At 67.5% G+C, this 112,728-nt stretch carries 108 protein-coding genes, 1 tRNA gene and 3 pseudogenes (1 of these 112 only partly in view); 80 read left to right on the top strand and 32 right to left on the bottom strand.

Annotated features, from left to right (window positions below):
* The 4 genes and pseudogenes from DFR50_RS10315 to DFR50_RS10330 all read right to left on the bottom strand — a co-directional run.
* Positions 1 to 224, bottom strand: a pseudogene (locus DFR50_RS10315) (phenol hydroxylase); the annotation flags it as partial.
* A gap of 270 nt (positions 225 to 494) precedes the next feature.
* A complete protein-coding gene (gene dmpG / locus DFR50_RS10320; protein ID WP_113889130.1) occupies positions 495 to 1,556 on the bottom strand; it encodes a 4-hydroxy-2-oxovalerate aldolase in 1,062 nt (353 codons plus the stop codon).
* Complete coding sequence (locus DFR50_RS10325; protein ID WP_113889131.1) at positions 1,556 to 2,470, bottom strand: acetaldehyde dehydrogenase (acetylating); 915 nt, start codon at positions 2,468 to 2,470, stop codon at positions 1,556 to 1,558. Before DFR50_RS10325 ends, dmpG begins: the two co-directional genes overlap by 1 nt.
* A 146-nt stretch (positions 2,471 to 2,616) precedes the next feature.
* A complete protein-coding gene (locus DFR50_RS10330) occupies positions 2,617 to 3,537 on the bottom strand; it encodes a LysR family transcriptional regulator (RefSeq protein ID WP_210208853.1) in 921 nt (306 codons plus the stop codon).
* A 231-nt stretch (positions 3,538 to 3,768) separates the two neighbouring features.
* Here DFR50_RS10330 and DFR50_RS10335 point away from each other — a divergent pair, with 231 nt between their 5' ends.
* Genes DFR50_RS10335 through DFR50_RS10365 form a run of 7 tightly spaced genes read left to right on the top strand, consistent with a single transcriptional unit; the run spans position 3,769 to position 9,390 of the window.
* Complete coding sequence (locus DFR50_RS10335) at positions 3,769 to 4,116, top strand: 2Fe-2S iron-sulfur cluster binding domain-containing protein (RefSeq protein WP_210208854.1); 348 nt, start codon at positions 3,769 to 3,771, stop codon at positions 4,114 to 4,116.
* Complete coding sequence (locus DFR50_RS10340; protein ID WP_113889132.1) at positions 4,116 to 5,045, top strand: catechol 2,3-dioxygenase; 930 nt, start codon at positions 4,116 to 4,118, stop codon at positions 5,043 to 5,045. The genes DFR50_RS10335 and DFR50_RS10340 overlap by 1 nt, the downstream gene beginning before the upstream one ends.
* 42 nt (positions 5,046 to 5,087) lie before the next feature.
* A complete protein-coding gene (locus DFR50_RS10345; protein ID WP_113889133.1) occupies positions 5,088 to 6,566 on the top strand; it encodes a 2-hydroxymuconic semialdehyde dehydrogenase in 1,479 nt (492 codons plus the stop codon).
* Positions 6,547 to 7,347: a 2-oxopent-4-enoate hydratase gene (gene dmpE, locus DFR50_RS10350; RefSeq protein WP_113889134.1), complete on the top strand. Its 801-nt coding sequence runs from the start codon at positions 6,547 to 6,549 to the stop codon at positions 7,345 to 7,347. The genes DFR50_RS10345 and dmpE overlap by 20 nt, the downstream gene beginning before the upstream one ends.
* Positions 7,348 to 7,364: 17 nt before the next feature.
* Positions 7,365 to 8,153, top strand: coding sequence for a 2-oxo-3-hexenedioate decarboxylase (gene dmpH, locus DFR50_RS10355; protein ID WP_113889135.1), 789 nt, complete (start codon positions 7,365 to 7,367; stop codon positions 8,151 to 8,153).
* A 15-nt stretch (positions 8,154 to 8,168) separates the two neighbouring features.
* Positions 8,169 to 8,927: an SDR family NAD(P)-dependent oxidoreductase gene (locus DFR50_RS10360; protein ID WP_113889136.1), complete on the top strand. Its 759-nt coding sequence runs from the start codon at positions 8,169 to 8,171 to the stop codon at positions 8,925 to 8,927.
* 28 nt (positions 8,928 to 8,955) lie between these two features.
* Positions 8,956 to 9,390, top strand: a complete 435-nt coding sequence (locus DFR50_RS10365; protein WP_113889137.1) for a tautomerase family protein — start codon at positions 8,956 to 8,958, stop codon at positions 9,388 to 9,390.
* Between the two features lie 1,084 nt (positions 9,391 to 10,474).
* On the opposite strand, the gene DFR50_RS10370 is transcribed toward DFR50_RS10365, so the two are convergent.
* On the bottom strand, positions 10,475 to 12,244 hold the full coding sequence (locus DFR50_RS10370; protein WP_113889138.1) for a hydantoinase B/oxoprolinase family protein: 1,770 nt from the start codon (positions 12,242 to 12,244) through the stop codon (positions 10,475 to 10,477).
* A 20-nt stretch (positions 12,245 to 12,264) separates the two neighbouring features.
* Complete coding sequence (locus DFR50_RS10375; RefSeq protein ID WP_113889139.1) at positions 12,265 to 14,334, bottom strand: hydantoinase/oxoprolinase family protein; 2,070 nt, start codon at positions 14,332 to 14,334, stop codon at positions 12,265 to 12,267.
* Positions 14,335 to 14,483: 149 nt separating this feature from the next.
* On the opposite strand from DFR50_RS10375, the gene DFR50_RS10380 reads away from it, so the two are divergent.
* From DFR50_RS10380 to DFR50_RS10400, 5 genes are read left to right on the top strand one after another with little or no spacing between them, the layout of a single operon-like run.
* Positions 14,484 to 15,212 (top strand): GntR family transcriptional regulator, encoded by a 729-nt coding sequence (locus DFR50_RS10380; RefSeq protein WP_170153150.1) that lies wholly within the window; start codon positions 14,484 to 14,486, stop codon positions 15,210 to 15,212.
* On the top strand, positions 15,209 to 15,976 hold the full coding sequence (locus DFR50_RS10385; RefSeq protein WP_113889141.1) for an SDR family NAD(P)-dependent oxidoreductase: 768 nt from the start codon (positions 15,209 to 15,211) through the stop codon (positions 15,974 to 15,976). The genes DFR50_RS10380 and DFR50_RS10385 overlap by 4 nt, the downstream gene beginning before the upstream one ends.
* 38 nt (positions 15,977 to 16,014) lie before the next feature.
* Complete coding sequence (locus DFR50_RS10390; RefSeq protein ID WP_113889142.1) at positions 16,015 to 16,776, top strand: SDR family oxidoreductase; 762 nt, start codon at positions 16,015 to 16,017, stop codon at positions 16,774 to 16,776.
* Positions 16,773 to 17,666 carry a beta-keto acid cleavage family enzyme gene (locus DFR50_RS10395; protein WP_245427594.1) on the top strand — a complete coding sequence of 298 codons (894 nt, stop codon included), beginning with the start codon at positions 16,773 to 16,775 and terminating at the stop codon, positions 17,664 to 17,666. The genes DFR50_RS10390 and DFR50_RS10395 overlap by 4 nt, the downstream gene beginning before the upstream one ends.
* An 11-nt stretch (positions 17,667 to 17,677) precedes the next feature.
* Positions 17,678 to 18,013 (top strand): DHCW motif cupin fold protein, encoded by a 336-nt coding sequence (locus tag DFR50_RS10400; protein ID WP_113889144.1) that lies wholly within the window; start codon positions 17,678 to 17,680, stop codon positions 18,011 to 18,013.
* Between the two features lie 67 nt (positions 18,014 to 18,080).
* Here DFR50_RS10400 and DFR50_RS10405 read toward each other — a convergent pair whose 3' ends face one another.
* The 10 genes from DFR50_RS10405 to DFR50_RS31335 all read right to left on the bottom strand — a co-directional run bounded on the left by DFR50_RS10405 (position 18,081) and on the right by DFR50_RS31335 (position 29,579).
* A complete protein-coding gene (locus tag DFR50_RS10405) occupies positions 18,081 to 19,004 on the bottom strand; it encodes an N-carbamoyl-D-amino-acid hydrolase (RefSeq protein WP_113889145.1) in 924 nt (307 codons plus the stop codon).
* A gap of 39 nt (positions 19,005 to 19,043) precedes the next feature.
* Positions 19,044 to 20,276, bottom strand: coding sequence for a Zn-dependent hydrolase (locus DFR50_RS10410; RefSeq protein WP_113889146.1), 1,233 nt, complete (start codon positions 20,274 to 20,276; stop codon positions 19,044 to 19,046).
* Positions 20,277 to 20,292: 16 nt separating this feature from the next.
* Positions 20,293 to 21,276 carry a quinone oxidoreductase family protein gene (locus DFR50_RS10415; protein WP_113889147.1) on the bottom strand — a complete coding sequence of 328 codons (984 nt, stop codon included), beginning with the start codon at positions 21,274 to 21,276 and terminating at the stop codon, positions 20,293 to 20,295.
* Positions 21,277 to 21,295: 19 nt separating this feature from the next.
* On the bottom strand, positions 21,296 to 23,098 hold the full coding sequence (locus tag DFR50_RS10420; protein WP_113889148.1) for a hydantoinase B/oxoprolinase family protein: 1,803 nt from the start codon (positions 23,096 to 23,098) through the stop codon (positions 21,296 to 21,298).
* Positions 23,095 to 25,173, bottom strand: coding sequence for a hydantoinase/oxoprolinase family protein (locus tag DFR50_RS10425; RefSeq protein WP_113889149.1), 2,079 nt, complete (start codon positions 25,171 to 25,173; stop codon positions 23,095 to 23,097). The genes DFR50_RS10420 and DFR50_RS10425 overlap by 4 nt, the downstream gene beginning before the upstream one ends.
* A gap of 40 nt (positions 25,174 to 25,213) precedes the next feature.
* Positions 25,214 to 26,317 carry a branched-chain amino acid ABC transporter permease gene (locus DFR50_RS10430; RefSeq protein ID WP_245427600.1) on the bottom strand — a complete coding sequence of 368 codons (1,104 nt, stop codon included), beginning with the start codon at positions 26,315 to 26,317 and terminating at the stop codon, positions 25,214 to 25,216.
* Complete coding sequence (locus DFR50_RS10435) at positions 26,310 to 27,224, bottom strand: branched-chain amino acid ABC transporter permease (RefSeq protein ID WP_113889150.1); 915 nt, start codon at positions 27,222 to 27,224, stop codon at positions 26,310 to 26,312. Before DFR50_RS10435 ends, DFR50_RS10430 begins: the two co-directional genes overlap by 8 nt.
* Complete coding sequence (locus DFR50_RS10440) at positions 27,221 to 27,961, bottom strand: ABC transporter ATP-binding protein (RefSeq protein WP_113889151.1); 741 nt, start codon at positions 27,959 to 27,961, stop codon at positions 27,221 to 27,223. Before DFR50_RS10440 ends, DFR50_RS10435 begins: the two co-directional genes overlap by 4 nt.
* On the bottom strand, positions 27,961 to 28,713 hold the full coding sequence (locus DFR50_RS10445) for an ABC transporter ATP-binding protein (protein WP_113889287.1): 753 nt from the start codon (positions 28,711 to 28,713) through the stop codon (positions 27,961 to 27,963). The genes DFR50_RS10440 and DFR50_RS10445 overlap by 1 nt, the downstream gene beginning before the upstream one ends.
* 89 nt (positions 28,714 to 28,802) lie before the next feature.
* Positions 28,803 to 29,579, bottom strand: a complete 777-nt coding sequence (locus DFR50_RS31335) for a GntR family transcriptional regulator (protein WP_170153151.1) — start codon at positions 29,577 to 29,579, stop codon at positions 28,803 to 28,805.
* A gap of 133 nt (positions 29,580 to 29,712) precedes the next feature.
* Here DFR50_RS31335 and DFR50_RS10455 point away from each other — a divergent pair, with 133 nt between their 5' ends.
* Together DFR50_RS10455 and DFR50_RS32030 are read left to right on the top strand one after the other, a co-directional pair.
* The gene (locus tag DFR50_RS10455; protein WP_113889152.1) at positions 29,713 to 30,912 is read left to right on the top strand and encodes an ABC transporter substrate-binding protein; all 1,200 of its coding nucleotides are present in this window, start codon (positions 29,713 to 29,715) and stop codon (positions 30,910 to 30,912) included.
* Between the two features lie 501 nt (positions 30,913 to 31,413).
* On the top strand, positions 31,414 to 31,557 hold the full coding sequence (locus DFR50_RS32030) for a hypothetical protein (protein WP_170153153.1): 144 nt from the start codon (positions 31,414 to 31,416) through the stop codon (positions 31,555 to 31,557).
* A 223-nt stretch (positions 31,558 to 31,780) separates the two neighbouring features.
* On the opposite strand, the gene DFR50_RS10460 is transcribed toward DFR50_RS32030, so the two are convergent.
* A tRNA-Arg gene (locus DFR50_RS10460) sits at positions 31,781 to 31,857 on the bottom strand.
* A gap of 259 nt (positions 31,858 to 32,116) precedes the next feature.
* On the opposite strand from DFR50_RS10460, the pseudogene DFR50_RS10465 reads away from it, so the two are divergent.
* From DFR50_RS10465 to DFR50_RS10625, 33 genes and pseudogenes are all read left to right on the top strand, one after another.
* Positions 32,117 to 33,322: pseudogene (locus tag DFR50_RS10465) on the top strand (ISNCY family transposase); the annotation flags it as partial.
* A gap of 577 nt (positions 33,323 to 33,899) precedes the next feature.
* The gene (gene rpsL / locus DFR50_RS10470) at positions 33,900 to 34,271 is read left to right on the top strand and encodes a 30S ribosomal protein S12 (RefSeq protein WP_113889154.1); all 372 of its coding nucleotides are present in this window, start codon (positions 33,900 to 33,902) and stop codon (positions 34,269 to 34,271) included.
* A 162-nt stretch (positions 34,272 to 34,433) separates the two neighbouring features.
* Positions 34,434 to 34,904, top strand: a complete 471-nt coding sequence (gene rpsG / locus DFR50_RS10475) for a 30S ribosomal protein S7 (RefSeq protein ID WP_113889155.1) — start codon at positions 34,434 to 34,436, stop codon at positions 34,902 to 34,904.
* A 31-nt stretch (positions 34,905 to 34,935) separates the two neighbouring features.
* On the top strand, positions 34,936 to 37,011 hold the full coding sequence (gene fusA, locus DFR50_RS10480) for an elongation factor G (RefSeq protein ID WP_113889156.1): 2,076 nt from the start codon (positions 34,936 to 34,938) through the stop codon (positions 37,009 to 37,011).
* 48 nt (positions 37,012 to 37,059) lie between these two features.
* Complete coding sequence (tuf, locus tag DFR50_RS10485) at positions 37,060 to 38,250, top strand: elongation factor Tu (RefSeq protein ID WP_113889157.1); 1,191 nt, start codon at positions 37,060 to 37,062, stop codon at positions 38,248 to 38,250.
* A gap of 67 nt (positions 38,251 to 38,317) precedes the next feature.
* The gene (gene rpsJ, locus DFR50_RS10490; protein ID WP_113889158.1) at positions 38,318 to 38,626 is read left to right on the top strand and encodes a 30S ribosomal protein S10; all 309 of its coding nucleotides are present in this window, start codon (positions 38,318 to 38,320) and stop codon (positions 38,624 to 38,626) included.
* Positions 38,627 to 38,684: 58 nt separating this feature from the next.
* Positions 38,685 to 39,407 carry a 50S ribosomal protein L3 gene (gene rplC, locus DFR50_RS10495; protein ID WP_113889159.1) on the top strand — a complete coding sequence of 241 codons (723 nt, stop codon included), beginning with the start codon at positions 38,685 to 38,687 and terminating at the stop codon, positions 39,405 to 39,407.
* 5 nt (positions 39,408 to 39,412) lie between these two features.
* Entirely contained in the window at positions 39,413 to 40,033 is a 621-nt protein-coding gene (rplD, locus tag DFR50_RS10500; RefSeq protein WP_113889160.1) for a 50S ribosomal protein L4, read from the top strand.
* Complete coding sequence (locus DFR50_RS10505; protein ID WP_113889161.1) at positions 40,030 to 40,326, top strand: 50S ribosomal protein L23; 297 nt, start codon at positions 40,030 to 40,032, stop codon at positions 40,324 to 40,326. Before rplD ends, DFR50_RS10505 begins: the two co-directional genes overlap by 4 nt.
* Before the next feature lie 13 nt (positions 40,327 to 40,339).
* Positions 40,340 to 41,179 (top strand): 50S ribosomal protein L2, encoded by an 840-nt coding sequence (gene rplB / locus DFR50_RS10510; protein WP_113889162.1) that lies wholly within the window; start codon positions 40,340 to 40,342, stop codon positions 41,177 to 41,179.
* A 3-nt stretch (positions 41,180 to 41,182) separates the two neighbouring features.
* The gene (gene rpsS, locus DFR50_RS10515; RefSeq protein WP_113889163.1) at positions 41,183 to 41,461 is read left to right on the top strand and encodes a 30S ribosomal protein S19; all 279 of its coding nucleotides are present in this window, start codon (positions 41,183 to 41,185) and stop codon (positions 41,459 to 41,461) included.
* Between the two features lie 3 nt (positions 41,462 to 41,464).
* Positions 41,465 to 41,857 carry a 50S ribosomal protein L22 gene (rplV, locus tag DFR50_RS10520; RefSeq protein WP_113889164.1) on the top strand — a complete coding sequence of 131 codons (393 nt, stop codon included), beginning with the start codon at positions 41,465 to 41,467 and terminating at the stop codon, positions 41,855 to 41,857.
* A gap of 12 nt (positions 41,858 to 41,869) precedes the next feature.
* A complete protein-coding gene (gene rpsC / locus DFR50_RS10525) occupies positions 41,870 to 42,634 on the top strand; it encodes a 30S ribosomal protein S3 (RefSeq protein ID WP_113889165.1) in 765 nt (254 codons plus the stop codon).
* 30 nt (positions 42,635 to 42,664) lie between these two features.
* Positions 42,665 to 43,078 carry a 50S ribosomal protein L16 gene (gene rplP, locus DFR50_RS10530; RefSeq protein ID WP_113889166.1) on the top strand — a complete coding sequence of 138 codons (414 nt, stop codon included), beginning with the start codon at positions 42,665 to 42,667 and terminating at the stop codon, positions 43,076 to 43,078.
* Positions 43,079 to 43,090: 12 nt separating this feature from the next.
* Positions 43,091 to 43,309, top strand: a complete 219-nt coding sequence (gene rpmC, locus DFR50_RS10535; RefSeq protein ID WP_113889167.1) for a 50S ribosomal protein L29 — start codon at positions 43,091 to 43,093, stop codon at positions 43,307 to 43,309.
* A gap of 4 nt (positions 43,310 to 43,313) precedes the next feature.
* Positions 43,314 to 43,559, top strand: coding sequence for a 30S ribosomal protein S17 (gene rpsQ / locus DFR50_RS10540; RefSeq protein ID WP_113889168.1), 246 nt, complete (start codon positions 43,314 to 43,316; stop codon positions 43,557 to 43,559).
* A 110-nt stretch (positions 43,560 to 43,669) separates the two neighbouring features.
* On the top strand, positions 43,670 to 44,038 hold the full coding sequence (gene rplN / locus DFR50_RS10545; protein ID WP_113889169.1) for a 50S ribosomal protein L14: 369 nt from the start codon (positions 43,670 to 43,672) through the stop codon (positions 44,036 to 44,038).
* Positions 44,038 to 44,355, top strand: coding sequence for a 50S ribosomal protein L24 (gene rplX / locus DFR50_RS10550; RefSeq protein ID WP_113889170.1), 318 nt, complete (start codon positions 44,038 to 44,040; stop codon positions 44,353 to 44,355). The genes rplN and rplX overlap by 1 nt, the downstream gene beginning before the upstream one ends.
* Positions 44,348 to 45,064, top strand: a complete 717-nt coding sequence (gene rplE / locus DFR50_RS10555) for a 50S ribosomal protein L5 (RefSeq protein ID WP_210208855.1) — start codon at positions 44,348 to 44,350, stop codon at positions 45,062 to 45,064. The genes rplX and rplE overlap by 8 nt, the downstream gene beginning before the upstream one ends.
* 37 nt (positions 45,065 to 45,101) lie before the next feature.
* On the top strand, positions 45,102 to 45,407 hold the full coding sequence (gene rpsN / locus DFR50_RS10560; protein WP_113889171.1) for a 30S ribosomal protein S14: 306 nt from the start codon (positions 45,102 to 45,104) through the stop codon (positions 45,405 to 45,407).
* A 13-nt stretch (positions 45,408 to 45,420) separates the two neighbouring features.
* A complete protein-coding gene (gene rpsH, locus DFR50_RS10565) occupies positions 45,421 to 45,819 on the top strand; it encodes a 30S ribosomal protein S8 (protein WP_113889172.1) in 399 nt (132 codons plus the stop codon).
* Positions 45,820 to 45,850: 31 nt separating this feature from the next.
* Entirely contained in the window at positions 45,851 to 46,384 is a 534-nt protein-coding gene (rplF, locus tag DFR50_RS10570) for a 50S ribosomal protein L6 (RefSeq protein WP_113889173.1), read from the top strand.
* 12 nt (positions 46,385 to 46,396) lie between these two features.
* Positions 46,397 to 46,759, top strand: a complete 363-nt coding sequence (gene rplR, locus DFR50_RS10575; protein WP_113889174.1) for a 50S ribosomal protein L18 — start codon at positions 46,397 to 46,399, stop codon at positions 46,757 to 46,759.
* Positions 46,760 to 46,825: 66 nt separating this feature from the next.
* The gene (gene rpsE, locus DFR50_RS10580) at positions 46,826 to 47,395 is read left to right on the top strand and encodes a 30S ribosomal protein S5 (RefSeq protein ID WP_113889175.1); all 570 of its coding nucleotides are present in this window, start codon (positions 46,826 to 46,828) and stop codon (positions 47,393 to 47,395) included.
* Between the two features lie 14 nt (positions 47,396 to 47,409).
* Complete coding sequence (rpmD, locus tag DFR50_RS10585) at positions 47,410 to 47,601, top strand: 50S ribosomal protein L30 (RefSeq protein ID WP_113889176.1); 192 nt, start codon at positions 47,410 to 47,412, stop codon at positions 47,599 to 47,601.
* 12 nt (positions 47,602 to 47,613) lie between these two features.
* Positions 47,614 to 48,096, top strand: a complete 483-nt coding sequence (rplO, locus tag DFR50_RS10590) for a 50S ribosomal protein L15 (RefSeq protein WP_113889177.1) — start codon at positions 47,614 to 47,616, stop codon at positions 48,094 to 48,096.
* A gap of 135 nt (positions 48,097 to 48,231) precedes the next feature.
* A complete protein-coding gene (gene secY / locus DFR50_RS10595; RefSeq protein ID WP_113889178.1) occupies positions 48,232 to 49,566 on the top strand; it encodes a preprotein translocase subunit SecY in 1,335 nt (444 codons plus the stop codon).
* Complete coding sequence (locus DFR50_RS10600; RefSeq protein WP_113889179.1) at positions 49,563 to 50,165, top strand: adenylate kinase; 603 nt, start codon at positions 49,563 to 49,565, stop codon at positions 50,163 to 50,165. The genes secY and DFR50_RS10600 overlap by 4 nt, the downstream gene beginning before the upstream one ends.
* Positions 50,162 to 51,208, top strand: coding sequence for an enoyl-CoA hydratase/isomerase family protein (locus tag DFR50_RS10605; protein ID WP_113889180.1), 1,047 nt, complete (start codon positions 50,162 to 50,164; stop codon positions 51,206 to 51,208). Before DFR50_RS10600 ends, DFR50_RS10605 begins: the two co-directional genes overlap by 4 nt.
* Positions 51,205 to 51,672: a DUF6163 family protein gene (locus tag DFR50_RS10610; protein WP_113889181.1), complete on the top strand. Its 468-nt coding sequence runs from the start codon at positions 51,205 to 51,207 to the stop codon at positions 51,670 to 51,672. The genes DFR50_RS10605 and DFR50_RS10610 overlap by 4 nt, the downstream gene beginning before the upstream one ends.
* A 211-nt stretch (positions 51,673 to 51,883) precedes the next feature.
* Complete coding sequence (ldtR, locus tag DFR50_RS10615; RefSeq protein ID WP_113889182.1) at positions 51,884 to 52,396, top strand: transcriptional regulator LdtR; 513 nt, start codon at positions 51,884 to 51,886, stop codon at positions 52,394 to 52,396.
* Positions 52,397 to 52,616: 220 nt separating this feature from the next.
* Positions 52,617 to 53,903, top strand: a complete 1,287-nt coding sequence (locus tag DFR50_RS10620; RefSeq protein ID WP_245427605.1) for a L,D-transpeptidase family protein — start codon at positions 52,617 to 52,619, stop codon at positions 53,901 to 53,903.
* Between the two features lie 1,226 nt (positions 53,904 to 55,129).
* Complete coding sequence (locus tag DFR50_RS10625) at positions 55,130 to 55,336, top strand: sugar phosphorylase (RefSeq protein ID WP_113889183.1); 207 nt, start codon at positions 55,130 to 55,132, stop codon at positions 55,334 to 55,336.
* A gap of 159 nt (positions 55,337 to 55,495) precedes the next feature.
* Here the strand turns inward: DFR50_RS10625 and DFR50_RS10630 are convergent, their stop codons facing one another.
* The gene (locus tag DFR50_RS10630) at positions 55,496 to 56,881 is read right to left on the bottom strand and encodes an NAD(P)/FAD-dependent oxidoreductase (protein WP_113889184.1); all 1,386 of its coding nucleotides are present in this window, start codon (positions 56,879 to 56,881) and stop codon (positions 55,496 to 55,498) included.
* Between the two features lie 142 nt (positions 56,882 to 57,023).
* Between DFR50_RS10630 and DFR50_RS10635 the strand changes: the two genes are divergently transcribed.
* The 6 genes from DFR50_RS10635 (at position 57,024) to DFR50_RS10665 (ending at position 61,643) form a co-directional block, all read left to right on the top strand.
* On the top strand, positions 57,024 to 57,623 hold the full coding sequence (locus DFR50_RS10635) for an HAD family hydrolase (RefSeq protein ID WP_210208856.1): 600 nt from the start codon (positions 57,024 to 57,026) through the stop codon (positions 57,621 to 57,623).
* 486 nt (positions 57,624 to 58,109) lie between these two features.
* On the top strand, positions 58,110 to 58,862 hold the full coding sequence (locus DFR50_RS10645; protein WP_113889186.1) for a sulfite exporter TauE/SafE family protein: 753 nt from the start codon (positions 58,110 to 58,112) through the stop codon (positions 58,860 to 58,862).
* 120 nt (positions 58,863 to 58,982) lie between these two features.
* Positions 58,983 to 59,348 (top strand): DUF2493 domain-containing protein, encoded by a 366-nt coding sequence (locus DFR50_RS10650; protein WP_170153155.1) that lies wholly within the window; start codon positions 58,983 to 58,985, stop codon positions 59,346 to 59,348.
* Positions 59,349 to 59,378: 30 nt separating this feature from the next.
* The gene (locus DFR50_RS10655) at positions 59,379 to 60,299 is read left to right on the top strand and encodes an ADP-ribosylglycohydrolase family protein (RefSeq protein ID WP_113889188.1); all 921 of its coding nucleotides are present in this window, start codon (positions 59,379 to 59,381) and stop codon (positions 60,297 to 60,299) included.
* 234 nt (positions 60,300 to 60,533) lie between these two features.
* Complete coding sequence (locus DFR50_RS10660; RefSeq protein ID WP_113889189.1) at positions 60,534 to 61,190, top strand: Crp/Fnr family transcriptional regulator; 657 nt, start codon at positions 60,534 to 60,536, stop codon at positions 61,188 to 61,190.
* Between the two features lie 147 nt (positions 61,191 to 61,337).
* Entirely contained in the window at positions 61,338 to 61,643 is a 306-nt protein-coding gene (locus DFR50_RS10665; protein ID WP_113889190.1) for a hypothetical protein, read from the top strand.
* Positions 61,644 to 62,026: 383 nt separating this feature from the next.
* Here DFR50_RS10665 and DFR50_RS10670 read toward each other — a convergent pair whose 3' ends face one another.
* Entirely contained in the window at positions 62,027 to 62,629 is a 603-nt protein-coding gene (locus DFR50_RS10670) for an ActR/PrrA/RegA family redox response regulator transcription factor (protein ID WP_113889191.1), read from the bottom strand.
* Between the two features lie 416 nt (positions 62,630 to 63,045).
* On the opposite strand from DFR50_RS10670, the gene treZ reads away from it, so the two are divergent.
* Positions 63,046 to 64,821 carry a malto-oligosyltrehalose trehalohydrolase gene (gene treZ / locus DFR50_RS10675; RefSeq protein WP_245427608.1) on the top strand — a complete coding sequence of 592 codons (1,776 nt, stop codon included), beginning with the start codon at positions 63,046 to 63,048 and terminating at the stop codon, positions 64,819 to 64,821.
* The gene (gene treY / locus DFR50_RS10680) at positions 64,818 to 67,550 is read left to right on the top strand and encodes a malto-oligosyltrehalose synthase (protein WP_113889192.1); all 2,733 of its coding nucleotides are present in this window, start codon (positions 64,818 to 64,820) and stop codon (positions 67,548 to 67,550) included. The genes treZ and treY overlap by 4 nt, the downstream gene beginning before the upstream one ends.
* Positions 67,551 to 68,088: 538 nt before the next feature.
* Here treY and DFR50_RS10685 read toward each other — a convergent pair.
* Positions 68,089 to 68,697 (bottom strand): PEP-CTERM sorting domain-containing protein, encoded by a 609-nt coding sequence (locus tag DFR50_RS10685; protein ID WP_113889193.1) that lies wholly within the window; start codon positions 68,695 to 68,697, stop codon positions 68,089 to 68,091.
* A gap of 668 nt (positions 68,698 to 69,365) precedes the next feature.
* Here DFR50_RS10685 and DFR50_RS10690 point away from each other — a divergent pair.
* Positions 69,366 to 69,908 carry a PEP-CTERM sorting domain-containing protein gene (locus DFR50_RS10690; protein ID WP_113889194.1) on the top strand — a complete coding sequence of 181 codons (543 nt, stop codon included), beginning with the start codon at positions 69,366 to 69,368 and terminating at the stop codon, positions 69,906 to 69,908.
* Positions 69,909 to 70,044: 136 nt separating this feature from the next.
* Here the strand turns inward: DFR50_RS10690 and DFR50_RS10695 are convergent, their stop codons facing one another.
* From DFR50_RS10695 to DFR50_RS10705, 3 genes are all read right to left on the bottom strand, one after another.
* Complete coding sequence (locus DFR50_RS10695) at positions 70,045 to 70,251, bottom strand: PIN domain-containing protein (protein WP_113889195.1); 207 nt, start codon at positions 70,249 to 70,251, stop codon at positions 70,045 to 70,047.
* A 115-nt stretch (positions 70,252 to 70,366) separates the two neighbouring features.
* A complete protein-coding gene (gene glgX, locus DFR50_RS10700) occupies positions 70,367 to 72,577 on the bottom strand; it encodes a glycogen debranching protein GlgX (protein WP_147262724.1) in 2,211 nt (736 codons plus the stop codon).
* A 183-nt stretch (positions 72,578 to 72,760) separates the two neighbouring features.
* The gene (locus tag DFR50_RS10705; protein ID WP_113889196.1) at positions 72,761 to 73,120 is read right to left on the bottom strand and encodes a winged helix-turn-helix transcriptional regulator; all 360 of its coding nucleotides are present in this window, start codon (positions 73,118 to 73,120) and stop codon (positions 72,761 to 72,763) included.
* A gap of 95 nt (positions 73,121 to 73,215) precedes the next feature.
* Between DFR50_RS10705 and DFR50_RS10710 the strand changes: the two genes are divergently transcribed.
* The 7 genes from DFR50_RS10710 (at position 73,216) to rpe (ending at position 82,068) form a co-directional block, all read left to right on the top strand.
* Positions 73,216 to 74,229: a zinc-binding alcohol dehydrogenase family protein gene (locus DFR50_RS10710; protein WP_113889197.1), complete on the top strand. Its 1,014-nt coding sequence runs from the start codon at positions 73,216 to 73,218 to the stop codon at positions 74,227 to 74,229.
* 257 nt (positions 74,230 to 74,486) lie between these two features.
* Positions 74,487 to 75,437, top strand: coding sequence for a LysR family transcriptional regulator (locus tag DFR50_RS10715; RefSeq protein ID WP_113889198.1), 951 nt, complete (start codon positions 74,487 to 74,489; stop codon positions 75,435 to 75,437).
* Between the two features lie 111 nt (positions 75,438 to 75,548).
* Complete coding sequence (locus DFR50_RS10720) at positions 75,549 to 76,583, top strand: class 1 fructose-bisphosphatase (RefSeq protein WP_210208857.1); 1,035 nt, start codon at positions 75,549 to 75,551, stop codon at positions 76,581 to 76,583.
* 29 nt (positions 76,584 to 76,612) lie between these two features.
* A complete protein-coding gene (locus tag DFR50_RS10725; protein ID WP_113889199.1) occupies positions 76,613 to 77,494 on the top strand; it encodes a phosphoribulokinase in 882 nt (293 codons plus the stop codon).
* A 58-nt stretch (positions 77,495 to 77,552) separates the two neighbouring features.
* Positions 77,553 to 79,532: a transketolase gene (tkt, locus tag DFR50_RS10730; RefSeq protein ID WP_425376072.1), complete on the top strand. Its 1,980-nt coding sequence runs from the start codon at positions 77,553 to 77,555 to the stop codon at positions 79,530 to 79,532.
* 207 nt (positions 79,533 to 79,739) lie between these two features.
* Positions 79,740 to 81,122: a ribulose-bisphosphate carboxylase gene (locus DFR50_RS10735; RefSeq protein ID WP_113889200.1), complete on the top strand. Its 1,383-nt coding sequence runs from the start codon at positions 79,740 to 79,742 to the stop codon at positions 81,120 to 81,122.
* Positions 81,123 to 81,387: 265 nt separating this feature from the next.
* Positions 81,388 to 82,068, top strand: a complete 681-nt coding sequence (gene rpe, locus DFR50_RS10740) for a ribulose-phosphate 3-epimerase (protein ID WP_113889201.1) — start codon at positions 81,388 to 81,390, stop codon at positions 82,066 to 82,068.
* A gap of 111 nt (positions 82,069 to 82,179) precedes the next feature.
* Here the strand turns inward: rpe and DFR50_RS10745 are convergent, their stop codons facing one another.
* Positions 82,180 to 82,536, bottom strand: coding sequence for a helix-turn-helix domain-containing protein (locus tag DFR50_RS10745; RefSeq protein WP_113889202.1), 357 nt, complete (start codon positions 82,534 to 82,536; stop codon positions 82,180 to 82,182).
* Positions 82,537 to 82,572: 36 nt separating this feature from the next.
* Positions 82,573 to 83,526 (bottom strand): LysR family transcriptional regulator, encoded by a 954-nt coding sequence (locus DFR50_RS10750; protein WP_113889203.1) that lies wholly within the window; start codon positions 83,524 to 83,526, stop codon positions 82,573 to 82,575.
* A gap of 117 nt (positions 83,527 to 83,643) precedes the next feature.
* Between DFR50_RS10750 and DFR50_RS10755 the strand changes: the two genes are divergently transcribed.
* Genes DFR50_RS10755 through cbbX form a run of 3 tightly spaced genes read left to right on the top strand, consistent with a single transcriptional unit; the run spans position 83,644 to position 86,464 of the window.
* A complete protein-coding gene (locus DFR50_RS10755) occupies positions 83,644 to 85,107 on the top strand; it encodes a form I ribulose bisphosphate carboxylase large subunit (protein ID WP_113889204.1) in 1,464 nt (487 codons plus the stop codon).
* A 35-nt stretch (positions 85,108 to 85,142) separates the two neighbouring features.
* Entirely contained in the window at positions 85,143 to 85,562 is a 420-nt protein-coding gene (locus DFR50_RS10760; protein ID WP_113889205.1) for a ribulose bisphosphate carboxylase small subunit, read from the top strand.
* Positions 85,559 to 86,464, top strand: coding sequence for a CbbX protein (gene cbbX, locus DFR50_RS10765; protein WP_113889206.1), 906 nt, complete (start codon positions 85,559 to 85,561; stop codon positions 86,462 to 86,464). The genes DFR50_RS10760 and cbbX overlap by 4 nt, the downstream gene beginning before the upstream one ends.
* A gap of 146 nt (positions 86,465 to 86,610) precedes the next feature.
* On the opposite strand, the gene DFR50_RS10770 is transcribed toward cbbX, so the two are convergent.
* A complete protein-coding gene (locus DFR50_RS10770; RefSeq protein ID WP_147262725.1) occupies positions 86,611 to 87,327 on the bottom strand; it encodes a TetR/AcrR family transcriptional regulator in 717 nt (238 codons plus the stop codon).
* Between the two features lie 131 nt (positions 87,328 to 87,458).
* On the opposite strand from DFR50_RS10770, the gene DFR50_RS10775 reads away from it, so the two are divergent.
* From DFR50_RS10775 to DFR50_RS10830, 13 genes and pseudogenes are all read left to right on the top strand, one after another.
* The gene (locus tag DFR50_RS10775) at positions 87,459 to 88,328 is read left to right on the top strand and encodes an alpha/beta fold hydrolase (RefSeq protein ID WP_210208858.1); all 870 of its coding nucleotides are present in this window, start codon (positions 87,459 to 87,461) and stop codon (positions 88,326 to 88,328) included.
* A gap of 30 nt (positions 88,329 to 88,358) precedes the next feature.
* Positions 88,359 to 89,360 carry a VOC family protein gene (locus DFR50_RS10780; protein WP_113889208.1) on the top strand — a complete coding sequence of 334 codons (1,002 nt, stop codon included), beginning with the start codon at positions 88,359 to 88,361 and terminating at the stop codon, positions 89,358 to 89,360.
* Between the two features lie 44 nt (positions 89,361 to 89,404).
* Entirely contained in the window at positions 89,405 to 91,144 is a 1,740-nt protein-coding gene (gene mhpA, locus DFR50_RS10785; protein WP_113889209.1) for a bifunctional 3-(3-hydroxy-phenyl)propionate/3-hydroxycinnamic acid hydroxylase MhpA, read from the top strand.
* Positions 91,145 to 91,584: 440 nt separating this feature from the next.
* Positions 91,585 to 94,899 carry a glycosyltransferase gene (locus DFR50_RS10790; protein WP_113889210.1) on the top strand — a complete coding sequence of 1,105 codons (3,315 nt, stop codon included), beginning with the start codon at positions 91,585 to 91,587 and terminating at the stop codon, positions 94,897 to 94,899.
* A 69-nt stretch (positions 94,900 to 94,968) separates the two neighbouring features.
* Positions 94,969 to 95,982, top strand: coding sequence for a class I SAM-dependent methyltransferase (locus DFR50_RS10795; RefSeq protein WP_113889211.1), 1,014 nt, complete (start codon positions 94,969 to 94,971; stop codon positions 95,980 to 95,982).
* 447 nt (positions 95,983 to 96,429) lie between these two features.
* A complete protein-coding gene (locus tag DFR50_RS10805) occupies positions 96,430 to 96,825 on the top strand; it encodes a c-type cytochrome (protein WP_113889212.1) in 396 nt (131 codons plus the stop codon).
* Between the two features lie 79 nt (positions 96,826 to 96,904).
* A complete protein-coding gene (gene folP, locus DFR50_RS10810; RefSeq protein WP_210208859.1) occupies positions 96,905 to 97,747 on the top strand; it encodes a dihydropteroate synthase in 843 nt (280 codons plus the stop codon).
* Complete coding sequence (gene folK, locus DFR50_RS10815; protein ID WP_113889213.1) at positions 97,728 to 98,231, top strand: 2-amino-4-hydroxy-6-hydroxymethyldihydropteridine diphosphokinase; 504 nt, start codon at positions 97,728 to 97,730, stop codon at positions 98,229 to 98,231. The genes folP and folK overlap by 20 nt, the downstream gene beginning before the upstream one ends.
* 365 nt (positions 98,232 to 98,596) lie before the next feature.
* The gene (locus DFR50_RS31340; protein WP_147262727.1) at positions 98,597 to 98,797 is read left to right on the top strand and encodes a hypothetical protein; all 201 of its coding nucleotides are present in this window, start codon (positions 98,597 to 98,599) and stop codon (positions 98,795 to 98,797) included.
* Positions 98,798 to 98,842: 45 nt separating this feature from the next.
* Entirely contained in the window at positions 98,843 to 99,010 is a 168-nt protein-coding gene (locus tag DFR50_RS32035) for a hypothetical protein (RefSeq protein ID WP_170153156.1), read from the top strand.
* Between the two features lie 337 nt (positions 99,011 to 99,347).
* Complete coding sequence (locus DFR50_RS10820; RefSeq protein ID WP_170153157.1) at positions 99,348 to 100,496, top strand: (5-formylfuran-3-yl)methyl phosphate synthase; 1,149 nt, start codon at positions 99,348 to 99,350, stop codon at positions 100,494 to 100,496.
* A gap of 248 nt (positions 100,497 to 100,744) precedes the next feature.
* A pseudogene (locus DFR50_RS33555) lies at positions 100,745 to 101,014 on the top strand (hypothetical protein); the annotation flags it as partial.
* A 960-nt stretch (positions 101,015 to 101,974) separates the two neighbouring features.
* On the top strand, positions 101,975 to 103,300 hold the full coding sequence (locus DFR50_RS10830; protein WP_113889215.1) for a DUF2254 domain-containing protein: 1,326 nt from the start codon (positions 101,975 to 101,977) through the stop codon (positions 103,298 to 103,300).
* A gap of 708 nt (positions 103,301 to 104,008) precedes the next feature.
* Here DFR50_RS10830 and DFR50_RS10835 read toward each other — a convergent pair.
* Genes DFR50_RS10835 through DFR50_RS10855 form a run of 5 tightly spaced genes read right to left on the bottom strand, consistent with a single transcriptional unit; the run spans position 104,009 to position 109,948 of the window.
* Complete coding sequence (locus tag DFR50_RS10835) at positions 104,009 to 104,239, bottom strand: formate dehydrogenase subunit delta (RefSeq protein ID WP_245427616.1); 231 nt, start codon at positions 104,237 to 104,239, stop codon at positions 104,009 to 104,011.
* On the bottom strand, positions 104,236 to 105,066 hold the full coding sequence (gene fdhD, locus DFR50_RS10840; protein WP_113889216.1) for a formate dehydrogenase accessory sulfurtransferase FdhD: 831 nt from the start codon (positions 105,064 to 105,066) through the stop codon (positions 104,236 to 104,238). Before fdhD ends, DFR50_RS10835 begins: the two co-directional genes overlap by 4 nt.
* Positions 105,053 to 107,899 (bottom strand): formate dehydrogenase subunit alpha, encoded by a 2,847-nt coding sequence (gene fdhF, locus DFR50_RS10845; protein ID WP_113889217.1) that lies wholly within the window; start codon positions 107,897 to 107,899, stop codon positions 105,053 to 105,055. Before fdhF ends, fdhD begins: the two co-directional genes overlap by 14 nt.
* A 10-nt stretch (positions 107,900 to 107,909) precedes the next feature.
* Positions 107,910 to 109,469, bottom strand: a complete 1,560-nt coding sequence (locus DFR50_RS10850) for a formate dehydrogenase beta subunit (RefSeq protein WP_113889218.1) — start codon at positions 109,467 to 109,469, stop codon at positions 107,910 to 107,912.
* Positions 109,466 to 109,948: an NAD(P)H-dependent oxidoreductase subunit E gene (locus DFR50_RS10855; RefSeq protein ID WP_113889219.1), complete on the bottom strand. Its 483-nt coding sequence runs from the start codon at positions 109,946 to 109,948 to the stop codon at positions 109,466 to 109,468. Before DFR50_RS10855 ends, DFR50_RS10850 begins: the two co-directional genes overlap by 4 nt.
* A gap of 349 nt (positions 109,949 to 110,297) precedes the next feature.
* Here DFR50_RS10855 and DFR50_RS10860 point away from each other — a divergent pair, with 349 nt between their 5' ends.
* On the top strand, positions 110,298 to 110,546 hold the full coding sequence (locus DFR50_RS10860) for a hypothetical protein (protein ID WP_210208860.1): 249 nt from the start codon (positions 110,298 to 110,300) through the stop codon (positions 110,544 to 110,546).
* A gap of 515 nt (positions 110,547 to 111,061) precedes the next feature.
* Here the strand turns inward: DFR50_RS10860 and DFR50_RS10865 are convergent.
* A protein-coding gene (locus tag DFR50_RS10865; protein WP_170153158.1) for an adenylate/guanylate cyclase domain-containing protein crosses the window boundary here: on the bottom strand, positions 111,062 to 112,728 show its end. The gene runs 1,765 nt beyond the window's last position; only the last 1,667 of its 3,432 coding nucleotides appear in the window; the start codon falls outside the window, past its right edge; it ends in the stop codon at positions 111,062 to 111,064.

The following is a 112,728-nucleotide window of genomic DNA, read 5'->3' on the forward strand; positions in this document are numbered from 1 at the left end:
AGCGGCTTGTACCAGTCCGCCATCACGACCGCGGTCTTGGCCTGGTCGAAATGCCAGAATTCCGCTTCCCACAGCGGCTTGTAATGGAAGTTCGCGGTCGCCTGGACGTCGAGCGTCGCCTCCTGGTAGCGCGACGCCGGCTTGTCCGCGCCGAGCCGGCGCGCGACGTGGCCGAAGGTCTGCCGCTTCGGCTCGAGATCAATGGTCTTGATTTGAACGGTCACGTGATTTCCTCCGGGCGCAGATGGGCGAGCGACCGCCGTTCGGCGGCGGTCTGCGCGCCATCTCGATTGGATGTCTGAAGCCGTGCGGGAGGCGTCCCCCATGCGTCGCCGCGTCTCCGGCGCGAGCCGTTTCCCTTTCCCTCCGCCGCGCCGCCCCGGCGATTTTTTCCATTGCGTGTTGTTGTAAGTGGACTTTAACGGCGGCGCGGAACCTAGAAAAATACTATCTTTGACGAATTTCCATACCCGCCGGGTATGCCTGGACCCTATCTAGGTCGCCGCGCGCTCTTCGACCTTCAGCCCGCGCTCCTTCGCCATCGTCATCGCGGTGTCCTCGATCATGTCCTCCTGACCGGCGATCATCTTCTTGCGCCCGAGTTCGACGAGGATGTCGCGGGCCGGAACGCCGAAACGCTGCGACGCCCGCTTGGCGTGCAGCAGGAAGGTCGAATAGACGCCCGCAAAGCCGAGGGTCAGCGACGAACGGTCGACGCGCACGATGTGATCCATCATCGGCGCGACCAGGTCTTCGGCGGCGTCCATCAGCTTGAACAGGTCGACGCCGGTGACGATCCCCATCCGCTCGCAGACGGCGGCGAAGACTTCGAGCGGCGCGTTGCCTGCACCGGCGCCGAGTCCGGCGAGCGACGCGTCGATGCGGGTCGCGCCGTATTCGATGGCGGTGAGCGAGTTGGCGATCCCCATTCCGAGGTTATGATGGCCGTGGAAGCCGATCTCGGTTTCCGGCTTCAGACCGTCGCGCAGGGCGCCGATCCGCGCCTTGACGTCCTCCGGAAGCAGATAGCCCGCCGAATCCGTCACGTAGATGATGTTCGCGCCGTAGGACTCCATCAGCTTGCCCTGCTCGACGATGCCCTCGGGGGTGTTGAGGTGCGCCATCATCAGGAAGCCAGACGTGTCCATGCCGAGCTTTCGGGCGTAACCGATGTGCTGGCGGGCGGTGTCGGCCTCGGTGCAGTGGGTCGCGCAATGGACGGCGCGCGCGCCGCAGTCATAGGCGGACTGCAGCTCCTGCATCGTCCCGAGGCCCGGGATCAGCAGCACCGAGACGCGCGCCCGCTTCATCTTCGGGGCGACGGCGGAGATGTACTCCTCGTTCGAGTGCGGGGCGCGGCCGTGCTGGACCGAATTGCCGCCGAGGCCGGCGCCGTGGGTCACCTGCAGCAGCGGCACGCCCGCTTCGTCCAGGGCGGTCGCGATCGCGACCATCTGGTCGATGGATATCTGCTCGCGCTTGGCGTGCATGCCGTCGCGCAAGGTCATGTCGTGCAGGACGATCTTGCGGCCGTTGAGGGAATAGTGCTCGGACATCACGCAGCCTTCGTCGCTTTGAGTTGGATCGCGCCGGACAGGATCTCTTCAGCGAACATTTCGGCCGTCCGAGTCGCGGCTGCGGTCATGATGTCGAGATTGCCGGCGTAGCGGGGCAGGTAATCGCCGAGACCCGCCACCTCCAGGAACACCGCGACGCGCTTGCCGTCGAAGATCGGCCCGTTCACCAGCCGGTAGCCGGGCACGTATCTCTGCACCTCGCCGATCATGGCGCGAATGGAGTCGCCGATGCGTGTGGCGTCCGGTTCGTCGTCCGTCAGGCAATAGATCGTGTTGCGCATGATCATCGGCGGCTCGGCCGGATTGATGATCGCGAGCGCCTTGCCCGTCCGGGCGCCGCCGACGACGCAGATGGCGTTGGAGGTCGTGTAAGTGAACTCGTCGAGATTGGCGCGGGTGCCGGGGCCGACCGACTTCGAGGCGAGGCTCGCGACGATCTCGGCGTAGTCGACCGGCTGGACCCGCGACACCGCGCTAACGATCGGGATCGTCGCCTGACCGGCGCAGGAAATCATGTTGACGTTCATTTCGAGCCTGGCCGCGTGCTCGCGCAGATTGACCGGCGGCACGCACAAGGGGCCGATGGCGGCCGGTGTCAGGTCGATCATCATGACGCCGAGCTCGTTGAGCTTGCGGCTGTTCTCGGCGTGAACGTAGGCGCTGGTGGCGTCGAAGGCGATCTGAATCCCGTCCGCCTTCACGTGGGGAATGAGGCCGTCGACCCCTGCCGCCGTCGTCTTCAGCCCCATCTCGCGGGCTCGCGCGAGCCCCTCGGAGGTCGGGTCGATGCCGACCATCCACACCGGCTCAAGTGTCTCGCTTCGGCGGATCTTGTAGATGAGGTCGGTTCCGATGTTGCCGGAACCGATCAAAGCGCACTTGACCTTGTCCATGACGCTCCCTTCCCGCCCAAGCCCGCCGAGGCTCGCGCTCCGGCGGGGTGTTCTGGGCCGGCAGCATTAGGGGCGGGCGAGGAGGTCCGTCCAATACCGATTGGCGCCGTTCCCCATACCGGCGGGGTATGGAGCGCCGCGAGGGTTCACAGCACGTGGGGGTCGCCGACGACGTCGTTCTCCCGCCGGAACTCTTCGAGCACGCCGAGAAATTCCGCGAGGATGGGCGAATTGTCCTCCAGGCAGTAGAGGCAGGTGACGTCGAGCATCGTCGGCGGCGATTCGGTCATGGGGAGGTAGACGACGCCGTCAGCGCGAAAATACTTCACCGACTCCGGCACGATGCAGACCCCGAAGCCGCTCGCTACGAGCGCGACCCCGGTGGTGGCTTCGCCGACCTCCTGGGCGATGTGCGGGACGAACCCGTGCCGCTGACACAGGCTTGCGACGAAATCGTTGAAATTCGGCCGCGCCACCTTCGGGAACAGGACAAACGGCGAGTCGACCAGTTCGGCGATGGAGACTTCCGCCCGGCCCGCCAGGGGATCCGACTCCGGCACCACGATGTAGAGCCGCTCCCACATCACCACGCGCGACGCGATGTCCGGGTAACGGGGGACGAGCCGGTTGAATCCGACGTTGATCCGCCTCTGCCGCAACGCCTCGACCTGCGCGTCCTTGGTCATCGGGTGCAGGACGATCTTCACTTCGGGGAAGGCGGCACGGAACTTCCTCAGCACCCGCGGGATGATGTCGTACATCCCGGAGCCGAAGATCCCGACGTCGAGCCTGCCGATGCGGCCCTGCGCGGCTCGGCGAGTCCGCTCCGAGGCGAGGTCGACGAGCGACAGGATGTTTCGCGCTTCCTCGTAAAGAGTCCTGCCCGCGTCCGTCAGCTCGACCCCCTTGACCGAGCGCACGAACAGAACCGCTCCGAGATCCTCTTCGAGCTGCTGGATCTGGCGGGTGAGGGGCGGCTGCGAAATGTTCAGGGCGACCGCGGCGCGGCCGATGCTGAGCTCCTTCGCCACGGCGACGAAGTACTTCAGATGCCTGAGCTCGATCATCCGTCCTCCCCCGTCGTTCCGGCGCTGGCCGGAGGGAGACCCTCGGGACGGCCGCCGACGCCGCGGGGCGATACTCTATCGGTATGAATCCAGGCCGCCAAAAGTATTTTTGGGCGCTTCCTTCTCATGCCAAACCTCCCCGCGGAAAACACCCAGCGAGCGCGCGGGGACGGGATGGAAACGACTCACAGCGAAATGACCAGCGGGCAAGCGGACTGCGTTCCGTCCTTCGTGACCGTCTTCATCGCCAACAGCGGCGAGACCGGCCGGTGCCGGACCGACGAGAGCCTGCTCGAGGGCCTGAGGCGCCTGGGAAAGCGCGGCGTGCCGGTCGGCTGCCGCGGCGGCGGCTGCAGCGTCTGCAAGGTCGAGGTCGTGAGCGGGCGCTATGCCCGGTTCCGCCCGATGAGCCGCGAATACGTGAACGACAGGGATCTTGCCGAAGGCCGCGTGCTCGCCTGCTGCATCCGACCCGTTTCGGCCCTGGAGGTCAGGGCCATCGGCAGGATGGGCGATCGCCTGGCCGCAACGGACAAGACGACAACCGGCGCAACGCGCCTCATCGCGGAGGAAAGATAATGGCCATCACTGGTGTTTTGCGGCCCGGGCATGCCCAGCTGCGCGTGCTGAACCTCGAGGAGGACGTCAAGTTCTACCGTGACGTGCTCGGTCTCGTCGAAATGGGGCGCGACTCTTATGGACGCGTCTATTTCAAGGGGTGGGACGAGCGCGATCACCACAGCCTCGTCATTCGTCAGGCGGATCGCGCCGGCATCGACCTGTTCGCGTTCAAGGTCGACGGCGTCGCGACGCTCGACAAGCTTGAGGGCGATCTGAACGCTTACGGCGTCGAGACGAAGCGCATTCCGGCCGGCGAGATGCTGAACACCGGCGAGCGCGTCAGCTTCGTCATTCCCAACGGGCACACGATCGAACTCTATGCGGAAAAGAAGGACGTCGGCAACGGGCTCGGATACATGAACCCCGAACCGTGGAACGCGGCGGCGGAGAAGGGCATCGCGCCGACCCGGATGGACCACGCGCTGCTCGGCGGCGTCGATCTCGACGGCGCGCGCGACATCTTCGTCAATGTGCTCGGCTTCTATCTGGTCGAGGAGGTGGTCGCCGAGGACGGAAAGACCCAGATCGCCGTCTGGCTGAGTTGCTCGACCAAGACCCACGACATCGCCTTCGTCCGCGCGCCGGAGGACGGCAAACTTCACCATGTCTCCTACTGGCTCGAGACCTGGGAGAAGGTTCTCCGCGCCGCCGACATCATGTCGATGAACCGCGTCCCGGTCGACATCGGCCCGACGCGCCACGGCATCACCCGCGGCGCGACGATCTACGCCTTCGATCGCTCGGGCAACCGGTTCGAGACCTTCTCCGGCGGCTACATCGCCTATCCCGACATGCATCCGCTGACCTGGCCGATCGACCACCTGCCGGAGGGCCTCGATTTCGCGCAGCGCAAGCTGCACGAGACGTTCCTGACCGTGTTCAGCTGATCGCCCGCCGCGAGCCCGACCGAAAAGAGAAGTCCCTCTCCGATGCCTGACGCCAACGCCCCGCTCGCCTCGATCCGCAACTTCATCGACGGCCAGTTCGTCGACGGCTCCGGAGGGAAGGCGTTCGAGAAACGGTCGCCGCTCGACAACAGGGTGACCGCGTCGGTGGCGGAAGCCTCGCGGGCGGACGTCGACCGGGCCGTCGCCTCGGCCCGGTCGGCGCTCAAGGGACCGTGGCCCAGGCTGTCGGGCGCCGATCGCGCCGACATCCTCCTCAAGGTCGCCGACGAAATGACGCGCCGGCATGCCGACTTCGTCGAGGCTGAAATCGCCGACACCGGAATGCCGCGGGTGGTCGCCGATCCGATGTGCGGTCGCGGCGCGGCCAATTTCAGGGTGTTCGCCGACGTCGTGAAGACGGTTCCGACGGAGTTCTTCGAGACGTTCACCCCGGACGGGCGTGGCGCGATGAACTACGGGCTGCGCCGCCCGGTCGGCGTCGTCGCCGTCGTCTGCCCCTGGAACGCTCCGCTGCTGCTGATGACGTGGAAGGTGGCGCCCGCGCTCGCCTGCGGCGCCACGGTCGTCGTCAAGCCTTCGGAGGAGACGCCGCGGACCGCGGCGCTGCTCGGCGAGGTCATGAACGCCGCCGGCGTCCCGAAAGGGGTCTACAACGTCGTCCACGGCTTCGGCCCGAATTCGACCGGCGAGTTCCTGACCACCCACCAGGACGTCGACGCCATCACCTTCACCGGGGAAACCCGCACCGGAGAGGCGATCATGAAAGCCGCCGCGGTCGGCGCGCGGCCGGTCTCCCTCGAAATGGGCGGCAAGAACCCCGCCGTCGTGTTCGCCGACGCCGACCTCGACTCGGCGATCGAAGGGACGATGCGCTCGGCCTTCTCCAACACCGGGCAGGTCTGCCTCGGCACCGAGCGCGTCTATGTCGAGCGTCCGCTGTTCGGCGCCTTCGTCGCGGCGCTGAAGGCCGCGGCCGAGTCCTTGCGCATCGGGCCGCCCGACGATCCGGCGTCGCGCCTCGGGCCGCTGATCTCGCTCGAGCACAAGCGCAAGGTGCTGTCGTACTACGCCAAGGCGGCGGAAGCGGGCGCGACCCTCGTCACCGGCGGCGGCGTTCCGGACATGCCGGGCGCGCTCGCGGACGGCGCCTGGGTGCAGCCGACCATCTGGACCGGCCTGCCCGACGACGCGGCCGTCTGTACGGAAGAGATCTTCGGTCCCTGCTGCCACATTTTCCCCTTCGACTCCGAGGAGGAGGCCATCGAGCGGGCCAACGCGACGAACTACGGTCTGTCGGCCGCCGTCTGGACGCGCGACCTCGCACGCGCCCACAGGATGGCGGCGGAGATCGAAGCGGGCGTCGTCTGGGTCAACTCCTGGTTCCTGCGCGATCTGCGCACCGCCTTCGGCGGCGCCAAGCACTCGGGCATCGGCCGCGAAGGCGGCGTCCACTCCCTCGAATTCTACACCGAGCTGAAGAATGTCTGCGTCAAGCTCTGACCGCGCCGCGCTGATCGAGACGCTCGGCGACGAACTCCACCAGGCGCTGGTCGCGCGGGCGCCGATCGCGCCGCTCTCGGGCCGCTGCCTCGGGCTGACGATCGAGGACGCCTACCGCATCCAGGAGCGGATGCTGTCGCACCGGCTCGCCGCCGGCGAGCGGGTGATCGGCAAGAAGGTCGGGGCGACGTCGAAAGCGGTTCAGTCGCTGCTCGACGTCCACCAGCCGGACTTCGGACTGCTCCTCTCGGGCATGCTGTACAACACGGGCGAGACGGTTCCCATGTCCCGGCTGATCCAGCCGCGCGCCGAGGGCGAGATCGCGTTCCTGCTCGGGCGCGACCTCGTCGGACCACGGCTCACCGTGGCGGACGTGCTGGCCTCGACCGACTGGCTGCTGCCGTGTTTCGAGATCGTCGATTCGCGAATTGAAGCCTGGAAGATCGGCATCGTCGACACGGTCGCCGACAACGCCTCCTGCGGCGTCATCGCGCTCGGCCACGCCGCGCGCCGGCCGCGCGAGGTGGACCTCGAACTCTGCGGCCTGGTGATCGAAAAGAACGGCGATGTCGCCGCGACCGGCGCCGGCGCCGCGGCGCTCGGCCACCCCGCCAACGCGGTTTGCTGGCTCGCCAATACGCTCGGCGCGCTCGGCGTTCCGCTGAAGGCCGGCGAGATCGTCCTCTCGGGCTCGCTCGCCACGCTCGTGCCGGTCGCAGCCGGCGACTGCGTGAGCATGACCATCGGCGGCCTCGGCGGCTGCTCGATCCGTTTCTCTTGACAGCCGCGACCGACGCCATGCCTCTCGACGCCGCCACGATCGCCGAACTCGCCGACCATCTGGAGAGCGCGCAACGCGAAGCGCGCCCGGTTGCGCAGATTTCGATCGCCCATCCGGGCGTCGATATCGACGACGGCTACGCCATCCAATGGGCGATCCGTGCGCGCAAGGTCGCCCGCGGCGCCCGGATCGTCGGGATGAAGGCGGGGGTCACGTCGCGCGCCAAGATGCGGCAGGTCGGAATCGACACGCCGTCCTACGGCTTCCTCGCCGATTCCTTCGCCGCCCTCGACGGCGGCGAGATCGAGGCCGGTTCGCTGATCCACCCGCGCGTCGAGCCGGAATTCGCCTTCGTCCTGAAACGCGACGTCGAAGGGCCGGGCTGTCACGTCGGTGCGGTTCTCGCCGCCGCCGACTTCGTCATGCCCGGGCTGGAAATCATCGATTCGCGTTACCGCGACTTCAAGTTCGACCTCCCCAGCGTCGTCGCCGACAATTCGTCGTCGGCGCGCTTCGTTCTCGGCGGGCGCTGCCGTCCGGCCGACGCGCTCGATCTGGCGAGTTCGGGCCTCGTCATGGAGAAGAACGGCGAGGCCGTCGCCTACGGAGCGGGCGCAGCGGTGCTCGGCCATCCGGCCGCCGCCGTGGCGCTGATCGCCAATCTGCTCGCGCGCCGCGGCGAGAAGCTCCGCGCAGGCGACATCGTGCTCACCGGCGGAGTCACCGAGGCCACGCCGGTGAAGGCGGGCGACCATATCCGTCTCCGGGTGCAGGACCTCGGCTCCGTCACCATACGCTTCGCCTGACCGGGGATTAGGACGATGACCGAGACCCGCAGTGAAACGGCAATCGTCTCCGGCGGCGCCGGATCAATCGGCCGGACAATCGTCGCGCGTCTCGCGGCGCGCGGACTCGACGTTCTCGTCGTCGGCCGCAACGCGGCGGCGCTCGATGCGCTCGCCGCCGAGACGACCGGCGTGCGCGCCTGCCCGGCCGATCTCGCCGACGATGCGGCGATCGAGGCCGTCGCCGCGCGCCTCGACCGTCCGGTGCGCATGGTCGTGCACAGCGTCGGCGTTCCCGTCGCGGGCGGCGTCATGGAGGCGCCGACGCGGGCGCTGTCGGACGCCTTCAACCTCAAGGTCAACGGCTTTGTTCGCCTCGTTCGCGCCGCCGACGCGCGGCTCGCGCCGCACGCGCGCCTCGTCGCGATCGGCGGCCACTACGGACTCGAGCCGACCGCCTACGCGGCGACGGCCGGCGTGGGCAATGCGGCGCTCGTCAATTTGTCGCGGCAGTTGAGCCTCGCCTATGGGCCCCGTAGCGTGACCTCCCACGTCATCGCGCCCGGCCCCGCGGACACGGAGCGCCTCCGGGCGGTCGCGGAAGCGCGCGCCCGCCGCGATAAAACGACCGTCCAAGCCGTCCTCGACGCGATGCGGGCGGACTCGTCTCTCGCCGCCTTCACCACGCCCGCGCAGGTCGCCTGGATGGTCGAGACGTTGCTCGCCGAGGAGGCCGACGCGATGACCGGCTCGACCCTGATGCTCGATTCCGGCCGCCGCCGCGGCCTGCCGTGACTGAAATCGCCAACCGGGAGACGCATTTATGCCGATCGCTCATATCAATCTGCTCAAGGGTCATTCCCGGGCCGCGCTGCGGCGCGTCATCGTCGACGTATCCGAGGCGATGTCGACAATCCTCGAAGCGCCGAAGGACCGGCTGTTCGTCTGGATCACCGAGCATGACCACCATCTCTGGGGGCTCGCCGGCGCGCCCGCCGACGAAGCGCTGGCGCACGGGACGCTGGCGCAACTCGAGGTGCCGTTCGTCCAGATGGTCCTGATGGACGGTCGGCCCAAGGAGCAGTTCCAGGCGATGATCGCGGCCGTGACCGAAAGCGTCGCGGCGGCGACCGGCTGCGACGCGAGCAAGATTCGCGTCCACATCGCCCGCGGCGATCCGGAAGGCTGGGGCATCGGCGGCGTCCCGGCCAGCGTTCTGCGCGCCGCCGAGATCGCGGATCGCGCTCGACGACAGTGATCGCGCTTCTGCTTCCTCCACGTCGCACCGTCCCAAATCGCCCCGCGCGATCGCGTCGCTTGGCAATCGGGCTTGCGACGCTCGCCGAGCCGAGGTTCCGCTCCGGGCGGACCTTTCCCGCTTCGCCGTAGGTCCGCCTCCTCGCCCAATCCAGCGTTCCGGACCGCGCGTCGCAACGGCGGCAAGGCGCCGCCCCGGACCGTCGGAACGCTCTGGATGGATTCCCGCATCGGCCGGAAGCCGCGCACAAAGGCTATGCGCGCTCACTCTGCCGCTTGCGACGATCTTCGCGGACGCGATCCGCAACGTCGGGTCCGTCGCTCCGGCTTGCCAGAGCGTGGCGGCGATCGGATCCGCCGCCCGCGACACCCGCGCGGCATGGCCGGATCGGCATAGGCCAGGTCGACCGGACCAGCCCGATCCCTTCCCGACGACGGCGCGGCGCTGGTTACGCTTTGCGAGGAGCCGCTCGACAAGACCGACGCGGAAGGTCTCGCCCGCCTGCACGCCCTCGAAGCCGCGCTGCGTCCAATCCAGAGTTGAATGTCGCGGAAGAGTAGTGAACCTCGCGCTATCGCAGCGACGGGTTTCCCTCCCAGGCGGCAGCGTTGACGACCGAATTTCAGGCTTGGTGACGAATGTCTGCGCGCCGCTCAGGAAAAAACGGCTAACTCTTGTGTTATTGAAGTGATATGACGCGCTGATTCCGCGATCAGAGACCGACCCTCGTTGCCCATCTGGAGCGCGCTCGCCGCCCGTGGCCGACCGGTTTCGGCTTTGCGCTGGCAGGTGATGACTGAAGAGTGGCCGCGGCCGGGGCAAGGCCTAGCCGTTCTCTGTCAATCGATCGTTAGCGGATCGGCGGAGTTCAACGCGGGCGGGACGGGGGACGGGGCCAGCGCGTCTTGCGTCGGGATGGCGCAGGGCGGCCGCGTTGACCAGCCGCCGCCAGCTTCTCGTCGCAGGCGGGCAAAGCGGTGGAGGCGATGCCGCGCACGTCGTCGTCGGCGGTCACGAAGAAGGGACCAACGCCCTTGAGCGACACCGGCCCCTCGGAGCTGACGTCGGAGAAATGGCGCCCGCCTTACATCCCTTTGCGCCGCGCCGCCGTCCGCTCGGTGTCGAAGGCGCCGCTTTCATCGATGCAGACCTTGTAGACGTCTTCTGCTCGGGCGGGGCTGATCCAGCCCTCGGCGACGTCCCGCAAGACCGCATTCGGATCGCGCTCGAGCGGAGATCCATAGCCGCCGCCGCCGCACGAATGGGAGCGGATTCGTTCGCCGTCGAGAACGGCGACCAGGGCGCAGCCAGGCAACGCCTCGACCTGTCCGTTGCGCGACACCTTGGATTGGCGGCCCGCGGCGCCACTGAGCCCGCCGCGGACCCCCTTGGCGGCATTGATGGCCCCGTCGCTGCCATATCCGATCTCGACGTCGCATCCGACCGGCCCGAACTCGACGAAGATGCTGTGGGCGCCGCGGCTGCGGCCCGCGCCTTCGGTGTCGGGAACGAAGCGCCGTTCATAGACCATGATCGGCTGCCGCAATTCATCGAGTTCGACGCTGTCCTGGAAGCACAGGCCGGCGTTGCCGACGTGGCAGATCGTCTGCCAGGCGTCCGCTGCGGGCGCGCCTGCGCCGCCGGTGCATCCCAGGAAAACCTGGTTGACGAAGGGCGCGCCCGAACCGGGCAGCTTGCCGGAGATCACGCCGACGGCGGGAGGGATGACGGCGCCGCACTCGGCGAGCCCGAGCCCGTCTCCGAGGTCGGCCATCGCCGCCTGGACGGAGTTGGCGACCCTGTCGGCGAGGTTGGTGGTGGCGACCGAGCACGAGGTCGGATGGCGGGGAATGCCGACAATGCAGCCTTCCCTGAGGTGGATGCGCAAGCGCCGGAAGGCGCCCGCATTCTTCGGCACGGTCGGGTCGAGGCTGTTGAAAACGCCGATCATGGCGGAGGTGCGAGCGCACGCCTCGGAGAGATTGAGGCCGCAGGGGAGGCAGTCCGGATTGTCGCGCAGGTCGACCTCGATGACCGCAGCTTCGGGATCGACATGAACCCGAGCTGTCACCTCGATGCCGTCGGGCGGCGTTCCGGGAAAGGGATCGTGACGGCTGGAATGGCTCGTCCTGCCCGCCGGCATCTTCCGAATTGCCGATATCATCCGCTGCTCGGAGTAGTCGAAGAACTCGCGCGTGTGCGCCTCGAGCGAGTCCCAACCAATCTCCTCGCCCAGCGCCAGGAGCTCGCGCTCGCCGATCCGGGCGGCCCCGGACATGGCGAGGTAGTCGCCCCACCATTGATCGGGAACCCGGATCCGCATCCGGCACATGCGGATGATGTCGTCATTGTCGCGATAGTTCGACTGGACGCGGACCGCGGGGAAGATTAGGGCGCCTTCCTCGTAGACGTCGCGCGCGGCGCCCATGTAGGTGGTCGGCTGGGAATTGCCGCAGTCGGCCTGATGAGCCTTTGCGACAACCGTAAACCTATGCACGCCCTGACCATCGATCACAGGCACGAGCAGCGTGTGGTCGGCCGGATGGGAGCAGCCATGATAGGGTGAGTTGTGCAGAAAGGCGTCGCCGCGCTTCAGGTCGGGATGGAACGTCTTCATCGCCCTGGCCATGAGATCCGGCCCGGACAGAACATGGATCGGCAGGCTCTCGGCGGTGGCCGCCAGCTCGCAGTTCGCCGTGACGATGGCGCAGGAAAAATCCCTGGCGATGTTGAGCACGCCCGACCGTCCGGTGCGCAGCAGCGTATTCGCCATCTTACGGGCGACGCCTTGCAGTCGGTTGTTGAGCAACGCGAGCCTGACACCGTCCGCGGGCTTCTTCCCGATCTCCTGCATGGATCCCTCCTGTTGGTCGGTCAAGCGCCAGGGCTGATGGACAGGCTGCCCGATGGGCGGCGGACGGCCGACGAACCCGGATGAAGCACGACGGACGTCACCGCGGACTCGATGATCGCGGGTCCCTCCACAGTCTCGCCGGGCTTCATCGCCTCGAAGCGGCGCACCTGCGTGACGAGATGGCCGTAGCCGGGAAAATAGGCCTGGCGCTCGCGCTCGTGCGGGCCGTCGACTGCAGTCGCCGCGAGCGTTCCGGTGGTCTGGTCGTGAAGTCGACAGATGGCGGCCGCCGACCAACCGACGATCTCGACTGACGAGGCCGCGTCGCTGATGGCGAAGATCTCTTCATGAGCCTGATGGAAGGCGCGTTCGAGCGCAGCGACGTCCTCGGGACCGGCGAAATGGTCGAGGGAGAGCGGCACGTTGATCTCCCAGACCTGCTCCGGGTAGCGCGCCTCGATCGATATCTGGATGGCGCTCGACACCACGCTCGCGGCCTGTTCCGCGATGAAGACGCGGCATTGCGCCTTGAGTTTGTCGAGCAAATCGTTGGCCGCGGCGAAATCGAAGTTGCGCGTCTCGCAGAAACGCGTGGCGTGGAAGGACTGGGTCAGGTCGGACATCAAGGCGCCGGCCGCGCTGAGCGCCGCGCCGACTTCGGGAATGAGGAGCCTCGGCGAATCGAGCCGGCGCGCGATCAATACCGAGTTGATTCCCGCCGCGCCGCCTCCGCCGACAAGCACGGCGCGGCTCGGGTCGATGCCCTGATTGACCGTGATGTCGACGATCGCCTGCACCATGTTTTCGGTCACCACCTCGATGATGGCGAGGGCGGCTTCTTCGACAGAGCGCCCGAGCGGTTCCGCAACATGGGCCTCGATCGCGGCTCTCGCCTTATCCGTGTCCAGCGTGATGGCGCCGCCGAGGAAGAAGGCGGGATCGATGTACCCGAGCACGACGGCGGCGTCCGTGACGGTGGGCAGTGTCCCGCCCTTGCCGTAGCAGACCGGGCCGGGAACGGCGCCGGCGCTCTTGGGCCCGACGTGCAGCATGCCGCCGTCGTCGACCCAGGCGATCGAGCCGCCGCCCGCGCCGACGCTCTTGACGTCGACCGAAGCGAAGCCGGTCATATGGCCCCGGAACGGCTGGCCGATCCAGGTCTCGCGCGTCCATGGGATGCGCCCGCGGCTGACGAGGCTGATGTCGTAAGTCGTGCCGCCCGTGTCGGCGATGATCGCGGTATCCGATCCCTCGTCGATTTCGGCGAAGTAGCGGCCGGAGATCGGCGCCATCGAAGGGCCGGAATTGAGCAGGTGGATCGGCTTGAGCGCAACTTCCGCGGCGTCCATAACCCCGCCCTGGGACGTGACGACGAGCGCCCGCCCGGTGAGGCCGTTGTCGCGCAGATCGCGCGTCAGGCGCTCCATGTAGGCAGCCATCATGGGCTTGAGCGAAGCGTCGATGCAGGACGAGGAGGCGCGGCGGTACTCCCGCAGCGTCGGATTGAGCCTGTGCGAGAGCGTGTAGGGGACGTTCGGCAGGCGCCGGTCGAGCAGTTCGCCAACCCGCAGCTCGTGCTCGGGATTGACGATCGACCATAGCAAGCAGACCGCGACCGCCTCGACCTTCTTGTGTTTCATCGCCTCGATTGCGGCGACCATCGCAGCGTCGTCGAAGGGTGTCTGCACCGAGCCGTCGGCGCGGATTCGCCCGGGCGCCTCGAAGGTCAGTGAACGAGGGACGTAGGGCTCCGGATAAGGGACCGTGAAATCGAACGGGTCGGTCCGGCCGCCCTCCCGGAGCGTCAAGACGTCCGGATGCCCGACCGTGGTGACGAAGGCGGTCTTGGCGACGTTTCCGGTGATGATCGCATTGATCGCGTGGGTCGTGCCGTAGATGAAGCTTTCACTTCTGCCGAGCAGGTCCTTGACCGTCACGCCGAAGCCGTCCGCGGCGACCTTGAGCGCGTCAAGCACGCCGCGGATCGGATCCGCAGGGGTTGTCGCAGCCTTGAACATGTGGAGCTCGCCGCCATCGTCCTCGACGATCAGGTCGGTGAAGGTGCCTCCGGTATCGACTCCAAAGCGCATGAACCGAACCCTCCGCGCGACGCCGATTTGTGATCACAAAGCTCGTTAAACGGCTCCAAAGGGCGAGAATGGAACCCATTTGGCCCTTGCTCTGTGATCACAGATCGCATAACTTACCCCGCATGAATGCGCAAGGACCAACTGGCGGGTTGAGCCCTCGCCCGTCCGGCGAACCGGTCGCCCGGCTGGTTCACGAGACGCTGCAAGAGCAGGCCTATCAGGAGCTGAGAAAGGCCATTCGCGAGGGTCGGTTCGTGTCCGGCCAGGCGCTGACCGTGCGCGGCCTCGCCGCCATGCTGGGCGTCAGCCCGATGCCGGTGCGTGAGGCGGTCCGCCGGCTGGCGCAGGAGAAGACGCTGGAGCTGGCGCCGAACCGCACGATGCGCGTTCCCCAACTCTCGCCGCGCCGCTTCGACGAGTTGGCGGAGATCCGCGCCGAGATCGAAGGCTACGCCGCCGGACGCGCCGCCGAGCAAATGACCGCGGAAACGTTCGCCGAGATCACTCTCGCCAACGAGGCGATGAGTCGGGCGGTCGACAAGGGCGACGTCGCCGAGATCAACCTCATGAACGAGCGTTTCCACTTTTCGATCTATCGCGCGGCCGGCTCGGAGACGATGCTGTCCGTGATCGAGGGCCTGTGGCAGCAGAGCGGGCCCTATCTCGCCTCGCTGATCAAGCGTTTGGTGGGCGGCTCGGACATGCCGACGAGCTTCGCCCTGGCGCATCACTACGAACTGCTTGCCGCATTGGCCAAGCGCGACGCCGCGGCGGCGCGCGAGACGATGAAGGCCGACATCGTCGAATCCGCCCGCTGGTATCGAAGCAGCCTCGCCAGCGCGCGCCCCATGGCCGTCGAAAACAGGACAGCGCGATGAAACTCGAAGGAAAAGTGGCGCTCGTGACGGGCGGGTCCCAGGGAATCGGCGAGGCGATCGCGAAGCGGTTCGCCGCCGAGGGCGCGGCGGTCGTCGTCGTCGCATCGAGCGATTCCACGAAAGCGGCGGCGGTGGTCGGGACGCTTCCGGGAGGCGCCGAGCGGCACATGGCCGCCGCCTGCGACGTCAGGGACGCCGACGCGGTGAAGGCGCTGGTCGAGAGCGCGATCCGGCGCTTCGATCGAATCGATACCCTCGTCAATTCCGCCGGCGTCTTCTATCCGACGCCGGCCGGCGCGACGTCCGCGGCCGACGCCGACCGGATGATCGGCATCAACCTGGCGGGCGTCTGGAACCTGGTCAATGCGGCGACGCCGGGGATGAAAGCGCGCAGGAGCGGGCAGATCATCACCATCGCTTCGGTCGCCGGCGTGATGGGGATCGGCGGCTATGCGCTCTATTGCGGCGTCAAGGCGGCCATCATCATGATGACGCGGGCGCTTGCGATCGAGCTTGCGCCCAGCGGCGTTCGGGTGAACTGCATCGCGCCCGGCAACACGGCGACGCCGATGAACGAGGATATCCGGACCAAACCTGAGCTCAAGCCGTTCCTCGACGCGATGACCGCGCGAACGCCGAGCGGGCGCACATACTCCGAGCCCGAAGACATGGCCGCGATCGCGGCCTTCCTCGCGTCCGATGAGGCCCGCGCCATGCACGGCGCAGTCGTGCTCGCCGACGAGGGCTTCTCCGCCGGGATCTGAAGGCGCATTTTTTCAAGTCCCAGACATCGGGGGTATCCGTGGCGGAATCCGTCCTCGTCACCGGCGGCGCCGACAGCGTCGGCCGAGTCATCGCCGAGCGCTGCCTCGCGCGCGGCGACAAGGTGCACATCTGCGACGTCCGTCGGGAGGCTCTGGACGAGACGCTCGCCGCGAACCCGGGCATGACCGGAACGGTCGCGGACGTCGGCAGCCACGACGCGGTCCAGCGCGTGTTCGAGGACGCGGCCGCCGCGATCGGAGACGTCACCGTGCTCGTCAACAACGTCGGCGTCGCCGGGCCGCGCGCCGCGATCGAGGACATCGCGCTCGAGGACTGGGAGGATTGCCTGCGGATCAATCTCAGCGGCATGTTCTTCTGCATCCAGCGCGCCATCCCGATGATGAAGCGGCGGGGCGGCGGCGCGATCGTCAACTTCTCGACCGGGTCGACACGGACGCGCCTCCCCAACCGCCTGCCGTACGTCGTCTCGAAATTCGGCGTGGAGGGCCTGACGCTGAACGCGGCGCGCGAGCTCGGGCCCTTCGGCATCCGCTGCAATGCGATTCTGCCGGGCATGATCAACAATGCCCGCATGCGCGGCATCGTCGCCGCCAGGGCGCGCGAAAGCGGGCGGACCGTCGCCGAGGTCGAGGCCGACTACCTCAGGCACATCTCCATGCACGTGCAGATCGAGCCCTCGGAGTTGGCCGACATGGCGCTGTTCCTCTGCTCGGCGGCTGGTCGCAAGATCACCGGAGAATTGATCGCCGTCAGCGGCAATCTGGAGTGGGAGGAATGATGAATCGCAAGGTGGTTCTCACGTGCGCGGTGACGGGCAACGCTCCTTTCAATCCCAGGCACCCCGCCATGCCGGTGACGCCTGCGCAGATCGCTGCGGCGTGCGTGGAGGCGGCGGGGGCCGGCGCGAGCGTCGCGCATATCCACGTCCGCGATCCTGAAACCGGCGCCGGCAGCCGCGATCCGAGACTGTTCAAGGAAGTGGTCGACAGGGTTCGTTCGAGCGGCGTCGACATCGTGATCAACCTGACGTGCGGCCTCGGCGCGTTCCTCCTGCCCGACCCGGAAGACGAAAGCCGCGCGCTGCCCGAGAGCGACGTTCTGCCGGCCGCGCAACGCATGGCGCATCTCGAGGAATGCCTCCCGGAGATCGCCTCCCTCGACGTCACTACGGGCAACCAGGTCGAGGGCCCGCTCGAGTTCGTCTACCTCAACACGACGCGAACGCTCCGCGCCATGGCCAGACGCTTCCAGGAGCTGTCGATCAAGCCGGAGCTCGAGGTGTTCAGCGCCGGCGACATCCTGTTCGCCAATCAGCTCGTCAAGGAGGGACTGGTCGGCGGGCCGCCCTTCTACCAGATGGTGCTCGGCGTGCTCTGGGGCGCGCCGGCGTCGGCCCAGACGATCCTCTACCAGAGCTCGTTGCTCCCGCCGAACGCCGAGTGGGCGGCGTTCGGGATCGCGCGCGACGAGATGCCGATCGTCGCGCAGTCAGCGCTGCTCGGCGGCCATTGCCGGGTCGGACTCGAGGACAACCTCTACCTGTCGCGCGGCGTCTTCGCGAGCAACGGGCAGCTTGTGGAGCGCGCCCGCAGCCTGCTTTCGCACATGGGCATGGAGGTCGCGACGCCGGCCGAGGCGCGGCGGATCCTCGGCCTCCCGGCGCGCTGACGGTTTCCACCATGCGCCTCGCCGACATTCCCGAAGAGCGCGTCGACTGGTCGCGCGAGGCGCCGACGCGGACGGAGGGCGCGAGCGGCCATGCCCTCACGCGCCGCCGGCTTTGCGGAGCTTTGCAGCAGCGCGTCGTCGAATACGCGCCGGGCTACCTCGCCGACCACTGGTGCGCGAAGGGGCACGTCCTCTTCGTCCTCGGCGGCGCGCTCGTCATCGAACACGAGGACGGTTCGCCGGCGATCGCGCTCGATGAGGGCATGAGCTGGGCCGTCGGCGACGACGCCCGGCCGGCGCATCGGGTTCGGACCGAGGGCGGCGCGCGGGTTTTCATCGTCGATTGAGGCGCCGGTCACGTCCCGTTCGATCCGGGCCTTCCCGGCGTTTCGAGCATCGAACCGTGCGCTCCTCTTAAGCGGGGCGCCGCTCGGTGATCACGCCGTAGTGCTGGACCTGTCGGTGCTCGGCGAAATTGAACAACGCCTTGCGATTGTACTGGCACAGGTCGAGGTCGCAGCGGGCAAGGATCACTTCATCGCCGTCGGTCGACGCGAGCGCGATAATCTCTCCGGAAGGCGCGGCGATGCAGCTTCCGCCGAGCAGATAGGAGTTTTCCTCCTTGCCCGCCTTTGCGACCCCCACCACGAACATCGCATTCTGATAACCCGCCGCCTGCATCACCAGATGGTTGTGGAAGGCGCTCAGGTGGTCGTAGATCGGCTCCCACGGAATGTGGGTCGGCGTGTTGTAGCCGAGCATGACGACCTCGGCGCCCTTGAGCGCCATCACCCGATAGGTCTCCGGCCAGCGCCGGTCGTTGCAAATCGCCATGCCGAACTTTCCGGCTCCGAAATCCCAGACACCGAAGCCGTCGGTCGGCACGTCGAAATAACGCTTCTCGAGATGCTGGTAGGGCATGTGCGGCCGATGGTCGGCATGGCCGGGCAGGTGAACCTTGCGGTACTTGCCGACGATCTGGCCGTCGCGGCCCACGAGGATCGCGGTGTTGTAGTGGCGGGTCGCCCCGGCTTCCGTCGTCAACTCGGCGTAGCCGAGATAGAAGCCGACCTTGAGTTCGCGCGCGGCCTCGAACAGCGGCCGCGTCGCCGCGCTTGGCATTTCCGTCTCGAAGAACGAGTCGATTTCGGCCTGATCCTCCATCCACCAGCGCGGAAAGAACGTGGTGAGCGTCAGTTCGGGGAAGACCACCAGCTCGGCGCCGCGCGCGTGCGCGTCCCGCAGCAGCGCGATCAGTCGCGCCACCACCTGCTTGCGCGATTCGTTGCGCGCGATTCCGCCCATCTGGGCGCCCGCGATCATCACCGGCCTTGTCATTCCTGCGTTCCTCCGTAGATCGTGTCGATCCGCGCCCGCTCAGACGCCGCCGTTCCGCATGATAGCCTCGGCCGCGTCGGCCAGCGCCTGACAGCCGAGGATGACGTCGTCCTCGGACGTGTCCTCGGTCCAGTGGTGGCTGACGCCGTTGATGCTCGGGACGAAGAGCATGGCGGCCGGGATGCGCTTCGCCAGGATCTGCGCGTCGTGACCTGCGGCACTCGGCATGGCAATCGTCCTACCGGGGGCGCGGAATTCGGCTGCCTGCGTCAGCGCCGCCTGCAGCCGCTCCGACATCGGAACGGGCGCGACCGTCCACAGCGTCTTAAGCTCGACGGCGCAGGGGCCTGCGGCGTCGGCGCCCGCGACCAGCTCCTCGAGCGCCTCCTCGAACCTCCGCAACTGCGACTCCTCGGCGTCGCGGATCTGGAACAGCATCTCCGCCTGCCCGGGCACGATGCTCGACTGTCCGGGATCGAGTCGGATCGCGCCCGTCGTCCAGACGCTGCGCGGGCCCGAGATGCGGCGCAAGCGGTCGGAGAGCGCGTGCGAGAGCGCGACGAGGGCCGCTCCGGCGTCCCTGCGGCGCGCCATTCGGGTCGTGCCGGCGTGGTTCTGTTCGCCGGAGAAGCGGATTTGGTATTGCCGGATGCCGACGATGCCGGTGACGACGCCGAGTTTCAGGCCCGCTTCGTCGAGATAGTCGCCCTGCTCGATGTGGGCTTCGAGATAGCCGAGATAATCCGAGGGGACGATGGTCGCGCGCGGGCGGCCGGCCAGGCCCGCGCGTTCGAGCGCGGCGCTGAGCGGCGTTCCGTCGGTGTTGTTGCGCGCGCGGTCGATCTCCTCTTCGCTCACCTCGCCGATGAAGGACCGGCTGCCGAGAAAGAAACCATAGTGGCCCTCTTCATCCGCCCAGGCGGCGACTTCGAGGGGCAGACGGGCGCAGTCGGGATCATCGCGGAGCGCGCGCGCGATCTCGAGGCCGTAGACCACGCCGAGCGCGCCGTCGAGCCAGCCGGCGTGGTTCTGCGTCTCCGCGTGCGATCCGATGAGAAGCTTGCGGCCCGGAGCGCGGGTCCGGCCGAACACGTTGCCGATCCCGTCGATCGAGGCTTCCAGCCCCGCTTCCGCAAACTGCTCGGCGAGCCACAAGCGCGACTGCACGTCCTCGGGCGAAAAGGTCGGGCGGTGGACTCCCGTCTTGTAGGCGCCGAATTGCGCCAACCGGCGCAGGGTGGCGATGAGGCGCGCGCCGTCGATCGTCGGCATGGAACGAAACCTCGGTTCAGGTGGGGTTGACGGCGAGAATGAGCTTGCCCGCGACCTGCCGGGAGGCGAGCCGGCGGAGCATCGCCTCGGCGTCGTCGAAGGCGAACGTCTCTTCGATCGGAACCTTGATCCTTCCCGTCGCGGCCCCGCCGAACACCTCTTCCAGGCTCCGCCGCCAGGCCTCCGAGGCGAAGTCGGCGTGGCCGAGATGGAAGCGGGTGAAGGTCAGCGACTTGGTCACGAGCCGCTCCCAGAGGTTCGGCAACGGCTTTCCTTCCGCTTCGCCGTAGCTGACGATATGACCGAGCTTGCGCATGAGCGCGAAGGTGCGGTCGAGGGTGCTCGCCCCGGTGGAATCGAGCGCCTTGTCGAGTCCGCGGCCGCCGACGAAGGCCGTCACGGCGGCGACGAAATCCTCCTCGTCGCGATTGACGACCCTGGCGGCGCCGAATTCGAGGGCCCGCTTCTCCTTGCCCCTGGTGCCCACGGTGCCGATGACGGTCGCGCCCGCCAGCGCCGCGAGCTGCGTCGCCAACAGCCCGACGCCGCCGCCGATCGCGTGGATGAGCACGATGTCGCCCGGCGCCGTCTTGCTGACATTGTGGAGCAAGTGCCAGGCGGTCAGCCCCTGGATGGTGACCGCCGCCGCGACGTCGAGCCCCATGCCGTCGGGAACCGGGGCGAGGCGCTCTGCAGGAACGACGCACTGGTCGGCGAAGCCGCCGGCCTCCTCCGAGAAGGCTGCGACCCGGTCGCCGACGTTGACGCCGGCGACGCCGGGCCCGAGCGCGGCCACCCGACCCGAGATCTCGAGCCCGCCGATGATCGGGTAGCCTTTCGGATGCGGATACGTCCCCTTGGCGATCATCGTGTCGGCGAAGTTGCAGCCGCAGAACGCGACGTCGACGAGGACCTCGCCGGCGCCGGGGACCGGCTCGCGGGCGTCGATGATCCGCAGGTTGCGCTCCTGGCCGGGAGCCGTGATTTCGACGGCGCGCATGGGCTCGCTCTCTCCCGCGTCAGCGCAAAGCCGACGCGCGCAGCGCGCGCGTCGCCGGATCGTCGACCGACTTGCCGATGATCACCACGCCGTAGTCGGCGCGGGCCTGCTCCGTCGAGAGGTAGCCATCGAGCATGTCGTTGAGCACGGCTTCGGGATCCCGTTCGAAGGGGTCGCCGTAGCCGCCGCCGTTCGGGCCGAGCGCCAGCAGCCGGTCGGTCGCGTCGGCTCCGTGGTAAGGGACTTTCGACGGCATCTGCGCCTCGTCGCCGGCGGCGCGCAGGTGGAGCAAGGACGAAGTCGACCCCTGTTCCCCGCCCGAAAAGCCCCACGGCCGGTACTTGTGGCCCTCGCCCTCCACCGAGAACGCCCCGTTCGAGAGGAAGGTGAACTCGCGGACCGAACCGATCCCGCCGCGCCACTTGCCTTTCGCAGGCGGATGGTCGCGCAGCTCGTAGCGGTTCACGCGGATCGGCAGATGCGACTCGATGTCCTCAATCGGGTTGTTGCGCGTGTTGGCGTAGAGCGTGTCGACCGCGTCCATTCCGTCCATGCCGTAACGGCCGCCATAACTGCCTTCGAGAATTTCCATGTGTACCCAGTGCTTGCCTTCGTGCAGCCCGGTGAAGGCGATGCAGCGCAGGTTGCCGATCCCGGCGCTGACCTGCTCCGGCACGCAATTCGCCAGGGCCTTCATCACCGTGTCGGCGAGCGCGTTGCCGGGGCAGAAGCGGGCGATGACCGGCGCGGGAAAGGTCGGATTGGGGAGCGTGCCCTTGGGGGCGACGATGCGGATCGGGCGGGTGAGGCCGCCGTTCTGCGGCACGTCGCCGTAGACCGCGCTGTCGAGGAGGATCGAGCGCAGCGTCAGCCATACGGCGCAGTCGACCGTGCCCTCGAACGGCAGGTTGATCGGCCGATCGTCGACCTGCGGCGAGGTGCCGGTGAGATCGACCTCGATCTCGTCGCCGCGCACGCGCAGCGTCGCCTTGATCTTCAGATCGCGGCGCTTCGCATCGGGATCGTCGAGGTAGCCGTCGATGGTGGTCTCGGCGGAATAGTCTCCGTCCGGCAGCGCGCGGATGGCGTTGCGCATCAGGCGCTCGGAGTAGTCCATGAGGTCCTGGTAGGCGAGCATCACCGTGTCGAGGCCGTACTGCCGGACGAGCGCGAGAAAGCGCTCGGCGCCGATCTGGGCGGCCTTGATCTGCGCCTCCATGTCGCCGACCACGAGGTCGGACGCGCGCAGGTTGTCGCGCAGGAGATGCCATACGGCCGCGTTCGGCCGCCCTTCCTCGTAGACCTTGATCGCCTTGAACTGGAGCCCCTCGGCATAGGAGTCGACCGCGTCGACGATTCCGGCGCTGCCCGGCGAGGAGGCGCCGATGTCGAGATGATGCGCGGTCGTCACCGAGAAGCCGATCAGCTGTCCGTCGAGGAACACGGGCACGCAGAATGCGACGTCCGGTCCGTGCGACGCCCCGGCATAGGCGTCGTTGTGCATGATGATGTCGCCTTCGCGGATCGTCTCGCCCCGCGCAGCGAGGCGCCGCTTGACGCCCCGGATGTAGCCGGGGATCGGGCCCGACTGCAACGGCGTGCTCATCTTGCATTCGCAGAGCTGTCCACCCTCCGCGTCAGTGAGGGCGGCGCCGAAATCCTCCGATTCGCGGATGATGCTCGAATAGCTCATCCGCATGAGCTTGTGGCCCATTTCGATGGCGATGTTCTCGAGCGCGCCGTGAATGACCGCGGCGGTGACGGGATCGACGCGGGTCGCGACAGGCTGGCTTTCCGCGACGAGAGTGGGACGATCGTTCATTGAGCCGCTCCCAGAGTGATGATGATGTTGCCGGTTTGGTCGACCTCGGCGCTGGCCCCCGGGGGCACGAGCGTGGTGCTGTCGGTCTGAAGGATGATCGCGGGACCGGGAAACGCCTCTTCGACCGGCAGGTCTCGACGGTGATAGAAGGTGGTCTCGAAGCTCTGGAGCTTGCCGCCGACGCGGAAGACGCAGGGGCTCGTGCGGACCTTGGCCTTCGCGAGCGATCCCCCGGGGGGAGCGGCGGGCCTGGCGAGCTTCGGCACGAGGCCGACGCCGCTCACGCGGATGTTGACGATCTCGATCGGGTTCGCGGGGAAGGCGTGGCCGTACTCCCCGGCGTGCGCGGCATGAAAGGCTTCCCAAACCTGCGGGAGATTGGCTTCGGCGATCTCGCCCTCGGGCAGCGGTACGCGGAGTTCATAGCCCTGTCCGACATAGCGAAGGTCGCCTGACCGGGAGAACTTGACGTGGTCGAGCGCGATTCGATCGGCCTCGAAGCGGGCGACGAGTCCGGCCTCCATCTGTCCGAGACTGCGGTTGAGCTTCGCGAGATCGACGGCGCCGCTCACCTCGAAGGCGGTGCGCACCGCGTCGTATTTGAAATCGGTGGTCAGGAGTCCCATCGCGGAGGTGATGCCGGGATAGGGCGGAACGATGACCTCGGGAATCTCCAGCATCGCGGCGACGTCAGCGCCCTGAAGCGGCCCGCCCCCGCCGAAGGCCACGAGCGAAAAGCCTCGGGGATCGATTCCCTTCTGGATGGTTCGCGACCGGATGGCGTTCGCCATGTTGGCGTTGATGACGGTCAAAATGCCTTCCGCCGTCTCGTTGAGACCGAGTCCGAGCTTCGTCGCCAACCCGTCGACCGCCCGCCGCGCGGCGTCGACGTCGAGCTTCATCCCGCCGCCGAGGAAGTCGTGCGCGTCGAGGCGGCCGAGCACCAGGTTTGCGTCGGTGACGGTCGGCTCTGCGCCGCCGCGGCCGTAGGCGGCCGGGCCCGGCGCCGCGCCGGCGCTGCGCGGACCGACCCGGAAAGCGCCGCCGCGGTCGATATGGGCGATCGAGCCGCCGCCGGCGCCGATCGTGTGAATATCGATCATCGGGCTCAGCAGCGGAAAGCCCGCGATCGAGGTCGAGCGCGAATCGGTCTCGGCGAGCTTGCCGTCGACGATGATGCCGATGTCGGCGCTCGTCCCGCCGATGTCGAACGTTATGAGTTTGCGGCGCCTGGCGATTTCGCCGAGCCAGGCCCCGGCGAGCACGCCCGCGGCGAGGCCCGACAGGAGCGTGAGGGTCGGCTTCTCAGAGACCATGCCTGCGGTGGCGACGCCGCCGTTCGACGCCATGATCCTGAGATCGCCCGAGATCCCGGCCGCCTTCAAGGACGCCTCCAGGTGGGTGATGTAGGTGCGGACCTTCGGACCGATGAAGGCCGCGAGCGCGGCCGTCGTGAACCGCTCGAACTCCCGGAACTGCGGCGACACGAAAGAGGACGTGGTCACGAAGGCGTCAGGCAGGATCTCGGCCACGATCTCGCGCGCGCGATCCTCGTGGGCGGGATTGAGATAGGAGAACAGGAAGCAGATGGCCACCGACTGCACGCCGGCTTCCTTGAGCGCCTGCGCGCCGCGGCGAACCGCGTCCTCGTCCAGCGGTTCGATCTCTTCGCCGTGAGGCGGCCGAAGCCTGCCCCCGACCACCATGCGATTGCGGCGCTTGATCAGCGGACGGCTCTGCCAGGGCAGCTCCTGGCGGATCGAATAATGCTCGACGCGCTGGTGGCGGCCGATGTGCAGGATGTCGCGAAACCCTTCGTTCGTGATCATCCCCGCCTCCGCGCCCTTGTGCTCGAGCACCGCGTTCGTCGCGGTGGTCGTGGCGTGGAAGACGAAATCGATCTCGTCGGGCTTTCGGCCGACCTTGGCGAGAAGCCCGTGGATGCCCTCCATGACGCCCTTCGAGGGATCGTCCGGAGTGGTCGGCACCTTGTTGATCTCGAGACTGCCCGTGTCGAGGTCGCAGTAGATGAGATCGGTGAAGGTGCCGCCGACGTCGACCCCGATGGACTTCATGCAACTGGTCTCCTGGATGACATTTTTGCTGCGGCTCGAACTAGCGAACCGGTTCGACGAACTTGCCGTTTTCGGACTCCGGGATGCGGCCGGCGCGCAGGCGACCAGATCCAGCGGGCGGAAAGGGAGAGGGCACTTCCTGGCCGCCCATGATCCCCTGCGGACGGAAGATCAGCACGAGCGCCATCAGCACGCCAAGTCCGACTTCCTGCGCGCCATGGGGCAGGGCGATCGCCGCGCCGCCGATCGTTACGCCCGCTTCGAGCGCCCGCAAGACCTCGATGACGAGGGTGATGAACAGCACGCCGACCACAGCGCCCGTCAAGCTGCCGATGCCGCCGATGATCAGCATGGCGATCGTAATGAAGGTCAGATCGAGGTAGAACGTGTCGGTGGTGAGGATGCCGAGGAAATGGGCGTAGACGCCGCCGGCCGCTCCGACAATGGCGCCGCTCACCCCGAAGGCGATCAGACGCAGCCGACGGATGTCGACCCCGGACGAGGCCGCCGCAACGGCGTCGTCGCGTGAGGCGCGCAGCATCAAGCCGTAACCCGAGATTTGAAAGAGGTAGGCGACGACGATCGCGATCGCCGCGAACAGGAGCGACGTCCAGGGTCCGACGACAGCGGGAATGCCCACCATCGAACTCGTCCCCGCCGTCACGGTGTCCCAGTTGGCATAGACGCTGTTGACGATCACGAGGAAGGCGAAGGTGGCGATCGAGGCCGCGATGCCGGAGAGCCGCGTGATCGCCATGCCGAAGAGCGTCGCGGCGACGCCGCCGAGGGCCGCTGAGCCAAGCACCGCGACCGGCATCGGATAGCGATGCTCGGCGAGAAAGGCGGGAAGGCCGGTCAGCATCAGGCCCTTCCATTCTGGATCGCAGGCGGCCCACCCGGCCGCGTAGGCGCCGATGCACATGAAGCCGATGTGGCCGAACGACAGAATGCCGGAATTCCCCGCGAACACATAGATTCCGATGACCACGACGACCCGGATCAGCATTTCCGTGATCGCAACCTGCCCGCCTTCGGCCCCGAGCGCCGAAGCGACCACGACGACGGCGAGCAGCGCCGCTACGAGCGCCGCGGGGGTCCATGCGGCGCGAAGGAAGGCGACTGCGGCGGATCGGGCGTCAGACACGTTCGACCAGCCCTTTCGCACGGAGCAACCCGGACGGTTTCGCAACCAGGACGAGGATGACGAAGGCGAAGGCGAAGGCGTCGCGGAACGCCCTCAGGTCGGGGGGCAGGTAGGCTTGGAACATGATGACGATGGCGCCGATGACGAAGCCGCCGACGACCGCGCCGGCGAGGCTGCCCATGCCCCCGACCACGGTGGCGATGAAAGCGAACAGGGCGATCGGCTGGCCCATCGTCTGGGTCAGCGATCCGGTCTGCGCGACGAGCAGCAGCGCCGCCACGGCCGCGAGGGCGCCGCTGATCACGAAGGCGAGCCCGATCACGAGATCCGCGCGCACGCCGAGGTAGCGCGCCATCCGGAAATCCTCCGCCGCGGCCCGCATCTGGATGCCGACGCTGGTCCGCCGCAGGACAATGGTCATGCCGACCATCAGGGCGAGGGTGACGGCGATCGTCACGAGGTTCAGGTTGGGAATCGTCAGCGGACCGACATGGGTCTGGTCGCCGAGGACAGGCCACAGGTTGACCGATTTCGGACGCGCCCCGTAGATCACCATGATGGCGTTCTGAATGACGTAGCTCAACGCGAAGGACGCCGCCATCAGGGTCGGCGGACTGGCGCCGCGCAGAGGTCGGAAGACGAGATAATCCGACGCCAGCGCGATCGCGATCACGGCGATGCAGACTGTCGGGATGAGCAGTTCCCAACTCCACCCTCCGACCAGCACCTGCGCGACGTCGGCGCTGGACGGAATGATCAGCGCGTAGGCGCCGAAGGTTATGAAATCGCCATGAGCGAAATTGATCAGCTTCAGGACGCCGAAAATCAGGCCGATGCCGAGCGCCGTCAGAGCATAAAGGCTGCCGAGGCTGAGCGCGTCGAGGACGTTCTGCAGGAAGGTGATCACTGCGCCGCCTCTCCGACTTCACGCCGCTCGTCGAAGCCGAAATAGGCGCGCATGACCGCCTCGCCGTCCTGCAAATCCTCGGCGCGCCCCTCGAGCCGCATCTCGCCGCTCCGCAGGACATAAATCCGGTTCGCATGCCGAAGCGCCCGCTTCGAGCTCTGTTCGTTGATCAGCAGGGTGAGCGCCTTCTCATCGCGCAGGGACATCAGGATCTCGTAGACCTGATCCACGATCTTGGGGGCGAGGCCGAGCGACGGCTCGTCGACCAGCATGATCCGGGGGCCGGTCATCAGCGCGCGCCCGATCGCAAGCATCTGCTGCTCACCGCCGGACAGGCTGCCGGCCGAGGAGCGGAAGCGCTCGGCGAGACGCGGGAAGTGCGCCATTACCTCATCCAGCCGGGCTTGGATCGATTCGCGGTCCTTCGCCATGAACGCGCCCAGCCGGAGGTTCTCCTCCACGGTCAACGTCTTGAAAATATTCCGTCCTTCGGGCACGAGCGACAATCCTGACCGGGCGATCTGCTCGGGTCGCCTTCCAGCAATTCGCTTGCCGTCCAGCGTCACCGATCCGTGCGTCGCCGAGACGCCGCCGGCGATGCAGGCGAAGAGGGTCGATTTGCCAGCGCCGTTCGGTCCGATCAGGCACACCGTCTCGCCGCGCTCCACGTGCAGCGAGACGCCGCGCAGAGCGGTCAGGCGTCCGTACCGGACTTCGAGGCCCTCGACCTTCAACATCAGCCCTCGCCGAGATAGGCGGATATGACTCCCGGCTCCTTCTGGACCGCCTCCGGCGTTCCTTCCGCGATCCGCCGTCCGCCATCCAGGACCACGATGCGGGAGCAGGAGTTCATCACGACACGCATATTGTGTTCGATCAGAAGGACGCCGCACCCGTAGCGCCCGGGAATTTCATTGACGAAGCCAAGCAGCTCATCGCACTCGGAATCCGACATTCCCGCGGCCGGCTCATCGAGCAGGAGGTATTCGGGCGGAACGACGAGCGCCCGCGCGATCGCCACGCGTCGTTCGTCGGTGTAGGGAAGAACGCCCGCCAGCCGCTCGGCGCTGTCGGCGACACCGAGCCAATCGAGCGCGTCCATGGCTTCCCTCGCGGCGGCCCGGCGCGAGCGGCCGAGGCCGACCGCAGTCGTCTCGACGTTCTCCAGCACGGTCATGTCTTTGAACAGACGCCCCGATTGGAAGGTGCGGGCGACTCCGGCGCGTCGGAACTTCTGCGGCGACCAGCCGGTGATGTCCATCTGGCCCAGCAAGATCCGCCCCTCGCTCGGCCTCTGATGGCCGGTGAGGCAATTGACGAGCGTTGTCTTTCCTGCGCCGTTCGGCCCGATCAGACCAAGCACCTCGCCGCGCCTCACGGTGAGGTCGACCTCACTGATCGCGGCGAGGCCTTGAAAGCGCACGCTTATGCCGGCCGCGGCGAGATCGGTCGCGGAGCAGTCTGAGGCGTGCGTCAGGGTCGCGCTCATCGGCGACGGAAGCGGGTTGGCGACGCCCGGCGGCCGGTCGTCGGTATCAGAGTGTCGGAGCGCGACGCTCGCTTCCGTGCGCCGCCCCATCATGCCGCGGATCCGCTCCGCTCGTCGAACGGCGCCTCGCCGTCGACGAGAAAGTGCTTCGCCGCATCAACGATATCCGAGCGGATGGCCTCCGCCGCGCGCTCGCCGTTGCGGTCGCGCAACGCCTGGACGAGGGTCAGGTGGTGGGCGAAACTCGCGCCCATGTAGTCGCGCGGGCCGTCCTGCCTGCGGCTCCTGCGCAGCGGTTGGAGAAGCCACGGGCCCGCCTGCAGCCAAAGCATGCCGATCAGCGACAGAAGGGTCGGGGCGCGCGCAGCGGCGTAGACGGCGAAGTGAAATCGCTGATTGGCGGCGAGCGTCTTGCCGACGTCGGACGCCCGACTCGTCTCGATGAAGTCGTTGTTCAAGCTCTCGATCGCTTGCAACTCCGCTTCCGTCGCCCTGGAGGCCGCGAGCCGCGCCGCCTCGCTCTCCAGCGCGACCCGGATCGTGTGCAACTCGTCGAGCCGCTCCTTCGTCATCAGAGGAATGCGGATCGTTCGGTTCGCAAGGACCTCGACCGCGCCTTCGGTGGCGAGGCGGCGAAGCGCCTCGCGCACCGGCATCGCGGAGGTGCCGAACTGTTGCGCGACGCCGCGAATCGTCAACGAATCGCCGGACGCGAAGCGGCCGGCCATGATCGCCTTGCGCAGCTCCTCATAGACTCGCTCGTAGAGGGTGAAGTGGGTGATCGGCGCGAACCGCGGTCCGTTCTCCCCATCGCACCCCGCCTCGTCCGGCGGGCGCGGCGCGGTCTGCCCTGTTTCCGACGTCAAGACTGGAATCGCCTCCGAACTGTGATCACAGATACGATATACTTGACAGCGTATCGTGTCTAACGGAATCATGACAGCCTTGGAGGCCGCGGCCGAGTTCCGGGCGCGCACCAGCGATCGATGAGGTCCAGACATGAAACGAACAACGGCGGCGAGCTGTCTCGCCGCGCTCGCGTTCGGCGCGCCGACGATCCTTCCGGCCCACGCGGACGAGAAACCCATCGTCATCGGATTTGCGACCGCGCAAACCGGCTGGGTCGCCCCTTACGACAACGGGGTCAAGGCGGCCGAGATCGCGATCGAGGAGATCAACGCCAAGGGCGGTCTTCTCGGAAGGCCCATCGTCACGGTGTACTCCGACACGAAGAGCGACCGGGCGCAGGGAGCCAAGGCCGGCCTCGACGTGATCCAGAAGGGCGCCGACCTCGTGGTCGTGACCTGCGACTACGATATGGGCGCCCCGGCCGCGCTCGAAGCTGCGCGGGCGGGCAAGGTCGCCTGGTCGCTGTGCGCGGAAGACGCCAAGATGGGGGTGCAGGGCGTCGGGCCGCTGACGTTCACCGCCTCCGGCGCCGCGCAGCTGCAAGGCGCGTCGCTCGCCGAATGGGCCTACAAGAACAAGGGGATCCGCAATCCCTACGTCCTTCTCGACACGTCGGTCGAGTACAACAAGTCGGTGTGCTTCGGTTTCGACGTGGCCTGGAAGGCCCTGTCGGGCGCGGAGCCGAAGGCCCGCGACACGTTCAAGAACGCGGATCCTTCGATCGCCTCGCAGATTACCCGGATGAAGGGAAGCACGCCCGCGCCCGATGCAATCGTCCTGTGCTCCTATGCGCCAGGCGGCGCCACGGCGACCAAGCAGATCCGGGCGGCCGGCCTCGACGTCCCGATTCTCGCCGCCACCGCCATGGACGGAAACTTCTGGCTGGGCGCCGTTCCGAACCTCAGCAACTTCTATTATCCTGTCCTCGGCTCGGTCTATGGCGACGATCCGGATCCGGCGATCAACGAGTTCCTGAAAAAATACGAGGCCAAGTACAACTCGAGCCCGGCAGAGTCGCACACGCTGGCCGGCTACGAACTGATCCAGCTCTACGCAGCGGCTGTCGAAAAGGCCAAATCGACCGACCCCAAGGCTGTCACTGCTGCGGCGGAAACCTTCAAGGACTTGCCGACGTTGCTCGGCCCCTTCAGCTTCACGCCCGACCTGCACATTCAAACCAAGTTCCGCTATACGATCATGTCGGTTGACGGCGGCAAGCACAAGTCGGTCGAAAAGTGGACGTCGGAGACGCCCATGACGAAGGCCGAGCTCTTCAGGAAGGCTGAGTAAAGCGAACAGGGAGCGGGGTCTCACGGCTGCAGCCCCTCGCACGGGCTGCGACCGTTTCTTCATGCCCTTGATCATTGGCTGGGCGGCCCTTTGAGGATCGGCCAGAGCAAGGAAACGCCATGACATCAGTAAGTGCGACGTCGTCGGCCAGTCCGTCGTTGCTACGGAACAGTCAGACCAGGTTCTCAAAGCCTGTCGTGGTCAGACGGACGGCGAAGGATTTCCGAAGCGCCCAAGGTTGAATTCTATCGCGGTGTCGTTCACCTGTGGCATTGCGATGTCATGGGCACTTTACCAGGCGCCATTACGCGGCGATATGACGCGAGCTATCATTTGCCGGCGGCGATCGGGTTCAGGCCGCGTCATCTTAAAGAGGGGATCGGGTTCGCCGACTTCAAGGCGACCTTCACCTGCAAGGCCGACCTGCGAGCAGGCGACCTTTTTCTTATCCAGGGGTGGATCGTCCGCACCGGCGAGAAATCCCTCACGGCCCGTTAGGCAATGAAGACCCTCGACGAAGACGTGACGGCGGCCGAAATGGAAACTGTTTCCGTGCAAGCCGATCTTCGGGCCCGAAAAGCGGTTCCCATCGGCGCGGACGTTCGCAAGCGCCCCGAGGCTCTCCTGGAGCACGAGGAGGAATGATATGAGCGCTTCGCCAGGCGCTCATCGAGCCGACGGGGAAAGCGCGGCGCTGGTCACTTTGTGCGAGGAGCGGTTCGACAAGACTGACGCCGAAAGCACGGCCCGCGCGCACGCTCCATGCCCGCCAAGCCGCGCTGCGATCGATCCAAAAAATAAACGTCGGCGCTCGGAGTCCTCCGATGCGGTAGGCCCGATGACGAAGTTCGCACTTGGCCAACATTGTTGGCGCGCCCGAAGAGATTCGAACTCCTGACCCCCAGATTCGTAGTCTGGTGCTCTATCCAGCTGAGCTACGGGCGCGCACACCGTCCCGCGGGGCGGAGAACGCCCCCGTCGAAAACGGATGGCGCCGTCTAGCTTCTTTTGCGGCGGCACGCAAGGGCCCGCCGGCGGCTTTGTCGGTAGCACACGATGTCCGGTTTAGGTAGCGCACGATCTGTCCGGTAGCTTTGGCCCCTTTTGGGGGTCGGGAATGCGCTGGACGGAAGCCCTTCAGGGGGTGCGCACGGCGATGTTTTTGAATCTTCTGCACCGCTGAGAATCTGCGGAACTCAATCAGGAGGAGGCGGCAGAGCTGCTTGGGGTCGACGTCCGGACATTTCGGCGTTGGACGCGCCGGTACGAAGAGGAGGGCGAGGCCGGGTTGGTCGACCAGCGGCTTGGCAAGGCTTCGGGCAAGCGGGTCCCGTTGGATCGGGCGGAGGAGGTGGAACGGCTCTATCGCGAGCGCTACCAGGGTTTCACGGGGAAGCACTTCCAGGAGCATCTGGTGAAGGACCACGGCTTCGGCTGGGGCTATACTTGGCTGAAACTGCATCTGCAGTGGAAAGGCGTGGTGGCGAAGGCGCCGCGCAAGGGCGCGCATCGGCGCAAACGAGAGCGCCGGGCGCTGCCGAGGATGATGCTGCACCAGGACGGCTCGCGCCACGCATGGCTCGAGGGTCAGCCGGCCCTCGACCTGATCGTGACCTTGGACGATGCCACGGGCGCGATCTACTCGGCGTTTCTCGTCGAGGAGGAGGGCACGACATCGACCTTTCGGGCGCTGAAGGAGGTGTTCTCGCAGCACGGCCTGCCGATGAGCCTCTACACCGACCGCGGCGCGCATTACTTCTTCACCGCGAAGGCAGGCGAGATCGACCGGGGCCATCTGGCGCAAGTCGGCCGGGCCTTCCAGCAACTCGGCGTCGAACACATCGGCGCATACTCGCCGCAGGCGCGTGGTCGCTCAGAACGGGCGTTCCACACGCTTCAGGATCGCCTGGTCAACGACATCAGGCTCGCCGGCGTCACGACCGTTGCGGCGGCCAACGCCTTCATCCGCGAGACCGATCTGCCGGCGCACAACCGGCTCTTCGCGGTCGAGCCCGCCGGCGAAGGCTCGACCTTCACCCCGATCCCGGGCGTCGACCTCGACGAGATCCTGTGCGTGCAGGAGGAGCGGCAAGTCGGCAACGACAATTGCGTCTCCTACCGGACGCTGAAGCTCCAGATCCCGCAAACCCCGATGCGCCGCATTTCGTCAAGGCCAAGGTCCGCGTCCACGTCTACCTCGACGGCTCGCACGCCGTCTTTCACGGGCCGCGATGCATCGGCCGCTACGACGAGAAAGGACAGCTCAAGCCGTTCCTTCGCGCCGCCTGAATCCGCTCGGCGGCGCGACCTGTGGACATGTGGACGACGCTTCGCCCCGCCCACATGCCCACAGGAGAACAGAACCAGAAGAAGCGGACATTTGATGTGCTACCAAAACTGGACAACTTAATTCGCTATCGACAGGGCCCGCCGGCCGCTTCTTCGAATCGAGACCCCGCGGCTCTTTTCAGCCGGCGTCCGGCTTCGAACCCTCAAGCCAGACTTGGCCGGGTTCACAGCCCGGAACCTGGTCCGCGCGACGCAGCGGCGGCGATCGCGCAGCCTGCCCTTACGTTTCGCGGACCCGCTTTCCGGCCCGTAGGGACGGCCGGCTGCGTGGGAGCCCGCGCTTGGTCGGGCTTTCGCCTCAAAAAAGGGTTGACGAGGCGGGGAGCGGCGAATATGGTCCGCCCGTTTTCGGCAGGTCGTAGGGCTTCGCTGTACGGGACGACGCGTCCTGTACCCAACGGCTCTAAACACTGACGATCCCATCGACGAGCCACTTCCGGCCCCTGTGGGGCTGGTACTGTTTGGCATGATCGCGGCGAGAGCCGTGATCCTCTGCTTTGGCGGCGCCCGAACCCGAACATGGGGTTCAGTGGCGCTGTTGGTTTCGTGCGTTGTCCCGAGCGGCGCGCTGCGATGGATGAGGCATTTCAGTCTGGTCGCGAGGCCGGGCGTAAGGAACGGGAAGTTAAGGGCTCGCCATGCCGACCATAAGCCAGTTGATCCGCAAGCCGCGGCAACCGAAGACCTACCGCGAGAAGGCCCGCCATCTCGAGGCGAGCCCCCAGAAGCGCGGCGTGTGCACGCGCGTCTACACCACGACGCCGAAAAAACCGAACTCGGCGCTGCGCAAGGTCGCCAAGGTCCGGCTCACCAACGGCTTCGAGGTCATCGGCTACATCCCGGGCGAGGGCCACAACCTGCAGGAGCACTCGGTGGTCATGATCCGCGGCGGTCGCGTCAAGGACTTGCCGGGCGTGCGCTACCACATCTTGCGCGGCGTTCTCGACACGCAGGGCGTCAAGGACCGCAAGCAGCGTCGCTCGAAGTACGGCGCCAAGCGTCCGAAGTGATCTGAGCGCAGCGAAGGTCTTCCCCGGACAGACCGCAGCGAAGGTCGCGGGGTCCGGCTATGAACAGAGGGTCGCCCCGGAACGGAGCCAAGCGGCGCTCCGGCCCCAGCGGTAAGAATCCACGGCCGGTCCGACCGGCCTCGATGAAGAGAGAGTTAGGCCATGTCCCGCCGGCACAGCGCCGAAAAGCGCGAGATCATCCCCGACGCCAAGTACGGCGACGTCGTCGTCGCCAAGTTCATGAACACGATCATGTACGAGGGCAAGAAGTCGGTCGCCGAGCACATCGTGTACGGTGCGCTCGACAACGTTGAGGCGAAGGCGAAGAGCGATCCGCTGGCTGTGTTCAAGCAGGCGCTCGAAAACGTCGCGCCGGCCGTCGAAGTGCGTTCGCGCCGCGTCGGCGGCGCGACGTATCAGGTCCCCGTCGAAGTGCGCACCGACCGCCGTCAGGCGCTCGCGATCCGCTGGATCATCACCGCCGCCCGCGACCGCAACGACAAGACGATGATCGACCGTCTGTCGGCGGAGCTTCTCGACGCGTCCAACAACCGCGGAGCCGCGGTGAAGAAGCGCGAGGACACGCACCGCATGGCGGAAGCCAACCGCGCCTTTGCCCACTACCGCTGGTAAGCGGCGTCCTCTCTCAGTCGGGAACACGATCATGGCGCGCAGCCACGCTATCGAAGACTACCGAAATTTCGGCATCATGGCTCACATCGACGCCGGGAAGACGACGACGACGGAGCGTATCCTCTATTATTCCGGCAAGTCCCACAAGATCGGCGAAGTCCACGACGGCGCAGCGACAATGGACTGGATGGAGCAGGAGCAAGAGCGCGGCATCACCATCACCTCCGCCGCGACCACCACGATCTGGAACGGCAAGCGTCTCAACATCATCGATACCCCCGGCCACGTCGATTTCACCATCGAGGTCGAGCGATCGCTGCGCGTGCTCGACGGCGCGGTGTGCGTGCTCGACGGCAACCAGGGCGTCGAGCCGCAGACCGAGACCGTCTGGCGGCAGGCAGACAAATACAACGTTCCGCGTGTAGTGTTCGTCAACAAGATGGACAAGATCGGCGCGGACTTCTTTCGCTGCGTCGAGGAGATTAACACCAAGGTCGGAGGCCGTCCGGTCTGCATCCAGCTGCCTATCGGCTCGGAGTCCAACTTCAAGGGCGTCATCGACCTTCTGCGCATGAAGGCCGTCGTCTGGGAGGACGAGGGTCTCGGCGCGAAATATCACGACGAGGAGATTCCCGCCGACCTCCGGGCCAAGGCGGAAGAGTACCGCCATGCGTTGATCGAGGCGGCGGTCGAACTCGACGACGACGTCATGGGTGCCTATCTCGACGGCCAGGAGCCCGACATCGAGACACTGAAGCGATGCATCCGCAAGGCGGTCAAGCAGATCACCTTCGTTCCGGTGCTGTGCGGGTCGGCCTTCAAGAACAAGGGCGTTCAGCCGCTACTCGACGCGGTCGTGGACTATCTGCCCTCGCCCGTCGATCGCGGCGGCATCAAGGGCATTGACGTCGACACGGGCGAGGAGGTCCTTCGCCTGCCGAAGGACTCCGAGCCCTTCTCCATGCTTGGCTTCAAGATCATGGACGACCCGTTCGTCGGCACGATCACCTTCTGCCGAGTCTATTCGGGCAAGATCGAGTCGGGCACCACCGTCCTGAACTCGACCAAGGACAAGAAGGAGCGTGTCGGCCGCATGCTGCTCATGCATGCGAACAACCGCGAGGACATTAAGGAAGCCTATGCCGGCGACATCGTGGCGCTCGCGGGTCTCAAGGACACGCGCACCGGCGACACGCTCTGCGACCTGCAGAAGCCTGTCATTCTCGAGAAGATGGAGTTTCCGGAGCCGGTCATCGAGATTGCGATCGAGCCGAAGTCGAAGGCCGATCAGGAGAAGCTCGGCATCGCCCTGGCGAAGCTCGCCGCGGAGGACCCATCCTTCCGCGTCTCGACCGATCAAGAATCCGGCCAGACCATTCTCAAGGGCATGGGCGAGCTTCATCTCGACATCAAGGTCGACATCCTGAAGCGCACCTACAAGGTCGACGCCAACATCGGCGCGCCTCAGGTCGCCTACCGCGAGCGGCTGACCAAGAAGACGGAGATCAATTACACCCACAAGAAGCAGACGGGCGGTACGGGCCAGTTCGCCAAGGTGGTGCTGGTGTTCGAGCCGGCCGAGCCCGGCGCGGGCTCGTCCTTCGAATCCAAGATCGTCGGCGGCGCCGTGCCGAAGGAATACATCCCCGGCGTTGAAAAGGGCATCAACAGCGTCATGGGCGCCGGGGTGCTCGCCGGCTTCCCGGTCGTCGACGTCAAGGCGACGCTGATCGACGGTGCCTACCACGACGTCGACTCGTCGGCGCTCGCCTTCGAAATCGCTTCCCGTGCGGCGTTCCGCGAGGGACTGCAGAAGGGCGGATCGGCTCTGCTCGAGCCGATCATGAAGGTGGAAGTCGTGACTCCGGAAGAGCACACCGGCTTCGTGATGGGCGATCTGCTCTCCCGTCGCGGACAGGTGCAGGGTCAGGACATGCGCGCCAACGCCGTGGTGATCAACGCGATGGTGCCGCTGTCGAACATGTTCGGCTACGTCAACCAGTTGCGTTCGGGCACGCAGGGCCGCGCCAACTTCACGATGCAGTTCGATCACTACGAGCAGGTCCCGGCAAACATCGCCGCCGAGATCATCGAGAAGTTCAAGTAAGGCGCGGCGCCCCGCGTTGAAGGTAAGGCCTCGAAAAGGAGTTCGGTAATGGCCAAGGAAAAATTTGCGCGTAACAAGCCGCACTGCAACATCGGCACCATCGGCCACGTCGACCACGGCAAGACGTCGTTGACGGCGGCGATCACCAAGGTGCTCGCAGAGACCGGCGGCGCGACGTTCACGGCTTACGACCAGATCGACAAGGCGCCCGAAGAAAAGGCCCGCGGCATCACGATCTCGACCGCCCACGTCGAGTACGAGACGAAGAAGCGCCACTACGCGCACGTCGACTGCCCCGGCCACGCCGACTACGTGAAGAACATGATCACGGGCGCGGCGCAGATGGACGGCGCGATCCTCGTCGTATCGGCCGCAGACGGTCCGATGCCGCAGACCCGCGAGCACATCCTGCTCGCCCGTCAGGTCGGCGTTCCGGCGCTCGTCGTTTACATGAACAAGGTCGATATGGTCGACGACCCGGAACTGCTCGAGTTGGTTGAACTCGAGGTGCGCGAGCTGCTGTCGCGCTACGAGTTCCCGGGCGACGACATTCCGATCGTCAAGGGTTCGGCGCTGATGGCGCTCGAGAACAAGTCGCCGGAGATCGGCCACGACTCGATCCTCAAGCTTATGGACGCGGTCGACGAATACATCCCGCAGCCGGACCGTCCGAAGGACAAGCCCTTCCTGATGCCGGTCGAGGACGTGTTCTCGATTTCGGGCCGCGGAACTGTCGTGACTGGCCGCATCGAGCGCGGCATCATCAAGGTCGGCGAGGAAGTCGAGATCGTCGGGCTGCGCCCGACCGTCAAGACCACGGTGACCGGCGTCGAAATGTTCCGCAAGCTGCTCGATCAGGGCGAGGCCGGCGACAACGTCGGCTGCCTGCTGCGCGGCACCAAGCGCGAGGAAGTCGAACGCGGCCAGGTGCTGTGCAAGCCCGGTTCGGTCAAGCCGCACACCAAGTTCAAGGCCGAGGCCTACATCCTCACCAAGGAGGAGGGCGGCCGTCATACGCCGTTCTTCACCAACTATCGGCCGCAGTTCTACTTCCGCACGACCGACGTGACCGGCATCGTCCAGCTGCCGCAGGGCACCGAAATGGTGATGCCCGGCGACAACGTGACGATCGACGTCGCGCTCATCGTGCCGATCGCGATGGAGGAGAAGCTGCGCTTCGCCATTCGTGAAGGCGGCCGGACGGTCGGGTCGGGCGTGGTCGTGTCGATCACCGAGTAAGGCTCACGACCAGCGAGTCGGGGCGGGGCGGCTCAGCGCCCCGCCCGCGCCGGCAAGGATTGAAAGAATGAACACGACAAACATCCGAATCCGTCTCAAGGCGTTCGATCACCGTGTGCTCGACGCTTCGACGAAGGAGATCGTGTCCACGGCCAAGCGCACCGGCGCCAGGGTTCGCGGGCCGATTCCTCTGCCGACGCGGATCGAGAAATTCACGGTGAACCGTTCGCCGCACGTCGACAAGAAGTCGCGCGAGCAGTTCGAGATTCGAACGCACAAGCGGGTTCTCGACATCGTCGATCCGACCCCGCAGACGGTCGACGCGCTGATGAAGCTCGATCTGGCCGCCGGCGTCGACGTCGAAATCAAGCTCTGAGGATTTGCCGGGCGCCTCTGCGGTACGATCCGCAAGCGCCCTCGAAGGATAAACGCCAATGCGTTCAGGCATCATCGCAAAGAAGCTGGGCATGTCCCGGATCTTCACCGACGGCGGCGAGCACGTGCCGGTCACGGTCCTCCAGGTCGAGGGCTGTCAGGTCGTCGCGCACCGCACGCAGGAAAAGAACGGCTACACCGCCCTGCAACTCGGTATCGGCAAGGCCAAGGTCAAGAACGTCTCCAAGGCCGAACGCGGGCGCTTCGCCGTCGCGCACGTCGAGCCGAAGATGCGCCTAGCGGAGTTCCGGGTCGCAGAGGACAAGCTCATTCCAGTCGGGGCCGAGATCACCGCCGATCATTTCGCTGTTGGACAATATGTCGATGTCACGGGTGTGACGGTCGGCAAGGGTTTCGCCGGCCCGATGAAGCGCTGGAACTTCGGCGGCCTGCGCGCCACTCACGGCGTGTCAGTTTCGCATCGCTCGCACGGGTCGACCGGCGGCCGACAGGATCCCGGCAAGACCTGGAAGAACAAGAAGATGGCCGGGCACATGGGCGTCGACAAGGTGACGACCCAAAATCTGCGGGTGGTGCAAACCGACGTCGAGCGCGGCCTGATCCTGGTTCAGGGTTCGGTTCCAGGCAACGCGGGCGGCTGGATTGCGGTGCGCGACGCGGTGAAGAAGCCGCTGCACAAGGATGCGCCGGTTCCCGGCAAGTTCCGTATTCACGAGGCGGCCGAGGCAGCCGCTGCGGCCGAAGCGCCGAAGGGAGAGTGACGGCCATGAAGTTCGACATCACGTCGATGGACGGCGCTGCGGCGGGCTCGGTCGAGCTCGACGACGCAATCTTCGGCCTCGAGCCGAGGGCCGATCTCATCGCGCGCATGGTGCGCTGGCAGCTCGCCAAGCGCCAGGCGGGCGACCACAAAACGCTCGGCCGCGCCGACATCAACCGCACCGGCAAGAAGATGTACAAGCAGAAGGGGACCGGCGGCGCCCGTCACGGTTCCGCCCGAGTACCGCAGTTCCGAGGCGGCGGCCGGGCCATGGGTCCGGTTCTGCACAGCCACGCGCACGATCTGCCGAAGAAGGTGCGGGCGCTCGCGCTGCGTCACGCGCTGTCGGCCAAGATGCGCGCCGGCGGCCTCGTGGTCTGGGAGAAGGCCGAGCTCGCCGAGGGCAAGACCAAGGTGCTGCGCGACTCTTTCGCCAAGTCTGCGATCGCCAACGCGCTGATCATTGACGGCGCGGAGGTCCACGAGAAATTCGCGGCGGCCGCGCGCAACCTGCCCCAGATCGACGTCCTGCCGGTCCAAGGGATCAACGTCTACGATATCATGCGCCGCGAGAAGCTCGTGCTGACCAAGGGCGCGCTCGAAGCGCTGGAGGCGCGATTCAAATGAATAGGGACGCTCGTCACTACGACACGATCGTCGCGCCCGTGATCACGGAGAAGGCGACAATCGCGTCCGAAAACAACCAGTTCGTGTTCAAGGTCGCGCGCAACGCCACGAAGCCGCAGATCAAGGCTGCGATCGAGAAGCTGTTCGACGTCAAGGTGACCGGGGTGAACACCCTCGTGCGCAAAGGCAAGGCGAAGGCGTTCCGCGGCATCCGGGGTCGGCAGCAGGACATGAAGAAAGCGATCGTTACGCTCGCCGACGGCTATCGCATCGACGTGACCACCGGCCTCTAAGGGTATCAGGACTATGGCACTCAAGACCTACAAGCCGTCGACGCCGGGCCTGCGCCAGCTGGCCATCGTCGACCGCAGCGACCTGCACAAGGGCAAGCCTGTCAAGGCTCTGACCGTCGGCAAGTCGGAGAAGGGCGGCCGCAACAACCACGGCCGCGTCACCGTGCGCTTCCGCGGCGGCGGCCACAAGCAGTCGTACCGGATCATCGACTTCAAGCGGCGCAAGCTCGACGTGGCCGCGAAGGTCGAGCGGCTCGAGTACGATCCGAACCGCACGAGCTTCATCGCGCTGATCAAGTACGCCGACGGCGAGCAGGCCTACATCATCGCGCCGCAGCGGCTGTCGGCCGGCGACGAGGTGATCGCGGGCCAGCAGGTCGACGTGAAGCCGGGCAACGCAATGCCGCTCGCCAGCATTCCCGTCGGAACGATCGTGCACAACGTCGAGATGAAGATCGGCAAGGGTGCCGCAATCGCGCGCTCCGCCGGGACCTATGCGCAGATCGTCGGCCGCGACCAGGGCTACGTGTCGCTCCGCCTCAACTCGGGCGAGCAGCGGCTGATCCACGGACAGTGCTTCGCCTCGATCGGCGCGGTCTCGAACCCCGACCACATGAACGCCTCGCTCGGCAAGGCGGGCCGCAACCGCTGGCTCGGGCATCGTCCGCACAATCGCGGCGTCACCATGAACCCGGTCGACCATCCGCACGGCGGCGGCGAAGGCCGGACCTCGGGCGGGCGTCACCCGGTCTCTCCGTGGGGCAAGCCGACCAAGGGCAGCAAGACGCGCAGCAACAAGTCGACCGACAAGTTCATCGTAGCGTCCCGGCACGCACGGAAGAAGAAAGGCTGAGCCATGACGCGCTCGATTTGGAAGGGGCCGTTCGTCGACGGCTATATGCTGAAGAAGGCCGACGCTGCGCGCGGGTCGGGCCGGTCCGAGATCATCAAGATCTGGAGCCGGCGCTCGACTATCCTGCCGCAGTTTGTCGGCCTCACCTTCGGCGTCTACAACGGCCACAAGCACGTTCCGGTGATGGTGTCCGAGGAAATGATCGGCCACAAGTTCGGCGAGTTCGCGCCGACGCGGACGTTTCATGGCCATGCCGCCGACAAGAAGGCGAAGAGGGCGTAACCGATGTCCAAGCAAGCCAACCCGCGCCGCCTGGCCGACAACGAGGCGAAGGCGACCGTTCGGATGTTGCGGGTAAGCCCGCAGAAGCTGAACCTGCTCGCCCAGCTCATTCGCGGCAAGAAGGTCGCGACCGCGCTCGCCGATCTCGAGTTCTCGCGCAAGCGGATCTCGGTCGAGGTGAAGAAGGCGCTCGAGTCGGCGATCGCCAACGCCGAGAACAACCATGAGCTCGACGTCGACGATCTCGTCGTCGCCCAGGCCTGGGTCGGCAAGGACATGGTGATGAAGCGTTTCAGCCCCCGCGCGCGCGGCCGGGCCGGGCGCATCGAGAAGCCGTTCGCCAACATCACCATCGTCGTGCGCGAAGTCGCCGCCGACGAAGCCAAAGCGGCCTGAGGAGAGGCGACTATGGGTCAGAAGATCAATCCGATCGGGTTGCGCCTCGGCATCAACCGGACGTGGGATTCGCGCTGGTATTCGAACAAGACCGAATACGGCAAGCTGCTGCACGAGGACATGAAGATCCGCGAGGTGCTGTCGAAGGGTCTCAAGCAGGCCGCGATCTCGAAGATCGTGATCGAGCGCCCGCACAAGAAGTGCCGGGTCAACATCCACTCGGCTCGTCCGGGGGTGGTGATCGGCAAGAAGGGCGCCGACATCGACAAGCTGCGCAAGCAGGTCGCCAAGCTCACCAATTCCGAGGTGGCGATCAACATCGTCGAGGTGCGCAAGCCGGAAATCGACGCGACGCTGGTCGCGGAGTCGATCGCCCAGCAGCTCGAGCGCCGCGTCGCGTTCCGCCGCGCGATGAAGCGCGCGGTCCAGTCGGCGATGCGCCTGGGCGCAGAAGGCATCCGCATCAACTGCTCGGGCCGGCTCGGCGGCGCGGAAATCGCGCGGCTCGAGTGGTACCGCGAGGGCCGCGTGCCGTTGCACACGCTGCGCGCCGACGTCGACTACGGCGTCGCGACCGCGCACACGGCCTACGGCACCTGCGGCATCAAGGTCTGGATCTTCAAAGGCGAGATCCTCGAGCACGATCCGATGGCCCAGGACAAACGCCAGGCCGAGGCCGACCATTCCTCCACGCACCGTCCGCGCCGCGAGCCCCGGGAACGCGATCGCGACCATGGTCGCGATCGCGGCGACCGCGAGCAGCGCGAAGCGGTCTGACGCTTGCGGACCCATTGAAAGACTACGACCATGATGCAGCCTAAGAAAACCAGGTTCCGCAAAGCCTTCAAGGGCCGGATCCACGGCAATGCGAAAGGCGGATTCGCGCTGAACTTCGGCGAGTTCGGCCTCAAGGCGCTCGAGCCGGAACGCGTCACCGCGCGCCAGATCGAGGCGGCCCGCCGCGCGCTCACCCGCCACATGAAGCGCGCCGGCCGCGTCTGGATCCGTGTGTTCCCCGACGTGCCGGTGTCGAAGAAGCCGATCGAAGTCCGCATGGGCAAGGGCAAGGGCGCTCCGGAGTTCTGGGTCGCCCGCGTCGCCCCGGGCCGGATCATGTTCGAGGTCGACGGCGTGCCGGAAGGCATCGCGCGCGAGGCGTTCCTGCTCGCCGCGGCCAAACTTCCGATCAAGACCCGTTTCGTGCAGCGCATCGCGGAATAAGGAGAGCGCGAGATGAAGAACAGCAGCCGCCTTTCCGACCTGCGCGTCATGACGGAAGACCAACTCGGCGACGAGGCCCTCAAGCTGAAGAAGGAGCAGTTCAACCTGCGCTTCCAGAAGGCGAGTGGGCAGTTGCAGGACACGGCGCGGGTGCGCGTCGTCCGGCGCGACATCGCGCGCGTCAAGACCATCGCCGCGCAGAAGCGCGCCGCCGCCAAGTCCGAGGACTAACGCTATGCCGAAGAGAATTTTGCAGGGGGTCGTCGTCAGCGACAAGCAGGAAAAGACGCTCGTCGTGAAAGTCGAGCGACGATTCACCCACCCGCTGCTCAAGAAGACCGTGCGCCGGACGAAGAACTATCACGCGCATGTCGAGAACAAGACCCAGAAGGTCGGCGACACCGTCTCCATCCAGGAGACCAAGCCGATCTCGAAGCTGAAGCGCTGGATCGTGATCGACGAGGCGGCGGCGACGGAATGAGGGCGCGCGAGCGTCCTTCGAGTTTCATCCCGGGGGCGACGAGCCTCCTCCAGGCGTAGTCCGGCGTTGCGAGCGCCGGAAACCGTTCTGATCAGAAAGGCGATCAGGCCATGATACAGATGCAGACCAATCTCGACGTCGCCGACAATTCCGGCGCGCGGCGCGTGATGTGCATCAAGGTTTTGGGCGGATCGAAGCGTCGCTACGCTTCGATCGGCGACATCATCGTCGTCTCGGTGAAGGAGGCGATTCCGCGCGGGCGCGTGAAGAAGGGCGACGTGATGAAGGCGGTGGTGGTGCGCACCGCCAAGGACATCCGCCGCGCCGACGGTTCCGTGATCCGGTTCGACTCGAACGCCGCCGTGTTGGTGAACAATCAGTCGGAGCCGGTCGGGACCCGCATCTTCGGGCCGGTGCCGCGCGAACTTCGCGCCAAGAACCACGTGAAGATCATCTCGCTCGCGCCGGAGGTGCTGTGATGGCCGCCAAGATCAAGAAAGGCGACCGCGTCGTCGTCGTCGCCGGTCGCGACAAAGGAAAGACGGGCGAGGTTCGCGAAGTCATCCCGGCCGAGGATCGGGCGATCGTCGCCGGGGTCAACCTCGTGCGCCGCCACACCAAGCAGACCGCGCAGACCGAGGGCGGCATCCTGACGAAGGAAGCGCCGATTCACCTGTCGAACATCGCAGTCGCCGATCCGAAGTCGGGCAAGCCGACGCGCGTCGGGTTCAAGATTCTCGACGACGGCCGCAAGGTGCGTGTCGCAAAGCGTTCCGGAGATCTGATCGATGGCTGACAAGAACGAAAAGGGTGCCAAGCCCGGCAAGGGCGACAAGGCCGCTCCCCCGAAGGGCGGCAAGAGCGCCCCGGCTTCAGAGGCCAAGGGCGGCAAGGTCGCAAAGACGGCGAGGGGCGAAGCCCCTGCCGGAACTGTTGGCGCGTCGCCGGCCACGCCCAAGGACTATGTCGCGCGGCTGAAGAAGGTCTACCAGGACGAGATCGTGCCGAAGCTCATCTCCGAGTTCGGCTACAAGAACGCCATGGAAGTGCCGAAGCTCGACAAGATCGTGCTCAACATGGGCGTCGGCGACGCGGTCAACGACACCAAGAAGGTGACCACGGCGGCCGGCGACCTCGCGCTGATCGCCGGGCAGCGGCCGGTGATCACCCGCGCCCGCAAGGCCATCTCGACCTTCAAGGTGCGTGAGAACATGCCGATCGGCGCCAAGGTCACCCTGCGCAAGACCCGGATGTACGAGTTCCTCGACCGCTTGGTGACGGTCGCCCTGCCGCGCGTGCGCGACTTCCGCGGTCTCGACCCGAATTCGTTCGACGGTCGGGGCAACTATGCGCTCGGCGTCAAGGAGCACATCATTTTCCCGGAAATCGACTACGACAAGGCCGAGTCGATGCTCGGTCTCGATATCGTGGTCTGCACGACGGCCAAGACCGACGCGGAAGCGCAGGCCTTGCTGAAAGCGTTCAACTTCCCGTTCCGGCAGTGAACCGACAAGGTTCAGACGCGGAAAATTGGAGGCCTTAATGGCAAAGAAGAGTGCAATCGAGAACAACCTGCGCAAGCAGCGGCTGTCGAAGAAGTTCGCGGGTCGGCGCCAGCGGCTGCTCGACGTCGCCAACGACGATTCGCGGCCGATGGAGGAGCGCTTCGAGGCGCGCCTCAAGCTCGCAGAACTGCCCCGCAACGGCGCGATCATCCGAGTGCGCAACCGGTGCGAGGTGACCGGTCGGCCGCGCGGGTTTTATCGCAAAATGAAGATGTCGCGCATCGCGCTGCGGGAACTGGGCAACAAGGGCCTGATCCCGGGCCTCGTGAAGTCGAGCTGGTGAGGAGGCTGGGATCATGGCAGTGAACGATCCGCTCGGCGACATGCTGACCCGCATCCGCAACGCGCAGATGCGTAAGCGCGGCAAGGTTTCGACCCCCGGCTCCTCGCTTCGCAAGAAGGTGCTCGACGTGCTGGAGTCGGAGGGCTTCATCCGAGGCTATTCGACCACGGAGTTCGACAATGGCCGCTCCGAGTTCGAAATCGAGCTGAAATATTTCGACAACGAGCCGGTCATCCGAAAGCTCGAGCGCGTGTCGAAGCCGGGCCGCCGCGTCTATGCGACCGTCGACGCGATGCCGCGCGTCGCCAACGGCCTCGGGGTCGCCATTCTTTCGACGCCGAAGGGCGTCATGGCCGACCACGCCGCCCGGGAAGCCAATGTCGGCGGCGAAGTCCTCTGCACCGTCTTCTGACGGGGCGTCGTATTGGAATTGGAATTGAACCATGTCTCGAATTGGCAAGAAGCCAGTGGTTATTCCGGCCGGCGTCACCGCGAAGCTGGACGGGCAGACCATCGCCGTCAAAGGCGTGAAAGGCGAACTTTCATTCACAGCGCCTGAAGAGGTGGCTGTGGCGATCGACGCCGGCGCGGTGCATGTCACGCCGCACGGCGAAGACAAACGCGCGCGCGCCATGTGGGGAACGACCCGCGCGCGAATCGCCAACCTGATCGGCGGCGTCACCCATGGTTTCGAGCGGAAGCTCGAGATCAACGGCGTCGGCTACAAGGCCGCGATCGCGGGCAAGAATCTGCAGCTGTCGCTCGGCTATAGCCACGACATCGTCTATCCGATCCCGGCGGGGATCTCGATCACGACGGGCAAGCCCACCGAGATCACCGTCGCCGGCATCGACAAGAGGCAGGTCGGCCAGATCGCCGCCGAAATCCGCGCGTTCCGCGGCCCCGAGCCCTACAAGGGCAAGGGCGTGAAGTACGCCGGCGAGTTCATCTTCCGCAAGGAAGGCAAGAAGAAGTAACAGGCGGAGCCCATGCCCAAGTCCAATACCTCAACCGATCGACGCAAGGCGCGCATCCGCCGGACGATCGCCGCCAACGCCAACGGCCGTCCGCGTCTCAGCGTGTTCCGGTCGTCGAAGCAGATCTACGCCCAGGTCATCGACGATGAGCAGGGTCGCACCGTAGCCGCGGCCTCGACCATCGAAAAGGCGTTTCGCGAGCAGCTCAAGACCGGCGCGACCGTCGAAGCCGCCCGCCTGATCGGCAAGGAACTCGCCGAGCGGGCGAAGAAGGCCGGCGTCGGCAAGGTCGTGTTCGACCGCGGCGGCTACATGTACCACGGCCGCGTCAAGGCGCTGGCCGAGGGGGCCCGAGAGGGCGGCCTCGAGTTCTGATCCACTAACGGAAGCGAGCGGCGCCGCATTCGGGCGTGCGCCGCGATTGAGTGACGGAAGATCCAAATGGCGCGTGACGAAGGCGGCCGCGGCCGCGACCACAAACACGAGGAGCGCGACAGCGAGTTTGTCGATCGCCTCGTCCACATCAACCGCGTGGCGAAGGTCGTGAAGGGCGGCCGGCGTTTCGGTTTTGCGGCGCTCGTCGTCGTCGGCGACCAGAAGGGCCGGGTCGGGTTCGGTCACGGCAAGGCGCGAGAGGTGCCGGAGGCGATCCGCAAGGCGACCGAGGCGGCCAAGCGCGGCCTCGTGCGCGTGCCGCTGCGGGAGGGACGGACGCTGCATCATGACGTCAACGGCCGGCACGGCGCGGGGCGCGTCGTGCTTCGCGCCGCCCCTGCTGGAACCGGCATCATCGCGGGCGGCCCGATGCGCGCGGTGTTCGAGTCCCTTGGCGTCCACGACGTGGTGGCGAAGAGCCAGGGCTCCTCGAACCCTTACAACATGATCCGCGCGACCTTCGACGCCCTCGGGCGCGAGGACAGCCCGCGGTCGGTGGCGCAGCGCCGCAACCTCAAGGTGTCGACGATCCAGTCGCGCCGCCAGGGCGTCGAAGCCGACGCCAGCGACTCGTGAGCGGGGTGGCTGCAATGCCTGTCGAAAAGACAATCACCGTGGTGCAGGTCTCCAGCGCCATCGGCCGCCCAGCTTCTCAGCGAGACACGCTGAGGGGTCTCGGCCTCAACAAGATCGGCCGGAAGGCGAGCGTGGCGGACACGCCCGCCAACCGCGGCATGATCGCCAGAGTCGCGCACCTCGTGCGCGTCGTGGACGGCGAGTAGAGGATTGCGCCGATGAAACTCAACGACATCAAGGACAATCCCGGCTCGACCAAGGCCCGCATCCGCGTCGGTCGCGGCATCGGCTCGGGCAAGGGCAAGCAGGCCGGCCGCGGCGGCAAGGGTCAGACCGCGCGCTCGGGTGTGCGCATCAAGGGTTTCGAGGGCGGCCAGATGCCGCTGCATCGGCGCCTGCCGAAGCGCGGCTTCACCCCGCCGAATCGACTGGTCTACAACGAGGTCAACCTCGGCCGGATTCAGAGCGCGATCGACGCCGGCAAGCTCGATATCGCCGAGACCATCACCGCCGAGGCTTTGCTCAAGGCCGGAGTTGTCACCCATCCGCGCGACGGGGTGAAGATTCTGGGCTCCGGCGAACTGAAGGCGAAGGCCAATTTCGAGGTCGACGCGGCCTCGAAGAGCGCGGTCGCGGCCATCGAGAAGGCCGGCGGCACGCTCAAGATCCCGCAGGCGGAGGCCGCGCCGGCCGCGCCCTGACGGCTGCGACCGGTCTGGCCATGGCGCGCCGGGCATTCCTATGATAGGGGCGTTGCCGCTGCGCGGGCTTCCGCGCAGCGGGAACGTCGTTTGTTCACACCTTGCGCCCTTCGAGGGCGCTGCCTGGAGAGCGCAATGGCGTCGGCCGCCGAACAGCTCGCAGCCAATATCAACTGGTCAGCCTTCTCCAAGGCCGATGAACTCAAAAAGCGCATCTGGTTCACCCTAGGCGCGCTCGTCATCTTCCGGCTCGGGACGTACATCCCTCTGCCCGGAATTGATTCGGACGCGTTTCAGACCGCGTTCCTCGGTCAGAAGCAGGGCGTGCTCGACATGTTCAACATGTTCTCGGGCGGCGCCGTGCAGCGCATGGCGGTGTTCGCGCTCAACATCATGCCCTACATCTCGGCCTCGATCATTATTCAGCTGTTGAGTTCCGTGGTGCCCTCGCTGGAGGCGATCAAGAAAGAGGGCGAGCAGGGGCGCAAGGTCCTCAATCAGTACACCCGATATCTGACCGTCGCGCTGGCGTTGTTCCAGGCCTACGGCATCGCGATCGGGCTCGAGGCGCGAACGGGCGTGGTGAGCGACCCTGGAATCCTGTTCCGCGTCTCGACCGTCGTGACTCTCACGGGCGGCACGATGTTTCTCGTGTGGCTCGGTGAGCAGATCACGGCGCGTGGCGTGGGCAACGGCTCGTCGCTGATCATTTTCGCCGGCATCGTCGCCCGGCTCCCGCAGGCGGTCGTGCAATTGTTCGAGCTCGGCCGGCAGGGGTCGATCTCGACCGGCCTCGTGCTCGCCGTCGTGGTGATGGTGTTCGTCGTCGTCGCCTTCATCGTGTTCATGGAGCGGGCGCAGCGACGGGTGCCGATCACCTATCCGCGCCGACAGGTCGGCAACAAGATGTACGAGGGGCAGAGCTCGTTCCTGCCGCTCAAGCTCAACACCGCGGGCGTCATTCCGCCGATTTTCGCCTCTTCGCTACTGCTGCTGCCCACGACGGTGGCGAACTTCGCGCAAGGGACGACGAGTTCGGGCATCTTCACCACGATCAACGCCCTGCTCGGGCGCGGCAGCGCGCTCTACCTCACCCTCTATGTCGCGCTGATCGTGTTCTTCGCCTTCTTCTACACCGCGACGGTCTTCAACCCGGCCGACACCGCCGAGAACCTCAAGAAGCACGGCGGCTTCGTCCCGGGCGTGCGGCCAGGCGAGCGCACCGCGCAATACATCGATTACATCCTCACCCGCATCACGGTGCTCGGCGCGGGCTATCTCGCCTTGATCTGCCTGTTACCCGAATGGTTGATTTCCTATGCGTCGCTGCCGTTCTATTTCGGAGGCACGTCGCTGCTGATCGTCGTGAACGTGACGATGGATACGGTTGCGCAGATTCACGGGCACCTGCAGGCGCATCAATACGAAGGGCTGATCCGCAGGGCCAGACTGAAGGGACGGAAGCGATGAGGTTGATTCTGCTCGGGCCGCCCGGCGCCGGCAAAGGCACGCAGGCTGCCCGGCTCGTGCAGAAGTACGGCATTCCGCAGCTTTCGACCGGCGACATGCTGCGCGCGGCGGTTGCGGCGGGAACGCCGATCGGCCTCAAGGCCAGGGACGTGATGGAGTCCGGCGGGCTGGTCTCCGACGAGATCGTGGTCGGGATCATCGCAGACCGGATCGGCGAGCCCGACGCCAGGAACGGCTTCATTCTCGACGGATTTCCCCGCACGGTCAAACAGGCCGAGGCGCTCGACGCCATGCTCGCGGCCAAGGGGCTCAAGCTCGACGCCGCGATCGAGCTGACCGTCGACGCCGGCAAGCTCGTCGACCGCATCGTCAACCGAGCCGCCGAAGCCAGGGCCGCCGGACAGCCGGTGCGCAAGGACGACGACCCCGACGTGTTCAAGTCGCGTCTGGCGGCCTATGAGCACGACACGGCCGCGGTGACGCCGGTCTATCGCCGGCTCGGCCTGCTGCGCGGGGTCGACGGCATGGCCCCGATCGATGCGGTGACGGCGGCCATCGACGCGGTTCTGAAAGACGTCGCGGCAGCGTCAGCGTCGTGAGCGGAGACGCCGAGGCGCTGACCGAGCGGCGCGGGGCGGCGGGAGTCGTCGTCCTCAACCGGCCCAAGGCGCTGAACGCTCTGACGCTGACAATGGTTCGGCGGATCGCCGCGGCGCTGGACGCGTGGGAGGACGACCCCCTCGTCACCCGGGTCGTGATCACCGGCGCCGGCGACAAGGCGTTCTGCGCCGGCGGCGACATCCGGCGCCTCTATGAACTGGGAAGAGCCGGGGACCACGCCGGCCAACTAACGTTCTGGCGCGAGGAATACCAGCTCAACGCGCGGATCCGGACCTATCCGAAACCCGTCGTCGCGCTGATCGACGGCATCGTCATGGGCGGGGGCGTCGGCGTCTCGATCAACGCCCGGCACCGGGTTGCCGGAGGGCGCTTCTCCTTCGCTATGCCGGAGGTTGGCATCGGGTTCTTCCCCGACGTCGGCGGAACCTTCTTTCTGCCGCGCCTTTCGCACCGGGCGGGCGTCTATCTCGCCCTGACCGGCTTGCGCGCCGACGCCGGCGACGCGCTCGCTTTTGGGCTCGCCGAGATGTTCGCGCCGAGCGCCGCGATGGGCCCGCTCGCCGCCGCGCTCGAGAGCCCCGACGACGTCGGCGCGACCCTCGCCCGCTTCGCTTCGCCGCCGCCGCAATCGGCGCTGATGGACGAAGCGGACGGCCTCGAGGCATGCTTCGCCCCGGACAGTCGCGAGGCGATCGTGGCTGCGCTCGAGGCGGCCGAGCGGCGCGGCCTCGCCTTCGCCGCGCCGGCGCGCGCCGCCATGCTCGCCAAATCGCCGACGAGCCAGGCGATCGCCCTTCGTCAGATGGCGCTCGGGGCCACGGTCGATTTCGACGAGGCGCTCAGGGTCGAGTTCCGCATCGTGTCGCGGCTTTGCCGCGGCCATGATTTCTACGAGGGCGTGCGGGCGCTGATTGTCGACAAGGACAACCGCCCGATGTGGAGCCCGCGGCCTTCGGCTGCGGAATTGGACGGCTATTTCGCACCGCTCGGCGACGACGAGCTGACGTTGCCGAACCGATGACCTATCGTCTGCGCCAGAGCCGGGACGGCGGGATCGAACTGGTCGACGGTTTGCCTGCCCGCGTTCCCGACGGAAAGATCAGCTCCGTGATCGAGGCGGTCGGCTGGCGGACCGTCCTCCTCTGGTACATGCGGACGCTCGCGTGGGTGTGGGTGGCGAAAGGGCTATTCAACTGGGCGATCATCCTCGGCGTGTTCCCGGCCCGCGAGTTCACGACCATGAGCCTCGCCCTTCAGGCGACCGTGGTGGCGTTCGCCGGTTTCGACCTTCTGGCCGCGGTCGGCCTCTGGCTCGCCGCGCCCTGGGGCGGCGCCATCTGGCTCCTGTGCGCCATGGTCGAGGCCGCTTCGCCGGTGCTGAGCCCGAGGTCGGCGCTGATCGGCTATTTCGCCGCCGCGATCAACGTCGTCCTGGTCACCGGTTATTTCCTTTTGAGCTGGCTCGCGGCGCGCGAGCGGGACTGAAGCAAGCGACGTGCATGGTGATTGGGGCGGGCGCGCCGCTCGCTTCGCCATGACGGACGCGGACCCCGTTCAGCTCTCTTTTACCAGCCGGCGAAAACCTTCGATTCATCGTAATTCTTAGTCGCGTCTTCAGGACCCGCCGCTACAGTCGGACCCACTGGGGTGGACCGAATTCAACTTCGGCTACAGGAAGACGAGCGGGCGAGCGACCATGTTGAACGCAACCAGGACTCAAGACGTCGCCGGGGCTGACGAGCAGGAACTTCCAGTCGCCAGCCTTTACTTGGAGACGTTGACGATGGTCGAGCGGCTGCACCGCCGCCTGCTCGACGTCATCAAGGACGAGCTGGACCGTCGCAACCGTTCCGACGTCAACGCCGTCCAGGCGCTGCTGCTCTACAACATCGGCGACAAGGAGCTGACCGCCGGCGAATTGCGGACCAAAGGCTACTATCTCGGGTCGAACGTATCCTACAACGTCAAGAAGCTGGTCGAGCAGGGCTTCCTTCACCACGCGCGCTCGCGCATCGACCGTCGCGCGGTTCGGATCAGCCTGACCGACAAGGGGAAGGACGTTCACCGCCTCGTCGCCGGGGTCTACGCCAAGCACGCCCGAACCATCGAGCAGATCGGCGGCGTCGGCGGCGGCGAACTGGCGCGGGTCAATGTGTCCCTGGCCAGGCTCGAGCGCTATTGGGTCGACCAGATCAAGTATCGGCTGTGATAATCCATTGTTAACCTCGTTCTCGATCGGCCGTGGGGGCGTTCGATCTCGAACGCCCCCTTTGCGCATCATCGTCGATGCGGCCTTAAAATCGCCAGACTGAAACCTATTTTTGCGCCCATACCCATCGTCAACTCGGCGAGGCGCGGCGTGTCGCAATCGGTGCAGGCGTCGCCCCGACGACGCGGGACGGTCCTTGGTTCCTGGGAGCTTGAAGCTGATGCGTGACACGAACGTCTCGCGGTCCTCGCGCCGCCTTCTGCTCGGCGCGGCCATGGGCGCGCTGGCGCTGGCGGGCCTGATTCCGCTCGCCGCGCGGGCCGCGGACGCCGACGGGCAGGCCGAATGGCCGCAAAGCTACGAGGCCTCGCCGCGCATGGCGATCGAGCGCGAATCGACGCCGATCCTGTCCGCGGCGACCGTCGACGCGACGCAGGCGGCGATCCAGAAATATCAGGACATCGTCACCCGCGGCGGCTGGAGCGCCGTGCCGCCCGGGGCGGACCTTCGGATCGGCTCCAAGGGGGCGCGGGTCCAGGCCCTGCGCCTGCGCCTGGTCGCCTCCGGCGACCTCGATGCGGAAGCCGGCGCGGGACCGGTGTACGATTCCTTCGTCGAGGCCGCCGTCAAGCGCTTCCAGGCCCGCCACGGCCTCAGCCAGACCGGCGCGGTCGGCGAGGGCACGATCGCCGAACTGAACGTGTCCGCCGCGGCCCGCCTGCAGCAGCTCGAAACCAACATCGTGCGTCTCAAGACCTTTTCCGGCGATCTCGGCCAGCGCTACGTGGTGGCCAATATCCCGGCGGCCGAGGTCGAGACGGTCGAGAACGGCGTCGTCTATTCGCACCACGCCGCCGGCGTCGGCAAGATCGACCGCCAGTCGCCGATCATGCAGACGCGCGCGACCGAGATCAACTTCAACCCGTTCTGGACCGTGCCGCCGTCGCTGATCAAGAAGGACCTCATCCCCAAGATGAAGGCCGACCCGAACTATCTGACCGACGAGAAAATCCGCATCTTCAACGGCAAGGGCGAAGAGGTGTCGCCGACCTCGATCAACTGGAACACCGAAGAGGCGACCCATTTCAAGTACCGCCAGGACACCGGCGCCGACCTCAATTCGCTCGGGATCGTGCGCATCAACATCCCGAACCCCTATGGCGTCTACATGCACGACACGCCGTCGAAGGGCATTTTCGGCGACGACTTCCGCTTCGTTTCGTCCGGCTGCATCCGGGTGCAGGACGTGCGCGACTACGTGGCGTGGCTGCTCAAGGACAATCCGGGCTGGGGGCGCGACCAGATCGACGAGGTCATCCGCAGCGGGCAGCGCCTGGACGTCAAGCTGACGCAGCCCGTCAACGTCTACTGGGTGTACATCACCGCCTGGGCGACGCCCGACGGCGTCGTCCAGTTCCGCCCGGACGTCTACCAGCGCGACGGCTCCGGCCCCGGCCCGCTCGCTTCGGCCGTCCCGGCGCAGCCGATGGCGATCCCGCAGGAGTGAGGCGGGTTTTCTCCGGCGGTTGGTTCCGCCCTTGACGGAGATCAAACCGCTGCCGGAGAGAATCTGCCAGGGGTGAGGCGTCAGAACGGGCGCGGACGTGGTTTGTCCCCCCTTTGTTGGAAAGTGCGGGCCGGCGCGGCGAAACGCGTCGGCCCGACTTGCTTTCGGGCGGGGCGAGCCCGGACCGGCGTCCGGGTCGAGCCGGTTTTGAGGCTTTTCAGAGGTTTGCGCCGGAATTTCCGGGCGAATGTCACGGCCGACTCCGTCATGGCGGGGCGTGAAGCACGACGCGGCGGTCCAGAGCCGCAATGGCGGCCCAGCGGCCCCTGGATCGCGTCGCTTCGCTCGCGATGACGACGCGTTTCGGCGCCCGCGCGGGTCGTCACGGGCGGCGGCCTGCTTTGACGGCTCCGGTCCACGTCCGCCTGTCGCCCGACACCGCGCGATCTCCGAGCCGGTTTCCAGCGTTTTCAAAGGTTTGCGCCGGAAGTTGCGGGCCGCGGGCGGCCGTTTGACGGCGACCGCGAGGGCGGCGCTCGTCATCGCGAGCGAAGTGTGGCGATCCAGAGCCGCTGCGCTTGTGCTTGCGGCCTCTGGACGGGCGCGTCGCCCCTGACGCGGCTCGCCGTTCGATCCGCTCGCCCGATCGATTGTTCGGGTCGCGCCGGCGCTCTCCGATCGGAACAGCAGGCCACGGCGTCCTCCCGCGAGGCGCCCGCGCGCTGGAGGGCCCGCGGAGGGACGATCGGTCGACAGCGCCAGTCTTCGCATCGGAATATCAAAACACAGACCAAACGGTTTGGCAAGAAAAATTCTCTTATTCCGAAGTTGAAGCCGGCGCGATCCCCACGACGGCCCCGCTCTTCCGCTTGCGCCGGGGGTTGACCGGGACCCTGACGCCCCTTGCGAGGCGGAGGGTTACGACGCCGTCGAGGCCCGCGCCTCGCCGCATGGATCGGGACCGGAAACACCGCGTCATGGCCGGGACGAGCCCGGCCATGACGGAGACGAGGACGCCTGCATTGTCGGGCGTCGAGCGCGAGACCCCGGCTGGACGTCACGGCTGGCGTCGGCGTCCTCGACTCCTGGATCGCCACGTCCCCTCGGATCAAGGTCCGGCGTCCCTCGCGATGACGAGACTGGCGGCGCCGTCATCGCCTGGTCCGCAAAGCTCGACAAGGAACCCCCGGTCGTGGCCGCCGTTCTTCCGGGATAGGAGGCCGGTCATGACGCTCGCCGAATTGTTCGAGGCCGTGAAGGATCTGCCGCCGGAGACCCCGGTCTGCGTCGCCGAAATCGACGAAGCGGCCGGCGCCAACGTCGACGGCGTCGAAGTCGTGCGCGACGCGAAGCTCGAGAGCGACGCCGCCGACGCGACCGAGGCTGTGGAATTCGGCGCCGGGGCGGACACGGTCGTCGTGCTGCGGTGGTGAAAGCGCTTTTTCACCACCAAGGACACGAAGGGGCACGAAGGCTTGGTGTTTCTTGATGGCGGCGGAGGGGCCGCGGCGTCCGGCCCCGCTGTTTCACCACGAAGGACACGAAGGGGCACGAAGACTTCGTGCTTCTTTGTGTCCTTCGTGGTGATCGCCTCAGACGCCCGGCCCTCGGTCGCGCCGCAAGATGATCCGTGCGCCGCGCTGGTCGGTCAGATAAATCCACGCCCAGCTCGCGGCGACGAAGAGGCGCGAGCGCAGGCCGATGAGAAAGTAGATGTGGACGACGCTCCAGAACAGCCAGCCGAGGAAGCCGGTCAGGCGCAGGCGTCCGACGCTGGCGATCGCCGCATTGCGGCCGATGGTGGCGAGGGCGCCGTAGTCGCGGTAGCGGAACGGGCCGGGCGCCGGCCGTCCCTGCACGCGGGCGCGGATCGTTCGCCCAGCGTGGCGCCCCATCTGCTTGGCCGCGGCGGCGAGGCCCGGCGTCTCAATCCCGGCGGCGTCGCGGACGGCGGCCGTGTCGCCGACGACGAACACGTTCGGCCGTCCGGCGAGCGACAGATCGGGCTCGACCGAAACGCGTCCGCTGCGATCGCCCTGCGCGCCGATCCAGGCGGCGGCGGGCGAGGCGCGGACGCCGGCGGCCCAGAGGATCGCGCCGCCGGCCTCGATCCGCGCGCCGTCGACGACGAGGGCGTCCTCGTCGATCGCCTCGACCGCGGCGCCGGTGCGGACTTCGACGCCCATGCGCTCGAGGCGGCGGACGGCGTCGCTTGCGAGCGTCTCGGGGAACGCGGGCAGCAGCCTCGGTCCGGCCTCGACCAGCAGGATGCGCGCGCTCGCCGGCCTCGAACGCTGGAATTCCCCCGGCAGCGTGCGGTGGGCGAGTTCCGCGAGCGCGCCGGCGAGTTCGACTCCGGTCGGCCCGCCGCCGACGATGGCGAAGGTGAGCAGCCGGCGACGTTGCTCGTCCGTCTGCGCGGTCTCGGCGCGCTCGAAGGCGGTCAGGACCCGCCCGCGGACCCGTAACGCGTCGTCGACGGTCTTGAGGCTCGGCGCGAACTTTTCCCAGGCCTCGTGGCCGAAATAGGAATGGGTCGAGCCGGTTGCGAGCACCAGCCAGTCGAAGGCGAGTTCGCCCGCGGTCGAGCGGACGAGTCCGCGGTCGAGGTCGACGCCGTAGACCCTGGCCATCAGCACGGTCGCGTTGCGCTGCCGGGAGAGGATGTGGCGGATCGGCCAGGCGATGTCGGCAGTCGACAGCGCCGCGGTGGCGGCCTGGTAGAGCAGGGGTTGGAAGCAATGATGGTTCTGCTCGTCGAGGAGGAGGACCTCGACCGCGGCGCCGTCCAGCGCCTGCGCGGCCGAGAGGCCGCCGAAACCGCCGCCGACGATGACGACGCGGGGATGGCGCGCGGGGTCGGCGGCGGCGCCGCTGCGGGCTGCGTCGGCCTGCGGCGGGGCGATTCCGCCGCCGCCGGCGCGGCCTTCGCTGTCGCTACGCGTCCGATCCGGCGCAGGGGCGGGAGTTAACGGCATTGTATGGTCTCCACGCGACAGTCAACGCCCGGCCGGGGCCGGCGTTCGTTCGGGGGCAGGCGACGGGGCGCGGTCGCCAAGCGCTTGCGCAGCGTCCGGCGACGGCGTTTGTCTGTTCAGGATCTTGGTCGGGAGATTCGGCGTGATCGTGGTGTTCGACATCGGCAACGTTCTGCTGCGCTGGGACCCGCGCAATCTCTACCGAACGGTGTTTGCAGACGAAGCGCGGATGGAGCGGTTCCTGGCGACGGCGCTCTCCGGCGACTTCATCCTGCAGACCGACGTCGACCCGGACTTTTCCGCCGCGGTCGAGGCGCGGGCCCAGGCCTTCCCCGAATTCGCCGAGGAGGTTCGGCTCTACGATTCGCGCTGGGTCGAGACGCTCGCCGGGCCGATCGAGGAGAACGTCGCGCTCCTGCGCCGCCTGCGCGCCGCCGGCCGGCCGGTCCATGCGCTCAGCAATTTCTCGACCGCGAAATTCGCGATCAGCGAGGGCCTGCACGATTTCCTGCGCGCGTTCGACACCCGCATCGTCTCCGGCCACGTCGGCGTCGCCAAGCCCGACCGGCGGATCTACGAGATTCTGGTCGAGCGGGTGGGCCGCAAGCCGCGCGAACTCCTGTTCATCGACGATTCGCTCGCCAACATCCGCGCCGCCGAGGCGCTCGGCATCGCGACGATCCACTACACGCCGGGCGTGGACCTCGAGGCGGAACTGAAGGCGAGGGGCGTGGCGGCGTGAGCGTCTTCACGGCTGAAACGCGTCCTCGCCGTCGCGCATGCGACGAATCAGGTCGACCGCATTGCCTCCGACCCGCGGTCGGCGTCTGGCGCGTTCGACGATGCTGGTGACGAGTTCGTGACTCGGCTGACGCAAGCGCGGCGAGGGACGTCCGGTTGGCACGGCCCTCGGCTGCAATTCGACGATCGGCTCGTTGCCGCTTTGCTCTTCGGAAGACGCGCCCATTCGGGACTCGGCTGAATTCTGGCGACGATGGCCGGAATAGCGCCCGGTCAGCTCGTGAACAAGGGTCGATCGCCCGCCATCGCCGGATGCCGTCGAATACGTTCGGCGCGCCCCCGCGGCCCTGTCGGCGTCGTGCGCAGGGCGGCGGCGAAAGCGGGCGCGGCGGTTGCTTGGGGGTCGTCCGGGACCGGCCAAGCGCGGGACGCCTGCGCACCGCTGTACGGCATTGCCTCGGGACGGCGTCCCGCGCGACAAGGGCCCATGCCCGCTCCGTCCCTGTCGCTCGCCCTGGTCGTCGCCGCTACGTTCTTTGTCGCCGGCGTGGTCAAGGGCGTGACCGGCATGGGGCTGCCGACGGTCGCCATGGGCGCGCTCGGCGCGCTCCTGTCGCCGCTCGTCGCGGCGAACCTTCTGATCGTTCCGGCCTTCGTCACCAACGTCTGGCAGCTGTTCGCCGGGCCGGGCTTCCTGCCGCTGATCCGCCGGCTGTGGCCGATGCTGGCTTCGATCGTCGCGGGCACATGGGCCGGCGCCTCGCTCCTGACCGGCGGGAACCCCCGGCTCACGACCGCGGCGCTCGGCGCGACGCTCGCGGTCTACGCCCTCTATGCGCTGGTTGCGCGGCCTCTGAGCCTGCCGGCGCGGCTCGAGCCTTGGCTCGGGCCGCTGGTCGGCGCCGCGACCGGGATGGTCACCGGCGCAACCGGGGTGTTCGTCATTCCCGCCGTGCCCTATCTGCAGTCGCTCGGGTTCGACAAGGAGGATCTCGTCCAGGCGCTCGGCCTGTCGTTCACCGTCTCGACGGTCGCGCTCGCGGCGGGCCTCGCCGCGCACGGCGCTTTCCGTCTCGACAATCTCGCGCCGTCGTCGCTGGCGCTGGTTCCGGCGCTCCTCGGCATGGCGGCGGGGCAGGTCGTCCGCCGCAGGGTGAGCCCGACCACGTTCCGCCGCTGGTTCCTGATCGGCCTCGTGATCCTCGGCGCCGAGATGCTGCTGAGGCCGCTCCTCGGGTAAGGGCGGAACCGTTCGCGCGGCGATATGCCGCCTTGCCCGCGGGCGCCCGACGACGGAAGGAAGCGGAGCCGGCCAGCGGCCGTTCGCGGTTCTGTTTGGCGCGCAAGAGGAGTCGAGCCGATGCGAGTCCTGGTCTGTGGCGGTCGGGATGTCGAGGACGTCGAGTATGTCGAGAAGACGCTCGATCGCCTGCGCGTCGCCCGCGGACCGTTCGAGCGGCTCCTTCACGGCGACGCGCGCGGCGTCGATCGCATCGCCGGCAAGTGGGCGCGCGACCACGGCGTTCTCGAATGGGACTTCCTGCCGGAGTGGCACCGGGTCGACGCGGAGGACGGTCTCAGCCGCAATCAGCGGATGATCGAGGTCGGCAGTCCCGACGTCGTCGTCGCCTTCCCGGGCGGCGTCGGCACCGAGCACATGGTCGCGCTCGCCAAAGCCGCGCACATCGAGGTGATCGAGGTTCCCCCGCCGCCGCGCTCCAGCTAAGCTTGGCGCAGACCAGACGGAGGGACGCGGATGGCGCTCACGCCTTCGGCCGAGGCGGGGCGCCGCGATCGGGCGCTCGGCGCCTTCATTGGGCTCGCGGTCGGCGACGCGCTCGGCACGACGATCGAGTTCAGCCTGCGCGACACCGTTCCTCCGGTCGCGGACATGGTCGGGGGCGGCCCGTTCCGGCTGAAGCCCGGCGAGTGGACCGACGACACCTCGATGGCGCTCTGCCTCGCCGACAGCCTGGTCGCGGGCGGCGGCGAGCTCGTCGCCGCCGACCTCGCCCAGCGCTTCGTGCGCTGGTGGAAAGAGGGCGAGAACAGCGTCACGGGACGCTGCTTCGATATCGGCGCCGCCACCCGCGCTTCGCTCGCCGCGTTCGTGCGCACGAAGACCCCGCGCGGCGGCGACGATCCCCATTCGGCCGGCAACGGCGGCATCATGCGCCTCGCGCCCGTCGCGCTCGCCGCCGCGGGCGATCCGCGCAAGGCCGCCGCGCTGGCGCGCGCCCAATCCGAGGTCACCCACGCCGCGCCCGAATGTCTCGACGCGGCCGAAGCGCTGGCGCTGGTGCTGGCCGCCGGGATCGCCGGCGAGGGCAAGGGCGCGCTCGACGCCGCCGCGGGCGCGGCGTTCTCGGCGGCGAAGGTCAGGGCGATCGCCGCGGGCTCGTGGCGCGGCAAGAGACGGGCGACGATCCGCTCGAGCGGTTACGTGATCGATACGCTCGAGGCGGCGTTGTGGGCGGTCTCCGAGTCGGACACGTTCGAGGCCGCCGTTCTCCTGGCGGTGAACCTCGGCGACGACGCCGACACGGTCGGCGCGGTCGCCGGGCAGATCGCCGGCGCCGTCTGGGGCCTCGACGCCATCCCGGAGCGCTGGCGGCGGCAGATCGCCTGGCGTAAGCGGTTGCTCGCGACGGCCGAGGCGCTGTGGGACGCGACCTAGCGGCGCCCGGCCTGGCGTTGCGACGAGGCGGGGCGCGCTTGCGTCGATACGCTCGGACAAGACCGATTGCCGGAGCGCGCCGCGCGGCGCGCAGGCTCGCTCCGACCTTCGGTTCCGCCGCAAAGGCCGGCCCGCAGCGCCGGGGCCGACGAGCGGCGCGCGTCGTCATGATCGCGCTTGGCGGGGTGGGCGCACGGGATTACCATTCGGTTGAGTTCAATCGGGAATCTGTCCATGGCGAGAAAAGCCAAGAGCGCATCGTTCGATCCGGACGTGTTTCTGGCGAGCGTCAACCACGGACGGTCCGCGTCGGAGGTTCGCGCAGGGCATGTCATTTTCACGCAGGGCGATCCGGCGGACGCGGTCTTTTACATCCTGCGCGGGCAGATCAAGCTGGCCGTGACCTCCGGGCAGGGGCGGGAAGCGGTCGTGGGCCTTCTCGGCGACAGGGACTTCTTCGGCGAGGGCTGCCTGATTGCCCAGCCCGTGCGGCTGGCGACCGCCATCGCCATGACCGCCGCTTCCGTCCTGCGCATCGAAAAGACCGAGATGATCCGCGTCCTTCACGCCGAACCGGCTTTCGCCGAAGTGTTCACGGCTCACCTGCTGACGCGCAACAGTCGCATCGAGGCGGACCTCGTGGACCACCTGTTCAACTCCAGCGAAAAACGCCTCGCCCGCGCGCTGCTGCTGCTGGCCAATTTCGGCAAGGAGGGAAAGCCCGAGCCGATCACCGCCAGGATCAGTCAGGAGACGCTGGCGGAGATGATCGGCACCACCCGGCCCCGGGTGAGCTACTTCATGAACAAGTTCAGGAAGCTCGGCTTCATCGACTACAATGGCGAACTCAAAGTCAACAGCGCTCTGTTGAGCGTCGTTCTGCGCGATTAGCCCGCCCTTCGCGCCGCCGGCATTTTTTGCCGGATGGTCAATATTGAACAGCGGACGTCGCCGCGGATTGTTAACGATCGCGAGGGCGGGCCTCGCCGTGGCCAGGCCAGACCATCCGGTGTCGATTCGAGCCGCGGGAGGGACGTCGTGACGGACAGCAAGACCGACAGCAGAGACGACTTTCCGGCTCAGCGCTCCCGCCAGTCGAGCGAACGCGTCCGCGACGCTTCGGCGGCCGACCGGCTGGAGCAATATCGCCTTCGCTTCCTGGGCGGCGGCAACGCTCGACCGCCGAAGGCCATGAAAGACATCAAGCTCGACGCCTCGGGCGCGCCGGACGCGATCCGCCGGGCCTTCGATTTCGCCTGGCCGCCGAGCGCAGTCGAACTGCTCCTCCTCGACCACAAGGGTCGGGTGGTGTTCGGCCGGGTGAAGGGCTCGTCGGAGCGTTGAGTCCGGTCGACCGGGCGGGGGCGTGGATCGGCCGGCGACCAAACCGGGCCGGCGCGCCGCCGACAGCGACCACGACGCCGTCCGGGGGCGCTCGCCTCGCCCGCGGCGGAGCGCGCGCTCGCCAGCGTCGTCCTTCTGCCGCCGCAGCTTGCGGCCCTGTTCATGGGCGAGGAGTGGGGGCCGAGCAGCCGTTCCTGTTCTTTCGCGATTTTTTCGGCGACCTCGCGACGGCGGTGCGGGAGGCGCGGCGCCGGCGGTTTTCCCATTCGGGGCCTGGCGGCTTTCCCATTCAGGGCCTGGCGGCGCCGAGTTTCCGCTTGCCGGGCGCGTCGGTCGTCAGCCGGAATCGACCCGGCGAGGAGCGTTGGGTCCTTCGGTCTGGCTTATCTGGGCGCGCGCTTGGAGAGAACGCGCTGAAGGGTTCGCCTGTGCATGTCGAGTTGCCGCGCCGTCTCGGACAGGTTGCGCTCGCAGGCTTCGTAAATGCGCTGGATGTGCTCCCAGCGAACGCGGTCGGCCGACAGGGGCGTTTCATGCTGCGACGGCGGATCGAGCCGACCAGCCATCAGAGCGATGACCACCTCCTCGGCGCTCGCCGGTTTGGAGAGGTAGTCGAAAGCGCCGATCTTCATCGCCATGACCGCGGTGGCGATCGAGCCGTAGTCGGTTACGATCACGCCGCGCGCGTCCGCGCGCTCGGCCGTCAGCGCCTGAATCACATCGAAACCGTTTCCGTCGCCGAACCTGAGGTCGACGACAGCGAAGGCGGGCGGAGCCATCCTGATCGCTTCCAGCGCGCCAGCGACGCTCATTGCCGTCCGAACCGTAAACCCACGTAAGGAAAGGGCCGCCGCGAGCCGGTTGGAAAATAAGCTGTCCCTATCGACGACAAGAAGCGACCTGTCGAAATCGTCCAGACTCCCAATTCCGTTGGGCGCCGAAGCGATGCTTTGTCGGCTGATCCATTGTTCTACCCCAAAGGGCATAATCGCTCTCCTGCCTGAGATTGGCAGCGTAAATTATCTCTCAGTCTCCGAGCTGTGAAAATTTAGAGACCGGTGATCAATAATATATGACTATCCTTGATATGCTGCAAGCTGAATTCGTCACGAGCAAGGTATTTACGACACAAAAACAAGTTGATGGCGATCAAATAGTCCGAAAAGCCACTCAGTTTATGCTCATGTCCTGCGGTTTCGCGATGTCCGCGTCCAACTCGCGCGCGCGACATCGGCCGTCGGGCGCGGGGCGCTCACCAGGAAGCCGCAGCCTCCGCATCTGCGCGAGCCCCTTCGCCGCCTCGCCAGAGGCCCGATCCCGAAGGCTGCGGGAGGACCGAAACCACCGGAACTTTCATCCGTTTCCGCCGTTGAGGAGTCTCCACTTCGGCGCGGGGGGTAAGGTGGCGAACGGTCGACAATGGACGCACGGGCCCTCGTTCGAGGCGGGAGGCGTCCGCTTTCGCCTGTGGGCGCCGGGCGAGGCGCGGGTCGCCCTCGCGCTCGCCGACCGGCCCGAACCCGTCGCGATGGAACGGCGCGACGAGGGGTTCTTCGAGGTCTTCGCCGAAGGCGTGGGGGCAGGGGCGCGCTATCGCTTCCAGCTCGCCGACGGGACGCGCGTCGCCGACCCGGCGTCGCGGTTCCAGCCGGACGATGTGCATGGGGCGAGCGAGACCGTCGATCCCGAGGCCTATCGGTGGAGCGAAACCTGGACGGGCGTCGCCTGGGAGGACGTCGTCCTCTACGAACTGCATCTGGGCGCCTTCAGCAGAGCGGGCACGTTCGACGGCGCGGCCGAGATGTTGGACTATCTCGCAACGGTCGGCGTGACCGCGGTCGAGATCATGCCGGTGGCCGATTTCCCCGGTGCGAGGAACTGGGGCTACGACGGCGTGTTCCTCTACGCGCCCGACGCCAGCTACGGCCGGCCGGAGCGCTTCAAGGCCTTTGTCGAGGCGGCGCACGGGCGCGGCGTCGCGGTCATTCTCGACGTCGTCTACAACCACTTCGGCCCGGACGGGAACGTCCTGCCGCGCGTCGCGCCCGAGTTCTTCACCAGCCGCCACCAGACCCCGTGGGGCGAGGCGATCAATTTCGACGGGCCGAACGCCCGCCCCGTGCGCGACTTCGTGATCGAGAACGCCGAATACTGGCTCGAGGAGTTCCATCTCGACGGGCTGCGGCTCGACGCCGTCCATGCGATCCGCGACGACAGCCGGCCCGACATCCTCGACGAACTCGCGATGCGCGTGCGGGCGCGGTTCGACCGCCCGATCCATCTCCTGCTCGAGAACGAGACCAACGCGCCCGGCCGGCTGCGGCGCGAAGAGGGCCGGCCGGCCCTCTACACGGCGCAGTGGAACGACGACGTCCACCACGTGCTGCGGGTGGCCGCGACCGGGCAGAAGACGGGGTACTACGTCGACTACGGCGAGACGCGGCTGCTCGCCCGCGCGCTCGCCGAAGGCTTCGCCTATCAGGGCCAGCCCTCGCTTCATCGCGGCGCGCCGCGCGGAAGCCCGAGCGCCGACCTGCCGCCGACGGCCTTCGTCGCCTTCGTCCAGAACCACGACCAGGTCGGCAATCGCGCCTTCGGCGAACGGCTGGGCGCGCTCGCCTCGCCCGCTGCGGCGCGCGCGCTCGCCAGCGTCGTCCTGCTCCTGCCGCAGATTCCGGCGCTGTTCATGGGCGAGGAGTGGGGGGCCGAGCAGCCGTTCCTGTTCTTCTGCGATTTCTCCGGCGAGCTCGCGACCGCCGTGCGCGAGGGGCGGCGGCGGGAGTTTTCCAACTTTCCCGAATTCTCGGACCCGGAAGGCGCGGCGAAGATCCCCGACCCGCTGGCGGAGCAGACCTTCCTCGATTCGAAGCTCGACTGGGGCAAGCTCGACGCCGAACGGCTCGCCGTCACCCGCGCGGCGATCGCGGCGCGGCGCGCGCATGTGATCCCGCTGCTCGCCGACATCGGCCGCGCAGGCGAGGCGATCGAGATCGGCGATCAGGCGGTGCGGGTGCGCTGGACCGCCGGGACGAAGAGCCTGATCCTCGACGCCAACCTCGAGGACCGGGCGCAGGGGTTTCCGCCGGCCTCGGGGCAGGTGATCTGGCGCAGCGGCGACGCGGGCGACTCGGGCGAACTCGGCCCCTGGGCCGTGCGCTGGAGCGTCGTCGCGCCATGACGCCGCCGCGCGCGACCTACCGCCTGCAATTGCGCGAAAACTTCGGCTTCGCCGACGCCGGCGCGATCGCCCCCTATCTCGCCCGGCTCGGAGTGAGCCACGCTTATCTGTCGCCGATCTTCAAGGCGCGCCCCGGCAGCGCGCACGGCTACGACATCACCGACCATGCCGAGCTCAATCCCGAACTCGGGACAGAGGCGGATTACGCCGGGATGATCGCTTCCTTCCGGCGCGAGGGCGTTGGCGTCGTCCTCGACATCGTGCCCAACCACATGGGCGTCGGCGGCGCCGACAATCCCTTGTGGCTCGACGTGCTCGAATGGGGCGAAGCCTCGCCCAAAGCCGGCTGGTTCGACATCGACTGGTCGGTGCATCGTGGCCCCAATGGCGGCAGGCTGCTCGCCCCCGTGCTCGGCGAACCCTATGGCGAGGCGCTGCGCACCGGAAAGCTGGCGTTGAAGTTCGACGCCGAGGCCGGGACCTTCGCCGTCTGGGCCTACGACACGCATAAGCTGCCGGTCGCGCCGCCCACCTACCCGATGATTCTCGGGCGCGAGCGCGAGGCGCTGGAGTGGTCGGGCGACCGGTTTCGCGATCTGCCGAACTGGCGCCCCCAGGTCGCCGAACGCGCGCGCGTCCTCGAGGCGGAACTCGTCGCGCTGGTGCGGGACGACGCCGACGCCCGCGAGGCCGTCGCGGCGAGGGTCGCGGCCATCAACGGCGACTGGCGCGAACTCGACCGGCTGATCGAGGCGCAGTTCTGGCGGGTGGCGTTCTTCCGGGTGGCCGAAGACGAAATCAACTACCGCCGCTTCTTCAACATCAACGACCTCGCCGGCTTGCGGATCGAGCTCGCGCCGGTGTTCGCCCACGCGCATGCGCGGGTGTTCGCGATGCTCGGCGCCGGCGAGATCGACGGCCTGCGCATCGATCACATCGACGGGCTGTTCGATCCCAAGGCCTATCTCGTCGCGCTGCGCGAGCAGGCTGACCGGCCCTTCTATCTCGTCGTCGAAAAGATTCTCGCGCCGCACGAGGCGTTGCGCGCCGACTGGCCGGTCGAGGGGAGCACCGGCTACGACTTCGTCAATCTCGCGCTCGGCCTCCTGATCGACCCCGCGGCGGAAGGCGCGTTCGACGACAGCTATCGCGGCTTCGCCGGCGCGCGCCAAACCTTCGCGGCGGTCGCGGTCGCGAGCAAGCTCCGGATCATGGACCACGAGATGGCGAGCGAACTCGCCGCGCTCGGGCGCGCCGCGGCGCGGCTGGCGAAAACGAGCCCGCTGACCGTCGATCTCACCCGCGGCATTCTCGTGCGCGCGATCCGGCTGATCCTCGCCCATTTCCCCGTCTACCGCACCTATCTCGATCTCGGCGGGACGGTGGACGAAGCGGACCTGCGCGACGTCGCCTGGGCGATCGCCCGCGCCAGACGGGGCGATCCCGACCTCCACCCTTCCGCATTCGACGTCCTCGCCGCGGCGCTGACCAGCGACGCCGCGGCGCTGCGGGCGAAGGAACTCGGCCGCACGGCGTCCCTGCGCTTCGCCATGCGCTTTCAGCAGGCGTCGGGGCCGGTGATGGCCAAGGGCGTCGAGGACACGGCATTTTACCGATTCAACCGCTTCCTCGCGCTCAACGAGGTCGGCGGAACCCCGGACCGCTTCGGCGTTGCGCCTGCGGCCTTTCACAAGGCGGTGGCGCAGCGCGCGGGGCGCTGGCCGCACGCGATGCTGGCGACGGCGACGCACGACACCAAGCGCGGCGAGGATTCGCGCGCGCGCCTCGCCGTCCTGTCCGAGCGGCCGGATGAATGGCGCCGCCAGGTCGCGGTCTGGAGCCGGCTCCTGCGCGCCCGCATCGGCGATGTCGAGGGGGTGGCGGCGCCCGACCGCAACGACGAATATATGCTCTACCAGATGCTGGTCGGGTCGTGGCCGCCGGACATGCTGGACAATCCGTCGGCCGACGCGCTCGCCGCCTTCGCCGACCGCATCCGCGGCGCGCTGACGAAGTCGATGCGCGAGGCGAAGCTGAACTCGGGCTGGGCGGCGCCGAACGCGGCCTATGAAGGCGCCGCGCTCGCCTTCGCCTCGGAGGCGCTGCGCCCCGACGCGCCCGGCTTCCTCAGCGCGTTCCTGCCCTTCGTCGCCGACGTCGCCAGACTCGGCGTGCAGAACAGCCTCGTCCAGACCGTGCTGAAGTTTTGCGCGCCCGGCGTTCCCGACACCTATCAGGGGACCGAACTGTGGGATTTTTCCCTGGTCGATCCCGACAACCGGCGGCCGGTCGACTATGGGGCGCGGGGGGCGGCGCTGGAGACGGTCGGGGGGCCGCTCGCGTCGTCCGAAGCGCGCGCGCGCCTGTTCGCCTCGCTGATGGAGACGTGGCGCGACGGGCGGGTCAAACTCGCGACGATCGCGCTCCTGCTTTCGCTCCGGCGTGAGCGACCGGACCTGTTCGCCGAGGGGGACTACCGGCCGCTCGAATTTTCCGGCGCGGAGGCCGACTGGGGATTCGGCTTCGTCCGCGAGCACGGGGGCCGGCGCCTCGTGATGATGGCGGCGCGCTATCCGGCGAAGCGGGAGGCGAAGCCCGACTGGGAGGCGGCCGCGCTTCTGCCCGAGGGACGCTGGTTCGACCATGTCCGCGGCCGCGCCGTCGAGGGCGGCGCGCCGCTTCGCACGTGGCTCGGGGCGCTGCCGGCAGCGGTGTTGACGGAGGCGTAGACGGGCATTCCCTCGTTTCCGTTCGATACTTCACGCCGAATGTTTACAAGTCACGCCGCCGTCACCGTGGTCTGGCATGCCGGAGCGTTAGTTTAGCTGGCATAAACGGGCGGGGGTATATACCATGGGAATGAAGTGTGTTGCGACGGCGGTCCTCTTGCCGCGCTGACATTCAGGCCGTGAACGCCTCTATCGCGCGACGGCGCGCCGCGGCGATCGGGTTCGCGTCGCATGTCGCCACAGGCAGCGCCCTTCGGATCGCCAGTTCGAGAGAGGCGGCGTCGTAGAGCGTCAGACCGCCTGCCCGACGGACGCGGGTTCGAGCATCTGCGCGGCCGTATCATCGTCGACGGCGGCGCGCCACTGCGAGGCGCTCGGGGGCGCTGCCGGCGGGCGGCTTGGCGGGACGGATCAGATCATTCAGACGTTCGTTGCAAAAGTGAGAAAGATCGGCACGCGCAGAGTCCGCAACGCAAAGAAACAGGCCGCCTGAAGGCAGCCTGTTTCTCACACGTTATCAATGATATCCAGCCGGGAGCTAAACTGCGCTCTTCAGGCTCGGCCGCCGGTAGGCCGTCAAGCCGAGGCCGATCATGCCAAGCAACATCATTGCCCAGGTGGCAGGCTCAGGGGCGGGGGCGGGGACGATCGTCAGGGTCCCCTCGAAGGGCGAGTTTACGTTGTTCGAATTGCTGTTGGTCAGCGCGATGCTGTTGTCGGTATTCAGGAAGATGTTGTAGGAACTCCAGCCGTTCGGTCCCGCGGTGTTGCCGGGGTTCACCGGCGCGCTGGCGTAGAAGGCGATCCCGCCGTTGCTCAGCGTGTAGCCGCCGGCAGACGGCAGGAGTACGTTATCGAAGCCGTAGTAACCATCCGACGTTGTCGGAGGACTTGCGAGCTGCTCGATTGTATACGAGTTGGCGCCGGAATTGGTGGTCACCGTCCCGGTGATGCTGGTGACGTCATAGTTCGCGCCGTCCTGCGTCGCCTGCAGCACCGCGGTGACCGTATACAGTCCGCAGCACACCGCATTGCTGGGGTAGGCGCCGTTGGTGAAGGTGAGGTCGAATGTCGCAGCGTTCGCAGCGCCCGCGCTCGCGATCCCCGCCATGATGGCGGCGCAAGCCAGGAAACCCATCTTTTTCATAATCTCTCCTTGAAGGCCCAAGCCTCGGCGCAGCTGGATTCCTAAGTTAACACCTCACTGACGATAAGTCAACACTGCTTTCCAGTTTCCAGTTCGCGCGACGGCGTGACCGCCGCTTTGCATAGGCTCACGGACGGCCAGGCCGCAGTCGTTTCGGGCGGGCCGCCGCTGCGCGCGGCGCTCGGGGCGCGTTGCCGGCGACGGCGCCGACGGCAGCGTCGAAGCGCATTCCTGCCCTCGCCCCGACGCCCACCGCCGTCAGACCACCCCCTCCGTTCGACCCGCAGGGCCTCCGGCGCGGGGGGGACCCGAAGACCGTCAGTTTCGTAACTCCCAAGCCGGCAGCGAACAGCGCCGTCATCGCGAGCGAAGCGAAGCGATCCAGGGCCGCTGGGCTGCTGTTGCGCCCTCTGATCGTCCCGCCGCCCTTCGTTGCGAGCAGAAGACGGAGCGATTTTTTCCGCAGGAGGCAAGCGGCGGCATGGGTTGCTTCGTCGCTTCGCTCCTCGCAATGACGGGGTTGGCAGTTACTCAGTTTCTTTAAAATTGAAATTGACCGCGGAATTAATAGTGAATTTCAATTTACATGTTGCGCTTTGTCGTGGTACGTAAACTTCTGCGGAAATCGGACATCGCAACCGTCTCGGTAAAGTTTTGGGGGGTATAACATGACAACGAAGTCTGTTGTAACGGCTTTGCTTTTGTCACTGATCATTCCGGTCAGTGCGCAGGCCGCGACGATTCAATTCACAATAACAAATACAGTCGGAGCTACCAGCGGTACCGTGTCCGGCGAGATCGACGGTTTGGCCTACAACGGCGTCAGTTCCGCCACCGCCGTGATCGTGACGTCGACGCCTGCAGAATTTTCCGCTCTGATGACGTTGCCGTTCGATTTTCTCACCGCCCCGAACGAATTCATTGTTCACAATAGCTTCGATCTGATCAATGGCGTCGTCCAGAGCGACAGCGTGTTTCAGGGCGCCGGGCTATTGAATCTCTACATCAACGTCAGCCAGGGCAGGACCATCAGCGAGCTCCAGGACGGCCGCGTGCTCGACCGCAATTTTGACGCCTTCGGCACTTCGAACAATACTTTCTCCACAGCCGCCGCGGCGCCGGAGCCCGTGACCTGGGCGATGATGCTGATCGGCTTCGCCGGCTTCGGCGGCCTCGCGACGCGGCGCAGAGCGACGGCGGCCCGCGCCTGACGCATTCGCGGCGCCTGACGGCCGAGGGACGCGTCCGGGCGAGCTGGCCGTCGAGCGTCCTCTCGTTGAAGGGGCTTTCAACGCGATCGCGCGCGGCCTGGAAAACGCTCGACGCGGCCAACCGCCGCGCTGACATTCAAGCCGTCAGCGCCTCGACGGCACGGCGGCGCGCCGCGGCGATCAAGTCCGCGTCGCAGGTCGCCAGCGGCAGCGCCCTGCGGATCGCCAGTTCGAGATAGGCCGCCTCGTCCAGGGTCAGGCCTCCCGCGCGGGACAAGGCGTGCGGGCGCTGGGTCGATCTCGACCGGAAACCGGCCGAGTCGTTGCAGCGACCGATCGACATAAGCCTCGTCGCAACGGCCGCGGCGGACGGCGTTGCGCAGCCGAGGCGTCGACGACGCTCACCCGCGGCGGCCCGCCTGCGATCGGCCCCGGAAGGCCGCCAGCGCGCCGCTTCGTCATCCCGGGCCGTCCCGCCCCGCGCCCGTCGACCCTGCGCGCGGCTTCCTGCGCGGGCGCGCCTGCGGCTGGGGCGGCGCCGGCGCCTTCTTCCCGTTCGGCGCCGGCGCCGAGCGCTCGAACAGCAGCATCGAGCGGCCGGTGACCTCGTAGACGGCGCCGAATGCGAACGCCGCGCCGGGCGCCTCGGGGTCGTTGGTGTCGATCAGCCGGTTCCATCCCTCGGCATCCGGCGTGGACGGCAAGGCGAACTTCACCACGTCGTGATGCGCGTTGAACACCGCGAGCACGGTCGCGTCGGCGCCGGGCTTGCGAATGCCGCTCGCCTGCGCGCGCCCGTCGAGCATCATGCCGAAGCATTTGGTGAGGCCGTTGTCCCAGACTTCGGCGTCCATCTCGGCGCCGTTGGCGTCGATCCAGGTGACGTCCTTGGCGCCGAGGTCGGGATTGGTCTCGCCGGTGAAGAAGCGCGAGCGGCGCAGCACCGGATAGAGGTGGAACAGGGCGGTCAGCCGGCGGAAGAAGCTCACCAGGCTCTTCTGGTCCTCGTCGAGGTCCCAGTTGAGCCAGCTGATGGCGTTGTCCTGGCAGTAGGCGTTGTTGTTGCCCTCCTGGGTGCGGAGAAACTCGTCGCCGGCGCACACCATCGGCGTCCCCTGCGACAGAAGCAGCGTCGCCATCAGATTGCGCGCCTGGCGCAGGCGGAGCTTCAGCACCTCCGGGTCGTCGCTCGGCCCTTCCGCGCCGCAGTTCCACGAGCGGTTGTCCGAATGGCCGTCGCGGTTCTCCTCGCCGTTCGCCTCGTTGTGCTTGTCGTTGTAGCTGACGAGGTCGGCCAGGGTGAAGCCGTCGTGGGCGGTGATGAAATTGACGCTCGCCCACGGCTTTCGCCCGCGGAAGTTGAACTTGTCGGGGGAGGCGCACAGGCGCGGCGCGAGCGCCTTGGCCGGGGCCTCGCCGCGCCAGAAATCGCGCGCGGTGTCGCGAAACGAGTCGTTCCACTCGGCCCAGCCGGGCGGGAAACCGCCGACCTGGTAGCCGCCGGGGCCGCAGTCCCACGGCTCGGCGATCAGCTTCACCTCGGCCAGCAGCGGGTCCTGACCGACCGCCTTGAGGAACCCGCTCTCCGTCTTGAAGCCGTCCGGCTCGCGCGCCAGGATGGTGCCGAGGTCGAAGCGGAATCCATCCACCCGCATCTCGCTCACCCAGTAGCGCAAGCTGTCGCACACCATCTGGATGACCCGCGGATGGCTGAGGTTCAGGGTGTTGCCGGTGCCGGTGTCGTTGATGTAGTAGCGCGGCTTGTCGGGCAAGAGGCGATAGTACGAGACGTTGTCGATGCCCTTGAACGACAGCGTCGGCCCGCGCTCGTTGCCCTCGGCGGTGTGGTTGTAGACCACGTCGAGGATCACCTCGAGGCCGCCGTCGTGCAGCCGCGCGATCATCTCCTTGAACTCGCGCAAGCTGTTCGGCACGTCGGCGGCGTAGCGCGGATCGGGGGCGAAGAAGCCGATCGAATTGTAGCCCCAGTAGTTCTTCAGGCCCTTGTCCAGGAGGTGGCTGTCGTCGACGAAGGTGTGCACCGGCAGAAGTTCGACCGTCGTCACCCCGAGCGACCTGATGTAGTCGACCACCGGTTTCGCGCCGAGGCCGGCGTAAAAGCCCTGCAGCCGCTCGTCGACCAGCGGATGAAGCTTGGTGAAGCCCTTGACGTGGGTCTCGTAGACGATCGTCTGGTCCCACGGCACGCTGCGGCGGCGGTATTCGCCGGTCCAGTCGAAGTTCGGGTCGACGATCACCGATTTCGGCACGAAGGGCGCGCTGTCGCGCGCGTCGAAGGTCAGGTCGTCGCGCTCGGCGCCGATGGTGTAGCCGAACACGGCGTGGTCCCAGACGAGCTTGCCCGCGTGCGCGCGCGCATAGGGGTCGAGCAGCAGCTTGTTCGGATTGAAGCGCCGGCCGGCCTCCGGCTCGTAGGGGCCGTGGACGCGCAAGCCGTAGTAGGTTCCCGGCCCGAGGCCCTCGACGTGCCCGTGAAACACCTCGTCGGTGTATTCGGGGAGTTCGAAGCGGTCGGTCTCGCGACCCTGCGGCCCGTCGAAGACGCAGACCTCGACCCGGGTCGCCTGCGCGGAGAACACCGCGAAATTGGTTCCGGTCGAATCGGCGGTCGCGCCGAGTGGATAGGGTTTGCCTTCGTTGACCCGCATGCGCCCTCCAGTCCGCCGTCGGAATTTCTTGCATCCGGGGAACGCGCAATAGCGCCGATTGGTTCCGTGCGTCGGAAGGACCCGGTCGCGTCGGCTGCGCCGACGCCAATCGCCGCCGCGATCGCCCGCCGCTTCGCGCGGGGCGTCATGACCATGCAAGCGAAAACCGATCTCTTCCTCCCATCAGGCCGCGGCTGGCGTCGCCGCGAAGCGGCCGATGTTCGCATCGCCCCATTGCTTCAGCGTCATCAGCACCGGCGTCATGCTTCTGCCGAGTTCCGATAGGTTGTATTCCACCTTTGGCGGCACCTGCGCATAGACCGTTCGTTCGACCAGCCCATCCAACTCCAGCTCGCGCAATTGGTTGGTCAGCGTCCGCTGCGTGGCCGCAGGAATGCGGCGCCGCAGTTCGTTGAAGCGCGCTGTCCCGTCCAGCAGATGAAACAGGATGACGCACTTCCACTTGCCATCGATGAGACTGATGGCGGCCTCCACCGCGCAGCCGGGAGCGCAGTCGAAGCTGGAGTGGCGGCGTTTCACCAAGACGGTATCCTTTCCGACACTATGGTAGAAATTTGTGCGTATACCCGAAACGGACGATATGCCTTAAATGCGTCGACAGCAAGCTGGAGACCCCAATGAAAGCCGTCGGTTACAAGGTTCCTGGACCCATCGACGCGGATGCGTCGCTGGTCGACATCGCGCTTCCCGAGCCGAGGCCCGCCGGCCGGGACCTTCTCGTCGAGGTGAAGGCGATCTCGGTCAATCCGGTGGACACCAAGGTTCGCCGCAGCGCCTCGCCGCAGGGCGACGATTGGAAGGTTCTCGGCTGGGATGCGGCCGGCGTCGTGCGCGCGGTCGGCTCCGAGGTAACGTTGTTTCAGCCGGGCGACGCGGTGTTCTACGCCGGCTCGATCACCAGACCCGGCGCCAATGCGGAGCTTCACCTCGTCGACGAACGCATCGTCGGCCACAAGCCCGCCTCGCTGGACTGGGCCGAAGCCGCGGCCTTGCCGCTCACGGCGCTCACCGCCTGGGAAGCGTTGTTCGACCGGCTCGACGTCGCCAAGCCGGCGCCCGGGGCGGCGCGCGCGATCCTGATCGTCGGCGGCGCCGGCGGCGTCGGCTCGATCGCCGTCCAGATCGCCCGGCAGTTGACCGACCTCGCGGTGATCGCCACGGCCTCACGGCCGGAGACGCAGGCGTGGGTCAAGGCGCTCGGCGCGCATCACGTCATCGATCATTCGAAGCCGCTCGCTCCGCAGGTCGAGGCGCTCGGCGTCGGCGCGCCGGCGTTCGTCTTCTCGACCACGCACACCGGGGCGCACGTAGCCGACATCGCCGAACTGATCGCGCCGCAGGGCCGCGTCTGCCTGATCGACGACCCCAAAGGCTTCGACATCATGCTGTTCAAGCGCAAGGCGGTGTCGATCCACCACGAGCTGATGTTCACGCGGTCGATCTTCCACACGCCGGACATGGGCGAGCAGGGCCGCATTCTCAACGATGTCGGTCGCCTCGTGGACGAGGGCAGGTTGCGCTCCACGCTCACCGAACGACGGTCGCCGATCAATGCGGCCAATCTGAAGCAGGCCCATGCGCTGCTCGAGAGCGAGAAGGCTCGGGGCAAGATCGTCCTCGAAGGCTTCTGACCCGCCAGCCGCCGCCAACGGCATGACCAGCCGAAACGTCCGGGCGTCTGCATCCCGGCAAAGGGGAATGCTAGGACCGCCAAGCGGCCGCGCGGTCTCGTCGAGGGTCGAATCGAAGAGCGACAGTCTTTGCTCGCGGTATCCCTGACGGCCATGACAGGCCCGAGGCGCGGCGGCGCGCGTCCGGCCGTCGACACATCCTCGCGCGCTCCGCGTCGCATTGAATTGCGCGCGCAATGCGCGTTCAATGACGGCCCATGCGCAACGTCTCGCTCCGCCACATCGAAACCCTGCAGGCGATCGCGGCGGCGGGGTCGCTGGTCCAGGCCGCCGCGGTCCTCAACCTGACGCCGGCGGCGCTGACGGCGCGGGTGAAGGGACTCGAGGAGACGTTCGGCTTCCGCCTGTTCGACCGCCTGCCCACGGGGATGCGGCCGACCAAGGCGGGACAGGCGGCGCTGGAGGCGGCGCGAACCGTCGCCCAGGCGGTGCGCGAGTTCGACGACATCGTGCGGGCGGTCGGGACGGGGGAGGGCGGCCGGCTGACCGTCGGCGCGGTCTCCACCGCCAAATATTTCGCGCCGCGCCTGATCGCGGCCTTTCTCAGGACGCGGCCCCGGCTCGACCTGCGCTTCCTGATCGGCAACCGCGACGCGACCGTCGAATCGTTGCGCGGCGGCGAGATCGAGGTGGCGCTCGCCGGCCGCCCGCCGCGCGACGTGCCGCTGGAGACGCTGCCGCTCGGGACCCACCCCTACGTGCTGATCGCGCCGCCCGAGCACCGATTCGCCAGCGCCCACGCCCTCCAGCGCGAGGATCTCGCCGGCGAAGCCTTCCTGTTCCGCGAGGTCGGGTCGGGCACGCGCACTTTGTTCGAGGACTTCATCGGCGACACCCGCATCCGCACCGTGCAGCTCGGCATGGAGCTCGGCTCGAACGAGACGATCAAGCAGGCGGTCATGGCGGGTCTGGGCGTCGCCCTCATCTCCGCCCATACGGTGGCGGCCGAGGTCGAGACCGGGCGGCTGATCTGCCTCGATGTGGTGGGCCTGCCGATCCTGCGCCGCTGGTATGTGGTCAACCGCAGCGACCGCGCCCTTTCCCCGGCGGCGCGCGCGTTCCGCGACTTCGCGGTTCAGGAGGGGGAGCAGTTTCTGCCGCGGCTGCCGGAGAAGGGCGGCCTCGAGCCGGGCCTGCTGGGCATTTAAGAGAATTGAATGGAACCGTAAAAATATTTCAGTTTATTTTGGTCAAGGCAAACCGGTAAAAGCACGGCGACGGCGAATGGTTCGGCGCCGGGCAATGCTGGGAGGGGCCCCGTGACCGGCGCCGCGACACCAAACGACGATCTCACCGCCTATCTGGCCGCCAACGCCCCGGCGGACGTGGCGCGCGTTCTCGCCGGCCTCGCCGAGGCCTCGACCCGGGTCGCCGACCGCATTCGCCGCGGCGCGCTCGCGGGTCCCCTCGACGCCGACGTCGGGCCGGCTCACGACGGCGTCGCGCAAAAGGCGCTGGACGTGTTCGCCGACGAAGCGTTCATCGGCCGGCTCGCCGGCGCGGGGGTGCGCGGCGTCGTCTCGGAGGAGCGCCACGACCCGCTCGCCCTCGACCCCCGCGGGACGCTGCTGGTCGCGATCGACCCGCTCGACGGCTCGTCCAACATCGACGCCAACATCTCCATCGGCACGGTGTTCTCCGTGCTCGACGCCTCCCCGGGGCCGCTCGAGACGGCGCATTTCCTGCAGCCGGGGAAGAAGCAGCGCGCGGCCGGGATCGTCGTCTACGGGCCGCACGCCGCCTTCGCCTTCACCTTCGGGCAGGGGACGACGATCGCCACCCTCGACCCCGAAACCGGGAGCTGGCGCGTCACCGCCCGGCGCGTGACCATCCCCGAGGATTCGAACGAATTCGCGATCAACGCCTCGAACGCGCGTCGCTGGTCGGCGCCCGTTCGCGCCTACGTCGAAGATTTGGTGGCGGGCGACCAGGGTCCGCGCGGCCGCAACTTCAACATGCGTTGGGTCGCCTCGATGGTCGCCGACGTCTACCGCATTTTGGTGCGCGGCGGCGTCTATCTCTATCCTGAGGATTCGCGCGAGGGCTACGAAAACGGCCGGCTGCGGCTCCTCTACGAGGCCAATCCCGTCGCCTTTCTGGTCGAGCAGGCCGGCGGCGCGGCGATCGACGGATTTCACCGCATCCTCGACATCGAGCCGAAGGCCGTCCACGAGCGGACGCCGCTGATCTTCGGCTCGAGGGCCAAGGTGGAGCGCATCGCCCGCTATTACGAGGGCGGCGTGTTCGAAATCCAGCCGCCGCTGTTCGCCGCCCGCGGCCTCCTGCGCCGCTAATTTCCTCGAGCCTTCCGGATATCTATCCCATGTCGATCAAGCATCCGATCATCGCGATCACCGGCTCGTCGGGGGCCGGGACGTCTTCGGTGAAGAAGACGTTCGAGCAGATCTTTCGCCGCGAGAAGATCAACCCGGTGTATATCGAGGGCGACGCCTTCCATCGCTTCAACCGGATCGACATGCGCGAGCAGATGAAGCTGGCGGCGGCGAAGGGCGACCATCATTACAGCCATTTCGGGCCGGCGGCGAACCTGTTCGGCGAGCTCGAGACGACGTTTCGCGACTATGCCGCGAGCGGCGGCGGCAAGACCCGCACCTATGTCCATGACGCGGCCGAGGCCGAGGTTCACGGCGCGCCGCCGGGCGAGTTCACCCCCTGGCGCGAATTCGAGCCCGGCTCCGACCTCCTGTTCTACGAAGGCCTGCACGGCGCCGTCGTCACCGACGCCGTCGACGTCGCCCAGTACGTCGATCTCAAGATCGGCGTCGTGCCGGTGATCAACCTCGAATGGATCCAGAAGCTGCATCGCGACCGCGCCGCGCGCGGCTATTCGACCGAGGCGATCACCGACACCATCCTGCGCCGCATGCCCGACTACATCACTTACATCTGCCCGCAGTTCACCCAGACCGACATCAACTTCCAGCGCGTGCCGACCGTCGACACCTCCAACCCGTTCGTCGCGCGCTGGATCCCGACCCCGGACGAGTCGCTGGTGGTGATCCGGTTCCGCAGCCCGCGCGGCATCGACTTTCCCTATCTCCTGTCGATGATCAACGACAGCTTCATGAGCCGCGCCAACTCGATCGTCATCCCCGGCGGCAAGATGGACATCGCCATGCAGCTCATCCTCACCCCGATGATCCTGCAGCTGGTCGAGCGCCGCCGGCGCGCGCTGCGCGCCTGAATGCTGAGAGCGCGCGCTGCGCGCCTGAACGCCCGAAAGAGAAAGGTTCTTCACGCCCATGAACGCCATGACTCCCGCCGTCGCGCACGCCGCGATGGCCAATGCGGTCCGCTTCCTGGCGGTGGACGCGGTCGAGAAGGCGAAGTCCGGCCATCCCGGCATGCCGATGGGCATGGCAGACGTCGCCACCGTCCTGTTCGGAAAATTCCTCAAGTTCGATCCCGCCGCCTCGCGCTGGCCGGACCGCGACCGCTTCGTGCTGTCGGCCGGCCACGGCTCGATGCTGCTCTACGGGCTGCTCTATCTCACCGGCTACCCGGACATGACGATCGACGAGATCAAGCGCTTCCGGCAACTGGGCGCCAAGACCGCCGGCCATCCGGAATACGGCCACGCCGAGGGCGTCGAGACCACCACCGGGCCCCTCGGCCAGGGGCTCGCGACCGCCGTCGGCATGGCGATCGCGGAAGCGGCGCTGGCCGCCCGCCACCCCGGCCTCGTCGACCACAGGACCTGGGTCATCGCCGGCGACGGCTGTCTGATGGAAGGCGTCAGCCACGAGGCGATCGACCTCGCTGGCCACTTGCGGCTCAGGAAGCTCGTGGTGCTGTGGGACGACAACCGCATCACCATCGACGGCTCGACCGCGCTCTCGACCGGAACCGACCAGCGCGCCCGCTTCGCCGCCGCCGGCTGGCGGACGCTCGCGGTCGACGGCCACGACCCGGCGGCGATCGAGGCGGCGCTCGCGCAAGCCAAGGACAGCGACCGGCCGACGCTGATCGCCTGCCGCACCGTGATCGGCTTCGGCGCGCCCTCGAAGCAGGGGACCGAAGGCGCCCACGGCGCGCCGCTCGGCGCGACGGAAGTCGAGGCCGCGCGAAAAGCGCTCGGCTGGAGCGCGCCGCCGTTCGAGATCCCGGCCGAGATTTTGGCCGCCTGGCGGGCGGCCGGAGCGCGCGGGCGCGAGGCGCGCCTCGCCTGGGAGGAGAGGCTCGCCCTCTATCCCGAGCGCGCCCGGTTCGAGGCGGCGATCGCCGGCGACCTGCCGGCGGACTTTGCCGAGACAATGGCCGCCTACAAGGCCGACCTGGTCGCCAAAGCCCCCAACGTCGCCTCGCGCAAGGCGTCCGAGATGGCGCTCGAGGTGATCAACTCGGCGATCGCCATCACGCTGGGCGGCTCGGCCGACCTGACCCATTCCAACCTGACCATCTCCAAGGGCATGACGTCGCTCGCGGCGGACGACTTTTCCGGGCGCTACGCCCGCTGGGGCATCCGCGAGTTCGGCATGGCGGCGGCGATGAACGGCGTCGCCCTGCACGGCGGCTTCATCCCCTACGGCGGCACGTTCTTCGTGTTCGCCGACTACGCCCGCGGCGCGATCCGGCTGTCGGCGCTGATGGGGATCCGCGTCATCTACGTGCTCACCCACGATTCGATCGGGCTCGGCGAGGACGGGCCGACTCATCAGCCGGTCGAGCATTTCGCCATGCTGCGGGCGACGCCGAACCTGCATCTGTTCCGCCCGTGCGACGCGGTCGAGACGGCCGAGTGCTGGGAGCTGGCGCTGGCCGCCAGGCGCACGCCCTCGGCGCTGGTCCTGTCGCGCCAGAACCTGCCGACGCTGAGGACCTCCTGCGCCGTCAACGAGAGCGCCCGCGGCGCCTATGTGCTGAGCGCCGACGACGGCGCGCGCGACGTGACGCTGATCGCCACCGGCTCGGAAGTCACGATCGCGATGGATGCGGCCAAGGCGCTGCGGGCGGAAGGCAAGCGGGTCGCGGTGGTGTCGATGCCGTGCTGGGACCTGTTCGAGGCGCAGCCGGCGGCGTATCGCGACGAAGTGCTGGGGACGGCGCCGCGGATCGCGATCGAGGCCGGCGCGCGGCTCGGCTGGGACCGCTGGATCGGCGAACGCGGGGCGTTCATCGGCATGACCGGCTTCGGCGCCTCCGCCCCCGCGCCCGACCTCTACCGCCACTTCGGCGTCACGGCGGAAAAAATCGTCGCGGCGGCGCAGGCGCTGACCGCCTGACGAAGACGGAGCGCCATGCCGGTCGCAGCCCCGGCATCGCAGGGGAGGAGCCTGCGGCGTCGCCGCTTTCCTCCCCCGTGTAGCGAAGCGAAACGGGGGAGGGGGACCGTCCGCGGGACGGTGGTAGGGGCATGTGACACGGGAACAGCGGACGCCGTCGGCAAAGCGGACGGCGCATTGAGACAACACCGAACCGAGGATCAACCGATGGACCAGTCGAACCGCTACGCCAACCTCAACCTGAAGGAAGCCGACCTGATCGCCGGCGGCCGCCACGTGCTGTGCGCCTATGTGATGAAGCCCAAGGCCGGCTACGGCTACCTCGAGACGGCGGCGCATTTCGCCGCCGAATCCTCGACCGGCACCAACGTTGAAGTCTCGACCACCGACGACTTTACCCGCGGCGTCGATGCCTTGGTCTACGAGATCGACGAGGCCAGGGAGATCGCCAAGATCGCCTATCCGGTGGATCTCTTCGATCGCAACATCATCGACGGCCGGGCGATGATCGCCTCGTTCCTGACCCTGACCATCGGCAACAACCAGGGCATGGGCGACGTCGAATACGGCAAGATGCACGACTTCTACGTGCCCCCGGCCTATCTCAGGCTGTTCGACGGCCCCGCGACCACGATCCGCGACCTGTGGCGGGTGCTCGGGCGTCCCGTCGTCGACGGCGGCTTCATCGTCGGCACCATCATCAAGCCGAAGCTCGGCCTGCGGCCGCAGCCGTTCGCCGACGCCTGCTACGACTTCTGGCTCGGCGGCGACTTCATCAAGAACGACGAGCCGCAGGGCAACCAGACCTTCGCCCCGTTCAAGGACACCGTGCGCGCTGTCAACGACGCGATGGTGCGCGCCCAGGACAAGACCGGCGAAGCAAAACTGTTCTCGTTCAACATCACCGCCGACGACTACCGCGAGATGATCGCGCGCGGCGAGTTCATCCTCGAGACCTTCGGGCCGAACGCCGACCACGTCGCCTTCCTGGTCGACGGCTATGTCGCCGGCCCGGCGGCGATCACCACGGCGCGGCGGACTTTCCCCAGGCAGTACCTGCACTACCATCGCGCCGGCCACGGCGCGGTGACCTCGCCCAATTCCAAGCGCGGCTACACCGGCCTCGTGCTGGCCAAGATGGCGCGCCTGCAGGGGGCATCGGGCATCCATGTCGGCACCATGGGCTTCGGCAAGATGGAGGGCGAGGCCGGCGACCGGATCATCGCCGCGATGATCACCGAGGACAGCGTCGACGGGGCGTTCTTCCACCAGGAGTGGCTCGGCATGAACCCCACCACCCCGATCATCTCGGGCGGCATGAACGCCTTGCGCATGCCGGGCTTCTTCATGAACCTCGGTCATTCGAACCTGATCATGACCGCCGGCGGCGGCGCCTTCGGCCACCTCGACGGCGGCGCGGCCGGGGCGACCTCGCTCAGGCAAGCCGAGCAATGCTGGAAGGCGGGTGCCGACCCGATCGAATTCGCCAAGGATCACCGCGCGTTCGCCCGCGCCTTCGAGAGTTTTTCCCACGACGCCGACGCCCTCTTCCCCGGCTGGCGCGCCAAGCTCGGCAAGGCGGCGGCTTAACCCCGGGAGGGCGCGCGCTGCACGCGCCGCCCGTCGGAGACGGGCGTCCTTCCGGACGCCCTGTCGGGGCGGCGAGACGCCGCCCCTGCCGATGTGTAGGATATCCGGCGCCCCGGATCAGGCCCGGGGGACGCCGCCCGAACGCCCGCTCGCGCCGACAGTGCGACCGCCGCCCTCTCCCTCAGGGAAAGGGACGGCGCGAAGCGCCGGGGGTGAGGGGTCGCAACCCCAAGGCTCGCCACTCTCCCACTGAACGGAGCCCCCAATGACCGCCCGCCCCGTCGTCATCGCCCCCTCGATCCTCTCGGCCGATTTCGCCAAGCTCGGCGAGGAGGTCCGCGCCGTCGCCGCCGCGGGCGGCGACTGGATCCACCTCGACGTGATGGACGGGCATTTCGTGCCCAACATCACCTTCGGTCCGCCGGTGATCGCGGCGCTGCGCAAGCACACCGACAAGCCGTTCGACTGCCACCTGATGATCGAACCCTGCGACCCCTATCTCGAGGCCTTCGCCAGGGCCGGCGCCGACGGGATCACGGTGCACGCCGAAGCGACCAGGCACCTCGACCGCTCGCTGCAGACGATCCGCGAACTCGGCAAGAAGGCCGGCGTGGCGCTCAATCCGGCGACCCCCGAGAGCGCCATCGCCTACGTCCTCGACCGGCTCGATCTCATTCTGGTGATGACGGTCAACCCCGGCTTCGGCGGCCAGAAATTCATCCCCGCGACGCTGGACAAGATCCGCCGGATCCGGACGATGATCGGCGACCGGCCGATCCGCATCGAGGTCGACGGCGGGATCGCCCCCGACACCGCCCCTCTGGTGGTCGCCGCCGGCGCCGACGCCCTCGTCGCCGGCTCCGCCGTCTTCAAGGGCGGCCCCGAGTCTTACGCCGCCAACATCGAGGCCATCCGGGAGAGTCTGACGGCGAACCGGGCGGGGTGAAGCCTCCCAAGGGGGTCGTTCGCGAGGAGCCGACAGGGCGCGCCCGGGGAGAGGCAGCCCATTGCGCGGCGCGACCGCCGCTCTTGCGGCCGGCTTGGGGACAGGGCGACATCACCCCGCGTTTCCGCCCTTTGACACGATCCAGTTCAACGGAACGTCGAGCGCGCTCGCGATCCGTTCGAGGGTCGGCTGCGCCCCCTTGCGGCGTCCGGTTTCGAGATCGGACACGGCGCCTTGCCGCAATCCCGTCCTCTGCGCGAGTTCGGCCTGCGACAGGCCTCGCCACTTGCGCACGGCCGCGAGCAGGCTCGCGCCTTCGAGGATCAGGGCGGAGAGTTCGGCGGGCAGAAGGACCTCGACGCCGCCTTCGAGCGCCGCCATGGCCTCGTCATAGGCGGCAGCGTCGGCGGCGTCTTCCTCGGCCTCCGCCGCGAGCGCCGTCAGCCGGATGATCTGGGTGTCGGGCATGGCGTTCGTCGTCCTCACGAATAGGTTGTGCCTCTTCTATCGTGCCAGCGGGGGTCCGGCGTCCGCGGTCGGCGCAGCGGCTTCCCCGGGCGCGGAGCGCGGAGGCCGCTGCTCCTTCAGCAGCGTCAAAAACGCCCGCGCCAGCGGCGAGAGGCGCTTGTCGGCGAGATGCACCACGCGCCAGCGGCGCAGGATCGGGAACCCTTCGACGTCGAGCTCGCGCAAGCCCTCGGCGGCGCCGGGCGTCAGGACGTGGCGCGACAGCACCGCGAGGCCGAGGCCGGCCGCCACCGCCTGCTTGATCGTCTCGTCGCTGCCGAGCGTCATCCGCGTCGACGGGCGGATGGCGTGCTCGGCGAAATAGCGCTCGGTCGCCTGCCGCGTGCCCGATCCGGGCTCGCGCAGAATGAAGGGCTCGCGTTCGAGGCGCGAAGCAGGAATCGCGCGCGCCTCGCACAGCGGGTGCTCGGCCGGCGCGAGGACGACCAGCGGATTGTCGGCGAAGGGCGCAACCACCACGTCCATGCCCTCCGGCGCCTGGCCCATGATGTAGAGATCGTCGAGGTTCTGCCGCATCCGCTCGAGGATCTGCTCGCGGTTGACGACTTCGAGCGCGAAGTCGACGTCCGGATAGGCGCGGCAGAAGTCGCCGATCAGCCGGGTGGCGAAATATTTCGCCGTGGTGATCATCGCCACCCGCACGCCGCCGCGCTTCAGGCCCTGCATCTCCGCCAGTTCCATGCCCAGATGATCGAGCCGTTCGAGCACGTCGCGGCTCGCCGCGGCGACCGCCCGGCCGGCCTCGGTGAGAAAGAGGCGCTTGCCGACCTGCTCGTGCAGCGGCTGGCCCAGCCCTTCCGACAATTGCTTGATCTGAATCGAGAACGCCGAGGGCGTGACGTGCGCCTCCGCCGCGGCGCGGGTCATGCTCATGTGACGCGCGAGTCCGGCGAACAGGCGGAGCTGATGCAGGGTGACCTGTCGAAGCATGGTTTTATCATAGTAAAACATATCTGTTGAAACAATGAACTTAACTCAAATCACGTCGGCCCTTACACCGCACCCGGGAACAGTTCGCCGGCGAGGCCGGCCCAAGGGAGGACGCGGATGAACGTGCAACCGTCGCAGACCGTGAAGGGCAAGGACCGCTACAAGTCCGGCGTCATGGAATACCGCAAGATGGGCTATTGGGAGCCCGACTACGAGCCCAAGGACACCGACGTGATCGCCTGTTTCCGGGTCACGCCGCAGGACGGCGTCGACCCGATCGAGGCCTCGGCGGCGGTCGCGGGCGAATCCTCGACCGCGACCTGGACCGTGGTGTGGACCGACCGGCTGACGGCGACCGAAAAATATCGCGCCAAGTGCTATCGCGTCGATCCGGTGCCGGGAACGGAAGGCCAGTACTTCGCCTACATCGCCTATGATCTCGACCTGTTCGAGCCGGGCTCGATCTCCAACCTGACCGCCTCGATCATCGGCAACGTCTTCGGCTTCAAGCCGCTGAAGGCGCTGCGGCTCGAGGACATGCGGCTGCCGCTCGCCTACGTGAAGACCTTCCAGGGCCCGGCGACCGGCATCGTCGTCGAGCGCGAGCGGCTCGACAAGTTCGGCCGGCCGCTGCTCGGCGCCACCGTCAAGCCGAAGCTCGGCCTCTCCGGCCGCAACTACGGCCGCGTCGTCTACGAGGCGCTGAAAGGGGGCCTCGACTTCACCAAGGACGACGAGAACATCAACTCGCAGCCGTTCATGCACTGGCGCGAGCGCTTTCTCTACTGCATGGAGGCGGTCGCCAAGGCCGAGGCCGCGACCGGCGAGATCAAGGGCACCTACCTCAACGTCACCGCGGCCACCATGGAGGACATGTACGAGCGCGCCGAATTCGCCAAGGAGCTCGGCTCGTGCATCGTGATGATCGACCTCGTGATCGGCTACACCGCGATCCAGTCGATGGCGAAATGGGCGCGCCGCAACGACATGATCCTGCACCTGCACCGCGCCGGCCACTCGACCTACACGAGGCAGAAGGCGCACGGCGTATCGTTCCGCGTCATCGCCAAGTGGATGCGGCTCGCCGGCGTCGACCACATCCACGCCGGAACCGTGGTCGGCAAGCTCGAGGGCGACCCCGCCACGACGCGCGGCTACTACGACATCTGCCGCGAGGACTTCAATCCGATGCGGCTCGAGCACGGCGTGTTCTTCGACCAGCCGTGGGCGTCGCTGAACAAGCTGATGCCCGTCGCCTCCGGCGGCATCCACGCCGGGCAGATGCACCAGCTCCTCGACCTGCTCGGCGAGGACGTGGTGCTGCAGTTCGGCGGCGGCACGATCGGCCATCCGGCGGGCATCGCCGCCGGCGCGACCGCCAACCGCGTCGCCCTCGAAGCGATGATCTTCGCCCGCAACGCGGGGCGAGATTACGTCAACGAGGGGCCGACCATTCTCGCGGAGGCGGCCCGGAGCTGCACGCCGCTGCGCCAGGCGCTCGACGTCTGGGGCGACGTCACCTTCAACTACGCCTCGACCGATCAGCTCGACTTCGTCCCCACCCCGTCCGTCGCCGGCTGAGCCGCCGCGAACCTTCCGACCGGAGGTCTTTTCCCATGCGCGTCACCCAAGGCTGTTTCTCGTTCCTGCCCGATCTCACCGACGACGACATCCTCACCCAGGTCCAGTACGCCCTGGAGAAGGGCTGGGCGGTGAACCTCGAGTTCACCGACGATCCCCATCCGCGCAACACCTACTGGGAGATGTGGGGCCTGCCGATGTTCGACCTGCACGACGCCAAGGGCGTGCTGATGGAGCTCGAGGCCTGCCGCAAGCTCCACGGCGACAAGTACATCCGGCTGTCGGCGTTCGATTCGAGCCACGGCTGGGAGTCGGTGCGCATCTCCTTCCTCGTCAACCGGCCTCCCCACGAGGACGGATTCCGCCTCGAGCGCATCGCCGGCCCCGGCCGCACGCAGCGTTACGAGATCCGCGGCTACGGCCTCGATCGGCCGGAAGGGGCGCGCTACCGATGAACGACGCCGCGCGCGACACGGCGGCGCCGACGGTGAGCCTGGCGGCGGAATACGCCGCCTCCGGGGTCGGCCCGGTGCTGCAGCAGCTCGACGACGAACTCGTCGGGCTCGCGCCGGTCAAGCAGCGGATCCGCGAGATCGCGGCGCTGCTGCTCGTCGACCGGGTCAGGGCGAAATTCGGCCTCGCTTCCGAACCGCCGACCCTGCACATGAGCTTCACCGGCAATCCCGGCACCGGCAAGACCACGGTCGCCCGGCGCATGGCCGAGATCCTGTTCAAGCTCGGCTACGTCCGCCGCGGCCACCTCGTCGCGGTCACCCGCGACGACCTCGTCGGCCAGTACATCGGCCATACCGCGCCCAAGACCAAGGAAGTGCTGAAGAAGGCGATGGGCGGCGTGCTGTTCATCGACGAGGCCTATTACCTCTACCGCCAGGAGAACGAGCGCGACTACGGTCAGGAGTCGATCGAGATCTTGCTGCAGGTGATGGAGAACAACCGCGACGATCTGGTCGTCATCCTCGCCGGCTACGCCGACAAGATGGACCAGTTCTTCCGCTCCAACCCGGGCTTCCGCTCGCGCGTCGCCCATCACATCGATTTTCCCGACTACACCGACGCCAACCTGCTGGAGATCGGGGAAAAGATGCTCGCCGGGCTCAGCTACCGGCTCAGCGAGTCCGCGCGGGCGGCGCTGACGCAGTACATTCCGGCGCGGCGCGCGCAGCCGCTGTTCGCCAACGCCCGCTCGATCCGCAACGCGCTCGACCGGGCGCGGCTGAGGCAAGCCAACCGGCTCTTTTCCGAAGGCGACCAGGCGCTCACCCTCGAGCGCCTGACCACCATCGAGGAGGCCGACATCCGGGCGAGCCGGGTGTTCGGGCAGTCGCCGGGGGCGTGAGGCGTCATCGCGAGAAGCCCGAAGGGCGACGCGGCGATCCAGGGGCCGCCTGCTCGGACGTCGAAGCGAGGCCCGCCGGGCCACCGCCGGCATCGGCGGGACCCGCCTGGATCGCCGCGCTTGGCTCGCGATGACGGGAACAGCCGTCACGACCGCTGCGGCTCCTGCCGGTCGCGCGTCTTCGCGCGCGCGTCGCTTTGCACGAGCAGCGAGTCCGCCCCCAGACTCAGGGGCGCGAGCGGCTCGGACAGCAGCGCCTCGGCGCGCGCGAGATCGAACCCGAGCGCGCGCGCGAGCGCGAGCAGCATCGCGTCGCCATAGGCCGCGTCGGCCTCGCCGGACGCAATGCGCGAAACGATCATCACCCCCACGCCGACCACCACGTCGAGGGCGACGCCAACGGGCGCCTCGGCGAATTCGCCACGCGCGATCGCGCCCGCGATGTGGACCGGGATATAGGCGTTGACGCGGTTGCCGGGACCGATCGCCAGCGGGCCGATCCGCGCGACGAACCGCGCAAACAGCGGGAACCGCCGCGCCGCCGCCAGATAGAGCCGCAGGCCGGTGAACAGCCGCGCGGCCGGGGAGGGGAACGACCTCACCCGCGCTTCGATATGCTCGACGAGCTCGTTGCCGAGCTCCTCGATCGCCGCGGCGAGCAGGTCGGCGTTCGTCCGGAAGTAATTGTAGAACGTGCCGCGCGAGACGCCGGCCGCGGCGATGACGTCCTCGATCACCGAGGCGTCCACCCCCTTTTCGGCAAAAACCAGCAGCGCGCTTTCGACCAGCTTGCGGTGCATGCGCGCACGTCGCTCGGCCGCGACCCGCGGCCGGTGATCGGGGGAAAGGGACGGTTCCAGCACGCTCGAGGTCTCCGCGGCCGGCCATAGCACGCGCGTGATTCTTTTCAAACTGACGCTTGTGTCATGATGACGATTATGTCATATCGATCGGGACGGGGCGATCATGGTCCCCGACATCAGGGAGGAAGCGAATGGGAACGTCGGGCGTTGTCGAGCCGCAGGGCGGCCGGACGGTGCGGGTGGGGGCGCGCGAGCTGTTCGTCGTCGAATTCGGCGAGGGGCCGCCGCTCGTGATGCTGCACGGCGGCGGGCCGGGCGCGAGCGGGCTCTCCAATTTCTCGCGCAACCTTCCTGCGCTCGCCCGGCGCTTCCGCCTGATCGTGCCGGACCTGCCGGGCTACGGGCGGTCGACCAAGGGGCTCGACCGCAAGGACCCGTTCGGCGATCTGGCCGGCGCGATTCTCGGCCTCCTCGACGCGCTGGGCGTCGCGAGGGCGCATGTGCTCGGCAACTCGCTCGGCGGCGCCTGCGCGCTGCGGCTCGCGCTCGAGGCGCCGGCGCGGGTCGACCGCCTCGTGCTGCTCGGGCCCGGGGGGATCGACACCAGCCGGCGGCCGCCGACCCAGGGCCTGCTCCACCTGCTCGACTATTATTCGGGCGAGGGGCCGACGCGCGCCAAATTCGAGCAGTTCTTGCGCGACGACCTGGTGTTCGACGGCGCGGCCGTGCCCGACGAGCTGATCGCGGCGCGCTACGCCGCGAGCCTCGATCCCGAGGTCGTCGCCAACCCGCCGCTGGTGCGGCCGAAGGATCTGCCCGACCCCGGCGTTCTCGACCTGACGCTCGATCCGCGGCTCGGCGGGCTGGAAGCGCCGACGCTCATCCTGTGGGGCGTCGAGGATCGGGTCAATCCGCCGAGCGGCGGCCCTTCGCTGCAGGCGCGGATGCCGAACTGCGACCTCACCCTGTTCAGCCGCACCGGCCACTGGGTGCAGTGGGAGCGGTCGGCCGAATTCAACGCCGCGACGATCGCCCACCTGTCGCTGTCGACGCTCGCCTGACCCCGATCCCCTTTGCCTGAAGGATCCCCCATGAACGCCATCGACATCCGGCCCGCCACGACCTCGGTCTACGGCGCGGTCCAGTTCGGCTACCTGCTGGTCGAGTCGCCGCGCCTCGGCAAATGGAAGCGCTTCGCCGCCGAGGGGATCGGGATGGCGATCGCCGAGGACGCCCCCGGCCTGCTCGCCTTCCGGACCGACGGGCACGCCCGCCGCCTCGTGGTCCGCAAGCGCGACCGGGAGGACCTCGCGCTCGGCTGGCAGATCGCCAGCCCGGACGCCCTCGACCTCATTCTCAGAAGGCTCTCTGATCGCGGCGTCGCGGTCGAGGCGGTCGCGGGCGACGAGGCGGCGCTGCGCGGCGTCGCGCGCTACTGGCGCTTCCTCGGGCCCAAGCGGCAGATCTACGAACTCTTCGTCGAGGCGAAGCGCTCGGACGAGGCGCCGAAGGTGCTCGGCCGGGGCTTCGTCACCGGCGAGCGCGGCCTCGGCCACGTCGCGATCTCGACCCGTCGTCCCGACGCCATGATCGCCTTCTGGCGCGAGATCTTCGACGCCAAGATCTCCGATTTCATCGAGGACCGCGTCGGCGGGGTCAACCTCAGGATCGCCTTCCTTCGGGTCAATCCCCGCCATCATTCGATCGCGGTCGCCGCGACGGTCGGCCTCGCGATGGATCCGTTCGCGACCAAAATCCAGCACGTCGAGATGCAGGCGGCGTCGCTCGACGACGTCGGCGCCGCCTATCGGCGCTGCCGGGCGCTGGGCGTGAAGATCGCGATGGCGGTCGGCCAGCATCCGAACGACCGCGACGTCTCGTTCTACGCGGTCAGTCCGTCCGGCTTCTACTTCGAACTCGGCTGGAGCGCCGCCGAGGGCGAGGACATCGAATCCTGGCCGCAGACGACCCATCGCGGCATCAGCGTCTGGGGGCACAAGCCGCAGGACCAGACGCTCGGCGACAAGCTGGCGCAGGTCCGCAACGGGCTGACCTCGCTGTTCCGCAAGGAATATTCCCCGCTCCAGGGCTGACTGGGCGCTTTCTTCAAAACCATCGAACGACGGGAGGATCATTCATGAACAGGGCGGCTTTTCACGACAGCTACGACGTCGCGATCATCGGGCTCGGCCCGACCGGGCTGACGCTCGCCCACCTGCTCGGCCGGCGCGGATTGCGCGTGCTGGCGCTCGAGCGCGAGCCGACGTTCTACGCCAACGCCCGCGCGGTCTACACCGACGACGAATGCATGCGGATCTTTCAGGCCGCGGGCGTCGCGGCCGATCTCGAAGCCGACATGCTGGTCGACACCACGGTCCAGTGGGTGCTCGAGGACGGGTCGGTGCTGGGCCAACTCCGTCGCACCGCCAGGCCCTACGGCTGGGCGCTGAGCAACTTCTTCTACCAGCCTTATCTCGAAACCAAAATGGAGAAGTTGCTGGAACGCCACCCCAACGTCACGGCGCTGCGCGGCCGCGAGCTCGTCGGCTTCTCCCAGGACGAAGCATGGGTGACGATCGAGCACGCCGCCAGTTCGGGAACGGAATACGGCCAGGCGGCGGCGCCCGCCGCCGGACCGTCGGAGACCAGCCGCACGCGGGCGCGCTGGCTCGTGGCCTGCGACGGCGGGCGCAGCGGCGTGCGCGCGCGCCTCGGCATCAAGATGGCGGGAAAAAGCTTTCCCGAGCCCTGGCTCGTCGTCGACATCCAGGCGAAGGCGGGCGAGGACTGCTTGCGCCACCTGCCGTATTTCAACTTTCACTGCGATCCGAAGCAGCCGACCGTGTCGTGCCCGCAGCCGGACGGCCGCCACCGCTTCGAATTCCTGCTGATGCCCGGCCAGACGCGGGAGGAGATGGAGGACCCCGCGACCGTGCGCTCGCTGCTCGCCCGGCATGTCGAGGTCGACAAGGTCGAGGTGCTGCGAAAGCTCGTCTACACCTTCAACGCGCTCGTCGCCGAGCGCTGGCGCGAGGGCCGGGTGCTGATCGCCGGCGACGCCGCGCACATGACGCCGCAATTCATGGGGCAGGGCATGAGCTCGGGCGTGCGCGACGCCTACAACCTCGCCTGGAAGCTCGACGCCGTGCTCGCCAAGGGCGCGGACCCGAAGCTGATCGACAGCTACGAGAGCGAGCGCAAGCCGCACGCGCGCGAGATGATCGACATCTCGGTCAAGATGAAGGACTTCGTCTCGATCGCCAATCCGGTCCTCGCGGCTCTCCGCAACGTCACGATCCGCGCCCTGCTGAACACGCCGTGGGTCAACGACTACCTGCGGGAGGGGCGCTTCAAGCCGCCGCCGACCTACCCCAACGGCGCCTATTTCGGCCGGCCGAGGGGGCGGCGCAACGGCGCCGAGGGGCGCCCGATTCCGCAACCGCAGGTGCGAACCTCGGATGGGCGCCGGGCGCTGCTCGACGACGTTCTCGGCGACGACTGCGCGCTGGTCGGCTACGCCTGCGACCCGCGCGCCGGCCTCGACGCAGACATCCTCGCCCGGCTCGCGGCGCTCGGCGTCGCGTTCGTGGCGCTCTATCCGTACGGGGAGCGCACCCAGGGGCATGCGGTCAGGCGAGGCCCGGCCGCCGGAGCGCTGGTCGAGGTCGAGGACCTGAGCGGCGAAGGGGTCGCATGGTTCCGCGCCGCCGGGGCGCGGCGCGGCCACGTCGCCGTCATCCGCCCGGACAAGGTCGTCTATGCGATGACGCCCGCGAGCGGCGCGCCGGGCGCGGTCGCCGATTTGCTCGGCGCCTTCGTCGGCGACGTCCGGCAGGTCGCCGTGGCCGGGCCGGTCCCGGCGCCGGCTGGCGCGTGAGTCGCATTATTCCGGCCCTGCGCGCCCACCTCCTGCGCGTCGCGCCGCGCGCGCGGCGCCCGGTCGTGCGCGCGGCGTGGAGCAAGGGACGACGAGTGGCGTCGCCGCCGACAGCTGGCGCGCCCGGGCGGAAGCCTCTGGGCAACGTCAGTCCGGATCTGCGACGGGCTGAATGTTCCCAATCCCGCAAACCCCGATATTCCGGAGCTGGCCCGGATGGAGAGCGCCTCGCCTCGCCGCAATCGCGCGCGCCTAACATGGAAGAAGAACGCCGTGCACAAAGCGTGGCAATATGCTATCGCTGCGCCGATAACGAACAGGAGTCTTATGTCGAATGACTCGAGGCGTCGAACCTAGCGCTTTGTGTTGCGCAGATCGGACGTTCACGAGGTGTCGACCCCTTCTCGCAATTGCAGTATCTCGAAATGGTATGGTGGTTGATGAAGAGCTTGATTGCGAACGTTCTCCAGCGAATAGGCGGCAACCACGCGCTGCAGGAGAGAATTTCCCTGATCGGCGCCTCTGAATATTTCGACCCTGATTGGTATCTTTGGCGCTACCCCGACGTCTTGAGGTCGGGTGTCGACCCGCTGTTTCACTTTTCCAAGCATGGGGACGGCGAGGGGCGGTTGCCCGGCCCTCAGTTCGATTCGCGCGCCTATGCCGAATCGTGGCCCGACAGCGCCCAGTCCGGCATGGGTCCCCTCGAACATTTCCTTCGCATCGGGCAAACCAGAGGGCGTCCCGCGCCGCCGATCCCGGCAGAGGAATTGCATCGAGCGCGCCTGGGCAAAGAACTCCTGGCCTCCGGGCTGTTCGAAGCCGAATGGTATCGCGCTTACTATCCCGATCTTCGTGACGCAGAAATCGATGTCTTCGACCACTACCTCGATTACGGGGCGAAGGAGGAGCGTCGACCGGGGAGACAATTCAGTCCACTTCTCTATCGTATCGAGTACGCGAATGAGATGGCGCCTGACGAGAGTTGCATCGAGCACTATCTGCTCAAGGGCAGAGCCGCAGGCGCGAAGATTTTTGGCGAATCCGATTACGCCGCCTGGATTCGGCTGTTCGACACGCTCGCTGACGAGGACCTGGCCCTCATTCGCGCGGACTGCGCCTCAGGCGGCCTGCCGGCGATCGCCGTCTTTCATGTCCTCGACGCGCAAGCCTGCGATGACATAGAGGCCATCGTCACTGCTCATCGTGGCCAACTTCTTACTTCGCAAAGCACGGCCTTCGTTTTCACCCGAGATATCGACGAGGCGGTTCGAACGCAGACCGGCGCGGTTCTCGCCAGCTTGCCGAATGTCCTCATCTTGTCGGATTCGGGTGGCGGAGCCTCCCTGCCGCCCACAACCGCGGCGTACATTCTCATCATGCATGGCGCCGTGCGCCTGGCGCCTCACGCACTCTATGTTTTCGCGCGCGCGGCAAAAGACGAGTCCCCCGAGTTTGCCTATTCGGACCACGACCTGATCTCTGACCAGGGCGAGAGGGCGGAACCGCGATTCAAGCCAGTGTTTTCACCGCAATACCTCAAGGAGCGCTTCTACACGGGACCTTGCGTGCTCGCCCGCCAATCTCGGGTCACGCCAGCGAAATTGGCGGAAATTGTCGATGACCTACGCAAAGGTCGCGCGGACGCCCTGACCGAAGCCTTGCTGGCGCCCGAGCGCAGAGCAGTCGCGCATCTCCCGTATCCGATCTATTCGCTGCCGATCGGCGCCCGCGACCTGACGCGCGCTCGGTCATTTGCGCCTCGATTCGACCCTGCGCTCCTGCCGAGCGTCAGCATCGTCATCTTGACCCGCGACCGTATCTCCCTGCTTCGCGCCTGCATCGACAGCATTCAGGCCAAGAGCACGTATCCGCGCGAAAAGGTGCAACTTGTGATTGTCGACAATGGCTCGACGACCGATGAGGCGGCAAACTATTTCGAGGAGCTTCGCTCTCTTCCCAATGTCGTGGTGATTTCCGACGGCGCCGACTTCAATTTCGCGCGGTTATGCAATTTCGGCGCACGGCGGGCGACGGGCGATGTCCTGATCCTCCTCAACAATGATACGGAAGTGATCGACCCGGGTTGGATCGAGCGCCTGGCTTCACCCTGTCTGGAAGCGGACGTCGGCGTGGTCGGCGCGAAGCTGCTCTATCCGGACGGCGCCATTCAGCATGCCGGCTGCAATGTCGGCGTCTCGGGAGTCGCCGCCCACCGTCTCGTCGGCGTCAGGCTGGAGGAGGCAGCAAGCACGGATGTGACGCGCGAGCTTTCGTCGGTCACGGGCGCGGCGCTCGCGGTGCGCCGCGACGTTTATCAATCCGTTGGGGGACTGGACGAGACGCTGAGAGTGGCGTTCAATGACACGACATTTTGTTTAAATTTGCTCGAGCGAGGCTACCGCAACCTCTACATTGCCGAACCGCTCCTGGTGCATCACGAGTCGAAGTCGCGCGGCTACGACACCACCGACGCGCGGCGGCGGTGGTTCTTCCGCGAGGCGATCTATACACGACAATCCTATTCCCGCGCGATTCGCAACGATCCCTATTACAGCTGCAACCTTTCGCTCCAACGTACGGACGACCTCGCCTTTCCACCTCGCCGCACGCCGCCCTGGCGGAGATCGACTGCTGGACGAAAGAAAACGGTGATGTTTCTGAGCCAGGTGCACGCCTTCGGCCACGGCGTCCCTCTCGTCTTGAAAATGCAGGCGGAGCGGCTGGTAAAGGATGGCTTCGCGGTCATCGTTGCCGGTCCCGAGGCGCGCAATGAGTTTGATTACGAAGGGTGCCGCCGCATTGTCGCCGCGACGCCAGAGATCGCTGCAATCGTAGCTGTTCGTGAGAACGTCGATGCCATTGTCGTTCACACGCCGCCTTTTTACTCGGTGACACGGTATCTCGGGGAGCGCCCTCTGGTCTATTTTGTCGACCACGGCGAGCCCTGCCCGGATTTGTTCGCCGATCGGGCCGCGCGCGAGGACGTCAACAACGAGAAGCGGTTCTGCGCAGCCCTGGCTCGCCGCGTATTCGCTATCTCCGACACAATCCGTAATCAGTCTTTGCAGCCCAAGGTCGTCGTTCTGCGAAACGCCAACTCTCATATGCCGGCGTGGTCGGATGAATGGCGCGAGAGGCGCGAGACGATTCGGGAGGAGATGGGCTGGCAAAACCAATTCGTCATCTTGAATTGCTGCCGGTTCACTGAGGGCGAACGAAGATACAAGGGACTCGACAGCTATACGAGTGTGCGCGAGGAACTGTGGTTTGAGCACCCGGATACTCAGGGACGTATTGTCTTCGCGCTGGCGGGGAGGGCGGAAGAGAAAGACGTGACGGAGATGACCGAATACGGGCTCTCCGTGTTCGCCAATGTTACCGACAAAAGTCTTCACGAACTTTACGCCGCTGCCGACCTTTACATGAATTTTTCCAAATGGGAGGGATACAACCTCGGTATCGCACAAGCGTTGGCCATGGGACTTCCGGTTGTCGCTTCCGACATCGAAGCCCACCGCGAGTTTCCCATCTTCGTGACGAACAGCATTCGGGTCGCAACCGAGGAAGTCCATCGCCAGTATCTAGACTTTTCACGCCTCTCGGCGTCTCGAAGCCCCCAGGTGTGGGATTGGGCGACGCCGACGATGGAACTGTCGAGACTCATTCGCGCCGACCTTTCCGAAGGGCAATTGGCTGAAGCAGCCGAATCGGCGGAGGCGGCTCCCTCACGGCTTCGATCCAGGGAGGGCTGAAGGCGTTATCCTTGTCGGTTCCGGCCACTCTGACTAGTCTCGTGTTCGCCGATACGCGCGGAGGGGCCGGTGAAGATTTCAAACGAGAGAGACGCGCGGCGCCTGGTTCACTCTTATTACAAAGGATACTTGGGCCGCGAGCCGGATCCGCCGGGACTGGAGAAATACGTGAGCGCCCTCATCGGCGGCCGCTCGGCCGCCGACCTCGCCGAGGAATTTCTGGGTAGCGCCGAATTCGCAGCGCGCGTTGCAAACCTGTACGTGCCACCCGGCCACTACTATTCGCCCATCGTCAATCCCGGCGAGGCCGCTCGGCATCTTGACCGGGTCGAGGCAAGCGGACCGCACCTTTCCCTCCCGGGAATCGACGTCGACCGCGATCGTATGCTCGACGCGTGGCGAACCTTCCTGCCGTTCCTTGCGACAATCCCCTTTGGCGCGTCGCCAGGGGACGGGCTGCGCTACGGGTTCGACAACCCGGCTTACGCCTGGGGCGACGGTAGCGTCCTCCACGCCATGTTGCGCCGGAACCGCCCGAAGCGGCTGATCGAAATTGGCTCCGGTTGGTCGTCGGCCTGCACGATCGACACGATCGAGCGCTTCTTCGAAACGCCGTGCCAGGTCACATTCATCGAACCCTATCCCGAACTTCTCGATCGAGTTGTCGGTTCGACCGCTTTGAACGTGCGCCGGCTCGATATCCCCGTCCAGCAGGCGCCGCTTGAGTTATTCCAGGAACTTGAAGCAGGCGACATTCTGTTTATCGACTCGACGCATGTGCTGCGCACAGGCAGCGACGTGTGCTTCGAGCTTCTCGAGATCGTGCCGCGCCTGAGGCCCGGCGTCTTGGTGCATTTCCACGACATGTTCTGGCCGTTCGAGTATCCGCGTTCTTGGGCGGTCGATGAAAACCGTTCGTGGAATGAAATCTACGCCGTGCGGCTCATGCTCAGCAATAATCCGCAGTGGCGAATCGTATTCTTCAACGATTATTTCTACAAGAATGCGCGGAAGGAGATCGAAGCGACCTATCCCGCCTTCCTCAATAATCCCGGCGGCGCGCTGTGGCTGGAAAAGCGTTAGGAACCAGCCGCAGGGATAATCTCTGACCGCGACCGAATGTCGAGTTTCGGTTTGTCGAAGTGTTCGTGGCATGGGCGGCGTTCGAGGGCCGCCCGTTCGGCATGGACCGCCTTGCCTCAGCGGGCTGCGCGGGTCCGACGCTCGGCGCGGCCTTCGCCCTCCGCCGATCCACAAGGACCCTTTCGACCGGATGCTGGCGGCGCAGGCGACAATCGAGCGGCTGACGCTCGTCACCGCCGACCCGGTCCTCGCGAAATATCCCTGTTTCGTGCGCCTCGTCTGACGTCTCGCGCATGGCGCGGCGGCCGTCGCCCTTGGGAGGGCGCCGCGGTTTGATGACCCCGTTCTTGACGATCCGGCCCCGGCGCGACACAAAGCCGCCGGCCGCGCGGGCCCGGCGGCGACCGCGGCGGAGCGACGAGGGGCAAGAAGCCGGAGGACCAGCGCGTGCGGGGAATTCTCGTGACCATCATGTCCGCTCTGGCGCTCGCCGCTTCGGCGGGCGCGGCGCAGGCGGCGGGCGACCCGGCGGCGGGGGCTGCCACCTTCAAGCTGTGCAAGGTCTGCCATCAGGTCGGCGAAACCGCGAAAAACTTCGTCGGCCCCAATCTCAACGGCGTGGTCGGGCGCAAGGCCGGAACGGTCCCCGGCTACAATTATTCCGACGCCAACAGGAACTCCGGCCTCATCTGGGACGAGGCGACGCTGACCAAATATCTGCACAGCCCGCGCGCGGTGGTTCCCGGCACGAAAATGGCCTTCCCGGGCCTGCCGAAGGACCAGGACGTGGCCAACGTCATCGCCTATCTCGCGCAATTCGGCCCCGACGGGAAGAAGCCGTAGCGGCCGCGGGACGCCTGCGGCCCGCGGCCGAAGCATGATGCAATTGGATCGGCCGCGACTTCGGGTTACGCTCCCCTCCATGGCCCACGCGACGAAACCCGACCGCGATCGTCGCCGGGACGCCTTTCTCGGGCTGATCGGCGTCCGTCCCGCGATCATGGGCATTCTCAACGTCACGCCGGACTCGTTTTCCGACGGCGGACGGTTCCTGTCGCTCGACCTGGCGCTGGCGCAGGCCGAGAAGCTGGTCGCCGACGGCGCCGACATCGTCGACGTCGGGGCGGAGTCGACGCGGCCCGGCCACACGCCGGTTCCGCTCGAGGAGGAGTGGCGGCGCCTCGAGCCGGTGCTCGGGCCGCTGCTCGCCCGTATTTCCGCGCCCGTGTCGATCGACACATCCAAGGCGGCAATCGCCCGCCGGGCGATCGCGCTCGGCGTCAGCGTCGTCAACGACGTCTGGGGCCTGCAGAAGGACCCAGACATGGCGGGCGTGGTCGCGGAGGGCGAAGCGGCGGTGGTGATGATGCACAACCGCGCCGCGGTCGATCCGGAGATCGACATCGTGGCCGACATGCTGACCTTCTTCGAGCGGTCGCTCGCGCTCGCCGACCGGGCGGGGATTCCTCGCGCGCGCATGCTGATCGATCCCGGCGTCGGCTTCGGCAAGACCAAAGGCCAGAACTTGCAGGCGCTCAAGGCGACCCCCCGGCTCGTCGCGGCGTTCGGCCTGCCGGCGCTGATCGGCGTCTCGCGAAAACGCCTGTTCGGCGACCTGCTCGGCGCCGGCGTCGAGAGCCGGCTGATCGGCACGCTCGCCGCCAACCTCGCGACGCTGGCGCTCGGCGCCGCCGTCTTTCGCGTCCACGACGTCGCCGAGCACGCCGCGGCCTTCAAGGTTGTCCATGCCATCGAAACCGCCTGATCCGGTCGAGGTGGCGCTCGGTCTCGGCGGCAACGTCGGCGATCCCGTCGGCTCGATCCGCGCCGCGATCGACGCGCTCGGCAGCCGCGACGTGGTCGCGATCGCCGCCGTCTCCTCGCTCTGGCGCACGGCGCCGTGGGGCGGCGTGCCGCAGCCGGATTACGCCAACGCCTGCGCGATCGGAACGACGCGGCTCGCGCCGCTGGCGCTCCTCGACGCGGTCAAGGCGATCGAGCGCGACCTCGGGCGGGTCGACACCGTACGCTGGGGACCGCGGGTGATCGACATCGACATTCTCTTCTACGGCGACGCCGCGCATGCCGACGAGCGGCTCGTCCTGCCCCACAGGGAGCTGATGCGCCGCGCCTTCGTGCTCGTCCCGCTGGCGGAAATCGCGCCCGACCGGACGGTCGCGGGCGTCCGGATCGCCGACGCGGCGCGCGCGATCGGACGCGAAGGCGTGCGGCCCTGGGAGGAGGGGTAGTCGGTACGCCGCCAACATCCGGCGCCTTTTTTCCGCCTTCCGGCGCCGCGGCGCCCGCCTCCCTCGCCGACGGGCGCTTTCGGGTATGTCTCGACCGCTGTCGGAACGCCGGACAATGTCGCAGCGGCGAGCCCCGTTGGCGTCGCGGGACTCGGACGGGAACACCGAGCCGCACAGAGCGTTCGTCGGCGTCGGCCAGCCTGGAAGTCTTCGTTTCCTGCTGAAGATAGTTGACCACTATTGCGGCTGGAGATTGCAATTCATTGCAAGCTGCGTCATTTTGACGAATTGTGTTTATTGCCGTCGATGTAGAACTATCATCACGACAATACAGTTGGGCGGCGACGCAAAACGAGGAGCGAGCGATGCTTGCGACGGACTTGAATTTGGAAAGCGCAGCATCAGAGCCCAATGGCGTCGTTGACGTCTTCGTTGGCGAAGACGGGCGGATGTCGGGCAAGCTGCTCCGTCGAGACCATCATGCCGACAGGACAACGGGTTCCGTCGCGGAGCCGGCGGCCGCGGCGACGCTCGCCGAAGCCGCGTGGGCCCTCATGAACGTCTGACAGTCCCCGATCCTCGTTTTGTCCCGTTGTTCAAGAGATTTCGCCATGACCCGTCCCGTCGCCGTCCCGATCTGCATTCAGTTCAAGGTGTTCGTCAGAGGCGACGACGGCGCCTGGCGCGTCGCCTCCTCGCACGTCAATCCGCGCGACGCCGACGAGGCGGCGAACCGGCTGATTGTCCGCGACGGCTGCATCGCCCGCGTCATGATGTGACCGGCGCAGGGATCGTCGCGGATCGCCTTCGTCGTCTTGCTCCGCGAGGAGCGCTGGCGCCGGCCCGGGGCGCCGATCGCCGACGCGCCTCCCGAAAGGCTGGATTAATTTCGCCGCAGCCCCGACAATGCGGCCGGGCGGCGCGCGGAATCGGTTTCATGGGCTCGAGGGACGGCTGGATGTCGCGGCGCGCGGCTCGACGCGTCGCCGCCGCCCGGCTCTGTCCAGGCCGACGGCCGCCCGGCTCGCGGGTCGCGACCGGACCACGCGCGCCCTCGGCCGCGTTTCAGGCGGAGGCGGGCGTGACAGGGTCGCGCCGGACCCGGGAGAGGACGCGATGACGCGGATGCTGGCCACCGTGACGGATGTCGCCGAGGCGGACGAGGCCGTCCGGCTCGGCGCCGACATCATCGGTCTCTCGGCGGCCGGCGCGATGGCCGCCGTCGATCCGGCCCTCGCGCGGGCCGTCGTCGCCCGGGTCGCCGGCCGGCGGGAAACCCGGGCCTCGCTCGGCGAACCGCCCGATGAGGGCGGCGCCCTGGCCGAGCGCGCGCACGCGCTCGGCGCGGCCGGCGTCGACGCCCTCGAACTCGCGCTCGACGGCCGCTCGCTCGAGCGTCTCGCCGGCGTGCTGGCGCCGCTGGCCAAACAGCGCCGCCTCGTTGGCGTCCTGATCGCCGACGCGGCGCCGGATTTCGATCTCCTGGCGAAGCTCGCGGCGCTCGGCTTTCCAGGCGCGATGCTCGATACGCGCGCCGGGAGCGCCGGGCGGCTGCTCGATCATCTCGACATCGCCCGCCTCGACGCCTTCTGCGCCCGATGCCGCGCGCTGGGGCTTGCGAGCGGGCTGGCGGGCGCCCTCGAAGCCCCCGACACGCCGCGTCTCCTGCTGGTCGAGCCGGATGTTCTCGGATTCCGGGGCGCGCTCCGCCGCGGCCCCGATCGCACGGGCCGGCTCGACCCCCAGCGCTTCGCCCTGATCCGCGATCTCATCCCGAGCGAGCGGCCCGACGGCGACGGATCGCCGGCCCTCGACCGCCGGCCGCCGGCCGGCGAAACCAGCGGCCACGCGCGCGACAGCGACGTCGACCACATCTACGTCCGCGACTTCGTCGTTTCGGCGTCCGTCGGCGGCTACGATTTCGAACGCAGCGCGCCGCAGCGCGTGGTGTTCGACGTCGAGGCCGCGGTGCGGCGTTCGTCCGGCCCGGCCGACGATCTGCGCTCGATCTTCTCCTACGACGTGATCCTCGACTCGATCCGGCTCGCGGTCGGGCGCGGCCACGTGCAGTTCGTCGAAACGCTGGCGGAGGAGGTCGCGGAGGCGGTGTTGCGGCGCGAGCGGGTGCAGAGCGTGCGCGTCAGCGTCCGCAAGATCGACGTCATCGACGGCTCCGTCGGCATCGCGATCCGGCGCGCGCGCTCCTCGGCCGCCGCCGCAAGCCGGGCGCCCGGCGCGGCGAGGCCGCCGCACGGAAAGGATTAGACGCCGGGCGGCCTCGGCCGACCGGCGTCATCGCCAAGCAAAGAGCTTTGGCTTGGCGTCGCCGGCGTCCTGGTCATCGTTTGGCTCGTGTTCGCGACGCTGGCGCCCGGCGATGGTTCGAACGCCGCATCGGCCTGCAACGTCCATGGTCGAGCGGCGCTGGTCTGCCGCCAGGAGACCGCGGCTCCGATTGCTGATTTGAATTGCGCGAGCTTCGGCCGCGGCGGCCGAGTCTGCTCTGACCGACGATGACAGTCGAGACCGCGAATCGGGCCTCCTCTTCATGGGCGCCAGTCGACAGCCGGAAACTCTCGATCGACGGCCGGCCGGCGGCGCTGGCGCCCGGAACTCACCCTCTTCGCCCGTCTTTCCGGGCTGGCGGCCGGCGTCGTCGCCGACCCGCGCCTTCTCGCCGACGGCGCGCGCGCCGGTCGACGGGCGCTACGCCGTGGTGGAACGTTACGACGGCGATTGCTATGTCCCTCGGCCGCTTCGCGCACGCCATTCCGATTCTGGCGCTCGCGGGATCGAATGTCGGTGATCGTGATCGAGACTCTGCTGGGAGATCTTCCGGCGCTCGCGCCCGGTCCGATCGCCGAGCAAGTCCTGGCTGCGCGGGGCGCGGCGTTCTGAATCTGACTCGCGGAGGCAGGTCCGCACCGCAAGCGTAGGATAAGCAGCGAGGGCGACTCTCGTTGCGCGGATCGCGGCAAGATACTTGCCGGTCCTACCCGTGACCCTGGTCCTCATGGAAATTTTACTTCCGGAGGACGCGTTCCATATCGCTTGCTTATACGCCCAGGGCCTATCAACGATTAAGGCGAAAGTTCGGAGTGGTTTCATGCGAAGGTTCTCACCTTACGGATCGGTCATCCCAGGCTCCCTGCTGCATGTCCAGGCTCTCGACGATGCGCGTGATCATCGGTTGCGCTCGGCTGCGAACTTGCTTGCCCGTCTCGCGGCGCTGCTCGCAGTCGCAGTCTGCTTTGGATTAACCGCGCGCCTTCTGTTCGGTGGGCCCTAGTCCCCTGAGCGTCTCGAGAAATTTGCAGCATTCAGGGTCCACGCCGACACCCGCCGCCGCCGCATCGCCATGAAATTGCTAACAGTCCTATTCTGGGGCCTGGTTCTCGTCGGGGCAGGCGTCAGCTTTCGGTGGGGCGCTATGGTCGGCCTGATCTTTTTTGTCTTCGCGCTGATGACGGGATCGGTCGTCGCTTCGCACTGGGGACTTCATTGACAGGTTGAGATTAGCGAAGGACCTCGGAGGCCATGGACGACGCCGCGGCCCGATGCGTTTTCCAGACAGCGATGCGGTCCGGAATCTGAGCCGGCTCCGAAGTGAGACGCCAACCGCGACGTCGCTTCGAACGGTCGAGAAGAATTGCTGGGCTCGGACAAAGTGATGCGGTTTAATGCATTGACGGCGCCTGGGCGCGGCCTGTCCGGTGCGGAGCGCTCAAGACCACAGCTTTACTATGTTTGATCGCTTTTCCGTCCCGCTGCGAACTGTCGGGTACCGACTGCGTGGCGGCTTTCTCGTACGGCCGTTAGCCATAGCGCTTCTGCTCGGCGCCGCCGGCGCATTCCTTTCTGAATTCGAAGAGGCGTTTCCCGCCGCGCGCAGCTGGGTTCCGCTAGCGTTGTTTCCGTCACAGGCCGATCCACAAGTCGCTCAGACGATTCTCGCGACGATTGCAACGTCCACGATGACGGTCGTTTCCATTGTATTCGCAATATTACTGATGACACTAACCTTGGCGTCGACGCAATTCTCGCCGCGTATCTTGGTAAACTTCGTGCGCGACCAGGCGACCCAATGGACGCTTGGGATGTTCCTTGGCACGTTCTGCTATTGCATTGCCGCGTTGCCCGCCGCACGCTCGGCGCCGGAGCCTTTCGTTCCGGTGCTGACCATCGCGGTCGCGATGGCGCTCGCACCCCTCTGCGTCAGCGTCTTGATCTACTTCATTTATCATATCTCCAACGCGATCAGCGTAAACCACATCGTCGACCGCATCGCCCGGGAAACCGAGCTCGTCATCGATGAGTTGATGCCGGAGCCGCGCAAGCCGTTCCAGCGCGCAGAGATCGCGGGATCCTTTGCGGGCCCGCTGGATGTTGCGATTACAAGTCAGCGATCCGGCTACATCCGATTCATCGACATCGAACGCCTGCGCGCCTTGGCCAAGATGTATCGCGTGGCCATTCGCATCGAGCGTCGCATCGGCCACTTCGTCCCGGAAGGCGTGCCGCTCATGCATCTGACGCGCGGCGACAAGATCACGGCGGAACGCCGCGCAGCGCTGCTTTCGGCCATCGATCTGGGGCCGACGCGCACCCTGCAACAGGACGTTGAGTTTGGCGTCGTGCAGATTGTCGACATCGGTCTGAGGGCGATTTCTCCGGCCGTGAACGACCCCACAACCGCAATCACATGCGTCGATCAACTATCTTCCATTTTAATTATGTGGGTATGCCGGGTTCCGCCGTGCGGCTTCTATTACGATCCTCCGCACGTGTTGCGCCTCGCGGTTCCTTGGATCGCTTTCGACGGCCTCCTCGATCTCGCCTTCGAACAGATTCGCCACTACGCCGCAGCGGACGCGGCCGTGAGCCTGCGGCTCATCCGAGCCCTCTCGGACATCCGCGTGTGCGCAAACGATCCCGAAATCGAGGCGGGCCTTGTTACACGCGGCCAGAAGATCATAACCGGTTGCACGGGCAAAGTTGAACCGACCGATCTCGAGCGACTAAAATCGCGCTTGCAAGGACTGGAAGCGGCCGCGCGCTCGGTGACATGAGCAGGAGGCGGCTCGCGCGCGGCTCGGCTGCGACGCCGCAAAGCTGAGTTTGCGTGGCTTGCAAGGCATTTCGGTAGCAACGAGCGCTCCTGGCGCTCTTCCGTAGCGGAACCAACCGCAAGGGCAGCAAAGCGTCAGATAGGACACGTCCGCCACGCCCCGCGGACGCCCGCAATTTACGCGGTCCTGCCTTTCATCGGCACGAACTTGAACCGCGGCGACGGGTCGAAGGGTTGTGTTCACTGCGAGGACCCCGAACGGCGGAAGGTGTCCATCCCGTTCGTTGGTCGGACGACGGCTTTCTGAGAGTCTCCGCCCGCGCCGCGACCGATTCGGGACGCGTTGGCCGCCCCGGCTGTCTGAACATTGCCCCCGAAGGCGGGCGAGGCCGGCCGGAGGTTTGTTTGCGGAAAAACGGAAGTCGCGCTCTGGTCTCCTCATGAGAAGTCAAGGCAAAGCGCAAGGGGTTCCGACAGTCGCCGAACGGAGACGCCGTTCGCGAGCGGGAAGCGCACGACGTTAAAAATTCCGCGCGAGGTCGCGCGCAAGCCGTTGGAATCGCTTGTTTCGGACAAGAGAATCCAAGCAAATCCAAATGTCCGCAAGGGCGGGCTTCGCGGAAGCCTCGCCTCTGCCCGCGGAGGGGGCGGGGCAAATCCAAATTTCCGTAGCGGAAGGGCCGCGGTGAACGCCCCCGCAGCGCCCCGGTCAGCCCCGGCGCGCGCGCCGCAAAGTCTCGACGGCATGCGCGGCCGTCGGGTTCAGCCCGGCCGACGCCGTGTCCGCGACTGCGAGAAGCTCGTCGATCATCTTGGGCGTCCAGTAGGCGCTGAGGTGCGAGGCGGCGCCCGTGGTCGCCTCCTCGTCCGGCATGGCGGCGTAGAAGTCGCCGATCTGGTTCGCCATCCGCACGAGCTTGGCCGCCTTGCCCTCGGTCACGCCGCCATCTCCGCCTTCTCCCCGCCGCGACCGCAAAAGCTCAAGCCGCTGTCCTTGCGCGCGACGGCGACGACGGTCATGCCGAAGGCGCGGGCGCGCTCGAGCGCGAGCGAGGTCGGCGCCGACACGGAGACCAGCGTGCGCGCGCCGAAGATCGCCGCCTTGACGACCATCTCGAACGAGCAGCGGCTGGTGATGACGAAGAAGCCGTCGGCGGCGTCGGCGCCCGTGCGCCAGAGCGCGCCGATCGCCTTGTCGAGGGCGTTGTGGCGGCCGACGTCCTCGCGCACGAGCGCGATCGAACCATCGCGGGCGCACCAGGCGGCGGCGTGCACGGCGCGGGTCAGGGCGTTCAGCGGCTGGCGGCTGTCGAGCTCGGCCAGCGCCCGGCCGATCGACGCCGGCGCGACCGGCGGCGCCGGGCCGCGCGCGGGCAGGGGCCCCGGCATCTGGCTCAGGTCTTCGACGCCGCACAATCCGCAGCCCGTCCGCCCGCCGATCGCCCGCCTTCGGGCGAGATGCGCCTGGAGCCGCTCGCCCGACAGCGCCAGCGTCAGGCGGAAGGCGCCCTCGAGCGCCTCGCTCTCGACCCCCCGGATGTCCTCCGCCCGCTCGGCGAGACGTTCGGTCAGCGCGAAGCCGTAGGCGAAGTCGACGAGGTCCTGCGGCGTCGCCATCATCACCGCGAACGGCGCGCCGCCGACGACGATCTCGACCGGCGCCTCGACCGCGACCGTGCGCGCCGACGGCGGTCCGGGCGCGGTCCCGTCGTAGAAGATGGCGCGCGCCGCGGCCTCCGCGGTCGCGCAGCCTTCACTCGGCGGCATCGACGTGCGCCCCCTCGATGCGGCGCAGGCGGATCGCCTCGTCCCGATCCTGCTGCTGCCAGGCGGAGAGCGCATTGGTGCGCCGGACCTGGACGGCGGTGACCTTGTACTCGGGGCAGTTGGTCGCCCAGTCCGAATTGTCGGTCGTGACCACGTTGGCGCCGGTGATCGGGTGGTGGAAGGTCGTGTAGACGACGCCGGGCTGCACGCGCTCGCTGACCCGGGCCGGGAGCGCGATCTCGCCGGTCCGGCTTTGCACGGCGACGAGGTCGCCGTCGACGATGCCGCGCTCGTCGGCGTCGAAGGGATGGATCTCCACCACGTCCTCGGCGTGCCAGGCGACGTTGGCGGTGCGCCGCGTCTGCGCCCCGACATTGTACTGGCTTAAGGTTCGGCCGGTGGTCAGCAGCAGCGGGAACCGCGGCCCGACCCGCTCCTCGGTGGGCACGTATTCGGTCAGCATGAACTGCCCCTTGCCGCGCACGAAGCGGTCGACGTGCATGATCGGCGTGCCGGCCGGCGCGGCGTCGTTGCACGGCCACTGGATCGAGCCGAGCGCGTCGAGCCGCGCGTAGGACACGCCGCGGAAGGTCGGGGTCGTGGCGGCGATCTCGTCCATGATCGCGCTCGGATGGGCGTAGGGCATCGAGACGCCCATCGCTTGCGCAAGCGCGATGGTCGTCTCCCAGTCGGCCTTGCCGGCGAGCGGCTCGATCGCCTTGCGCACCCGGCTGATCCGCCGCTCGGCGTTGGTGAAGGTTCCGTCCTTCTCGAGGAAGGACGAACCCGGCAGGAACACATGGGCGTAGCGCGCGCTCTCGTTCAGAAACAGGTCCTGCACGATCACGCATTCCATCGCCTTGAGGCCGGCGGTGATGTGCTTGGTGTCCGGATCGGACTGGGCGATGTCCTCGCCCTGCAGGTAGAGGCCCTTGAACGCGCCCTCGATCGCCTCGTCCATCATGTTGGGGATGCGCAGGCCGGGCTCGCTGCTCAAGGCCACGCCCCACATCCGTTCGAACGTCTCGCGCGCGGCGTCGTCGGTCACGTGACGATAGCCCGAGAACTCGTGCGGGAAGGAGCCCATGTCGCACGAGCCCTGGACGTTGTTCTGGCCGCGCAGCGGGTTGACGCCGACCCCGTCGCGGCCGATGTTTCCCGTCGCCATGGCGAGGTTGGCGATCGCCATCACCGCCGTCGACCCTTGCGCGTGCTCGGTGACGCCGAGGCCGTAGTAGATGGCGCCATTGCCGCCGGTCGCATAGAGCCGCGCCGCCTTGCGCACCTCCGCGGGGTCGACGCCGGTCGCTTCGGCCACCGCCTCGGGCGCGTGGCGGTCCTCGGCGACGAAGCGCGCCCACGATTCGAAATTGCCGGCGTCGCAGCGCTCGGCGACGAAGGCCTCGTCGACCAGCCCCTCGGTGACGATGACGTGCGCCATCGCGGTGAGGACCGCGACGTTGGTTCCGGGCCGGAGCGCGAGGTGCTGATCCGCCGCGACATGCGGGCTTCTGACCAGATCGATCCGCCGCGGGTCGATCACGATCAGCCGGGCGCCGGCGCGAAGCCGCCTCTTCAGTCGCGCGGCGAACACCGGGTGCGCGTCGGTCGGGTTGGCGCCGATCACCATCACCACGTCCGCCTTGTCGACCGACTTGAAGTCCTGCGTGCCGGCCGAGGTTCCGTAGGCGCGCGACAGGCCGAAGCCGGTCGGGGCGTGGCAGACGCGGGCGCAGGTGTCGACGTTGTTGTTGCCGAAGCCGGCGCGCACCAGCTTCTGGACGAGGAACACCTCCTCGTTGGTGCAGCGCGACGAGCTGATGGCGCCGACCGCGTTGCGCCCGTGCTCGCTCTGGATGCGCCGGAGTTCGGACGCCGCGTAGCCGATCGCCTCGTCCCACGAAACCTCGCGCCACGGGTCCTCGATCCGCTTGCGGATCATCGGCTTCAGCATCCGGTCCTTGTGGGTGGCGTAGCCGTAGGCGAAGCGGCCCTTGACGCAGGAATGGCCGTCGTTCGCCCGGGCCCCCTTGTCGGGGACCATGCGCAGCACCGCGTCGCCCGCGAGTTCCGCCTTGAACCCGCAGCCGACGCCGCAATAGGCGCAGGTGGTGACGACCGTGCGCTCCGGCGTTCCCGTCGCGATCACCGTCTTCTCGTTCAGGGTCGCGGTCGGGCAGGCCTGCACGCAGGCGCCGCAGGACACGCATTCCGACGACAGGAAGTCGGCGCCGCCGGGCGACACCTTCGAGTCGAAGCCCCGGCCCAGAATCGTCAGCGCAAACGTCCCCTGGACCTCCGCGCAGGCGCGCACGCAGCGCGAGCACACGATGCATTTCGACGATTCGAAGGTGAAATAGGGGTTGGAGGCGTCGGTCGGCGCCGCGCGGTGGCTCGCGCCATCGGGACCGTAGCGGACGTCGCGCAGGCCGACAGCGCCGGCCTGGGTCTGCAACTCGCAGTCGCCGTTGGCGCTGCAGGTCAGGCAGTCGAGCGGATGATCGGAGATCGTGAGCTCCATCACGCCGCGGCGAAGCTTTTGCAGCCGCGGCGTCCGGGTGTGGACCACCATGCCGGCGTCGACGGGCGTCGTGCAGGAGGCGGGCGTTCCCCTGCGCCCCTCGATCTCGACCAGGCACAGACGGCAGGAGCCGAAGGCGGCCAGGCTGTCGGTGGCGCAGAGTTTCGGCACGGCGCGGTCGATCATGGCCGCGGCCGCCATGACCGAGGTTCCCGGGGGAACGCTCAACCGGCGGCCGTCGATCGTCAGCGTCACGGTCGCTTCGCCGGCGGGGAACGCGGTTCCGAAGTCGAGGTCTTGCATCAGAGCCATGGCGACGGTCCTATTCGGCGGCGGCGCCGAGGCGGCGCGCCTTGACGAAATCCTCGCCGAAATGGTCGAGGGCGCTCAGCACCGGCAGGGCCACGAGGCCGCCGAGCGCGCACAGCGAGCCGTCGGTCATCACCTCGCAGAGGTCGCGCACGAGCGCGACGTTGGTCTCCCGGTCCTGTCCGGCGATGATCCGGTCGATCGTCTCTGCGCCCCGGGTCGAGCCGATGCGGCAGGGCGTGCACTTGCCGCAGCTTTCCTTGGCGCAGAATGCGAAGGCGAACCGCGCCTGCCGCGCCATGTCGACGGTGTCGTCGAACACGACGACGCCGCCGTGGCCGAGCAGGCCGCCGGCGCGCGTCATGGCCTCGTAGTCGAGGGCCGTGTCGAGCAGCGCCGCCGGAAAATAGGCGCCGAGCGGCCCGCCGACCTGGACGGCGCGGATCGGCCGGCCGGACCGCGTTCCGCCGCCGAAATCCTCGACGAGCTGGCGCAGGGTCGGGCCGAAGGCGAGCTCGACCAGCCCGCCGAAGCGGACGTTGCCGGCGAGCTGGAAAGGCTGCGACCCGAGCGAGCGGCCGACGCCGTATTCGGCGTAGGCCTGCGATCCGTGCTCCAGAATCCACGGGGCGGAGGCGAAGCTCAGCATGTTGTTGATGACGGTCGGCTTGCCGAACAGGCCCGAGACGGCGGGCAGGGGCGGCTTCACCCGCACTTCGCCGCGCTTGCCTTCGAGGCTCTCCAGCATCGACGTCTCCTCGCCGCAGACATAGGCGCCGGCGCCGAGCCGAGCCTCGATGTCGAAGGCGTGGGACGCGCCCATCAGGCTCGCGCCGATGACGCCGGCCGCGCGCGCGCAGTCGAGGGCGCGGCTGAACACGTCGTAGGCGTGCGGATATTCGGAGCGGATGTAGACATAGCCCTTGTCGGCGCCGACGGCGAGGCTCGCGATCGCCATGCCCTCGATGACCAGGAAGGGATCGCCCTCCATCAGCATCCGGTCGGCGAAGGTCCCGCTGTCGCCCTCGTCGGCGTTGCAGACGATGTACTTCTGGTCGGACCGGACGCTGGCGACCGCGCCCCACTTGATTCCGGTCGGGAATCCGGCGCCGCCGCGGCCGCGAAGGCCCGAGGCGACGATCTCGTCGACGATCGACTCCGGCCTCAGCGCGAGGGCGCGCGCCAGCCCCTTGAGGCCGCCATGGGCGCGATAGTCCTCGATCGACAGCGGGTCGACGAGTCCGCAGCGCGCGAACACCAGACGCTGCTGGCGCGCGAGATAGGGGATCTCCGCGACGAGGCCGAGTCGTTTGCGGTGGTCGCCGCCGTTCAGGAACCCGGCGTCGAACAGCGCGGCCGCATCGGCGGGCGCGACCGGGCCGTAGCCGACCCGGCCCCGCGCGCTTTCGACCTCGACCAGCGGCTCGAGCCAGAACAGGCCGCGCGAGCCGGTGCGGACGATTTCGACCTCCACGCCTCGCGCCGCGGCCTCGCGCGCAATCGCACGGGCGACGGCGTCGGCGCCGACCGACAGGGCGGAGGAATCGCCCGGAACGAAAACCCGCGCGCTCAAACCGGCCCCCTGTCCGCGCCGGCGACCAGACGGTCGAGCGCGTCGCGATCGAGCCGGCCGACCGGCTCGCCGTCGATCAGCGCCGCCGGCGACAGCGCGCAATTGCCGAGGCAATAGACGGACTCGATGCGCAGGCCCCGGCTGTCGGCCTGCGCATCCGGCGCGAGCCCGTGCCGCTCGGCGAGATGGGCGACCAGATCTTCGCACCCCAGCGCCTGGCACGACTCGGCGCGGCAGAGCCTGAGGACGCGTCCGTGCGCCGGCGCGCGGCGGAAGTCGTGGTAGAAGCTGACGACGCCGAGCACCTCGGCTTTCGACAGGTTGAGCGACTCGGCCAGGATCGGGATCGCCGCGTCGTCGACGTAGCCGAACGCGGTCTGAAGGTCGTGCAGGATCGGCAGCAGGGCCCCGGGGACCGACTTCCTGCGATCGACGATGTCACGCGCAAGCTGGGCGTCGAAGGCCGCGGCGGCCGCCATTCCCGTTCCCTCCCGATGATCGCTGCGATTATCCCCCTTCTGGCCCGGTCCGGCAAATCGAACGTTCGGAAGGGGCGAGCTCATCTGTCGGAGCCCGCTCTGCTGCCCGAACGCGAACGCGCTGGCGCTCCGGATTTCCGGGCTGCGGCCTCGTGTGCGGCGGCGCGATCGCGAGCGAGACTCCGCGTCGCGACAAACGACCGCATTGTTTTTCTGTGTAAACTTCCCGATAATGGCGACGCGGGCGGCCACTTTTCAACGCCGGCAGGAACCAATCTTTCGTTATCCGCTTCCGCCGATCGCCATCGGGAGCAATGGGTCAGGCGTACGGGCCGGCCCCGAGGCAAGCGTGGTCAGAGGGATGACGAGCAACATCGAGATCGAGGCGGTTGAAAGGGTGCTGGCGAGACTGTTCGGGACGGAGTCCGCTGCACAGTCGTTCCGGCGCAACGAAGCGATCGAAATTCTCGAAGCGGCGAAGAGGGCGCGCCAGGCGATCGACGGCGCGACGCAGATCCCGCCGGCCTGCGGCGAGCGCCAGATCTGCCAGTGTCCGGTCTGCCAGCGAAGACACTGGCGGGCGACCGGCGACGCCTGACGATCTTTCCGGCAGGTTCGGCGGCCGGCGTGGTTGAATCGGGCGCGAACATCCCCGACCGCCAGCGGCGGCGCCCCACGCCCTGCTCACCGGCAGCAGGGTGCGAGTAGACCGCCGCCTCCAGCGCCGCTTCGCTCATGTCCGCGGGCGGCGGCCCGGCGAGGCCTCCGGTTTCCCCGCGCGTCCCAAGCAACCCGAGGTATCTCCCAAGATGGACGCCGAAGTACGCCGTCATCGCGAGCGACCCCCGGGTCGATGAGCCCGGGGGGAAGCGACCCAGGGGCCGTTGGGCTGCTGTTGCGGCTCCTTGCAAAATGGACGCAAACGGCGTCGTGGATCGCTTCGTCCCCCCGGGCTCTTCGACCCGGGGGTTGCTCCTCGCAATGACGGGGTTGGGAGTTACACTCGACGCGGGAATCGACGTAGACCTGCCGTTGCAAACAGCGACTGCAAACGGCGAGCGTAGCGATGTCAGCGGCCGCTGCCTCAAAGCGCATAGTTTGCCCGATGCGGTCCTAAGCCCAATCCTCGATCAGCGCCTGCGCCTCGGCGATCGCGGGCATTTCGGACGTCGGCGCAAAGCCCTCCAGCGCGTCGCTCAGAACTGCGTAGGCTTCGACGGGACGGCTGGTCGATTGGTAGAGCCTGGCGAGCGCGATGGAGACCAACAGCGTCTCCGAGCGCGCGCCCTGCGCGACCGACAGGAGCAGCGCATCGCGGTAGGCGGCTTCGGCGCCGGCGGCGTCCGCTTCGACCAGAACTTCGCCGCGCAGTCGCAGGAGCCAGCAGCGAACCCAGTCCTCGCCGGTCTCGTCCGCGATGGCGAGGCCCCGCGCGACCGCGGCCAACGCCTCGTCATGGCGTCCGAGGGTCCGCTCGACGTCCGCCAGAAGCGCCTTGCTGGTCGGCTGGTTGAGCTTGGCGCCGAGTTCGGCGTCGGTCTCGAGCCTGGCGCGGAAGGCCGCGGCGGCGTCGTGCTGGCCCAGGCGCACGCGCGCCCAGCCCGCGAGCTTTGCGCCCGCGGCGCGCCAGAACTTGAGTTCGTTCGTTTCCGCAAGCGTGAGCAGAGTCTCGGCCACCGGAAGGACGGCCGCCGCGCGACCGCCGCGCGCGCCGACCAGAGCGTCGTTGAAGAGCGCCGCGCATTGGGACGAAACCTGGCCCCACGTCGTCGCGCCATCGAGCGCCGCCTTGAACAGACGCCTGGATTCGTCGAATTCGCCGAGATACCAGATCGTGTGACCGAGCGTTGCTTGCGCGAAGCACAGGAGGTCCGTGCCGAAAATCGCCAGCAACTCCTGGTCGAGCTGCGCTCCGCTCTCCGCGATCACCGTCCTCAGGTCCGCGGCGGCGCCGGCGAAATCGGCCGCCATGAGCTTGAGGAACGCGATCGTGCGACGAGCGTAGAGCGCGTGTCCCGCAAGGCCAAGCGCTTCGGCCTCTTTCCGGAATCGTTCAGCCCCGGCGCGCGCGGCGCGGCCGTCGCCACGCATCATGTCGGCGGAAATGCGGCCATAAAGGACGGTCCAGTCGCGAGGCGTCCTGATCGCGCCGGCATGGACTTCCGCCCTCGCCAGCGCCGCCTTCGTCTCCTCGGCGCCGAAGCCCTTGGTCATCATCGAGGCCAGGGCGTAACCCGCATGGACCTTGGCGCGCGCCTCGCGCGAGTCGCGATCGACCTGCGGGGACGCCCGGTCACGCGCCTTGTCCGCCATCTCGATCGCCTTGCCGAGGTGGGCGATCGCCTCCTGGAAGGCGGAGCGGCGGAGCGCCGCGTCGCCGGCCTTGCCCCACCATTCCACCGCTGACTCGGTGTCGCCGGCTTGCGTGAAATGATGCGCAACGAGTTCCGGCTGCGGTTCGAGCGCGGCGAGAAGCGCCTCAGCCGCCCGGCGGTGCAGCGCCTGCCGGCGGATTTTCAAAAGGCTCTCGTAGGCGGCGTCCTGGATCAGCGCGTGCTTGAAGCGATAGGCAGCGTCGGGGGCGTGGCCTTCGACGAACAGGAGGTCCGCCTCCGCGAGCTTGTCGAGGGCGGATTGCAGGGCGGCTTCGGTAAGGGCGCCGCCGCGTTGTAGGGCGGGGTCGGCGACCCCGCCGCCGCGGTCAGCGACCGCGGCCACAGGGTTGATCGCGGCTACAGACCGCAACATCCCATAGGAAAAATCGCGGCCCAGCACCGCGC

Source organism: Roseiarcus fermentans (assembly GCF_003315135.1).
In the GTDB taxonomy this organism is placed as follows: Bacteria; Pseudomonadota; Alphaproteobacteria; order Rhizobiales; family Beijerinckiaceae; genus Roseiarcus; species Roseiarcus fermentans.

Bases quoted from the DNA above. Each gene is read 5' to 3' on its own strand.
- DFR50_RS10405 (WP_113889145.1), bottom strand. From the start codon at position 19,004: ATGACAAGGCCGGTGATGATCGCGGGCGCCCAGATGGGCGGAATCGCG.
- rpsS (WP_113889163.1), top strand. From the start codon at position 41,183: ATGACGCGCTCGATTTGGAAGGGGCCGTTCGTCGACGGCTATATGCTG.
- folP (WP_210208859.1), top strand. From the start codon at position 96,905: ATGGCCCACGCGACGAAACCCGACCGCGATCGTCGCCGGGACGCCTTT.
- fdhD (WP_113889216.1), bottom strand. From the start codon at position 105,066: ATGCCGCCGAGTGAAGGCTGCGCGACCGCGGAGGCCGCGGCGCGCGCC.
- cbbX (WP_113889206.1), top strand. From the start codon at position 85,559: ATGAACGACGCCGCGCGCGACACGGCGGCGCCGACGGTGAGCCTGGCG.
- dmpH (WP_113889135.1), top strand. From the start codon at position 7,365: ATGCCTCTCGACGCCGCCACGATCGCCGAACTCGCCGACCATCTGGAG.
- rpsG (WP_113889155.1), top strand. From the start codon at position 34,434: ATGTCCCGCCGGCACAGCGCCGAAAAGCGCGAGATCATCCCCGACGCC.
- DFR50_RS10655 (WP_113889188.1), top strand. From the start codon at position 59,379: ATGGCGCTCACGCCTTCGGCCGAGGCGGGGCGCCGCGATCGGGCGCTC.
- DFR50_RS10670 (WP_113889191.1), bottom strand. From the start codon at position 62,629: ATGCCCTTTGGGGTAGAACAATGGATCAGCCGACAAAGCATCGCTTCG.
- DFR50_RS31340 (WP_147262727.1), top strand. From the start codon at position 98,597: ATGCTTGCGACGGACTTGAATTTGGAAAGCGCAGCATCAGAGCCCAAT.
- DFR50_RS10365 (WP_113889137.1), top strand. From the start codon at position 8,956: ATGCCGATCGCTCATATCAATCTGCTCAAGGGTCATTCCCGGGCCGCG.
- DFR50_RS10750 (WP_113889203.1), bottom strand. From the start codon at position 83,526: ATGCTTCGACAGGTCACCCTGCATCAGCTCCGCCTGTTCGCCGGACTC.
- DFR50_RS10725 (WP_113889199.1), top strand. From the start codon at position 76,613: ATGTCGATCAAGCATCCGATCATCGCGATCACCGGCTCGTCGGGGGCC.
- DFR50_RS10650 (WP_170153155.1), top strand. From the start codon at position 58,983: ATGCGAGTCCTGGTCTGTGGCGGTCGGGATGTCGAGGACGTCGAGTAT.
- rpsH (WP_113889172.1), top strand. From the start codon at position 45,421: ATGGCAGTGAACGATCCGCTCGGCGACATGCTGACCCGCATCCGCAAC.
- rpsC (WP_113889165.1), top strand. From the start codon at position 41,870: ATGGGTCAGAAGATCAATCCGATCGGGTTGCGCCTCGGCATCAACCGG.
- DFR50_RS10630 (WP_113889184.1), bottom strand. From the start codon at position 56,881: ATGCCGTTAACTCCCGCCCCTGCGCCGGATCGGACGCGTAGCGACAGC.
- DFR50_RS10420 (WP_113889148.1), bottom strand. From the start codon at position 23,098: ATGAACGATCGTCCCACTCTCGTCGCGGAAAGCCAGCCTGTCGCGACC.
- rplO (WP_113889177.1), top strand. From the start codon at position 47,614: ATGAAACTCAACGACATCAAGGACAATCCCGGCTCGACCAAGGCCCGC.
- DFR50_RS10775 (WP_210208858.1), top strand. From the start codon at position 87,459: ATGGGAACGTCGGGCGTTGTCGAGCCGCAGGGCGGCCGGACGGTGCGG.
- DFR50_RS10410 (WP_113889146.1), bottom strand. From the start codon at position 20,276: ATGCCGACGATCGACGGCGCGCGCCTCATCGCCACCCTGCGCCGGTTG.
- DFR50_RS10325 (WP_113889131.1), bottom strand. From the start codon at position 2,470: ATGGACAAGGTCAAGTGCGCTTTGATCGGTTCCGGCAACATCGGAACC.
- glgX (WP_147262724.1), bottom strand. From the start codon at position 72,577: ATGCGGGTCAACGAAGGCAAACCCTATCCACTCGGCGCGACCGCCGAT.
- tuf (WP_113889157.1), top strand. From the start codon at position 37,060: ATGGCCAAGGAAAAATTTGCGCGTAACAAGCCGCACTGCAACATCGGC.
- DFR50_RS10610 (WP_113889181.1), top strand. From the start codon at position 51,205: ATGACCTATCGTCTGCGCCAGAGCCGGGACGGCGGGATCGAACTGGTC.
- fusA (WP_113889156.1), top strand. From the start codon at position 34,936: ATGGCGCGCAGCCACGCTATCGAAGACTACCGAAATTTCGGCATCATG.
- fdhF (WP_113889217.1), bottom strand. From the start codon at position 107,899: ATGGCTCTGATGCAAGACCTCGACTTCGGAACCGCGTTCCCCGCCGGC.
- DFR50_RS10760 (WP_113889205.1), top strand. From the start codon at position 85,143: ATGCGCGTCACCCAAGGCTGTTTCTCGTTCCTGCCCGATCTCACCGAC.
- rplC (WP_113889159.1), top strand. From the start codon at position 38,685: ATGCGTTCAGGCATCATCGCAAAGAAGCTGGGCATGTCCCGGATCTTC.
- rpmC (WP_113889167.1), top strand. From the start codon at position 43,091: ATGAAGAACAGCAGCCGCCTTTCCGACCTGCGCGTCATGACGGAAGAC.
- DFR50_RS10445 (WP_113889287.1), bottom strand. From the start codon at position 28,713: ATGAGCGCGACCCTGACGCACGCCTCAGACTGCTCCGCGACCGATCTC.
- DFR50_RS10370 (WP_113889138.1), bottom strand. From the start codon at position 12,244: ATGCAGGAGATCGGGAAGAAGCCCGCGGACGGTGTCAGGCTCGCGTTG.
- DFR50_RS10440 (WP_113889151.1), bottom strand. From the start codon at position 27,961: ATGTTGAAGGTCGAGGGCCTCGAAGTCCGGTACGGACGCCTGACCGCT.
- DFR50_RS32030 (WP_170153153.1), top strand. From the start codon at position 31,414: ATGAAGACCCTCGACGAAGACGTGACGGCGGCCGAAATGGAAACTGTT.
- dmpG (WP_113889130.1), bottom strand. From the start codon at position 1,556: ATGTCCGAGCACTATTCCCTCAACGGCCGCAAGATCGTCCTGCACGAC.
- rpsJ (WP_113889158.1), top strand. From the start codon at position 38,318: ATGAACACGACAAACATCCGAATCCGTCTCAAGGCGTTCGATCACCGT.
- secY (WP_113889178.1), top strand. From the start codon at position 48,232: ATGGCGTCGGCCGCCGAACAGCTCGCAGCCAATATCAACTGGTCAGCC.
- DFR50_RS10415 (WP_113889147.1), bottom strand. From the start codon at position 21,276: ATGCGCGCCGTCGAAATCACGGCTCCCGGCCAGGAGCGCAACCTGCGG.
- DFR50_RS10690 (WP_113889194.1), top strand. From the start codon at position 69,366: ATGACAACGAAGTCTGTTGTAACGGCTTTGCTTTTGTCACTGATCATT.
- dmpE (WP_113889134.1), top strand. From the start codon at position 6,547: ATGTCTGCGTCAAGCTCTGACCGCGCCGCGCTGATCGAGACGCTCGGC.
- DFR50_RS10685 (WP_113889193.1), bottom strand. From the start codon at position 68,697: ATGAAAAAGATGGGTTTCCTGGCTTGCGCCGCCATCATGGCGGGGATC.
- rpmD (WP_113889176.1), top strand. From the start codon at position 47,410: ATGCCTGTCGAAAAGACAATCACCGTGGTGCAGGTCTCCAGCGCCATC.
- DFR50_RS10505 (WP_113889161.1), top strand. From the start codon at position 40,030: ATGAATAGGGACGCTCGTCACTACGACACGATCGTCGCGCCCGTGATC.
- rplR (WP_113889174.1), top strand. From the start codon at position 46,397: ATGCCCAAGTCCAATACCTCAACCGATCGACGCAAGGCGCGCATCCGC.
- rpsE (WP_113889175.1), top strand. From the start codon at position 46,826: ATGGCGCGTGACGAAGGCGGCCGCGGCCGCGACCACAAACACGAGGAG.
- rplV (WP_113889164.1), top strand. From the start codon at position 41,465: ATGTCCAAGCAAGCCAACCCGCGCCGCCTGGCCGACAACGAGGCGAAG.
- folK (WP_113889213.1), top strand. From the start codon at position 97,728: ATGCCATCGAAACCGCCTGATCCGGTCGAGGTGGCGCTCGGTCTCGGC.
- DFR50_RS10625 (WP_113889183.1), top strand. From the start codon at position 55,130: ATGACGCTCGCCGAATTGTTCGAGGCCGTGAAGGATCTGCCGCCGGAG.
- DFR50_RS10425 (WP_113889149.1), bottom strand. From the start codon at position 25,173: ATGAAGTCCATCGGGGTCGACGTCGGCGGCACCTTCACCGATCTCATC.
- rplP (WP_113889166.1), top strand. From the start codon at position 42,665: ATGATGCAGCCTAAGAAAACCAGGTTCCGCAAAGCCTTCAAGGGCCGG.
- DFR50_RS10375 (WP_113889139.1), bottom strand. From the start codon at position 14,334: ATGCGCTTTGGAGTCGATACCGGAGGCACCTTCACCGACCTGATCGTC.
- rplE (WP_210208855.1), top strand. From the start codon at position 44,348: ATGGCTGACAAGAACGAAAAGGGTGCCAAGCCCGGCAAGGGCGACAAG.
- DFR50_RS10600 (WP_113889179.1), top strand. From the start codon at position 49,563: ATGAGGTTGATTCTGCTCGGGCCGCCCGGCGCCGGCAAAGGCACGCAG.
- DFR50_RS10400 (WP_113889144.1), top strand. From the start codon at position 17,678: ATGCGCCTCGCCGACATTCCCGAAGAGCGCGTCGACTGGTCGCGCGAG.
- DFR50_RS10695 (WP_113889195.1), bottom strand. From the start codon at position 70,251: ATGTCGATCGGTCGCTGCAACGACTCGGCCGGTTTCCGGTCGAGATCG.
- DFR50_RS10645 (WP_113889186.1), top strand. From the start codon at position 58,110: ATGCCCGCTCCGTCCCTGTCGCTCGCCCTGGTCGTCGCCGCTACGTTC.
- DFR50_RS10360 (WP_113889136.1), top strand. From the start codon at position 8,169: ATGACCGAGACCCGCAGTGAAACGGCAATCGTCTCCGGCGGCGCCGGA.
- DFR50_RS10660 (WP_113889189.1), top strand. From the start codon at position 60,534: ATGGCGAGAAAAGCCAAGAGCGCATCGTTCGATCCGGACGTGTTTCTG.
- DFR50_RS10455 (WP_113889152.1), top strand. From the start codon at position 29,713: ATGAAACGAACAACGGCGGCGAGCTGTCTCGCCGCGCTCGCGTTCGGC.
- DFR50_RS10735 (WP_113889200.1), top strand. From the start codon at position 79,740: ATGGACCAGTCGAACCGCTACGCCAACCTCAACCTGAAGGAAGCCGAC.
- DFR50_RS10755 (WP_113889204.1), top strand. From the start codon at position 83,644: ATGAACGTGCAACCGTCGCAGACCGTGAAGGGCAAGGACCGCTACAAG.
- DFR50_RS10745 (WP_113889202.1), bottom strand. From the start codon at position 82,536: ATGCCCGACACCCAGATCATCCGGCTGACGGCGCTCGCGGCGGAGGCC.
- tkt (WP_425376072.1), top strand. From the start codon at position 77,553: ATGAACGCCATGACTCCCGCCGTCGCGCACGCCGCGATGGCCAATGCG.
- rplF (WP_113889173.1), top strand. From the start codon at position 45,851: ATGTCTCGAATTGGCAAGAAGCCAGTGGTTATTCCGGCCGGCGTCACC.
- DFR50_RS10855 (WP_113889219.1), bottom strand. From the start codon at position 109,948: ATGGCGGCCGCCGCGGCCTTCGACGCCCAGCTTGCGCGTGACATCGTC.
- DFR50_RS10715 (WP_113889198.1), top strand. From the start codon at position 74,487: ATGCGCAACGTCTCGCTCCGCCACATCGAAACCCTGCAGGCGATCGCG.
- rpsQ (WP_113889168.1), top strand. From the start codon at position 43,314: ATGCCGAAGAGAATTTTGCAGGGGGTCGTCGTCAGCGACAAGCAGGAA.
- DFR50_RS10780 (WP_113889208.1), top strand. From the start codon at position 88,359: ATGAACGCCATCGACATCCGGCCCGCCACGACCTCGGTCTACGGCGCG.
- rplX (WP_113889170.1), top strand. From the start codon at position 44,038: ATGGCCGCCAAGATCAAGAAAGGCGACCGCGTCGTCGTCGTCGCCGGT.
- ldtR (WP_113889182.1), top strand. From the start codon at position 51,884: ATGTTGAACGCAACCAGGACTCAAGACGTCGCCGGGGCTGACGAGCAG.
- DFR50_RS10395 (WP_245427594.1), top strand. From the start codon at position 16,773: ATGATGAATCGCAAGGTGGTTCTCACGTGCGCGGTGACGGGCAACGCT.
- DFR50_RS10830 (WP_113889215.1), top strand. From the start codon at position 101,975: ATGTTTGATCGCTTTTCCGTCCCGCTGCGAACTGTCGGGTACCGACTG.
- rplN (WP_113889169.1), top strand. From the start codon at position 43,670: ATGATACAGATGCAGACCAATCTCGACGTCGCCGACAATTCCGGCGCG.
- treY (WP_113889192.1), top strand. From the start codon at position 64,818: ATGACGCCGCCGCGCGCGACCTACCGCCTGCAATTGCGCGAAAACTTC.
- rpsL (WP_113889154.1), top strand. From the start codon at position 33,900: ATGCCGACCATAAGCCAGTTGATCCGCAAGCCGCGGCAACCGAAGACC.
- DFR50_RS10710 (WP_113889197.1), top strand. From the start codon at position 73,216: ATGAAAGCCGTCGGTTACAAGGTTCCTGGACCCATCGACGCGGATGCG.
- DFR50_RS10345 (WP_113889133.1), top strand. From the start codon at position 5,088: ATGCCTGACGCCAACGCCCCGCTCGCCTCGATCCGCAACTTCATCGAC.
- mhpA (WP_113889209.1), top strand. From the start codon at position 89,405: ATGAACAGGGCGGCTTTTCACGACAGCTACGACGTCGCGATCATCGGG.
- DFR50_RS10620 (WP_245427605.1), top strand. From the start codon at position 52,617: ATGCGTGACACGAACGTCTCGCGGTCCTCGCGCCGCCTTCTGCTCGGC.
- DFR50_RS10330 (WP_210208853.1), bottom strand. From the start codon at position 3,537: ATGATCGAGCTCAGGCATCTGAAGTACTTCGTCGCCGTGGCGAAGGAG.
- DFR50_RS10790 (WP_113889210.1), top strand. From the start codon at position 91,585: ATGAAGAGCTTGATTGCGAACGTTCTCCAGCGAATAGGCGGCAACCAC.
- DFR50_RS32035 (WP_170153156.1), top strand. From the start codon at position 98,843: ATGACCCGTCCCGTCGCCGTCCCGATCTGCATTCAGTTCAAGGTGTTC.
- rpsN (WP_113889171.1), top strand. From the start codon at position 45,102: ATGGCAAAGAAGAGTGCAATCGAGAACAACCTGCGCAAGCAGCGGCTG.
- DFR50_RS10385 (WP_113889141.1), top strand. From the start codon at position 15,209: ATGAAACTCGAAGGAAAAGTGGCGCTCGTGACGGGCGGGTCCCAGGGA.
- rplD (WP_113889160.1), top strand. From the start codon at position 39,413: ATGAAGTTCGACATCACGTCGATGGACGGCGCTGCGGCGGGCTCGGTC.
- rplB (WP_113889162.1), top strand. From the start codon at position 40,340: ATGGCACTCAAGACCTACAAGCCGTCGACGCCGGGCCTGCGCCAGCTG.
- rpe (WP_113889201.1), top strand. From the start codon at position 81,388: ATGACCGCCCGCCCCGTCGTCATCGCCCCCTCGATCCTCTCGGCCGAT.
- DFR50_RS10340 (WP_113889132.1), top strand. From the start codon at position 4,116: ATGGCCATCACTGGTGTTTTGCGGCCCGGGCATGCCCAGCTGCGCGTG.
- DFR50_RS10820 (WP_170153157.1), top strand. From the start codon at position 99,348: ATGACGCGGATGCTGGCCACCGTGACGGATGTCGCCGAGGCGGACGAG.